Raw genomic sequence first — 113737 nt, forward strand, 5'->3', positions numbered from 1 at the left:
TCTCGCTGCCGCAGGAGCGCAGCTGGCAATGTTCCATCGGCCCGAAAACAAGTGATCACGGGGTGATTCGGTAGCTTTTTGCCGCCTCTGACTCATGGGGACTACTGCATCTGCAGTAGTCCCCATGACTGCGTCAGGCCGATTACACAGCACGAGTTGCGATGGATCCTGGTTGAAGCGTCGAACTCTCGGCGTCTCTCGTGTGCACCGAAAGGCCAGCCCTTGTCATCACTCGCCCACTGGTGCTTGCGGCGGCGCACTGTCGTCGTCACAGCCTGGATTGCCCTGCTCATCGGACTCGCTGCCGCGGTCGTGAGCGCCGGCACCGGATTCACCGACACCACCAACGTCCCCGACAGCGATTCCGCCACCGGCTACAGCCTCATCGCCCGGGCAGGCGGCCCACAGGCGGCAGCACTGAGTGCCGACAGCGGCACCATCGCATGGCAGACCACGGGCGTCTCGATCGACGACCCTTCTGTGAAACAGCAGGTGTCGACAGCCCTCGCCGACATCGCCGCCCTACCCGACGTCATAGGCGTCAGCAGCCCGTACAGCGACATGGGTGGCGAACAGGTGGATTCAACGACCAACACCGCCTTCGCCACCGTCGATTTCATCAAGGACTCGGACACGGACGCCGCCTCGGACATCGCGAAAGACCTGCAGACGTCCACCATTGACGTCCAAATGGGCGGGGACGCCTTCAGCGTGCAGCCCGGTGGCGGCTCGCACATCACCGAGGTGATCGGCATCGTCGCCGCGTTCGCCCTGCTGCTCCTGGTCTTCCGTTCGGTCTGGGCCGCGCTGTTGCCCATCCTGACCGGCATCATGGGCGTCGGAACCTCCCTGCTTGCTGTCATGCTCATCTCGCACGTACTCGACATGTCCGCCACCTCACTGACGATGGGCGCACTCATCGGGCTTGGTGTCGGAATCGACTACGCGCTCTTCATCGTTCACCGTCATCGCACAGCGCTCATGAATGGGCACTCGGTACGAGATTCGATCGCCCAAGCGGTCGGCACCTCGGGCCGGGCGGTGATCTTCGCGGGCCTGACGGTGGTGATCGCGTTGCTGGGCATGTTCGTGGTCAACCTGAGCATCCTGACCGGGATGTCCCGCGCCGCAGCTCTGACGGTGCTGTTCACTGTCGCGACCGCAATCACCCTGTTGCCGGCGCTGTTGGCGATGCTCGGTACCCGCGTGTTGTCCAAGAAGCAGCGGGCCGCCCTGGCAGCAGGCGACACCAATTCGGCCGAGTCGAAAGGGGTCGCGGCCCGATGGGCTGCGCTTGTCCAGGCGTCACCGGTCAAGTTCGCAGCTCTCGCGGCAGTACTCATCGGAGTAGTGGCGGCGCCGGTCGTCGCGTTGCAGGTCGGTACCGCCGACTCGAGCAGCGATCCGGCCGGGTCGCCGGGCAACTCCTACCACCAAATGATGGCCGAGGGTTTCGGTGACGGCTTCGACGCCCCCATCCTCCTCGTCGCACAGGCGCCCGACGACGCATCGAAGCAGGTCTTCACGGACTACACCCAGACCGTCTCCGGTCTGCCCGACGTCGCCGACGTGGTGGCCGATCAGCAGAGCGCCGGTTCGGAAATCCTGGTGGCCACCGTGACCCCTGCTTCCAGCGGCCAGCAGGAGGCGACCAACGATCTGGTTGCCGACCTACGCGCAGGAGCCCCTGAGGGGTTGAACGTCCACGTGACGGGGTCGGTGGCCTCGAACATCGACATGGCCGACGCCCTCATGAGCAAGCTGCCGTTGTACCTCGGATTGATCGCCCTGCTGGGCTTTCTGTTGCTCGCGATGGCGTTCCGCAGTGTGCTCGTTCCGTTGCTGGGTGCTGTCAGTAACCTGTTCACCATTCTCGTCGGCCTAGGAGCCATCACCGCCGTCTTCCAGTTCGGCTGGGGCTCAGAGCTTCTAGGAGTCGGCGGCGGTGCACCCATCGAGTACCTGGTACCGGTACTCATCGTCGGCGTGATGTTCGGTCTGTCGATGGACTACCAGGTCTTCCTCATCAGCCGGATGCACGAGGAATGGACCACAACCGGCGACAGCCGAGCAGCGGTACGAGTCGGCGTCGGCGAGACCGGACGGGTGATCGCGGCCGCCGCCACGATCATGCTGTGCGTGTTCGCGTCGTTCGGGTTCAGCGGTGAACGGATCGTGGCAGCAATCGGGATCGGCATGGCCATCGCGGTTGTGTTGGACGCCTTCGTCATCAGGCTCATCCTCATGCCCGCTCTGATGACCCTGATCGGATCCAAGGTCTGGTGGTTCCCGTCATGGGCCGAGCGCATCACCCCACGCGTTTCGATTGAGGGCCCCGTGGACACCGGCGCCTCCGACGACCGGTTGCTGGAGTCGGAAGTTCGCTCCTGACGATGACGGGTCGAGGTGAGTGGGAGGATCAAGACGTGAACCTCGCAACGATCGTCGACCCGTGGTCGCGAGGACCGAAATGGTTCCGGCGCACGCGCGGCATCGAGATCGCCACGGTGGTGGTGATCATCTTGGCCGCCGGGGTCGAGTCATGGCGGATCGCCTATGACCATGCTGCTCTCGGCGGCGGGTACATCGATCTGCTGATCACCCTGGCCGGCATCGCGCTGGCCTGGTATCGCCCCTGGCCCGGCATCATTCTGACGGCCTGCGGCCCATTGGTTGCCATGAGCCTGGGCTGGGATCCGCTGGTGCCGTGGACCATGGTGGTCTTCGCGACTTTCGTCTTCACACTCCGCGGGCTGCCCGGACTTCCGGTCGGGATACTCGTCGCCGCGGCGAACTTCACCGCGGTGGCCGTCTTCAACGACATCGGAGTGACCAACATCTATGCCGCCGTAGCAGCGATCTCCGCGGTGGCCGCGGCCGCGGCGGGTAGTGCCATCCGCGGGCATCGCCAGTACTGGGACGAACTGGAGAAACGGACGCAGGACGCGGTCAGCAACCGCGAACTCGAAGTCGAACATCGCGTGGCCGAGGAACGCCTGCGAATTGCACGCGACCTGCACGACGTCGTCGGTCACGAAGTCGCGGTGATCAGCATGCATCTCGGTGCTGCCGAGATCCACCTCCCTTTGGGAGCTGATGCCAGTCGCGATGACCTGGCAGCAGCGCGTGTGGGCGTTCAGTCGGTGTTACGCGAGACGCAGAGCATCCTCGCTGTGCTCCGCGTCGGCTCCGAGGACGACACCCTGTCCCCGGCCGCCGGTTACGCCGGGATCGTCGATCTGGTGGGAACGTTCCGGTCGGCCGGGCTCGTGGTCCGTGCCGACATCGCGCAGGAGCCGGCGGCGTTGTCCCCCAACGTGAGTACAGCGGCGTACCGAATCGCGCAGGAGGCGCTGACCAACGCGCAACGGCACGGGACGGGATCGGTGGACCTACGCATCGAGCTCGACAACGGCTGTGTGACGGTCGAGGTCTCCAATCCGATCGGAGGCGCAGAACCCGGGACTCGCCGAGCCGGCAGCGGGTACGGATTGGTAGGGATGCGCGAGCGGGCGGCGTCCGCCAACGGCCGGCTCACCATCGACACCATCGACGGATTATTCCGCGTCCGCGCGGTCCTCGGTCCCGATGCACCAGAGGTTTCGCGATGATTCGGGTCCTGATCGTCGACGACCAGGAGATGATCCGGGTCGGTCTGCGCACCATCATCGACGCCCATCCCGATCTGACTGTGGTCGGAGATGTCAGCGATGGTCTCCAAGCCCTACAGGCCCTCGAGACACTGGCCGCTGACGTCATCCTCATGGACATCAGGATGCCCGGTATAGATGGGGTGGAGACCACCAGACGGATCCGCGCAACGCACCGCGGCGACGATCTCCGCATCGTCGTCCTCACCACCTTCGAGCACGACGACAACGTGCTGGCGGCACTGCGGGCCGGCGCAAATGGGTTCCTGAGCAAAGGTGTCGGCCCTGGCGATCTTGCTGCCGGCATCATCGAGGTCGCGGCCGGTGGCGGCGCTCTCTCCGGGGCCGCCGCCGCAGCGCTCATCGGGCACGTCGCGGGGGACCGTGCGCTTCCCATCGATCCCGTCATGGCCGACCGCTTCACCGCGCTCACCCCGCGCGAGCGCGAGGTGGTGGCGGCCATCGCGGGCGGGCTGGACAACAAAAAGATCGCCGAGCGGATGTTCCTGTCGCCGTTCACGGTCAAGACCCATGCCAATCGGGCGATGACCAAGGTCGGAGCGCGGGACCGGGCCCAACTGGTCACGTTCGCCTATCGCGCCGGGGTCTCGCCCACTGCATGACCGGAACCGCGCGGCAGGCGCACGTTCAACAATGCCCATGCCTACCGGCTCGTGGTCACGCAGTAGTCGTCACTGACCGCTCGGGGATCGAGAGAAGTCGACTTGAACCGCGGCGTTGCTCAGCGCCGTCACGACACTGGTGCCGTACGGCCCCCTGTCGTCATACAGGGTCGCCGTGCCCACCGAGATGCCGTCGGCAGTGATGTGACTATCGGCCTCGACCCCGAGGAGCAAACCCTCCGGCAATCGGGAGATCGCCATCGTGACATCGCAGTTGATGTAGCCGATGCCCGCTGTTCCGAGGTTGGTCACCAGGCTGGCGGACTCGGCGGACTGAACGGCGTGGACGAAAGGCGAGGCCGGTTCACCTGGTACCACAGGCAAACTCGCGCCCCATGCGCGTTTCCGGTCTGCGTTCTGGTGCTCGGCGATACTTTGAGTCCACCCGGTCCGGTCCGTGTTCAGCCAGGGATGCGTTGATTCGTTGTCGGTCGGCATCCGCTCCGGAGGGTAGAAGTCCGCGGCCGGAACCCATTCGGCACCCGGCGGAGCACTCGACTTCCTCAGGTACACCACGGTGGCCCGGGCCACCGCCACATCATGCTGCGTCACCTCCACGTCAGCAAGAACGATCCGGCGACCGGCGCGCAGCTGCCGAGTTCGAAACACGGTGGGCAGGTTCTTGGCCGCCTTGTAGAGATCAATGGTGAATCTCGCCGGTACGAAGTCCGGGCCACCGAACTCGAGTTCGAGGGCGCGTGCAGCGGCGCCGCAGATGGCCGGCCCGTTCAGCGTTTCCGAGCTCCAGGCGCTCGTCGCCCACTCGGTCGGGATCAGTTCTGCGGGATCGGCGCAGGTGGTGAAGAAGCTCAGCGATTCGGTCACCGCTGAGATGGTGCCACCGAGCGCGGCCGTGACCACCACGTTCTTCATAAGTGTGGGAATCAGCACTTCTCAAAACGAGTATGGCAATATTCGTAGACGAGAATGCAATTTCCGTTTAGTGTGAGTGGGTGCCCAGCCGTCCGAAGTGGACTCATGCCGGAGGCACCAGACTTTGGAGGACAACTCATGGCGAAGGCGCTCGCGCCCGACGTTTCAACGTGGCCTGCGGAGAATGCGCAGCTCATCGGCAGCAGGTGTGATGCCTGCGGCGCCACCACGTGGCCCAAGCAGGACCGCTGCCCCCGGTGCAGTGGACCGGACATGTCCGAGCTGCTGCTGCCCCGCCGTGGAGAACTGATCGCGTTCACCACCCAGGGCTTCGTACCGAAACTTCCCTACGCGGGCGGTGAGACCGCTGCGACGTTCGAAACCTTCGGCATGGGGCTCATCCAGCTCGGGGAGGTGGTCAGGGTCGAGGCCCGGCTGACCGAGGCGGATCCGGAGAAGCTGGCCGACATCAAGGACGTCGAACTCACCTTCATCCCGTTCTACACCGATGCCGATGGCACCGAGATCATCACCTGGGCGTTCGCGCCGGTTACACAGAGCTGAACGAGGAGTTTCTCATATGAACGACGTTGCCATCATCGGTGTCGGCCTGCATCCATTCGGACGATTCGGCGCCAAGTCGGCCATCGAAATGGCCGCTGACGCAATTCAACTGGCACTGGCCGACTCCGGCGCCCAGTGGAAAGACATCCAGTTCGGTATCGGCGGTAGCTACGAGGTGGACAACACCGATGCCGTGACCCGCCTGGTCGGCCTCACCGGGATCCCGTTCACGAACGTGTTTAACGCGTGCGCGACCTCGGCCAGCGCCATCGAGCAAACCGCCGACGGGATCCGTTCGGGTAAGTACGACATCGGTATCGCGGTGGGCACCGACAAGCATCCGCGCGGAGCGTTCACCGCAGATCCCGCGATGCTCGGCCTCCCCGCCTGGTACGCCGAGAACGGTCAGTTCGTGACCACCCAGTTCTTCGGCATGAAGATCAGCCGATACATCCGCGACCACAACATCTCAGTGGAAACACTCGCGAAAGTTGCTGCGAAGAACTACCGCAACGGCGGCCTCAACGAGAAGGCCTTCCGTCGCAAGCCGATCAGCGAAGACGAGATCCTCGGCGCTCAGATGCTGAACTACCCGCTGACGCACTACATGTTCTGCGCGCCCGACGAAGGTGCGGCCGCAGTGATCATGTGTCGCGGCGACATTGCCAAGCGCTTCACTTCGAACCCGGTTTACCTGCGGTCCACCGCGATCCGCACGCGGACCTACGGTGCTTACGAGGTTCACGCCACCTGGGCCGCCATCGACGAAGACGTCTCCCCTACCGTCTATGCCTCCCGTGCCGCTTACGAGCAGGCCGGCATCGGTCCCGAGGACGTCAACGTGATGCAGCTCCAGGACACCGACGCCGGCGCCGAGGTCATCCACATGGCAGAGAACGGATTCTGTGCCGACGGTGACCAGGAGAAGCTCATTGCCGAGGGGGCGACCGAAATCGGCGGTTCGATGCCTGTCAACACCGACGGCGGTCTGATCGCCAACGGTGAGCCCATCGGTGCGTCAGGGATCCGCCAGGTCCACGAACTCGTCCTGCAGCTACGCGGGCAGGCCGGCGACCGGCAGGTCCCCGGAAAGCCCAAGGTCGGCTACGCGCAGGTGTACGGCGCGCCCGGCACTGCAGCAGCATCGATTCTCTCGCTGTAGCGAAACCCCGGCGCGTGCAGTTCACGTCGCGGTCAGCGGTGGCCCACCCTCGCCTGCTCCTCACCGGAGCAGTGCGAGGCGTGGCCACCGCTTCGTTCGTGAGTCGACCGATGCGCCCGAATCCCTTCTTGTACAGCAACTGTCCGGTCCCTCCTAGGCGCATTGGAGCCCCTCGAGATGCGAACCATTCCCGTCCACCTGGTGCAGAAGTACAAGGACGAGGGGTGGTGGACCGACGAGACGATCGGCGACCTGCTCGCGACCGGTCTGGCCGCAGCACCTGACGTAGAGTTCCGGATCCATTCCGCGGTTCGACCGTGGACAGGGACGTTCGCCGACGTCGAGCTCGTCGCCCGAAGGCTCGCGGCCGGACTCCGCGACAGAGGGGTGGAGCCGGGCGACGTCGTCGCATTCCAGTTGCCCAACTGGATGGAGGCTGCAGCCACATTCTGGGCAACCTCACTTCTCGGGGCCACGGTGGTGCCGATCGTGCACTTCTACGGTCCCAAAGAGGTCGGGTACATCCTCGGCGCGGTCACACCGAAGGTGTACATCACAGCGGAAAGCTTCGGCCGCTGGCAGTTCGACCCCGAGCTCAGTTCGCACGTCCCCATCGTCGGCGTGGTCGGACGGGACTTCGACGACCTCCTCGCCGACGAGCCGATGCCCGGAATCGTCCCCACCGACCCGTCGCTACCGGCCCTCATCGCGTTCACCTCCGGTACGACCAGCTCTCCCAAGGGCGTCATCCACAGTCACCAGTCGCTCGGCCACGAGACACGCCAGCTCGGTGCGTGGTATCCACCCGACCGCGGTCGCCAGCTCACCGCCGCACCGGTCGGTCACTTCATCGGCATGGTGAACGCCTTCCTCATCCCCGTACTCGACGGGTCACCGATCAACCTCACCGACGCCTGGGACCCCGCACAGGCGTTGTCGCTCATGCAGAGCGACGGACTGACCGTCGGCGGTGGTGCCACCTACTTCGTCATCAGTCTGCTCGACCACCCCGACTTCACCTCCGATCACCTGAAGTTCATGAAATATGCCGGACTCGGTGGGTCGTCGGTCCCAGCCGTGGTCACCACCCGCCTGGCCGAGCTCGGGATCACGGTCTTCCGCTCCTACGGCAGCACCGAACACCCCTCGATAGTGGGGTCGATGTACGACGCACCGGAAGAAAAGCGGTTGTTCACCGACGGAGTCGTGTTGTCCGGAGTGGAGATACGCCTGGCGGACGACGGCGAGATCTTCAGTCGCGGACCCGACCTCTGCTTGGGTTACACCGATGCCGAGCTCACTGCCAAACACTTCGACGACGAGGGCTGGTACCGCACAGGCGATGTCGGCGAGCTCGATGAGGACGGGTATCTCACGATCACCGACCGCAAGTCCGACATCATCATCCGCGGTGGTGAGAACATCAGCGCCCTCGAGGTCGAAGAGGTTCTCCTCGGGATGCCCGACGTAGCGGAAGCCGTTGTGGTCGCAGCCCCCGACGCACGCCTCGGCGAGCGCGCTGCCGCCGTTTTACGGCTCCTCCCCGGACGGCCGATGCCGTCGATGGAGGACCTGCGTGCCCACTTCGGCCGAGTCGGAATCGCCAAACAGAAGTGGCCTGAGGAGCTTCACCAGGTCGGCGACTTCCCGCGCACCGCAAGCGGCAAAGTCCAGAAGTTTCTCGTCCGTCGAGACATTGCGACAGCCGGAGAAAGAGAATAGTGTTCTCACTAAAGGAAAAGGAGGATCTCATGCCAGATGCATTGCCGTATCCGTTGTTCGACGCGGACAACCACCTCTACGAGACCGAGGAGGCGCTGACGAAGTTCCTTCCGGACAAGTACAAGGGCGCGATCAAGTACGTCCAGGTGGAGGGTCGTACGAAGATCGCCATCCGTAACCAGATCAGCGACTACATCCCCAACCCGACGTTCGATGTGGTCGCACGCCCGGGTGCCATGGAGGATTACTTCAAGAACGGCAACCCCGAGGGCAAGAGCAAGCGCGAGATCTTCGGCAAGCCGATCAAGTCGCCCGCCGCATTCCGCGAGCCCGGCCCCCGCCTGGAGCTGATGGATCAGCTGCAGATCGACCGGACCCTGATGTTCCCGACGCTTGCGAGCCTCATCGAGGAGCGCATGCGTGACAATCCGGAACTCATTCACGCCGTGGTCCACTCGCTCAACCAGTGGCTGTACGAGAAGTGGTCGTTCAACTACAAGGAGCGGATCTTCACCGTTCCCGTGATCAGCCTGCCCATCGTGGACAAGGCGATCGAAGAGCTCGAGTGGGTTGTCGAACGAGGCGCGAAAGCGATCCTGGTTCGGCCCGCACCGGTGCCCGGATACAAGGGCATGCGGTCGTTCGCACTCCCCGAGTTCGACCCGTTCTGGAAGCGCGTCGTCGAGCTCGATGTGCTGGTCACCCAGCACTCCTCGGACAGCGGCTACGCCCGGTACAACCAGGACTGGGAAGGCAGCGGCGACGAGATGCTCCCCTTCGTCACCAACGCGTTCCGCATGGTCAGCGAATGGCGTCCGATTCAGGACACAGTCGCCTCGTGGGTCTGCCACGGCGCGCTGTTCCGCCACCCGGACCTTCGCATCGCCGTGATCGAAAACGGAGCCAGCTGGCTGCCGCACGTGCTGCAGACCCTGAGCGACGTCTTCAAGAAGGCTCCCGAGGGCTTCGGCATGCAGGACCCTGTCGCGGCCATCAAGAAGAGCATCCACGTGAGCCCCTTCTGGGAAGAGGACTTCAGCAAGCTCACCGCCCTCATCGGCGCCGAGCGCGTGCTGTTCGGTTCGGACTACCCACATCCCGAGGGACTCGCAGAGCCGACCACCTACATCAGCCACATCCAGCACCTCCCGCTCGAAGACCAGAAGCTGGTCATGGGTGGGAACATGGCGAGGTTGCTCAAGGTATGACATGGGAGACCATCCCGCAGATGGTCCTCTCCGCAGGCGACCGCTTCGGTGATGCCGAAGCGGTCGTCGACGGTGAACTCCGGCTGTCCTTCACAGAACTCGCAGAGCGGGTTCGAAGGGCAGCCGGAGCTTTTGCATCAGCGGGTATCGACAAGGGTGATCGGGTGGCCATCTGGGCACCGAACTCCGCCGAGTGGATCATCTCGGCGTTCGGTCTGCTGACCGCCGGCGGTGTCCTCGTCCCGGTGAACACGCGTTACAAGGCAGACGAAGCGTTCGATATCGTCTCGCGCAGCGGAGCGAAAGTTTTACTGGTGCAGCAAGGTTTCCTCGGAACGCAGTACCGCGGACCCGACGGCGTCCCCGTCATCGACCTGAAGTCCAGGTTCCTCTCCAGCGGTGAATTCTTCGAGCGTGAGGTGAGTGGAAGCGACATCGCCGACATCATGTACACCTCCGGCACCACGGGCCGTCCCAAGGGCGTCATGATGAATCACGCCCAGACCCTGCGGCTGTTCTCCGAATGGTGCGACCTCGCCGACCTCCGCGAGGGTGACCGCTATCTGATCGTGAACCCCTTCTTCCACATGTTCGGTTACAAGGCCGGCATGATCGCGTCGATGATCCGCGGTGCCACCATCTACCCCGTGCCGGTCCTCGACGTCGATGAGGTTTTCGATCTCGTGGAGCGCGAGAGGATCACGATGCTTCCCGGTCCCCCGACCCTCTACCAGTCACTCCTGGCGGCCACCGACAGCGGCCGCGACCTGTCTTCCTTGCGGGCCGCTGTCACCGGCTCCGCCGACATCCCCGTCGAGCTGATCCGCCGGATCAAGAACGATCTGCCCTTCGAGACGATCATGACCGGCTACGGGCTCAGTGAGGGAGGCACTGCGACAGCTTCGCGCGCCGGAGACACCTTCGAACAGATCGCGACCACAGTCGGAACCCCCTGCGAGGGCGTTGAACTGCGAATCGCCGAGGACGGCGAAGTACTCATCCGCGGTTACAACGTGATGCAGGGCTATCTGGACGACCCGGTTGCCACAGCCGAGGCGATCGACACCGAGGGCTGGCTGCACACCGGGGACCTCGGTTCTCTCGACGACGACGGCCGGCTGAAGATCATCGGACGCAAGAAAGACATGTTCATCGTCGGAGGCTTCAACGCCTATCCTGCCGAGATCGAGGGTTTTCTGCTGGAGCATCCTGCCGTCGCACAGGCCGCCGTCATCGGCGTGCCCGACGACCGTATGGGCGAGGTCTGCAAAGCGGTCATCGTCGCGAAAGCGCCGGTATCAGAGAGTGATCTGATCGCCTGGAGCCGAGAGCGAATGGCTGGTTTCAAGGTTCCCCGGTACGTCGAGTTCCGTAGCGAACTCCCCACCAACGCGACCGGGAAAGTAGTTAAAGACCAACTCCGCTGACCGGGCCCTCCCAGACGTCGAGCGTGCCGCTACAGCCGACGACCAGACTGTTGAGGCACGGTCGGCGGCGGTAAGGGCAGGGTCGGCGACGGTCAGGGGCCTTCGAGGATGGTCACCGCGGCCACGGCCGTGGGACCACCGATGTTGTGCGCCAACCCGACCCGGGCACCATCGACCTGATTGATCGCCGTGCCGCGAAGCTGATCGAACAACTCGACGCACTGTGCCACGCCGGTGGCACCCGGAGGATGCCCCTTCGACTTCAGTCCGCCACTGGGATTGATCGGCATCGATCCGCCGACGGCCGTGTCACCGGCCTCGAGGAGCTTGTAGCCCTCGAATCGGTTCGCGAATCCCAGGTCTTCGTAGCTGATGAGTTCGACACCGGTGAAGAAGTCGTGGACCTCGGCGACATCGACGTCGGCCGGGGTCATCCCGGCCATCGTGAAGGCCTGCTTCGCAGCCCGCACAGTGGCCGGGAACGTGGTCATATCCGACTTGTGCTGATGCATGACCGAATCGAGTCCAAGCCCGACGCCGCGAACCCAGACCGGTCGATCGGTATAGCGGTCGACGACGTCCTCTGCCGCCAGGATCAGGGCTGCGGCACCGTCACTCTGCGGTGCACAGTCGTAGAGACCGAACGGCGTCACCACCGTCGGCGCCGAAAGTGCCTGCTCCATGGTGATCTCGAACCGCAGGCGCGCCTTCGGATTGTTGACACCCTGGTGGTGGTTCTTCACCGCCACCATGGCCATGTGCTCCCGAGTGGCGGGCGATTCGTGGAGATAACGGCTCACGTGCAAGGCGAATCCCGCGGGCGCCACGACACCGAGGGGGTAGTCCCACGCCATGTCTCGGGAGGTGGCCTCCCACTCCCAGAGCATGTCTTTCGAGGCCGTCTCACGAAGCTTGTCCGCGCCCATCACCAGCGCGACGTCGAAAGCGCCGGATGCGATGCCGTAGAGAGCGTTTCGCACCGCGTCGTTGCCAGTGGCGCAGGAGTTCTCGATCCGGGTCACCGGGATGTCGGGTAACCCGAGGGAATCGGCTAGGATCCCGGACGGGAATCCGTCGGTGGTGCCCATGGCACCGAACCATGCTGCTTGCAGGTCGTTCTTGTCGATTCCCTTGTCGACACTGCTTGCGGCATCGGCGTAGGCCATCGGCAGGAGATCTTTGATACCCAGCGCGAAGTGCTCGGCGAACGGCGTCATGCCCGCTCCAACCACAGCGACTTTCCTCATACCGCCACTCCTTCTGCTCCGAGAGCCGGTGCCGGCTCGATCGCGGCCTCCGGCTCGAATGCGTAGCCGTAATCGGGGACTCCCGATCTCATGGCAACTCTGCGCAACGCCAGCCGTCCGCGATCTCCGATGTCGACGGAGCCGGCATCGGCGCCGGTGACCTTGACCAGCGCGCGCACGTTCACGCCCTCGAGCTCGACGATGACCAACGTGTACGGCGTCTTCAATCCAGGAACCGGAACATGCACCGTGACAGCGGTATAGACAGTTCCAACTCGTGGCAGGGGCACCAGTTCGTACTTGGTCTGCAGAGCCCCGTCGTCCGAGACCTGATAGCGGGGTGGGAACTCGAGGATCTCGCTGCCGACATGCTTGCCGGCCTCCCATCGAACCTTTGCCTCGAACGCCCGCTCGTAGGCGGCCAACGAGATGGGGATCTCGTTGCCCGGGACGTAGACCGTCTCGGGCTTGTCGCGTGGCGCCGGCTCACGGCGGTTGATCGTCACCGATCCCGGGGCGACGGTGATACCGGAAAGGCTCGCCTGTTCCACCGCGACCAACGGACCTGTTGTCTCCGACTCCGCCATCGATGCCAGCGCGAACAGACCCGAGCTCGCGCCGATCGTCGGCAGGGCCATGGATGTGCCCTCACTGAGTTCGGCCGCCTGTTTTGCGTCGACTCCGGCCACGGCCGCAGGATGTTCGAGCCACGCAGCCGCGAGCGACGCGACCAGGCCACGATCGTGCAGCAACCGCGCGTCGCCGTAATCGTGCACTGCTCCCGTCGAATTCCGGGTACGGACCGGCAGGCTGCGGGCGACTCGCGCCGACGTACGAACGTGGAGACCACAATCCGACGTCACGGCGGCCGCGGCGCCGGCAGGCTCGAGATCGACACCGATGACCAGCGTCCGTTGCCGGGCCGAGCTGAGTGCGTCCAGCGTGGCGGGCGCGCCTCCGAGCCGTTCGGTGACCTCGAGTTCGGGATCGAGGTCCAGACCGGCCAGAAGCACTGCCGCGTTGCTGCTCTCGAGGAGCGGCAGGTCACGGGTGACGAGTACGACCGAGTCCACCGGGTTGCCCTTGGCGAGCGCAGCGCGGCCTGCCTCGACCGCCATCGTGATGGCGTCTTCGTCGTCTCCGACCACCCGATGATCAGCGCCGCCCCACGGGGGCAGGTAGGTGCCGATGGACGCGATGTATGGCATGTGGATCTCCTGCTTACGTGACCGCGCCTGCGGTCTTGAGTTCGATGATTCGGTCCCACTCCAGCCCGAGCTCGAGAAGGATCTCGTCGGTGTCGGCCGCGAACTCCGGTGCGGGACCGGTGTGGGTGGCACCAACATCGAATTGGACGGGACTGGAAACCAATTCGATCTCACCGGCCTGGACGAAGTAGTCGTTGGCCCGGACCTGGGGATCGACGGTCACCTGGAGAGAATCCTGTACCGGTGCCCACGGCCCGGCCAATGTCTGCAGCCGCGTGGTCCAGTCCTCGAGCGTGCGCTTGGCGAACGCCTCACGCAGGATCGACACGGCCTCGGCGCAGTTCGCGGTGATGTCGCTTGCTGTTGCGAATCGCGGATCGTCGATCAGATCCTCGCGCTCGATGTGTCGACACACATCCGCCCAGAACTTCGTCGGCTGCATCATGACCAGGGAGAGGTAGCGGCCGTCGGACGTGGTGTACAGACCGGTCAACGGATTCACCGGCGAGCCATGAACGCCGGGAACCGGCGCCACCATGGGCTCTTTGAGATGCGCAGACAACGCTATGCCGTGGCCCATGGCGTACAGCCCGCTGCCGAGCAGCGACACGTCGACCACCGAACTCTCGCCTGTCCGCTCTCTTTTCACCAGGGCGGCCGCGACACCGCCTGCAAGATTGGCCCCCGAGATCGTGTCACCGTACGCCGGGCCCGGCGGCGCGATCATGCCTTCGGTTCCCGGCGGGGTGACAGTCGCCGCGGTGCCCGCCCGGCACCAGAAGGCCGTCATGTCGTAACCGCCCCGGTCGGCCTCATCGCCGCGGGGCCCGAGCGCGCTGCCCCTGGCGTAGATGATCTTCGGGTTCACCGCACGGATGTCGTCGACGTCGATTCCAAACTTTTCGCGGTGCTGTGGGAGGAAGCTCGTGAGGAACACGTCGGCCCGGCGCACCAAGTCGTAGAGAAGCTCTCGCCCTTCGGGTTTGGACATGTCGAGCCCGAAACTCCGCTTGCCACGATTGGCGTGTTCGACGTTCGGGTTCGGATCGCCGACCACCTTCATCTGACCCGTCTGACGCAGTCCACGTTGCGGGTCACCGGTGACGGCGTGCTCGATCTTGATCACCTCGGCGCCCCAATCCGAGAGCACTCCGCCCGCGGACGGGACGAAACCGTACATGGCGACCTCGAGGACGCGAATCCCTTCGAGTGGCCTCACGAGGCAGCCACCACCGGTGCCGCGAAAGCCTTCTGCTCGAGGAACTCCTCGAGGCCGGACGCGCTCATCTCGCGCCCCAATCCCGACTGCTTGTAGCCGCCGAACGGCACGTCCGGGGTGAAATAGTTTCCGCCGTTGATGCTGAACGTACCGGTGCGGATACGGCGCCCGATCGCGATCGCACGATCCTCGTCGGCACTCAGGACGCCGCCGGAGAGACCGAACTGGGAGTCGTTGGCGATCCGCACCGCATCGTCGTCGCCGTCGTAAGGGATCACGGCCAGTACGGGTCCGAAAACCTCGTCTTGTGCGATCTCGCTGGACGGGTCCACATTCGCGAGCAGAGTGGGCTTGTAGAAGTAGCCCGGGCTGACGCGCTCGCCGCCGGTCACCAAGGTGGCGCCCGCCTCGACCGCGCGCTGGACCATGCCGTCGACCTTGTCTCGCTGACGCTCGCTGATCAACGGACCCATGTACATCTTCGGGTTGGTCGGATCGCCGTACGGGACGTGTTCCATCATGGCCGAGACCATCGCGACGATTTCATCGTGCTTGTCACGCGGCACCAGCAGGCGTGTGGTCAGCGCGCAGCCCTGACCCGCGTGCGAACAGATACTGAACGCCGCGAACTGCGCAGTGGTCTTGAAGTCGGCGTCGTCGAGCACCAGCAGTGCAGACTTGCCGCCGAGTTCGAGGAATACCCGCTTGAGGGTGTCCGCCGCGGCGGCCATGATCTTCTTACCCACCGGCGTGGAGCCGGTGAAGGAGACCACGTCGACATCAGGGTGCGTTGTCATCACCTCGCCGACCGCGATCTCGGTGGAAGAGAGGACGTTGACGACGCCGGCGGGGATGTCGGTGTGCTCGGCGATCAGTTCGCCCAGAGCCAGGGTCAGCAGTGGAGTATCCGGCGCACCCTTGAGGATCACCGTGCATCCGGCCGCGAGCGAGGGAGCGAGTTTCGCGAGCGCGAGTTGCGTCGGGTAGTTGTATGCGGCAATGGCCGAGACCACCCCGGCAGCTTCCTTTTCGACCCAACGCCGGTGGAGCTTGCCACTGAGTTCGACCTCGCCGAGGTCTTCGCTGAGGGGGTAGGTGCGGAGCAGGTCCGCGTAGTACTTGATGATGCCGATCGGCGCTTCGAGTTGGTTGCCGTGGGTGAGGAGGCGGGTCGCTCCCACCTCGGCCATCGTCAGTTCCCGGAGGTCCTCGAGATTGTCCAGCATCGCCTGGTGCAGCTGATCGAGGCACTTGATGCGGAATTCGACGTTCGTGGACCAGTCCGTGGTGTCGAAGGCCCGACGAGCAGCTTCGACAGCGGCCTTCGCTTCGGCGACACCCGCATCCGGCGCATGGCCGTAGACCTCACCGGTTGCCGGGTTCAGCGAGGGAAAGGTCTTGTCGAGGGAGACGAGCTCGCCGTCGATGAGCAAGCGCTTCCGGACGCCGCCGCTCGCCGGATTGACTTCTCCACTGGTCGCCAACGTTTCCTGGGCTGCCATAGCGCCTCCTCGAATCTATGAAAACTTCATTCTCAAATATGACCAACGCCACATCCGCTTTCTTCGCACTGTAGCAACAAAATCCGTGATCGCCTACCTCCAATCCCCCCGCTCAGGCGTCGGCCGCGCGAGCGGAAAGGTCCAGAACAGGCGCAGTGCACACTTGCCGACTGCTACGTTCGGAGAGTATCGTTCTCGCAAAACGAAAGGGATGTTCTTGTGATTGAGACAACAGCCATCACCCCGGCCCTGGGTGTTCAGGTCTCCGGCGTCGAGGATCTCCTCGACGATGCAGTGGCCGCACAGTGCCTGGAAGCGCTGAAATGGCGCGGTGTCCTCCTGATTCGGGGCCTGAACCTCGACGACGATCAGCAGGTGGCCTTCAGCCGCAAACTCGGTGACGTCCTGGCTCCCGGCGGCAAAGAGGTCTTCGTGGTCTCACTGGACCCGGAGAAGAACAAGTCCGCTTCTTACCTGCGCGGAACACTCTTCTGGCATATCGACGACACCACGAACGACGTGCCGGCCAAAGCGACGATGCTGACGGCCAGGCACGTGGCGATGGTGGGTGGCGGCACCGAGTTCGCCAGCACCTACGCGGCCTACGAGAACCTGCCCGAGGAGGAGAAGAAGCGCTACGAGGGTCTGCGCGTGGTCCACAGTTTCGAGGCGGCGCAGCGTCTGGTCGACCCCGAGCCCAGCGACGAGTTGGTTGCCTCGTGGCGACGGATACCCACCCACGAGACCTCCCTGGTGTGGGACCGCAAGGACGGCCGGCGTTCCCTTGCCATCGGCGCGACCGCCGACCACATCGTCGGAATGCGCCCAGAGGAAAGCCGCGAACTACTCGACGAACTCCTTGCCTGGTCCACCCAGGAGCGTTTCAGCTACACCCACGACTGGGAGGTCAACGACGTGGTCATCTGGGACAACACCGGCATGCTCCATCGCGCCCTGCCGTATGACCCGAAGTCGGAACGGACCATGCACCGCACGACGATGGCCGGAAACGAGCCGTGGGCATGAGCACCAAGACAGCAGTCGTCACCGGCGGCGGTTCGGGAATCGGCCACGCCATCGTCGAGCGTCTGGTCGCTGACGGTTTCAATGTCGCCTCGTTCGACCGGACGCCGAGCGACGAGAAGAACACGTACACCGTCGATGTCACCAGCCGTGAGCAGATCGACGCCGCGATGACAGAGGTACGGGAGACGTTCGGCCCGGTCACCGTTTTGGTCAACGCCGCGGGCGTCGACAGCTTCGGCCGCTTCGTCGATCTCGATTTCGATGAGTGGCAGAAGATCATCAACGTCAACCTCCATGGCACCTATCACTGCATCCAGGCTGCGTTGCCGGACATGCTCTCGGGCAAGTGGGGGCGGATCGTCAACATATCGTCGTCGAGCGCACATTCGGGCCAGCCGTACATGTCGGCGTACGTCTCTGCCAAGTCCGCTGTCAACGGCCTCACCAAGTCCCTGGCTCTCGAACTCGGCCCTGTGGGAATCACCGTCAACGCAGTCCCACCGGGCTTCGTCGACACCCCGTTGCTACGCAATGCCGAGGGACTCAAGCGACTCGGCGGCACCGTCGAAGAGCACGTCCTCAAGACCCCGGTGCGACGAGTCGGTCGCCCAGAGGACATCGCTGCGGCCTGTTCGTTCCTGATCTCCGAGGACGCCAGCTACATCACCGGCCAGATCCTCGGTGTCAACGGCGGCCGTAATACGTAAACGCCCACCGATGCCCGGCGTCGGTGTTTCTATTTTCGCAACCAGCTGAGAAGTATCGAAAGGTGTTCACCATGGGTCGTGTAGAGGGCAAGGTCGCGTTCATCACGGGAGCCGCGCGCGGGCAGGGCCGGAGCCATGCGCTCCGTCTCGCCGAAGAGGGCGCCGACATCATCGCCGTCGACTTCTGCACCGACTTCGAGACCATCGGGTACCCGATGTCCACGCCGGAAGATCTGGCCGAAACAGCCAAACTGGTCGAGAAGTTCGACCGTCGCGTCGTCACGGTCCAGGCCGACGTCCGGAACGCAGACCAGATGAAGGCCGCCCTGGACACCGGCCTGGCCGAGTTGGGCAAGGTCGACATCGTGGTGGCCCAGGCCGGCATCGCCGGTATGAAGGGCGAACCCCGCTGGCAGTCGTTCACCGACGTGGTGAACGTCAACCTCGTCGGTGTCATCAACGCCGTGTCGGTCGCATTGCCGCACCTGACCGAAGGCGCATCGGTCATCGCCACCGGCTCTACAGCGGCCCTGATGGACGTCAGCAAGGTCGACGTTCCCGGAAAGGATCCGGGCGGCGTCGGTTACGTGTACTCCAAGCGTGCGCTCACCGAGTACATCCACCACCTCGCGCTGCACATCGCTCCGGAAGGCATCCGGGCCAACGTGATCCATCCGACGAATTGCAATACCCCGATGTTGCAGAGCGAACCGATGTACCGGTCGTTCCGGCCCGACCTGGAGCACCCCACGCGTGCGGACGCCGAGCCCGCGTTCGGCGTTCAGCAGGCCATGAAGATCCCCTACATCGAGCCCTCCGACATCAGCAACATGGTGTTGTTCCTCGCCTCGGAGGAATCCCGGTACGTGACGGGTATGCAGATGCGTGTCGACGGCGGCGGCTATCTGAAGTGGTACGACGTCAAGTTCTGATCGCCTTGCCCCGGTTCCATCATCCAATCCCCTTCAAGATCAGGAGTACATCGTGAAAGTGCAGGTCGATCAGGATCGGTGCCAGGGGCACACGCTCTGCGCGATGATCGCGCCCGACATCTTCGAGCTCAGTGACATCGACGGCCACGCCACAGCCATCTCAGGTGACGTTCCGTCCGGCTCCGAGAAGAGCGTGCGCGAGGCCGTCGCATCGTGCCCCGAGAAGGCCATCTCCATCACCGAGTAGTTGCCCGCGCCCCGGGTGGCGACCAGTCGAACATCAAGAGAGGACAACGCTGTGAGCGTTGACGACGTCACCGAAGACGACCGAAAGAAACACCGCTTCAACTTCGAGCGCCACGCACCGCACTACCGCGATCAGTTCGAGGCGGTCACGCAGAAGATGCAGTCCGAATGCCCGATCGCGTGGAGCGACACCTATGACGGTCACTGGGTGGCAGCGGGCAACAAGGAAGTGTTCGAACTCGCCCGCTGCCCTCACGTCTCGAACGACCACGACGTGACCGGAGAAGGCACCGGCTACAAGGGAATCTCGATCCCGACAGCCAAGCGCGCCAACGGTATCCGGGGCGGCATCCTGGAGATGGACGAACCGGACCACAAGAACTACCGTGGTTTCCTGAACCCCTACTTGTCGCCGGCCGCGGTGAAGCGCTGGATACCCTTCATCGACGAGGTGGTGGGAGCCTGCCTAGACGAGAAGATCGAATCCGGTCGAATCGATTTCGTCGACGAGCTCGCCAACATCGTGCCCGCGGTACTGACATTGGGTATGCTCGGGATCCCCTTGGAGAAGTGGACGATCTACAACGAACCCGTCCACGCCGCGGTCTACACGCCCCCCGACTCCCCCGACATCGAACGCGTCGGCGAACTGCACAAGAAGATGGGGCTCGATCTCTTCACCTCCCTCATGGAGATCAGGGAAAATCCGCGCCCCGGTTTGATCAACGAGTTGCTCCAAGCCAGGATCGACGGAGAACCCCTGCCCGACATGGAGATCTTCGGCAACCTGGGTCTTCTCATCGGTGGCGGCTTCGACACCACCACTGCACTGACCGCGCACTCACTCGAGTGGCTCTCGGAGAATCCGGAGCAGCGTCAGCACCTCAGCGAGAACCGCGACGAGATGCTCGACGCGGCCACCGAGGAATTCTTGCGCTACTTCACCCCGGCACCGGGCGACGGCCGCACCATCAACGAAGACGTCGAGATGGAGGGCATCCAGTTCAGGGAGGGCGACCGACTCTGGCTGTCCTGGGCGATGGCCAACCGTGACCCGGAGGTGTTCGACGACCCCAATGAGATCGTTCTCGATCGAACCGGCAACCGCCACTACAGCTTCGGACTCGGCGTGCATCGCTGCGTCGGATCGAATGTGGCGCGGACAGTCTTCAAACGGATGCTCCTGGCCGTGCTGGACCGGATGCCGGACTACCGATGCGACCCCGAGACCACCGTCCACTACGACACCATCGGTGTCATCCAAGGCATGCGCCATCTGCCTGCGACCTTCACACCCGGACCGCGCACGCACGCCGGACTCGACGAGACCCTGGTGAAGCTGCAGAAGATGGTTGACGAGGAACGCCTCGCCGAACCGCTCGTCATCGCCAAGCGCAACGCGACCGGCAAGTAACAGAACGCTCGTCTCGACCGCCGCCGCGAAGACCGCGGCGGCGGTCGAGGCATGAACAGGAGATTTCCCGTGACCGAGAAGACGTCGCGACCTCTGCCGTTGCTCACGGGCGACAACGAGTTCTTCTGGACCTCCGGGGCAGATGGACTCCTCCGGATCCAGGAATGTCAGACCTGCGAGTCGCTGATCCATCCACCGCAACCGGTGTGCAGATATTGCCGCGGGCACGAGATGGGCAACCGCGCCGTGACCGGGTTCGCCACCCTCATCGGCTTCACCAGAAATGAACGCTTCAGCCTCCCCGGGATGCCCGCACCCTACGTGGTGGCGCAGGTCGCACTCGAAGAAGACTCGCGAATCCGATTGACCACCAACGTTGTCGAGTGCGAGTTTGCCGAACTCGAGTTGGGCATGCGCATGGAGGTGGTCTTCGAACACCAGGACGACGTCTGGTTCCCACTCTTTCGCCCGGCGCCGGATACGACCACCCAACCGGCTGCGGCGCCGTCAGACGAGATCAACCCCGACGCCTTCGCGCACCATGTGCGACCGATGGTCGGTACCGACAAGTTCGAGGACAAGGTCGCGCTCACCGGGGTCGGGATGTCCGACATCGGCAGGCGATTGATGGTGTCGCCGTTGTCGCTGACGATCGCGGCTTGCGAACGTGCGGTCGCGGACGCGGGTCTGAGCCTCGACGACATCGACGGACTGTCCAGCTACCCCGGCGCCGGCAACGTCGGGGGTTTCGGTGAAGGCGGCGTCACGGCGCTGGAGTCAGCACTCGGAATCCGCCCGACCTGGTACAACGGCGGGATCGAGACATTCGGACCCGGCGGTTCGGTGATCGCCGCAATGCTCGCGGTCGCCGGCGGACTTGCCCGCCACGTCCTGTGTTTTCGAACCCTCTGGGAATCGACACACGGCGAATTGATGAAGCAGGGCAAGATGAGTCCGCCGGGAGGCGGCGGCCGCACCACCAGTTGGATGATGCCTTTCGGTGGAGTCTCTGCCGCACACACACTCGCCCAGAACGCCCAACGACACTTCAACCGCTATGGCACCACACGCGAAACGCTCGGGTCGATTGCGTTGAACCAGCGGGCCAATGCCGCGCTCAACCCCACCGCGATCTACCGCGACCCGATGACGATGGACGACTATCTGTCCGCCCGGACCATCACGACGCCGTTCGGACTCTACGACTGCGATGTGCCCTGCGATGGTGCGGTGGCCGTGATCGTGTCGGCGAAGGACGCGGCCTTCGACCTGCCGAAACCGCCGGTACTCGTCGAAGCGGTGGGGACGCAGATCATCGAGCGCATGGAATGGGACCAGAGCACCCTCACGCATGAGCCTCAGGTCCTCGGCCAAGCTGCGCACATGTGGTCACGAACATCGTTGCGACCCAGCGATGTCGACGTTGCCGAGCTCTACGACGGATTCACCTTCAATTGCCTCTCGTGGATCGAGGCACTGGGGTTCTGCGGTATCGGAGAGGCGAAGGACTTTCTCGATGGGGGCAGGAACATCGCGCGCGATGGCGTGCTCCCGCTCAACACCCACGGCGGTCAGCTCTCCCACGGCCGCACTCATGGGATGGGGCTCCTGCATGAGGCGATCACCCAGCTACGGGGAGAGGCCGGGCCGCGGCAGGTGGCGGACGCTCGGGTGTCCGTGGTGAGCAGCGGCGGCCTGACGCCGAGCGGCGTCCTACTGTTGAGGTCGGCGTCATGACAGCCACCGAGGCGCATACGCCCACCATCCGCAAAGCTCCCGGCGTCCCGTTCGGCGGGGAGCCGGTCCGACGGGTGGTGGATGTCGACGGTATCCCGATGTCGGCTCTGCTCGCCGCGGCACCGATTCCCCGCGGTGTGATCGTGGCCCTGCATGGTGGCGCGACCAGTTCGGCCTACTTCGACTGCCCTGGGCATCCCCGGCACTCGTTGATCCGGGTCGCGTCGGCGCTCGGCTACACGATCATCGCTCTTGATCGACCGGGGTACGGGAGTTCACATCCGCATGCCGATGAGATCCGCTCCGACGACCACCGGGTCGAGCTCGCCTACGGTGCAGTCGACAAGCTGCTCGAGACGCGCTCGTCCGGCTCCGGCATGTTCCTGTTCGCGCATTCTGTGGGTAGCGAGCTGGCCGTCCGCATGGCGGCCACCGAACGCGGACATTCCCTGCTCGGTATCGAGCTGTCCGGCACGGGAACAGAGCATCATCCTGACTCCTCCAAGGCATTTCCCCCGAACGATCCCGGTGCCAGGCCCGACGGTTCCGCAGTCCGGGAGCTCCTGTGGAATCCCAGCCGGCTTTATCCGCCTGACATCCACGGCGGCCGGGACATCGCAGCTCGCGGCCCCGGCTACGAGTACGAGGTTGTTCGGGACTGGCCACTGAAGAACTTCCCGGACTTGGCCGCGCAGATCGCGGTGCCGGTGCACTTCACCGTCGGAGAGTACGAACGGGTCTGGCGCAACGACCCGGACGCGCGATTCGACCTGGGGGCGCTGTTCAGCGCGTCGCCGCGCGTTGTCGTGGAGGAGCAGTTCGACGGCGGTCACAACCTCAGCCTCGGCAACACTGCGATGGCGTACCACCTCAACGTGCTCTCCTTCATCGAGGAATGCATCGACGCGCGCAACCCCGGGGATATCCAATGACAAGCCGCTGTGAGTTGGGAGCAAGCTGATGCGAATCGGGTTCATCGGTCTCGGTAGTCAGGGCGGGCCCATGGCACGCCGGATCATCGACGCCGGGTACGAGACGACATTGTGGGCGCGCAGGCACAGTTCTCTGTTGCCCTACGTCGAGACGCCGGCAAAGGTCGTCGGCACACTCGCCGAGTTGGGTGCAGCCAGCGACCTGGTGTGCATATGTGTGGTCGACGATGCAGGTGTCCGCGAAGTGATCACCGGCGAAAACGGTGTACTGCAGGGTATGAGCGACGGTGGGGTGATTGCGATTCACAGCACCGTGCACCCGGACACCTGCCGCGATCTCTCCACCGAGGCTGCCCGACACGGGGTCTCGATCATCGATGCACCCGTCAGCGGCGGCGGCCCAGGCGCCGCCGCAGGCACTCTGCTCGTGATGGTCGGCGGGGAGACCGAGGTGGTCGAACGTTGCCGCCCCGTTTTCGACACGTATGCCGATCCCGTTGTCCACCTCGGAGGCCTCGGTTCGGGTGAGGTGGCGAAGCTACTGAACAATTTGCTGTTCACGGCCAACTTGGCCACGGCGGCAAGCACTCTCCGGCTCGGCGAGTCGCTCGGTGTCGATCCGGCCAGGCTCGGTGAGGTCATCACGCACGGGACCTCCAACAGTTTCGCGCTCGGCCGGGTGGTGTCGGCCGGTGGCACCCTCGATCGCATTGCCGCGCATGCCGGCGAATTGCTGCGTAAGGACGTCGGCCTGGTGGCCGGTCTGGCCGAGGCGGCGGGCACCGAGGCCGGCATCGTCCTCGACGCGGCTGACGCGACGCTGGCGATGATGGACCACACCCGCCCGAACTCTGTTCGCACTGCGCCGGCACAGGAGTCTTGATGCAGATCGGATTCGTCGGCACCGGCCGGATGGGGTTGCCGATGGTACGCCGGCTGATTGCCGGGGGGCATCAGGTGCGAGCGTTGACGCGTTCCGCCGAGAGCCGTGATGTGGTTGCCGCGGAGGGCGCCGAGGCCGTCGCCGACATCAGCGAGGTCGGCTTGGATTCTGATGTCGTCATCGTGTGTGTGTTCACCGACGAACAGGTACTCGAGGTCTGTCTCAAAGGCACGCTGATCGCCTCCATGCCTCCGGGGTCGGCCCTGGTCATCCATACGACCGGAAGTCCGGCCACTGCTACCGAGATCGCGCAACGCGCAAAGCCCTTCGGAGTACGGGTGGTCGACGCACCGGTCAGCGGCGGCCCGCACAACATCGCTGCCGGTGAGCTCACGATGTTCGCCGGTGGAGACCCCGAGGTGGTCGAACAGGTCCGACCCGCACTGCAATGCTACGGAGACCGCATCCTGCCAGTCGGGGCACTCGGCAACGGCCAGCGCGTCAAGCTTGTCAACAACGCCCTCTTCGCCGCCCAGATCGGCCTGCTGCGGGAGGGAGTGCGTCTCGGCGCCGAACTCGGCATCGACGAGACCACGCTGCTCGGCGCCCTGCCCTATGCCAGCTCGAACAGTCGGGTCCTGACCGGTGTCGCGGCCCGCGGATCGGTGTCAGCGTTCAGTACCGCGGTCGGAGAGTTCGTCGACAAAGACGTGGCGGTCGTGCGCAGAGTCGCAACCGAACTCGGCAGCGAGCTGGGCCTCATCGACGAGGTGATCGGCTCCCGGTTCGATTCTGCCGGAGTGTCGGCGCCGACCGCGTAGCACGCGGCAGGCGATCAGCTCAGCCACAGCTCCTCCGGTAGGGCAGAACCCACCGTGTACATTTCGACCCCACGAACGTTGTTGCCCGAGACCACTGTCGGCGCCGAACGCGTGTACCACAGGCCCGGATTCAGCTCCACAAGTCTTTGCTGCACCACTTCGTAGGCGGCAAGTCGTTCTTCGACAGTGGCAGCAGTGCGTCCGGTGTCGAGCGCAGCGTCGAGGTCTGGGTCGCTGATACCGGTGTAGTTGCCGCGCGACGTCGAGTGAAAGGTGTTCCACAGCGAAGAGTCGGGATCCTGCACTGTCGACGACAAGATCAGCATGTCGAAATCGTGGGCAGCGATACGTGGCACCGTCGCCGCGAACTCCAGGACCTCGACATTGATCTCGACGTTGTCGAATGCGCTGAGCTGAGCCTGCATCGCCTCTGCCACCGCGCGATTCTCCGGTGTTGTGTAGGCGAGGAACGTGAACGACAGTGGTGTCCCGTCGGCCGCGAGTTCGTCGAAGAGTTCCTGCGCTTGTTCGGCATTCGACGTCGGTAGCTCGATGTCCGAGTAGAACGGCGAGTCCTTCTGGAACAGAGTGGTGGGCACCTGGCCTGCACCGTTGTAGACGGCGGCATCGATGGCAGGGCGATCTACTGCGAGGGCAAGGGCTTGACGTGCGCGAGGATCATCGAAAGGCGCTCTGCGGACATTCATCCCGATGAACTGTCCACCGCCGGTGTCCAGGGTTTCGGTCTGCAGGCCGGCCGCCTCGATCTTGGCGATGCTGGCCCAACTGGCCTCGGTCGCGATGTCGGCGCCGCCGGTGGTCATCGCATTCACCCGTTGGTTGGTGTCAAGCACTGCCCGAATCGTGATCGAGTCCAGGTACGGTCTCGGCGCATCCCAGTAGTCAGGGTTCTTCTGCAGCTCGATGGTGCTCTGCCGCCGCCAACTGGACAAAGTGAACGGTCCCGCACCCACGGGTTGTTCGCTGAACGACTCGGGCCCCTTCTGCAACGCGGTAGGCGACGCGATCCAATTCAAACCGCTGGTCACCAATGACTGCGCGAAGTGGGGCACCGGCGACACCATCGTCACGTCGAGCGTGAGGGGATCGACAACCTCGGTCGCGGCGACCAACACGGCCTGCGGGAGGGAGGGCGAGGCTGTCGCAGGATCTCGCAGCCTGTCCCAATTGAACTTGACGGCCTCTGCGTCGAGGGGGGTGTTGTCAGTGAACGTCAGGCCCGGCCGCAGGGTGAGGGTGAAGGTCGAGCCACCGTCATCCGACGAGAACTCACTGGCCATCTTCGGCTCGATCTCGAATGTTTCCGGGTCGTTCACCATCAGCGTTCCGTACAGCGCATTGCCCAGCATGCCGTGCGCCATCCAGACATTGATCATCGAGGCCGGGTCCATCGATCTGGGTTCGCCGCCCTGCACCGCCCGGAGTGCGCCCCCGGATACGGGATCGCCCTCGTCAGCCGCTGAACCGTCACCGCCTCCAGGCTCGGCTCCACCGCACGCACTGACCAAAAGCAGAACCGAAAACGCGACTGCCAGAAACCGTTTGCGCCGGATCATGATGCCCTCGTATCTGTGAAGTGCGACTGGGACGTTGCTGCGAAGGGAGTACTGGAGGATGCCGCGGGAAGCCGCGGGATGCCAGAACCGTACCCCGAAACCTAAGAATGCTGTTCTGGAATGTGCGAATATTGTTACAAAGGAACTACGCAAGGCCTGCCCCGTCTCGAACTCCACGAAGGGACCTCTCATGCAGCTGATCCCCAGCTATCACGCCCAGCACACGCCGGATTCGCCGGCAATCGTCATGGGTACGAGCGGAGAAGTGGTCACCTACCGACAGCTCGATGAGCGTTCGACGCAGTTCGCACGAGCGCTGCGAGATCGCGGCCTCGTCGGCGGTGATCACATCGCGATCCTCATGGAAAACAACCGGGCGTTCCTCGAAGTCACGTGGGCGGCGCAGCGTTCGGGCCTCTACTACACGGCCATCAACCGCCACCTCGGTTCCGACGAGGTGCAATACGTACTGGACGACTGTGGCGCGGTCGCCCTGGTGGCGAGCGAGTCGGTCAGCGAGGCAGTAGGTGGCCTGGATCTGACCCGGGTACCCACCCGGATCACTGCCGCAGGCGAACTTCCGGGGTTCGAGGACTACGACGCAATACTCGCTGCAACATCGGCGGAACCGCTCGAGGACGAACGCGAGGGCCGCGAGATGCTGTATTCCTCCGGCACCACCGGACGACCCAAAGGCATCCGTAAACCACTCCCCGATACGGCTTTCGGTGATCCTTCCTCCGCGCCGGTTCAGATCGCGCAGGGAATGCTGGCACACAGCTCACAGGGAGACGTGGTGTATCTGTCCCCGGCCCCGCTGTATCACGGTTCACCACTCGTGTTCTCGATGTCGTGGCAGCGAGCAGGCGCAACCGTGGTGGTGATGGAAAGCTTCGATCCCCGGCAATGTCTCGAACTGATCGAGCGGTACCGCGTCACCGACGCCCAGTTCGTACCCACGATGTTCGTACGTATGCTTCGCCTTCCGACCCCCGAGCGCGAGCAGTTCGATCTGTCCAGTCTGCGCAGTGTCATGCATTCCGCTGCACCGTGCCCCGTTCCGGTCAAGTTTCAGATGCTCGACTGGTGGGGTCCGATCATTCACGAATACTATTCGGGAACCGAGGACGTCGGCGCGACCTCGATCACTGCACAGGAATGGCTCGCCCACCCGGGTTCGGTGGGCAGACCGCTGCAGCCCTGCCACATCGTCGGCGAGGGTGGCGAAGAACTGCCCACCGGGCAGTCGGGCGTCGTCTACTTCGAAGGTGGCAGGCCATTCGAGTACCACAACGACCCCGAGAAGACCCAGTCCGTGACCGAATCGCACGGTTGGCGCACCATCGGCGACATGGGTTACCTCGACGACGAGGGCTATCTCTACCTCACTGACCGCAAAGCCCACATGATCATCTCGGGCGGCGTCAACATCTATCCACAGGAGACGGAGAATCTCCTTGCCGGCCACCCACTCATCGCTGATGTCGCGGTGATCGGGGTACCCGACGATGAGATGGGCGAGTCAGTGAAAGCTGTTGTGCAGCTGGTCCACCCCGACTCCGACGGCACGGAGATCGAACAGGAACTCCGAGCGTTCTGTCGCGCGAAGCTGGCGTCGTTCAAGTGCCCGCGAAGCTATGACTTCGTCGACGAGCTCCCTCGCGATCCGAACGGGAAACTGTACAAACGGCGTTTGCGTGAACGGTACTGGCGCGACCACGACACCATGATCGGCTGACCTCACCGCCGGAGAGCACTGTCGGCCCGCACCTCAGCGAGAATCACACTTGCAACTTTTGGAAGTGCTATTCTCAGCTATTGGACATGCCGCGCAGTCACTCCATGCCGATCCGTGGGCCGGGCGAGACGTCAGCGCGTCAACGACTTTCACGAGGTGACGATGCGCTACATCTACCACTACCCGGAAACCAGCGGACCCGACGGCGACCTGTTTGCCGCAGGACCTCTGAAAGACGTGGCGGTCAGTGTCGAGCGCGCGGGTTTCGACGCCTTTTCGCTGAGTGAACACCCGGCCCCGGGATCCAAATGGCTTGCCACAGGTGGACATCAGACAATGGATCCCTTCGTCGCGCTGGGATTCGTGGCCGCGGCGACCGAGAGTCTCAAACTGCTGACCTACTTGGCCGTTGCACCATACCGAAACCCCCTACTCCTGGCCAAGGCCGCCTCGACGCTCGACACACTCTCCGGCGGACGCTTGATCCTGGGGCTGGGTACCGGCTACCAGAAGAGTGAATTCTTCGCCCTCGGAATCGATATCGAGGAGCGCAACGTCTTGTTCGACGAAGCCCTCGATGTCCTACCGCTGCATTGGAGTGGCGAGGCCTTCAGTTACCAGGGAAAGCACTTCAGCGCCCGGGACGTGATGGCCCGGCCGCGTCCACCACAGACTCCGATCCCGATCTGGATCGGCGGAAATTCTAAGCTCACCCGCCGACGGGTGGCGCAGCGAGCGCAGGGCTGGATGCCGATGTCCGGTGGAGCACAACTGAGTTCCACCGCTCGCACACCCGCGCTCGGATCGAGTTCAGAGTTGGGCGAGAAGATTGCAGAGCTACGACACGCTGCGACCGCGTCAGGGCGAACCGAACCGATCGACGTGCTCTACTCCTACCAGGCAGACGGTCTGTCGACTCCCGGCGCCGATGCCGACCGGCATCGCGAAGCGTTCGACCACCTCGAGAAGGCCGGCGTCACCTGGGTTGTGGTGTCCAGCGCGACCAGCGAGTACTCGGCGACGACCGATTTCGTCGAAGCTTTCGGTTCGACTTACCTGGCATGACAGAGGAATAGAGGCCGATCAGTGGGATGGTTCGAAGAACGTAGTGGACTGGACGAGGCCGTCGCGGTGATCACCGGTGGCGCAGGGGGCCTCGGCGAGGCAATCGTCTTGGACCTTGCCGCCAACGGCGTCCGGCCCGCAGTCGTCGACATCGACGCCGAGGCCGTGGAGGTCTTGCGCCAGACGCTCAGCGAACGTGGACCCGACGCGATCGTCCACCATGGCGACGCGCGGGATCCTGACGTTCTCGAAGCACTGTTCACCGCGGCCGACGAACGATGGGGACGTCTGGACATCCTCGTCAACATCGTCGGCGGCACCTTCCGGTCCGACTTCGTCGACACCACCCCCAAGGGCTGGGATGCCCTGCTACGAATCAACTTCAATCATGTTCTGCAGGCCTGCTCACTGGCAATACCGCGAATGCGAGCGGGCAACCGCGGGGGCAGCATCATCAACATCACCACCATCGAGGCCCACCGCGCGGCGCCTGGCTTCGCCGTGTACAGCGCCGCAAAAGCGGCCGTCGAGCAATTCTCCCGGACACTGGCCGTCGAGGTCGCACCCGACGGCATCCGGATCAACAACGTCGCACCAGACTTTGTGCCGACGCCCAACCTCACCAGGTTCGGGGCGGGGCAGACCCCTGCGATGGCGACACCGTCTGGTGCACGCATCGCCATCCCGATGGGTCGGGTCGGAAAGGTCTCCGATGTGTCGAACGCGGTGGTCTTCCTCGCGTCGGGACTCTCGACCTACATCACCGGCACCACCGTGCACCCGGACGGCGGGACGCTGGCATCATCGGGCTGGTTCAACTGGCCCGACCACGGGTGGGCCAACTACGCGCCCAACTCTGTGCTCACGCATCTCGATTCCCAGCAGAATGACCGCTCATCAGTACAGGCCGCCGTCAACCCTGATGAACGATGATGTCGTGTAGCTCGACGCCGAACTGGCCAGATACAGTGCGGTGGTCACGATCTCACCCGGTTCACCTGGCCTTCCCGCAGCACTTCTGAGCCCGGACCGGGCGTCGTCGCCCCACGACTTCGCGATATCGGTCAGGAACGGACCGGCCGAGATCGTGTTGACCCGCACCTTCGGCCCGTATTCACGCGCGAACACCCCAGCGAGGGCATTCAGCCCGGCCTTCGCAGCCGCGTACGGGCCGAAGAACGGTGCCGGGAAGATGGCACCCGACGACGAGATGTTGATGATCGACCCGCCCGTGCCGTCCGCCATTCGCCGACCGATCACCGAAGACAACCGAAACGGTCCTTTGAGATTTACTGCGACCACCTTGTCGAAGAGCTCTTCGCTGGTTTCTTCAGACGACGGCGCGACGGGCGACATACCCGCGTTGTTGACGAGGATGTCGACAGTGCCGAAGCGGTCGTAGGCCGCCTCCACCAAGGCGTCCACGTCGTCCCACCGGCCGACGTGGGTACTGATCGCAAGCGCCTGGCGGCCGAGCTCTTCGACCTCCCGCGCCACGGATTCGCAGGCCTCGAGCTTGCGGCTGGCAATCACCACATCAGCGCCGGCACGTGCGAAGGCCAGCACCATCTCGCGGCCCAAGCCCCGGCTTCCGCCGGTGATGAGAGCGACCTTTCCGGTCAGAGCAAAGGGATTGGCGACCGCGATCGAACTCGGAGAAGTGTTCATACGCCGAGTATAGAATGCTATTCTCGGTAATGAGATTGTTATTCTGACATGGGTTGCGAGAGCAACCGATCATTCCCCCGAGGACGAGGACTTCGACATGGACGGTTTAGCGGACAAAGTGGTTCTGATCGCCGGAGGCGCAACCGGCCTCGGCGCCGATTCCGCACAGCGGCTGGCACGCGAGGGCGCCACCGTGGTGGTCGGCGATCTTGACGGGGACGGTGCGAAGCGCACCGCCGCCGCCATCGTCGACGCCGGGGGTCGAGCGGTGGGTGCACAATTCGACATCTCGGACGACGATTCGGTCAGGGAGCTGGTCGCATTCGCCGTCGACACCTATGGCGGGATGGATGCGGTGCACGTCAATGCCGGAGACATGGGCTCGCTGCGCAAGGACACCAACGTGGTCGACATCGATCTTGCGACCTGGGACCGCACCATCGCTGTCAACCTTCGTGGACACATGCTCGTCAGCCGCCACAGCATCCCGGCGCTGCTGGCGCGCGGCGGCGGCTCGATCGTCTACACCTCGTCGATCGCCTCATTCACCGGCGAGCCCCAGCGGCCAGCTTACGCCGCCACCAAGGCCGGCATCAATGCTCTTGCCCGCCATGTGGCTTCCGGGTGGGGCAACGACGGTATCCGTGCCAATGCCATCACACCCGGGTTGATCTTGACCGATGAGATCAGGCAGGGTGCCGACCCGAAGATGTTGGACGGCATGCTCCGTAGGACCCGCAGTCCCCGCCTCGGCGAAGCCCGCGACATCTCGGGCATGGTCGCCTATCTGATGTCCGACGATGGCGCGTGGATCAACGGACAGGTCGTGAACGTCGACGGCGGCACCGTCCTGCGGTGACCTTTCCGGAGTGCCCCTTCCGGAGTGCCCCTTCCGGAGTGCCCGCAACCACCTGCGTGTCAGAGTTTGATCGTCACGCACTTCACCTGGCTGTAGTGATGTAGTGCTTCGACTCCCTTTTCGCGACCGTAGCCACTGTTCTTCCAGCCACCGAATGGCGTTTGGACCGACGCGGTGGACCAGGTGTTGACGAACACCTGGCCTACTCGCAGTCGATCACTGACGGTGAGGGCGCGAGATACATCCCGCGTCCACACGCCCGCGACGAGGCCGTAGTCCGAATCGTTCGCCAAGGAGACCGCCTCGGCATCGTCGTCGAACGGGATCACCACCACCACCGGCCCGAAGATCTCTTCGCGTGCGATGCGTGCCGCATTGTCGATGCCGGTGTAGATGGTGGGATCGATGTAGAAACCTCCGGTCTCCTCCGCCAGCTCCGACACGGTTCCACCTGCCGCAGTGTGCGCACCGTCCGCCTCGGCCACCTTGAAATACTCCTGTACCCGGCCGAATTGGTCGCGGGTGATCAGCGGCCCGATGTCCTGGCCGACCCGGACGGTGGCGGCCAGTTCGACGAGTTTGCCGACCACTTCGTCGTGGATCGAGCGATGCACGAGTAGCCGGGTGCCTGCCGAGCAGACCTGACCCGCATTGGCTGTGAAGGCCTGCACCGAGCCGGCCACCGCCGCATCGATGTCCGCGTCGGCGAAGATGATGTTCGCCGACTTGCCACCCAGTTCCAAGGTCAGCGGAATGATCCGCTCGGCTGCGATCTTGCCGATGACACGTCCTGTGGGCACCGATCCGGTGAACGCGACCTTCGCGATGTCCGGATGCTCCACGAGGGCCGCACCGGCGTCGGCACCGTTGCCGAGGACCACGTTGAAGACCCCCGGCCCAAAGCCCACTTCCGAGGCCAACTGCGCGAGTCGGATGGTGGTCGACGAGGTGTATTCGGACGGTTTCACCACCACCGTGTTCCCTGCGGCGAGCGCGGGCGCACAGGCCCTGGCCGCCTGATTGATCGGAACATTCCATGGAGTGATGACACCGACGACACCGAACGGCTCACGTCGGGTGTACACATGTTGATCCGCCGCCACATCCAGGGTGTCGCCTATCGGCATCCCGATGAGACCACCGTAGAAGTCGAAATATGTTGCCGAACCCTCGATCTCACCCAGCGCGATCGCTTCAGGTTTGCCCGTTTCGCTGATCTCGAGTCGCGCGAGGTGCTGTGCGTCCGCACGCATCGCCCGTGCGAGATCGGAGAACAGCCGAGCGCGCACCAGCCCGGGGACCTGTCGCCACGACTCTGCAGCGGTCGATGCGGCAGCAACTGCGGTGGCGACGTCGACAGCGTCGCCACCGGCGATGCGACGCACCACGTTTCCGGACGCAGGATCGGTGACGCCCAGATAATCACCTCGCGATGGCGAGGCCGAGCAACCGCCGATCCAATGATCTAGTTGTTCCATCGTTTCCGGCGCCCTTTCAGGTGCTCGGCGTGAACATCGCACGCCGCTTGTTGAGGAAGTCGTGTGGATAGCCGAGCCGCACCCGGGACGCCGTCTCCAGCCGTTCGAGGTGTGTGTGGTCCAGCGAGACCCCCAACGCACCGAGATTGTCGCGCAACTGGGCGACCGTGCGGGCACCGATCGACGGCATGAGCCCTTGGCTGCTCACCCAGGCGAGTGCCACTCGCGCCGGGGTGGTGCCCAGTTCTGCGGCGATCTCACCGACTGCTGACACCGCACGCTGGGCAGACGCGGACAACTTGCTCGGACCGCAATCCGAGTGCTTCCCGGCCAGTAGTCCACGTGCCAGCGGGCTCCATGCGCAGACCGCGATCCCGAGATCCCGGGCCATCGGGATGAGTTCGCGGTCAGGCGTTCTCGCGACCAGCGAGTATTCCACCTGCATGGCGCAGAACGAGGTCCAGCCTCGTAGCTCGGCGATGACGTCGGAGCGCGACACCACCCATGCCGGTGTATTCGTCACCCCGATCGAGAGCACCTTGCCGGCGCGCACCAGATCATCGAGCGACCGCAACGTCTCCTCGGTGGGGGTGCACTGATCCCAGGCATGGACCCACAACAGATCGATGTAGTCGGTGTCCAGCCGTCGCAGGCTCGTCTCCACACTGCGCCGCAGGCTTTTTCGGTGACTGCCGCCGGAATTGGGGTCGCCCTTCTCGGTGGGCAACGTGTACTTGGTGCTCAGTACCACGTTGTCCCTCTCCGATGCGACAAACTGGCCGACCATCTCCTCACTGACACCATTGGTGTAGACGTTCGCCGTGTCGACGAAGTTGCCGCCGGCTTCGCGATAGATCTGATAGATCTCCCGGCATGCCTCCTCCTCGGCGCCAAAACCCCAGTCGGTTCCGAACGTCATTGCGCCCAGGCAGAGTTCACTGACCCGCAGCCCGGATTTGCCGAGAATACGAATCCTCATCGCGGCACTTTCGCCGGACGGCGCTGTTTCAGGCATCGTCGTCCACCACCCAGTTGACGAAACGATGAAGCGGATACATTCCGTCATGGGGGCTGCCCATACTCCCGGTCATGGCGCTGCCCAGCCTGACCACCCGCTGCACACCCGCGGTCGCGAGGTCATCACGGATCTCCGCCTTGCGATGCGTCGGGTAGACGCCGACGGTTTGGGTGGCCACGGTCGCGAGCGACGCGGCGTCACGCATCGAGTCGACCGGGATCACGTTCACCGTCTTGTTGGTCGGATGGAAGTCGACCATCTCCGGTGACCGCACCACCAACCCGCGGCCATCGAATGCGCCCCAGACCCGATATTCGGGCTCGAGAAACCGCATACCTTCGACGGCGTCCCGAATATCTGCCGCCGGCTTGGGTCCGACCGCCGACGTGAAGTCGCGGTCGACACCCATCCGGTCCACGAGAAGGGCGCAGAACCGATCGACCTGTTCGAGATTCCCTTCGACGCAGATGTGGCGTGCCGCCAGGCATGCGTCCTGGTTGAAGATCGTGACGTCTTTCGCTGCGAGTTCGGCGACCTCGCGCAATGTCTCCTCGGACTCGAACGCTTCCCGTCCGATGACGGACATCGACACCTTCGGGTCGAACGAGATCAGCTGGAATCCGGGACCCGCATACTTTGCCGCGTTCTCGATGGCGGCACCGCCGCCCCAGGCCACGAGCTTGTCGAAGTACTGCGAACGGTAGAGGATGTTCTCGACCTTCTCGTCGCCACCCCGCCAGTACACGGCTGACATCGACTGCAGAACAGGGTGACCCGGTGCGATATCGGCCATGGTCCGCAGCACCGCCACCGTCGTGAACGGGTCGGCCGACGGCATCTTGAAGACGTTGACCGCCTTGGTGAGCGCAGCATCAGCGATCGACGTCATGGCGGCGCTCGGCGAATTGCCGGCCAGCATGTGAACGAGTCGCGGCGGGAACGCGCGAATGCGGCTGACCCGCCCATTCGGATCGGTGCGTTCGACCCAGCCGTCGAGGACATCGACGTCACCGAAGGTCTTCTCGAGGCGGTACTCCAGCGCTTTCCTTGTCAGGAACTGTCCGGGGCGCGCGAAGGTGTTCTCGATGATCCGGCGGGGCAGCGCACTCACCTGAAGAGTCATCTCGAGCGACTCCTGGAGGTACTCGTTCTTCTCCAAGGTCAGGTGGGCGGCCGTCTCGACCAGGAAGTCGATGATGTCGGAGACCGGGACATCGAAAGCCGGGCCCTGTTGGGTACGAGGAACGAACAGTTCGTTGAACTCGATCTTGGGCGTGACGAACGGGACACCGAAGTCGCGGGAGAGGTATTCGCTGTCGTCGCCCCAGATCAGTTTGCCCCGGACGAAGTGCGGTACCCGGATCTTTGTCGTGGTTGTATCTGCGATGGATTCGGTCAATGTCATGATGGGTCCTCAGTCTTCGATGAAGCCGCGGACGTAAGCGTCCATGGTGCCTGCGCAGGTGATCTTGTCGTCGTCTTTGAGGTCGGAATAGCGCGAGATCTGATCGAACACTGTTGTCCCGGGGCGGCCACAGGGGCACCCGCCGAGGTCCGCTCGGATCTTGTCTCCCGAAATCGTTCCGCCCCAACGACCGTCGACCGTTGTGTCGAAGAATCCCGCACGTCCCTCGACTTGCCCGTCCGATACCGGAGCGAGCGTTTCGCCATTCTTGTCGAGGACGAGCAGAACCACCTCTGCCGGAACGTGATAGCGCCCCGCCAGACATTTCGGCATACGTAGGTTCAGTTCTTGCATCGAGTAGTAATGCAGGAATCGGCTCGGGTCGATGTTGAGAAGGCGGTAGATCTTGGACTGGTAGTCGTCGGGCAATGACGTGCCCTTGAGCCCGCCACCGGTCGTCAGCGCATTCTCTCCGGTGAGGTCGCCGTCCTCGACACCCATCTCCCGAAGTATCTCGGTCAACCGGTAGAGATTCGGGAACTGTGAGCTGAAGAAGAAGCGTTCGGAGCGGCGCTCGCGGATCTGCTGCGCGAAATGGTGGAGCCGCTCTTCGTTCTGCTGCTGCCGGCCGGCGGCCTCGGCCTCGAACTGTGCGACCTCGTCAGGTGCCGCGGTGCCGTCGGCCATGGCACGCCGCATGGCTTGCAAACGGGACATGTAGCGGTGGTGCCCGCCCGGCGCGCTGGTCGGCGGCAATTCGATGCTGTCGGGACTCCGATAGGAGGCCGCAAGCATCTCGCGCATGGCGATGTGCGAACTGAGCGACGTCTCAGGCCCCACCGGGATGAAGTTCCACTTGTTCTCCGGCGGAAGTCCGAGTTCAGCAAGGCAATCAAGCATGTTCCGAGACGACGTGTCGCGGTCGGCCCGCGTCTTGTTCAGGAACGACCCCTTCCCGCTGGTCCCACTCGAACTCGAGACCATGTGACCAGCTGCTTCGAGCCGGTCGATCCAATCGTCGACATCTTCGACGCCGGCGACGTCCACGTCGGCAACCCGGTAAGTGGACAGCGAGTCGAGCCAACGATTCATCTGCCCCCACTTGCCCTTGGCGATGAGCGACTCGGGATAACTCTTGTACGTCGTGTGCGGGAAGAGCAATGGCACCATGTCCTCGGGGGAACGGATCTGCGTGAGGCCCTCCCCTTCGGCACGCTGTGCCAGCAAGGGCACCTGGGCGCGGCGCTCTTGGAACCGCGCATCCAGATCCTCGATGAGATCGCGCTGGTCGGTCGTCACTGACATTGGTTCCTCCACATGAGAAGTCGGTCGGGGGATCGTCGATGAAATTAACCATACCCATGGGTATAGTTTTTTGTCCAGCTCAGTGGTGGCAGACTTGGCGTCCGTGACGTCGACCAACCCGAGAATCCCCCCGGACGGCGCGGCCCGAGGACGCGGCGGACGACCGACGAAGGCGCAGGCCTCTGCGCTGGACCGAACCATCAGTGAGTGCGCTCTCGCACTGTTCCTCGAGCACGGCTACGAGGGCACGTCCATGAACGCGATCGCGGCGGCAGCGCACACCACGAAACCCTCGCTGTACGCCCGTTTCCCGACGAAGGAGGATGTCTTCCGATCAGTGATCGGATGGGCGTTGGCGCGACGCGACTGGCCGTTGCCGGAGCCACCTCCACCGGACCCTGAGAACCTGGAGGAGGCATTGCGCGCCATTGCACACGCTGCGGTCAGGCGTTCCTCGAACCCTTCTGTGATCAAGCTCGAGCAAATCGCCATCTCGCATGCGGCGCGCTATCCCGACCTCGCCCGGCGCACGTATGGAACAGGCTTCTGGCCACGAAAGCAGCTGGTGGTCGACCTGCTGGTGCGACATGCGGCCACAGGTGTGATCGTCGCGGACTCTCCCGAGACCCTTGCCGAGTTGTTCCTGGGCATGGTCGGCGCACAGTCGCGCCTCGCGTCGTTCGGCATCATTCGTGACACCGATGATCAAGAACGACTCACCGACGCCGCGGTGCAGCTCTTCCTGCGGAGCCTGCGACCTCATCCGGCGGCGTGATCATCCGTAGACAAAACGCGCTGATGTGCTCGATCTCAGCCTGATTCGGTTCCGTGCGTTGCCACAGGTAGTCGGTCAACTTTCCCAGAATGGCGTGGGCCGCGAGCGATGCGTCGAAATCCGGATCCGCACTTCCCAATTCAGCGAATGGTGCCACCAGGAGAGTCGCCATCGGGCCGGTGGCCGAGAGTGAACCACTCGCGGTGTCCTCACCGAGGCTGCCGGCATTCCAGGAGACCGCCCGGGTGGTTTCCGCAGTGTCACCGGCCGCCTGAGCCAAGACTCCCTCGACCCACCGTCTGACCTTGCCCTCCGCGGTGGACTCTTTGCTCATCTGGTGCTCGACATAGGCGCGTAGCCGCGTGGTGCCGTCTTCGATCAACGCCGCGACCAACGCGTCTTTGGACGAGAAATGGCGATAGAACGCTTCGTTGGACAATCCTGCGGCAGCCACGATGTCGGCGACCCTGGGACGGGACGTGGTACCCCGGGTCCGGATCACCTCCAGCGCGGCATCGAGTAGCCGCCGAACCTCGGTGGCGTAATTGGCCCCGCGTTTGGCGAGTGACCGTTGCGCTATCCGGCTCGCCAGATCATCGGCAGCCTCGTCCGTCTTCCGCTCGTCCACAACGAAAGGTTAATGCCCGAGCACGGCGGCGCAGACGCCGCCGTCGACAAGTAGGTCCACACCGTTGAGGAAGCTCGCTTCATCCGACAGCGCAAAGGTCGCCACGGCAGCCACCTCGTCCGCACGACCGAGGCGACCGACCGGGGTCTGCTCCACCCACGCGCCCATACGAGGGTTGCCGGCAGCCTCCTGGCGACCTTGTGGAGTATCGATGAGGCCTGGTGACACCGAACAGATTCGGCCGCCCAGTGGTCCGAGGCGGACGGCTTCGCGCTGTACGAACTGCTTGACCCCGAGTTTTGCGATGGCATACGCGGCACCGGGGTGTTCGATTCGCGGCCCGACACTCTGATGGATGCGCTCGAAAAAGTGCTCGCTCAAAGGGTCGTCGAGAACGGCTGCTGTCGCGGCATCGATCTGGACGCCACCGATCACCGGGGCCATTGACGCGAAAGCCACCCAGGCCGTGCCCCGCACCGTGAGCGGTCGCAATGCGGCGGCCAGTCGTGCGGTACCGATCAGGTCGACGGTGAAGATCTTTTTCCAGTCGGCCATCGTCGGAGAGATACCCGCGACGTGGGCCACCGCCCGTAAGGAGCCCGATTCTCCGACCCGGGTGGCCAAACGGTCGAGACCGTCCACATCGGTGATGTCGAGGACAAACGGTCGTACTTCAGCCTCGCCGCGCGCCGACAACTCCGCCGCCGCGGTGGTCGCTGTCGTCTCGTCGCGGTCGACGAGGAGCAGGGTGTCCACCATGGATGTGATCCGGCGGGCACATTCGAGGCCCATGCCACGGCCCGCGCCGGTGACGACGCCGACGGTGCTCACGACTGCGCCGCCCAACACGGTTGCATCATCGGTTCGGCCGCCCGGGTGACCAGTTCCATCCGAATACCGTTGTCACCGCGCAAAAATGCGAAGAACGGCAAGCCGCCCGCACTTCTGGTCGCCTCGACGACGTAGCCGCCGCGCACCAGTTCCGCGGTGTCTGCGCCGATGTCATCAGACCAGTAGCCGAGATGGTGGATGCCCGATCCGGCAACCGGTTCCCAGAGCGTGCCCGGGATCGCTGCGACGACTTCCAGACGGGGCACACTGACCGAGTAGGAACACCCGAACTCCAGGGTCACCTCTCCCGACGGCAGAGTCACCGCCGTCGGGCCACCGATCGCCGGTCCCCACTCGTACCCCAACAACGCCGTGAGTTGCTCGCGTGTCGCGCTCGGATCGTCCGACACGATCCCCATATGGAAGAGGTCTTCTGCTTTCACCGTGGTCCGCCACTTTCGTCTGGTCACCTTTGAGAATCGCCCTCAGACTATCCAGAACTGTATTCTTACGCAGCAGAATGCTATTCTGGGGGCAACAAGGAGGCGTTATGGCATGGGATTTCGAGACCGACCCGGAGTATCAGGCGAAACTGGACTGGGCTGATGCGTTCGTCCGAGAGGAGGTCGAGCCGCTCGACCACGCGTGGCCACACCTGCAGTTCGTCCCGCTCGACGGAGGTCGTCGCAAGGCGATCGATCCGCTCAAACAGCGAGTCCGTGAACAGGGACTGTGGGCTACACACCTCGGTCCCGATCTCGGTGGTCAGGGATACGGCCAGCTTCAGTTGGCCCTGCTCAACGAGATACTCGGGCGGTCATCCTGGGCGCCGATCGTGTTCGGCTGCCAGGCACCCGACACCGGGAATGCCGAGATCATCGCTCATTACGGCACTCCGGACCAGAAGAAGCAGTATCTCCAGCCGCTGCTCGACGGCGAGTGCTTCTCGAGTTATTCGATGACGGAACCCCAGGCCGGGGCCGACCCGACACAGTTCACGACCAGCGCCGTTCGCGACGGCGATCACTGGATCATCAACGGCTACAAATACTTCTCTTCCAACGCGAAGACCGCGTCGTTCCTGATCGTCATGGTGGTGACCAATCCCGACGTGAGCGCCTACAAGGGCATGTCGATGTTCCTGGTCCCGACGGACACCCCCGGCGTGATCATCGAACGAAACGTCGGGCTCTTCGGGGAGCCGATGGATGAGGGCACGCACGCCCTCATCCACTACGACAATGTCCGGGTGCCCGACAGCGCCCTGCTCGGTGGTGGTGAGGGCCAGGCCTTCGCGGTCGCCCAAACCCGACTCGGTGGAGGACGGATCCATCACGCCATGCGGACGATCGGCTTGGCGCAGCGGGCGATCGACATGATGTGCGAGCGCGTGCTGAGCCGCGAGACCGCGGGCAGCCGGCTGGCCGACAAACAGTTCATCCAGGGCTACATCGCCGACTCGTACGCTCAATTGACCCAGTTCCGGCTGTTCGTGCTCAATACCGCCTGGAAGATCGACAAGTACAACGACTACAAGAAGGTTCGCAAGGACATCGCCACAGCGAAGGTCATCATGCCGACCGTTCTGCACGACATCGCCTGGCGCGCAATGCAAGTACACGGCGCCCTGGGTGTCACAAACGAGATGCCGTTCCTGACGATGGTGCACGGCGCCGCCGTGATGGGGCTCGCAGACGGTCCCACCGAGGTCCACAAGGTCACCGTGGCCAAGCAGGTCTTGCGTGACCACAGAGCCACCGATGACCTGTGGCCCACCGAATGGATTCCCAGGAAAGAAGCGGCCGCAAAGGCCAAGTACGCCGAATACCTCGAACTGGAAGTTGGAAACCTGTGATCGACACCGCAAAACTCGCCGCATGGATGGACGAAGCCGACCTTCCAGGAAAGGGCGCGCCGCTCGAAGCGCGCTTTCTCTCCGGCGGAACACAGAACGAGATCTACGAGATCGTCCGTGGGGACAGCAGTTGCGTGATTCGGCTCCCACCGGCTGCGGCACCAGCAAGCCGCGACGAGGGAATCATGCGCGAATGGCGAATCATCGAGGCTCTAGACGGTACGGACGTGCCGCATACCAAGGCAATCGCCTCCTGCTCCGACACCTCGGTGCTGGGACGGTCGTTCTATCTCATGGGATTCGTCGACGGCTGGTCGCCGATGAACAACAAGCAGTGGCGCGAACCGTTCACGAGCGATCCGGAATTGCGAAAGGGGTTGGCCTATCAGCTCGCCGAAGGAATCGCGCTGCTCTCCAAAGTCGACTGGCAGGCGAAGGGTCTGCAGGATCTCGGTCGCCCGGACGGTTTCCACGAGCGTCAGGTGAGCCGGTGGACCCGATTCTTCGATCGGGTGAAGGGCCGGGAACTCGAGGGAATGGACGAGGCCACCGCATGGCTCAATGCGCACAAGCCACTCGACTTCGTCCCCGGTCTCATGCACGGCGACTATCAGTTCGCGAACGTCATGTTCAAGGACGGCGCACCGGCGCGACTCGATGCGATCGTCGACTGGGAGATGGGTACCGTCGGTGACCCGAAACTGGATCTGGCCTGGATGGTGCAGGGTTGGCCCGAGGACACGAACGCGCCGGAGGCCGCCACCTCGAGCTACGTGGACCTGCGCGGGATGCCGTCGAGAGAACAGATGATCAACCACTACTCCAAGGTCTCGGGCCGTCAGGTCGACGACCTCGACTACTATCTCGTGCTCGCCAAATGGAAGCTCGCCATCGTTCTCGAACAGGGCTTTCAACGTGCCGGTGACAATCATCAACTGCAGTCGTACGGCCCCCTCGTGCCACGATTGATGAAAGAAGCCGCCGACTTCGCAGAATCGAGTGACTACCGATCATGACCACCGGAACCGAACAACTCGAACTGGTCCAGGAACGACGAGGACCGATTCTGATCCTGCGTTTGAATCGTCCGGACGCCCGAAATGCACTGAACGGCAGCCTAATCCAAGGCATCGGAACGGCAGCACTAGACGCCGAGGCGGACCCCGAGATCCGGGCACTCGTGCTCACCGGTACCGGCGATCGCGCATTCTGCGCCGGGATGGACCTGCGTGCGTTTGCCGACGGTGGCAATTTCTACTCCGAAGGGTTCGAACGGCTCGCGGAAGGACACCTGTCCATCCCGGTCATCGGCGCGGCTAACGGCACGGCGATCGGCGGCGGCCTCGAACTGCTCCTCGGTTGCGACGTGATCGTGTCCTCGTCGCAGGCGAAGTTCGGTCTGCCTGAGGTCAAACGGGGCATGTTCCCAGGCGGCGGTGGTACGAACATCGGAACTCGCATCCCGCTGGGCATCGCCCTGGAGATGACCCTCACCGGCGACTTCATCACCGCGGAGCGGGCCTACGAGATCGGTTTGGTGAACGCCCTGGCCGCGCCGGATGCCGTCCTCGAGGCCGCGATCGGCTACGCCGAGCGGATCGCCGCAAACGCGCCGTTGAGCCTCGCCGCATGCAAGGAGCTGGTTCGACTCGCGGTGACGGACAGCGAGCGCGTTCCGGAACGTCTCGGGCAGTGGCAGAAAACCGTCTTCTCCAGCAGTGACGCAAAGGAGGGCGCCACGGCGTTCATCGAGAAGCGAAGCCCGAACTGGCAGGGGCGGTAATCTCGTCGTGCGCGCAATCGTGTGCTCGAGCTACGGTGCACCAGAGGCTCTCCGGGTGGAAGATCTACCGTCACCTCCGTTGAAGACGGGGGAGGTACGGGTTGCCGTGGTCGCAGCCGCAGCCAACTTCCCCGACGTACTGGTGATCGCAGGTGAGTACCAGATCAAGGTGCCTCCACCATTCGTACCGGGCAGTGAGTTCGCCGGCGTGATCACCGAGGTCTCACCGGAGGTGGCCGGTCGCTCGATCGGCGATCGGGTCACCGGAACCGGCCTCGTCGGAGCTTTCGCGGAGGAGATCGTGGCCCGCGCCGACAAAGTGAGTCCGATCGCGGACGGCGTCGATGAACGCGTCGCCGCCGCGTTCGGGGTGGCGTATCGCACGGCGTTCCACACGCTGCGATCCGTCGCCCGCGTCGGATCTGGCGATCGGGTGATCGTCCTCGGCGCCGGCGGTGGTGTGGGGCTGGCCGCGGTCCAACTAGGGGTCCTGCTCGGGGCCGAGGTCACCGCGGTGGCATCGTCGTCGGAAAAGCTGGCGGTCGCAGAAAGTTACGGCGCGACCCACCTCATCAATCATCGCGAGGGCGACGTGAGGACAGCACTCCGCGCAGCGGTGCCGGGCGGCGCCGATGCGGTGATCGACCCGGTCGGCGGCGCGCTCTCGGAGCCGGCCCTGCGGGCACTGGGCCGAGGCGGTCGATTCGTCACCGTCGGATACGCGTCCGGAGAAATTCCTGCCATTCCGCTGAACCTGGTTCTGGTCAAGGGCATTCACATCGTCGGTTTCCAGTTTCAAGACATCCCGGCAGATGAGTTCGCCCGCAACGAGTCCGAACTGAACGAGCTGCTCGTCAACCGCCGAGTTGTCCCGCATGTCGGAGCAACATTCGCACTGGAGGACACCGGCAAGGCCCTTCGGCTCGTCGCCGACGGGCGCGCGGTCGGCAAGGTCCTGATAGAGATCAACCGAGGAGAACTGGCATGACAACACTCGACGGCAAGGTCGCCTTCGTCGCCGGTGCAAGCCGTGGCATCGGCGCGGCGATCGCAATGGCACTCGCGGAAGCCGGAGCGGCCGTGGCCGTCGCCGCCCGAACGGAACACGAGGGCAGGGTGCCCGGGACGATCGGGGCCGTGGCCGACCGGATCGTCGAGGCCGGTGGACGTGCCGTCGCGGTCCCGTGCGATGTGACCAGCGAAGAATCTGTCGAAGCGGCTATCGCGACCACCGTGAAAGAGTTCGGCGGCATCGATGTCGTCGTGGCCAATGCCGGAGTGCTCTGGCTCGGACCGATCGACTCAACGCCCCTCAAACGGTGGCAGCTGTGCCTCGACGTGAACCTGACCGGGGTCTTTCTGGTGACGAAGGCAGCCATCCCCCACCTGCGGGCGCGCGGTGGCGGTTCGCTGATCGCGGTGACCACCACCGGCGTCGACATGATCGACCGCGGGTCGAACGCTTATTGGGTGTCGAAGGCCGCGGTCGAACGGCTCTACCTCGGTCTCGCGAGCGACCTGTCGACCGACAACATCGCTGTGAACTGCCTCAGCCCTTCAAGGGTTGTGCTCACCGAAGGCTGGGCGGCAGCCGGAGGTGGACAGCGTATCCCGCCTGAGGCGATCGAACCGCCCGAGACGATGGGTGCCGCAGCGACGCTGCTGGCACGCCAAGACGCCTCCGGCATCACCGGCACGGTCCAACGATCAGAAACCCTGGTGCCCAGGGTCTGATTCGACCCCCGCTCACCACCGTGCCGGCGCGGGTACTTCCAGGGTGAGCGGCCGCTCGTACGACAGGTCGGTGCGATCGCGGGTACCCACCTGATAGCCCTTCTTCGTGAAGAAGGGCGACTTCAGGACGCGGGCATCGCCGACGAACATGGCCTCCACGGTCGAACGTCGAAGTGCAATGCGCCACTGTTCATCTCGGCGCTCGAGACGGTCCAGGTAGCGACCGCTGATGAATTGCGCGGTGGTACCGTCCATGCCGATCAGAACGACGATGACGTAGCTCTCGGCATGGGCCGTATCGCCTTCGATGTCACACGAGTGCGTGGTGATGTTGTGGGTGTGGACCACCGATGTCGAGGCGTGGGCCGAGTTCGCCCACTCTCCGTACTCAGGACCGATATTGGTGGCGTACCCGTGTTCGTCGATCGCATCCTCGTGATACGCCGCAGTGATGAGATCGATGTCGTGCCGATCGCACCCCCTGGCATGGCGGGCCACGCAATCGAGGATGGCGACCCGATCCTTGAGGTACCGGACATCCTCGTACATGGTCTGCAACCTGGTCTCTGAATTCACTTCGCACTCCTTGCCGCGGCGCCGAAGACGTCGGCGGATCGAACCGGGAACGGCCGCAGGATGTTCGAGCGACCCATCACCACTATACAGTCGTACAGCATCTCCGGGGTGCGAAAATACTTTCAATCGACTGAGCGGGGTATTGGACATGGCACCATCGACACGGCGCGTGGGAGCGCAGACGTCGAAGACCAGGGACACGATTCTCGACTGCGTGGAGAAGCTCATGATCAGGGAGGGCTACCCCAGCGTCACCTATCGCGTGCTTGCCGCCGAGGCCGGCGTGACCCCGAGCCTGGTCCAGTACTACTTCCCCACCCTGGACGCCATCTTCGTCTCGGCGCTGCAACGACGCACCGCCGAGAACGTGCAGCGCCTGCGCGACGCACTCGCGAAACGGCCCGATGAAATCCTGCACGTGATGTGGGAGTTCAGCCTGAAGGAGGCGACCGGCGCGTTGGTGACAGAGTTCATGGCACTGGGCAATCACCGCAAGACCGTCGGGGTGGAGATCGCTCGGGTCACCGAAGAGATTCGTCAGGTGCAACTCGAGGCCCTACGTGCGCGCGAGGGTGCGTCGCAGGCGGCGGAGCAGCCCCTCACCGCGGGTGCGCTCGTCGCATTGATCTCCGGTGTCCCGAAGATGCTCAGCCTGGAGCGAGGGATCGGGATCACCACAGCGCACGACGACGTGGTGAGGGCATTCGAGACGTACATCGACTCAGTGGAACCGCGGAGAACTCGCGCACGGCGGAGCCGCAGGCCTCGCGCCGAGAACTGACCCCTCACATACGGACGCCACGACCGCCGACGATCCTCGCCGCGGACACGGCAACGACACCGGCGACGGTGATCTCGCCGACCGCACGCAACTCACCGTCCGCGCCTCGCGAGAGCCTTCCGGTGGCGAGGAAATTCCGATACAGCGGCAACGGCCGGTGATACCGCACCGACAGCTCCCCGCCTGCGGCGGCCGGCCCCTGCTCGGACAGCGCGACATTCAGCACATGGTCGAGTATCAGCGCCGAGACTCCCCCGTGCACGAGCCCCCGGGGCCCCTGATAGGTGATTCCAAGAGAACCGGACGCCCCGGCAGTCCCATCGGGCAGGCACCAGACCTCGAGCGGCGGCGCGCACGCATTCGCGCGCCCCGCGACCGGATCGACACCCACAGGACGGCGGCCGTCGTCGCTGGCGCCGAGTTCTTCGGTGATTCGGTCGAGTTCCTCGGTGATCTGGTCGAGTTCCTCGGTGATCTGGTCGAGTTCCTCGGTGATCCGGTCGAGCTCCTGCGCGATCGCAGCCAACCCCGGATCGTCGTCGGCCACCCGGAGCAGCAGATCTGTCAGCCGGCGAAGGCCATCGGCCGCCGACTCGCGGGCGAGGGCAGTCGCCACCGCCTTGGCGTCCTCATCCATCGCGGGCTACCGCCGGCCTGGCCGTGATGAACAAGCCGTCCGCGCTGACACACAACTCACCGGCGAGCCGGATCTCCGCATGAGAGTACGCCTTTCGGCCCTCCGATCCCCCGTGCCAGGACGTTACGGTCAGCTCTCGTCCGGTCGGGATCTGGCGGTGGAATCGGAGCGTGAGCTGAGCCGTCAGTCCGGGCCGACCGGGTACCCACCACCGGGCTGTACCGCACGACCCTGCCACGTGTGTCCATCTCCGCAATCCGATCGACGGCGGGTTGCGCCGTCTTCTCGAGTTCGTCTGCGAGAGAATCAATCCTGGCTGCTATTTCAGCGAGGCGAGACGGTCCGGCAGTCGTGTTCACCAGGGCCACAGCGCTACGCCGTACGGACTCGGCCGCCCTGCGTATCGCATCATCTTCACCGCCCATCACGAGCGAGGCCTGTCGTGTCCGTCCAACGCATGCCGCCTCACGTGGCGCTGGTGGCCAGTTCACGCAGAAGGGCCCTGGTACGTCCGGCGGATGCACGCGGATCGGACCCGACCGGCGTCACCGCGGCCCAGATATCTGTGGCGCCGGCGTCGAGTAGACCTTGCAGCTGGACCCGCACCGATTCCTCGTTTCCGACAATCGCGACATCTGCCGGTTCAGCCGCACCTCCGGCGCTGATGATTCTTTTGTAGTTGGGCATTCCGGAGTAGACCCCGGACGTCGCCGCGACCGCGGCACGCGCCTCGTCGACGTCATCGTGAACTGCAACCGGCAAACCGGCGACGATCCGGGGATCAGGCCGTCCGGCGGCTGCGGCGGCAGCACGGATCGCGGGCGCGATACGCGATTCGATCGCCTTCGCCGCCGCCATCCACAGCACGGTTCCGTCCGCGAATTCTCCTGCCACACGCAGCATCCGGGGGGACATCGCCGACAGCAGGACGGGTACACGATGCACCGGGGAGACCATCCGACCTGCGCTCTTGACCGTCCACTCCTGGCCTTGCACGTCTACGTCCTCACCGCGCAACAGCGCCGTGACGATCTGGATGTACTCCTCGGTGTTGCGACCGGGGCGCTCGTAGGACAGTCCGTAGACGTCTTCGATGAGGGACCCGTGAGAGGGGCCCAACCCGAGGGTGATCCCGGGGCGGCCCATGGCCTCGGCCACAGCAGCGACGCGGTTGGCCTGCAGCAGTGGATGGCACGGATAGGTCTGCAGGACAGCTGTACCGAGCTCGATGGTGGTCGTCTCGCGACCGGCTACCGCCAGCGCCGCCAAGGGGTCACCGGTGACCGAACTCGCGTACCAGAGCGAGGAGAACCCATCCGCTTCGGCGCGCTGCGCCTGCTTCACAATCTTCTCGGTGGACGAGGCCCCGCCGGTCAATCCAATTCTCATGGTGCATCCTCTTCGCCGGAGTTACCGGGTATCGCGTAAACCGTCCGCACGGATTCGGGCGGGGGTTCGGCGCGCATCGTTTCGAGCAGACGGTTCACTTCGTTGCTGTACGAGTGTATGGTTCATTTCACATGCTATACGACTGTATTGCAAGTGCCGCGCTCGTATTGCCTAAGGAGCAACGATGTTCGACGCAATCACCCCGATCACCCCGGCGATTGGAATCGAGGTCACCGGGGTCTCGGGCGAATCCCTTGCGAATCCCGATGCCGCCGCGTGGTGCCGCACCGCGCTGGACGACCACGGGGTTGTACTGTTCCGCGAATGCCACATCGGCGACGACGCACTGGTCTCCCTCAGCCGCCTGCTCGGCGAGGTGGTGATCGCCCCTGTCGGAGGCCAGCAGAGTCATCCAGAGATCTCGGCAATCAGTCTCGATCCGGCCAAAACCGTGTTGGCAGCATACAACTCGGGCACGTTCCACTGGCATATCGACGGCGCCACCGACGCCATTCCGCAAAAGGCCACCCTGCTGACCGCGCTCGAAGTGTCCACCGAGGGTGGCGACACGGAGTTCGCCAACACGTATGCCGCGTACGAAGCCCTCTCCGCCGACGAGAAGGCCGAGATCGATGGACTCCAGGTCGTGCACAGCTTCGCTACAGCGCAACGGCTCGCGAACCCGGACCCCACCGACAAGCAGATGGCCGCGTGGGCCCGCGTCCCGAGTCGCACCCATCCGCTTGTGTGGACCCGTCGCAGCGGCCGTAAATCGCTGCTCATCGGAGCCACGGCGGGCGAGGTGGTCGGGATGTCCGCATCCGAAGGGCGCGCACTTCTCGACCGTCTCCTCGAGTGGTCGACAGGGCCGCAGTTCGCCCTACGGCAGCATTGGCGCCGGGGCGACCTGGTCATCTGGGACAACACCGGCATGCTCCACAGGGCAATCCCGTACACCCCCAGCTCACCCCGTCTCATGCACCGCACCACCCTCCTTGGCGAGGAAGTCGTCGCCTGACGTCTGGCCGCGGGTGCTGCGCGTCAATGGTGCTGCAGCACCCCGCCACTGGCGATCGACAAGTCGCTCGACCGGAACCGCTCGGTGACGGTCACCGCTTCGCTTACCGTGGGAGCTGCCGCGGTGAGAGCCTGCGCTTTGAATATTCGTGCCGCATTGCTGAGCTGGTGTTCGAGCGGGGTCAGCCGGCTATCGATCGACGTCACGCCGGAACACCCCCACATCACGATGTCCGTGGTACCGCGCTCCAGGGCGCGCTCAATCCCCTCTCGTAGCCGCGGATCACTTTCGTAGAGCTCGGCGGCCACCACCACCGCATGCGGCCAAGGCGTGTGATCGCTTGACGTCAGCGCTGCCCGAAGATCCAGGGCCAGAGCCGATTCGAGGTCGAGGACCCTGGTTCCCAGTATCTCCAGTGGCCGGGGATCCGAGTCGTCGGCAACGAGCGTGGTGACCGACCATCCGGCCATCATCCGGTCGAAGAGCAGGCCTCCGGCATGCGCGATGATGGCCTTGGTCGTCGGCCCGAGAACTGCCAGCCGATATCTAAGATGGCGCGTCTGTGCACGCCGACGTTCACCATTCACACGACGAATCGCGTCACTCTGGCGTTCGGCGATTTCACTCGAATCGGGCATCGGCAGTCCAATCATCTTCTGAGGTCAAGACGGTCCACCCCGTGATCGTGTCTCCCCCTGAGGCACCATGGTTCGGCGCCTGACCGGTCAGGCGGGAACCAGGTCCGCCCGGCCCTGCGCGGCGCAGGCCAACAGCTGGCTGCTCCGGTATGTTTCGACCGGATCCACCGCGATGGGTGCCGCAGCAGCAGCCAGCGCATGGGCCTTGAACGCGCGGGCCGCGAGGCTCAACCGGTGCTGCACCGCATCGACTCGCTGATCGATGTCGGTGGGCGTGTCGCCCCACAACGTCAACTCGGTCTCCCCACGGTCGAGATTCTCCACGAACCCGTCGCGAATCCGGGTATCGCGCTCGAAGAGTTCAGCGGAGACAGCGACGGCCTGCGGGTGGATCCCGTGCCCCTGCCATTCGAGTCCGGATGCGAGATCAACCGTCTCGGCGCCGAGGATCTGCAGCGGGCGAAGGTTCGAGTAGTCCTCGAGCAGGACGACGACATCCCATCCGGCCATGACCCGGTCGAACAACAGGCCTCCCGTGTGGCGGACCGCGTCGAGCATCGATGACGCGACGATGACGAGGCGATACCTCACGAAGCCTTCGTCGGAGCGAAGTCCTTCGCCAATGAGTTGGTGTATTCCCTGAACACTTCGGTCAATGGAATCGTTCGATCGAGCAGCCATGAGGTTTCCATCCCATTCAGAAAGGCGACGATTTCGACGGCCCGTAGATCCGGGTCGAGGTCGGTTCGGTACCTGCCGTCCTGCTGGCCGCGCCGGATACCGGCCGCGACGGTGCTGACTGACGCTTGGTACCTGCTCACGATCCGTTCGTGGAGCGGTGCATCCGGTTCCAGGTTCTCGATCTGCAGGACCGCAAATGTCCCGATCAACTCAGGTGAGCGCTCGAACCGCTCGGCGACGTGCACGATTTCCTCGAGCAGGTCGCCGGATCGGTCCGAATGTTGGTCGTCATCGGCGTCACGCCGCTCGAGTACCGCATGCAGAAGCTGCGCCTTGGACTCGAAGTGGTGGAGCAGACCGGCGGAGCTGACACCGGCCTCTTTGGCGATCTGCGACAAAGCCGTGTTTCGCCATCCGTTGCTTGCGAGCAACCGCTGAGCTACGTCGAGAATCCGACGCTTACGCTCCTCGCCTTTGACGAGTAGCGCCTCATACGGCCGTTCCTGCACCCGGATCTCCTTCGATCAACCAACCAACTGAGCACATAGTAGGTTGGTTTCGAAGATGTGACAACCGTCTCTTTGAGAAACCGGCGCGTCGCCCGTCACAGGCCGAGTGACTTGGCGATGATCACCTTCATGACTTCGCTCGTACCTGCATAGATACGGGCTACACGGGCATCGGTGTACAGCCGGGCAATGGGATATTCGGCCATGTAGCCGTATCCACCGAAGAGCTGAAGGCAACGATCGACCACCCGTGCCTGCACCTCGGTGCAGAACAACTTCACCCGGGCCGCGTCCGAACCGGACAATTCGCCATCGACCAGATCCAGCACGGCCCGGTCGATCATCGTCTGCCCGGCCTCGATCTCCGCCGACATCGCGGCGAGTTCGAACTTCGTGTTCTGGAACGAGGAGACCGGTTTTCCGAAGGCCTTTCGCTCCTTCACGTACTCGATCGTGGTGGTGACCGCCGCCCGGGCCTGGGCGATGGAGCCGACCGCGACGGTCATCCGTTCCTGCGGCAGGTTGTTGCCGAGGTAGCTGAAGGCCTGACCTTCCTCGCCGAGGAGGTTCGCTTTCGGGACGCGGACGTTGTCGAACGACAACTCCACGGTGTCCTGGACCTTGCAGCCCATCTTGTCGAGCACACGACCCCGCTCGAATCCGGCCATGCCGTTCTCCACGACCAGCAGCGAGAGACCGGCCCGCCTGTTCTCGGGATCGGTCGACGTACGCGCCACGACGATCACCAAGTCGGCGAGCAGACCACCGGTGATGAAGGTTTTCGCACCGTTGAGGACGTAGTCGTCACCGGTGCGAACGGCCGTCGTCGACACGCCCGCGAGGTCGGACCCGGTACCGGGTTCGGTCATCGCGATGGCCGAGAGCAATGTGCCGTCGGCCAGACCCGGGAACCAGCGCTTGCGTTGTTCGGTATCGGCGTACTCGAGAAAGTACGGCAGGATCACGTCGAGTTGCGTGCGGACGGTGGCCAGCGTGACGAGCGCGCGGGCCGCCTCCTCCTGCAGGATCACGTTGTAGCGGTAGTCGCGAAGACCCGCGCCACCGAACTCCTCCGGAATGGCGATTCCCAGCAGACCGAGCTCCCCGAGCTGCGCGAAGATCTCGCGAGGCATCTGGCCGGCCTTCTCCCAGGCGGCGTACTCGGGAACGATCCGCTTCTCGATGAAGTCCCGTGCAAGTTTCCGGAACGCCTCATGGTCGGCGGTGAACACATCTCTACGCATGATCTCGTCTCCTCTAGTGCGATGCCAGCTCGACGAGGGTGGCGTTGGCCGTGCCGCCGCCCTCACACATGGTCTGCAGTCCGTACCGAATTCCGTTGCCCCGCATGTGGTTGATCATGCGGGTCATCAGCACAGCACCGGAGCCACCGAGTGGGTGGCCGAGCGCGATCGCGCCGCCGAGTGGGTTGAGCAGCGCGGGATCTGCCCCGGTTTCGGCGAGCCACGCCATCGGGACCGGCGCGAAAGCCTCATTCACCTCGAACACGCCGACGTCGGCCAGCGCAACGCCCGCCTTGGCAAGCACCTTGTCGGTGGCCGGGATCGGACCGGTGAGCATGAGAACCGGATCAGAACCGACCACTGCGCCGGCAACATAACGGACCAACGGAGTCAGTCCGAGCTCTGCGGCCTTTTCCGGTGTGGTGATCAGCAGTGCCGCCGCACCGTCTGAGATCTGCGAAGAATTGCCCGCGTGGATGACGCCGTTCTCGTCAAACGCCGGCTTGAGCTTCGCGAGCTTCTCCGCCGTGGTGCCGCGCCGGATCCCCTCATCGGCACTGACCACACCGTCTTCGGTTGTGACCGCGACAATCTCGGACTCGAAGGCGCCCGCATCCTGAGCCGCCGCCGCACGCCCATGCGACACCGAGGAGAACTCGTCAACGGCCGTGCGATCGAAACCCCACTTCTGGGCGATCTTCTCGGCGGAGATCCCCTGATTGAACGCAAAACCGTCGTAGCGTCCCAGCGCCCTGGGTCCGTACGGTGCACCACTGGCGCGAGCCGCGCCCAGCGGTACCCGGCTCATGACCTCGACACCACCGGCGACAACCACGTCCTGCTGACCCGACATCACCGCTTGTACGGCGAAATCGATCGCCTGCTGGCTCGATCCGCACGCTCGGTTGATGGTGACGCCCGGAATGGACTCAGGCCATCCCGCCGCCAGCACCGAGTACCGGCCGACATTGCTCGACTGATCGCCGACCTGCGACACACAGCCCCAGATGACATCATCGATGACCTCCGGGTCGATACCGGAACGCTCGGCGAGTGCGCCCAACACGTGCGCGGACAGATCAACCGGGTGCACGCCGGCCAAGCCGCCGTTACGTTTGCCCACCGGCGTACGAACGGCCTCGACGATCACTACTTCACGCATCTTTTTCTCCAGTTTCGGTCTTGTACGACTTTGGTGTGCCATTTGCGGCGGGCCTCGGCGCCGCCCATCGGCCTGCGAACGTCGGCGTCCGCTTCTCGGCGAATGCCGCATAGGCCTCCGAGGCATCGGCGGTCGCGAAGTTCACTGCCTGCGCTCGGGCTTCGCCCGCCAGCGCATCGTGCAGGGTGCTGTTCGCCCCTTCGTTCAACAGCGCTTTGGTCTGAGCGAGTGCAATCGGCGGTCCGGCCGCCAACCGCGAAGCCAGGTCAGCGACGAAGCCGTCGATCTCGGCATCGTCGACCACCCAGGTCACCAGGTTCAGCGCCCGGGCTTCCTCTGCGCCGATCGTGTCGGCCAACATCGCCAGGCGCTTGGCCTGTTGTAGTCCAACGAGTTTCGGAAGCAGCCACGAGCCGCCCAGATCGAGCGAGAGCGCGCGCTTGACGAATATCTGGGAGAACGTCGAGGCCGTGGTGGCCACGACGAAATCGCATCCGAGGGCCAGATTCCAACCGGCTCCGACCGCAACGCCTGACACCTTCGCGATGGTCGGCATCGGCATGTCGTGCAGGAGTTCGGCCACTGCGCTCAGGTTGCGCAGCTTGTAGGTCGGATGCATCGGATCCGGTGAGGCGATATCGGCTCCGGAGCAGAATGCCCCACCCGCGCCGGTCAGCACCAGGGCGTGTACGCCCTGATCACCTCCGGCCGCGATCAGGGCTTCGCGCAGCGCGATCCACAGCTCTGTGTTGATCGCGTTCTTCCGGCGCGGCCGATTGAGCGTCAGGGTTCGGACACCATCATCGTCGCTGACAAGCAACGCCGACTCATCGGCCGCGTCATCGATGTCAGCGCTCATACGCTCGGCCCACCGCCCCCTGCTCCCGCAGGGCCGCGAGTTCGTCTCGATCGACCCCGATCTCACTCAGAACAGTGTCCGTGTGCTCCCCGAGCCCCGGGACCGCTCCCATCGGGGGATCGAAGCCGGAGATGATCGGCGGCGGCAGCAGAGCCTGTATCGAGCCGCCCGGGGTCTCGATTTCGCGCCACCTGTCCCGCTCCGACAACTGTGGATGGGCGATCACCTCGCTGGGGAGGTTGTACCGTGCGTTGCCGATTCCGGCATCATCGGCGACCTTCTGGATTTCGGCGAGATCATGTTGCCCGCACCACGCACCGATGGCCTCCTCCAGCACATCCCGGTTCTGCACACGACCCGAGTTGGAGGCGAAACGCTCGTCGTCCGCGAGATCTGGGCGCTGCACGATCTCTCGTGCCAGTCGCTGCCACTCGCGATCGTTCGTGGTGCCCAGGACCACGGTCTGTCCATCAGCAGTGCGGTAGGAACCGTAGGGCGCGACCGCGGGCGAGCTCATTCCGAGCGGCTGTTGGTCGATACCCGAGTGCCGCGTGTAGTTGAGCTGATAGCCCATGACCTCGGCAGCGGTGTCGAAGAGACTCACGCTCACCGTCGGCGTCTTCTGTCCGGTTGCCGTGCGTGCGTCTCGTGAATACAGCAACGCCATGATCGACAGCGCGGCGTACAGACCGGTGGACACGTCCGCAACCGGCGGACCTGGTTTTGCGGGCTCTCCCGGGAAACCGGTGACCGCGCAGACGCCGGCCTCGGCCTGAACGAGCAGGTCATAGGCGCGTTTGTGTGACAATGGCCCACCGGTGCCGTACCCGTCGATCTCGACGGCCACCAGGTGTGGATGTCGTTGGGCGAGTTCGTCTCCCGATAGTCCCAACCGCGCGGTCGACCCAGGGGTGAGGTTGGACACCAGCGCATCGGCTTCATCGAGCAATCGATGCAGCAGGTCGATACCCGACTGCGACTTCAGGTCGAGCGTGACCGATTCCTTGCCGCGGTTCGCCCACACAAAGTGCGCGGCTTGACCTTTCACCACGTCATCGTAGTGACGGGCGAAGTCGCCCCCCTTGGGGTTCTCCACCTTGATCACACGTGCGCCGAAGTCGGCAAGCGTCCGCGTACACATCGGAGCCGAGATCGCCTGTTCCAGCGTGACCACGGTGACGCCTGCCAGCGGCGCCGCCGCGCCTCCCGCGCAATCCTGGTCGATCATCACATCACCATGCCACCATCGACAGGCAGCACCTGACCGGTGACGAACGAGGATGCATCCGAGGCGAGAAATACGAACGCACCCGCCACCTCTTCTGGTTCCGCCCACCGTCGCAACGGGATCCGATTGAGCATGGTCTCTGCGAACTTCTCGTTGGTCCGAATCGTCTTGGTCATCGGGGTCGCGGCGAGAGGCGCCAGGGCATTGACAAGGATCTGCTTGCGAGCAAGTTCCCGCGCAAGTGATTTGGTCAGTCCGATGATGCCGGCCTTCGCTGCCGAGTAGTTGACCTGGCCCAGCGTTCCGGTGATCCCGGCCGACGACGTCACATTGATGATGCGTCCTGTGCCATCGGTGGCGAAATACCGCAGGCCGGCCTGAGAACAGTTGAACGCCCCCTTGAGGTGGATGTCCAGCATGCGCTGGAACGACACCTCGGTGGTGTCCTTGAACATCGCCGGAGCGGTGACGCCCGCGTTGTTGACCAGGATGTGCAGCGAGCCGCCATTCAACGCCGCTGCGCGGGCGACCGCTTCGTCGGCGGCGTCCCTGTCGGTCACGTCGAGTTCGAAGCTGTCGGCCTTGCCACCGGACTCATTGATGCGCGCGGCAACTTTGGCTGCTGCGTCGCCGTTGACGTCGGTCACGAGGACCCCGGCACCGGCCGCCGCGTACGCCTCGGCGACTGCCGAGCCGATTCCGCCTGCGGCTCCGGTGACCAACGCCGAGCGTCCCGTCAGATCGAACAATCCCTGTCGTGCGGCCATCAGTAGCTCCTCGGCATTCCCAAAGTGTGTGATCCCAGATAGTTCAAAATCATTTCCTGACTGATCGGCGCGATACGCATCAATCGAGCTTCACGGAAGTAGCGCGCGACGTGGTACTCCTCCGAGTAGCCCATACCGCCATGAGTCTGCACAGCACGGTCGGCGGCGGCGAATCCCGCTTCGGCACACAGGTACTTGGCCGTGTTCGCCTCGCGGCCGCAAGGTTTCCCGCTGTCGTAGAGCCAGGTCGCCTTGCGCAGCACCAACTCCGCCGCATCCAGGTGGGCAAGTGCATCTGCCAAGGGAAACTGGATCCCCTGGTTCATGCCGATCGGGCGGTTGAACACGACCCGCTCGCCACCGTACTTGACCGCCTTGTCCAGGGCGACGCGTCCGATCCCGAGGGCTTCGGCCGCGATCAGCATGCGCTCGGGATTCAGTCCGTCCAAGAGGTACTTGAATCCCTGACCTTCCTCACCGACGCGATCTTCGATCGGAATCCGGAGGTCATCGATGAAGAGTTCATTGGACGTGACGGCATTGCGGCCCATCTTGGGAATCGGCCGGATCGTCACCTTGCTGCGGTCGAGATCGGTGAGGAACAGCGTCATCCCATCGGTCTTCTTCTCCACGTCCTCGTACTTCGTCGTACGAGTCAGCAGCAGGATCTTCTCCGACTCCATGGCCTTCGATATCCACACCTTGCGGCCGTTCACGACGTAGCTGTCGCCGTCTCGTCGGGCGAATGTCGTGATCCGGGAGGTGTCCAGTCCCGCACCCGGTTCGGTGACTCCGAAACACACATGCAGGTCACCGTTCACGATCCGAGGTAGCGTGCGGGCCTTGAGTTCGTCCGATCCATGCACCACCACCGGGTGCATGCCGAAGATGGACAGGTGGATCGAACTGGCTGCGTTCATCGCACCCCCCGACCGCGCCACCTCTTCCAGGAGAATGGTCGCCTCGGTGATCCCGAGGCCATGACCGCCGTACTCCTCCGGCATCGTCATCCCGAGCCAACCGCCATCGGCGATCGCTTTGTAGAATTCTTTCGGAAACTCGTGCGCGAGATCCTTTTCCATCCAATACTGGTCATCGAACCGGCTCGCCAGCTCGGCCACCGACTTGCGGATCAGTTCCTGATCCTCGGTCAATTCGAAATTCATTCCGTCGGACACTGGCCAATCCTTCTCTATCGGGTCGAAACATGTGCGGGACAAGCCGGAGCGCAGAAGACACCGGCGCCATAGAGGGATCCATTCGGAAGCCCTCTACGGCGACGCAGATCCCACAATGAACCGGGTATCAAGACCGGCGTCGCCGGTGGCTCACCGCCCGTGCGTCCATGTCAGTCCGAAGCAGGCAGCGGCTTGGCGCTCTTGATGCTCAGCGGAGTCCCGTTGATGGTGAGCTCACCGGTTCCCGGTGACGTACAGAGGAGTTCGACGGTCCCGTCGGCGTCGGTGTACCTCTTGCCGAGAAGCGTTGTCGGCGTGCCACCGTCGCCGGCGATCTTCTCCGCGGTTGCCGCCGGGATCATGGGTGCACCACCACAGGCGATCGAGACATCGTTGTCGGCGGGCACCTTGACGACCACTACTCGAGTGGCGCAGGTGGTGCTGGCCAGTTGATCACCTGGGCGTAACGGCGTGCTTGGGTTTGTCATCGTACTCATCCTTTTCTACCAGAGGAATGTGATTGGGCGACAGCCGATCACCGAGGACGCTGAGATCGAACGCCTGTCGGGCCAGCCAGAAGCGAAGGAAGTTCGTCAGCGAATATCGCAGGAACACAGCCGATCCTACGACAGCACTCGAGATTCCGATCAATGCGATGATGATGGCATCGCGCTGAACGAGTGGATTCGAGGTCCCGTGCGACATGAAGTAGGCGATGATACCCAGTACCGGACCGAGCACGAGCAGGGCGATTCCGATCCGCAACCACAGGACAGCCCTTCCTGACGCGGGATCCGGTATCTTCAGTTCGGCCAGCTCGCGAGTGAAGCGGTCGGCGCGGGATTCAGTGGTGGTCATGAGGAACTTCCTAGGTAGAGGGCTGCCAATTCGGTCTTGAACGCTTCGTCGGGTCGGCCTTGATGCTCGACCCGGCCCCGGACGAGAACTGCCGCGTGGTCGGCTATGTCGAGAACTGCGGCGGCGAACTGCTCCACGATGAGCACCGCCACACCCTGCCGGGCGATCTCGGCAACCTGCTCGTACAGCTCGCCTACGATCAGGGGTGCCAACCCCATCGACAGTTCGTCCAGCAGGAGAACCGCCGGATCGGTCGCCAATCCGCGACTGAGGGCCAGCATCTGCTGCTCGCCTCCGGACAACGTCCCCGCTGTCTGGGACGCCCGCTTGCCCAAGATCGGAAACCGCGCGAACGCGATCTCCTCGATCTCCTCACGCGAGCGACCCGTGAAGGTCATCATCAGAAGGTTTTCGCGGACAGACAGATTGGGGAACACTCCGCGTCCCTCGGGAATCAGGCAGACGCCGGATCGGGCCACGTCGCCGAGTGGCAACCCGGTGGCGTCGCGGCCGCCGAGGAACAGCTGCCCGGACTTGAGGGGGTGCACGCCCGCAGCGACCTTGAGGGTCGTCGTCTTGCCGGCGCCATTCGGCCCGAGCAGTGCCACGACCTGCCCGGCGGCGACGCTCAGGTTAATACCGTGCAGCACGGTGATCGCGTCATACGCCGCGCGTACGTCTTTCAGTTCGAGCAGAGGACTCATGCTTGCGCTCCCAAGTAGGCCGCCAGCACCTTCTGGTCGCGACGGATCACCTCGGGCGGGCCGGACGCGATGATCTTTCCGAGGTCGAGCACGAATACCTGGTCGCACACGGCCATCACCAATTCCATGTCGTGCTCGACGAGCAGGATCGCTGCGCCACGATCGGCGATGGTGCGGAGCAACGTGGCAAATCGCTCGGTTTCCTCCGGGTCCTGACCCGCCGCCGGTTCGTCGAGCAACAGCAGGCTCGGTTTCACCGCGAGCGCGCGTGCCACCTCCACCAGGCGGGCGATGCCGGTAGGCAGTTCATCCGCACTCTCCTCGGCGACCGCGGCGAGGCCGAGACGTTCGATGATCTCGTCGACCACCGTCGCGGCGTTGCGGCGGTGGGGTCCGAGTTCGGCTGCCACGAGCAGGTTGTCCCGCACACTCAGCCGCCCGAAGAGCTCGAGCCGCTGGAAGGTGCGGGCCAGACCGCGTCGCGCCCGCTTGGCCGGACCGGACCGGGTGACGTCATGGCCGTCCATCACGACCCGACCCGACACCGGCTTGCGGAGCCCCGTGACGACGTCGAACAACGTGCTCTTGCCGGCACCGTTCGGACCGATCAACCCGGTGATCTGGCCTGCCTCCGCGGACAGGGCGACGTCGTCCAGGGCGCGGTGGCCGCCGAAGCTGACGGTGACCCCACTAACCTCGAGTTGCGACGGCATGGTCCAACACCTCCTCGTCCTCGGCGCGGTAGGGACGCTTGATGCCCCACCACTCGACCGGGATATCCGAATCGAGGATTTCGTCGTCCGTGGCCGGTGGATGCGGTTCAGTCGGCGCAGTGGCCGTTGAACCCGACCGCCTGCCGGCCCGGTACGACACCAGGTACCGAACTGCCACCAGACCGACGACGATGGCACCGAAGAAGATCCAGCCGTCGATGACGTCGGTGAGGCGCAGGATCCAGAACGCCACGAACCAGGACACGAACCCGACAAGGGCAGCCCTGTCGGCGAACATCGGATCCCATTCTTTGCGCATCTGAGAGATCGCCCCGGAGCTCAGGATGCCTCCGGCGAATGCCACCCCGGCCAGGCCGGGTATCACGGCGACGAGATCGGACGACGACGGCCAGATCGCCACCACGGCGACGAACGGACCGGCGAGCGTGAACCCGGTGAAGAAGCCGGCACCCAGCGACCCGAGGCCGGCGATCACGGCGATCAGGAACAGCGGGAGTCCGGCGACGAAATTGAACTGTTCTGCGGTGACCGACTGCAACTGCATTCCGTAGAGTGCCCCACCCAGGCCGGCGATACCGGCACCGAGCGCGAAGACCGCGACCTTTGCCAACAACAGGTTGCCGCCGAGCGTCGCGTATGCCGCCTCGCTGTCCCGCTGCGCGATCAGACGACGCCCGAAACGGCTCCGCCGCAACAGCGCCACCCCAAGGGTTGCCAGTGCCAGCAGGACTGCCGAGAAGACCGTGATCTTGGCCGCGCTGTCCACATGGAAACCGAACAGATTGGGCCCCACCAACTCCACCGAACCCTGATCGAACAGCGTGATGTCGACCCCGAAGACGCTGAACGTCGGCAGGGTGAAGATCCACCGGTCCATGATCACGGCGAACGCGGCCGTTCCCAACGCCAGATAGACGCCCGACAAACGCAGCGCGGGCACTGCGATGATGGCCCCGGCGATGGCCGAGACGACCACCGCGGCGATCAGCGCCCACCACTGCCCCGACCCGCCGAAGTAGGCGCACGCGACTGCCCCGATGCCTGCCATAGTCAGCTGGCACAGGGAGATCTGACCTGCAAAACCGGCGAGCGGCACAAAGGACAGCGCGATGATGCTCATCGGGAAGATCAGCCCGTAGGTGATCAGATCGCCCTCGTCCAGCACGGTGGCCAGAACAAGTGCAAACGTGATGATCACCGCGCCGAAGAATGCCGTGCCCCGCAGGGTCGGTAGCGGCACCTTCGTCAGGCGCCTGTCCCGGCCACGCAACCGGCCGTGAGGGAAGAGCAACAACGCCACGATCAACAAGAGTGCGGGTGCTGCGATCCGAAGGCCGGGCAGATAGGCGTTCTGCGGTAGGTAGCCGGCGAGATAGCTTTCGAGACAACCCACCACGATGGCGCCGACAAAGGTCATCGGCAGACTCTTGAGACGACCGAATATCGCAGCCGCATAAGCACTGATGATCAACAGTGACAACTGCATGGCGTCGAGTGCGACAGTCGAGGCGATGAGGATGCCGCCGATGGCCGCCAGTTCGGTGCCGAGGATCCAGGCGACCCGGTTGGAGCGGACGGGATCAGCGCCGGTGAGCCCGACGAGGCCCCGATCGTCCACCGTGGCCCGCATCTCGGTGCCCGTGCGTGTCTTGAACATCAGGATCCGAAGCCCGACGGCAACCGCGATCGCCACCGCCATCGTTATCGCCTGATGCCAGGTGACCGTTGCCGAACCGATGTGGAACGCCTGCTTGTCGGCGAAGAACACCGGAATCGATCTCGCGCCGTTCGGGTCCCATATCCACCTCGCCAACGCGATGAGCGCGCTGAGCAGGGCGATGGTCATCACCAGTTTCTCGGCCTCGCCGAGTCTCTGCACCGGCCTCAGGGCCAACTCGACCAGTAATCCGAATCCCGGGGCCAGCACACCGAGGACGATCACCAGCGCGAGCCATACCGGCAGCCCCCAGTCGACGGTGAGTTGCCAGTAGGAGAACGCTGCCATCATCCCGGCTGCGCCGTGTGCGAAGTTGAACACACCGGTGGTCGTGTACGTGAGCACCAGTCCACTGCCGATCACCGCGTAGATGGCCGCGGTGGTCAGCCCGACGATGCCGAAAGTCAGGAATTGGTCCATTACTTGACGTCGCTCATGCTCTTGCCGACATCCGCCAACGTCATCGGGACGCCATATTCCTGGGTGTATTTCAGCGGCTCGATGTTGCAGCGGTAGACGCCGTCGTCCGGCTGGAAGTCAGCGGGCTCCCATCCCTTGGACGTCGCCTTCTCCGCGTTGAAGCACGGCGACGGCGGGATAGGTGCCTGCAAGTTCTGTGGTGCGGTCAATCCACCACCGGTCCAAGCTGTTTCGGATTTCGCCGCGTCGAGTACACACGTCCGTGTCAGCTCATCGCCACAGCTGGCGGCAGCTTTGGCAAACAGCAGCCATGAGGAGAACGCGCGGATTGCCGGCAATGTGATCTGCGCATCGGGTGCGTACTTCTCGAACAGCTCCACCATCTGCTTGGTCGCGGGCTCATCGCTGTTCAGCGGCGCCACGCCGCCGAGGTCGAGCACATTGTTCTGGTAGTCGGCAGAGGTGCCCGCGAGCTCGATGAACTGCTCGTTGTAAGCGTTGTTGTTGGTGTCGATCCAGTCGAGCTTGTAATCCATGCCGGTGAGTACGGCCTCGAGCTTGGCCAATTGCTTGAAGTCGCCGTTGTAGAGCAGACCCTTGACGCCCTTGCTCTTGATCGACTGGGCGTACGGCGTCCAGTCGGAGACTCCCATTGCCGGGTACAGGTCGTTGTAGACGATGGTTCCCCCGGCGGCTTCGATCGACTCGACTGCCTGCGCGCCAATAGTTTTCGTGACCGGTGAGTCACCATTGATGACTCCGACGGCCTTCGCGGACTCGGGGTAGGCCTCTTTGATCAACCAGGTGCGGAACTGGTAGTACGGGTCGTAGCCGGGGGTCTGACTCGGGGACGCACTGACCTCGAGGTCTGCGCCGACAGCAGTCAACTGGGCCACCTGCGCCGGGAAGCTCGGGAGTGCGCAGTTCAGCCGCTCTTTCACTCCGAGCCCGTCGAGCGCGCTTCCGCCCCCGACAAGTGCAAAGTCCTCCCGGCAGGCTGCGATCATCTGCTGACGGGTCTCCATCAGCTTGCTGTCGCGAGTGTTGGCAACCAGCTGGCGACCGTTGATGCCGCCGAGCTCGTTGCACCAGGACGTGAACACCTTGGCCGCGTCGACGAACTCTGAGTTCTTGGTGAACCCGACGTCCGAGAAGACTCCGACTTGGATCTCTCCGTCCGTGACGCCCTGGGTGGGAGCACCTTTCGCGTCGCCGGACTGACAGACGTCCGACAGCGTGCCGAAGTCGCTCGAGACGCTGTCCGACGACGTCGCGCCGCCTCCGCCCTCTTCCTCACTACCGCCGCCGTCGCGTCCGCCACATCCGGCCACCAACAGCACGATCGCCATCAGGGCGATGAGCATGCGATGTTTTTTCACCCGTTCCTCCTCGACTGGGTCTGTATCCGTCCGGGGCCGAGGTCCGAGATGGGGAGCAGACGTTGCCCTTGGCGCTCGATGCGCTCCAAGGGCGGGGGTTGTATGACTACAAGGAAACTAGCTTCTCAGATTTGAAGAATCAAGATTTTGTAGGATGCAGATCACACCGTACCCGAAGTGCCAACCCGGCGGTGTGTGACGAAGGAACGGCCCAGATATCGATGCCAGCAGCAGTTACCGCAGGTGGGAGATCCGTAGGTGCGGCTACGGCGACTCGTCGGCTGTCAAATGCAGCGAAACCCTCCGGGGGATCGGCCTCGGGGACCGGCCGGCTCCCCCGCAGCTCGATTTGCATCGAGGATTGACTAAACGACCGAAGCGTGGAAATCTACTGTTCATAAGTGAGAATGCAATTCTCACCCGTACGAGAGGAGGTGGTGGGTGCGCATACCCCCGCTACCCGCAGACCAGTGGGACGACACCGTGGACGCCGCCCTCAAGGGAATGCTGCCCCGGTGGCGAAGAAACCCCGAGAACGCGAGCACGGTGCTGTCCACCCTGGTGCAGCATCCAGCGCTCACGCAGGCGTACCTGAGCTTCAACGTCTACATCCTCTTCAACTCGACCCTCACGGGTCGACTCCGTGAACTGATGATTCTTCGAATCGCCACACTTGCCGACTGCGCCTACGAGGTCAGCCACCACAGGGCGCTCGGCAAAGACGCGGGGTTGACCGACGAAGAAATCGAGGCCGCAATACGCGGCGAGGGTCGCAGCGATTCCGATCGTATAGCCCTCGCTGCGGTCGACGAGTTGGAGAACAGCTCTCGGATCTCCGATGACACGTGGACGCAACTGTCCGAACATTTCGACGAAAAACAACGCATGGACCTTGTTTTCACAGCCGGGTCCTACCGCATGCTCGCAACAGCCATCAACTCATTTGACATACAGCTCGAAGACGAAAGGTAAATTGTGGCCCATTTCAAGAAACCAGATGCAGGTAGCTGGACCGAACACTGGCCGGAACTCGGTACAGCGCCGGTCGACTACTCGGACTCCACCGATCCCGAGTTCTACCAGGCAGAGATCGACGCCATCTTCAGAAAGAAGTGGGTCAACATCGGCCGCGTCGAGACGATCCCCAAGAAGGGGAACTTCTTCACCCGCGAGATCGCGGCTCTGGGAACCTCGCTGATCATCGTCCGCGACTCCAAGGGCGAGGTCCGCGCATTCCACAATGTCTGCCGCCACCGCGGTAACAAGCTGGTGTGGAACGACTACCCGAACGAAGAGACCTCGGGTACGTGCCGGCAGTTCACCTGCAAATACCACGCATGGCGCTACAGCCTCGAAGGCGATCTGACGTATGTGCAGCAGGAGGGCGAGTTCTTCGACCTCGACAAGAACCAGTACGGCCTGGTCTCGGTGCGCTGCGAGGTCTGGGAGGGCTTCATCTGGGTCAACATGGACGACAACGCCAAGCCGTTGACGGACTACCTGGGCCGGTTCGCCAAGAGCGTCGAAGGCTACCCGTTCCACGAGATGACCGAGGTCTACAGCTACAAGTCGACGATCAACAGCAACTGGAAGCTGTTCATCGACGCGTTCGCGGAGTTCTATCACGCTCCGGTGCTGCACCAGAAGCAGGCGACCAAAGAAGAGGCAGAGAAGTTGCTGCACTTCGGTTTCGAGGCCCTGCATTACGACATCGACACCCCGCACTCGATGATCTCCAGCTGGGGAGGCATGTCGCCGCCCAAGGACGAGAGCATGGTCAAGCCGATCGAGCGGAAGCTGCGCAGTGGGCTCTTCGGCCCCTGGGATCGCCCCGACATCGAAGGCCTCGACCCGCTGCCCGAGGGCATCAACCCGGCCGGCGCGAAGCCCTGGGGCGTCGACGAGTTCGAGTTCTTCCCGAACATGTCGCTGCTGTTCTGGGCGCCCGGCTGGTACCTCACGTACCACTACTGGCCCACCGCGGTGAACCAGCACGTCTTCGAAGCCCGGCTGTACTTCGTACCCGCGAAGACCTGCCGCGAGCGCCTGGCCCAGGAGCTCGCAGCAGTGACCTTCAAGGAGTACGCATTCCAGGACGCCAACACCCTGGAGGCGACGCAGACGATGCTCGCCACCAAGACTGTCAGCGATTTCCCCCTCTGTGATCAGGAAATCCTCCTCCGCCACCTCCACAAAGTGGTCAAAGACGAAGTTAGGGAGCACAAAAATGCCGCAGTTACCAGCTGATTTCGCCGAGCTCGAGAAGTTCTCGGACTGGATCTTGGCCACCGAGGAGGAGCGTTACGCAAAGCGCCTCGAAACGAGCATGGACGACATGCAGGTGTTCTACGACGCCGGCATGGAGCACATGGACGCCGTGCTCGACCACCTCGACAAGTTCGACCTCTACGATCTGCCGGATCCGGAACGGGCACTGATGTACCTGATGCAGTCGGTCGTCATGGTGTCGTTCCCGATCGAGGTCTGGAAGCAACCCCGCGTGCTCGACAGCGGTGCTGCCTGGGTCGAGACCGTGCATCAGCCGGCCTTCTGACATGCAGACACTCGTAGCGGCGGGATTGCTCGACATCGACTCCGGCGAAATCGTCCGGCCCGGGATCATCCGGGTCGACGGTGAGCGAATAGTCGGTGTGGGCGGTTCTCCAGAAGGCGAGGTCATCGACCTCGGTGACCTCATCCTCGTCCCCGGATTCATGGACATGGAGGTCAATCTGCTCATGGGCGGACGCGGCGAAAAGCCGGTCGCGTCAATGGTTCAGGATGATCCGCCGATACGAATGTTGCGTGCGGTGGGCAATGCCCGCCGCACGCTGCGGGCCGGTTTCACCACCGTCCGCAACCTCGGTTTGTTCGTCAAGACCGGCGGCTATCTTCTCGATGTGGCACTTGGCAAGGCGATCGACGCCGGTTGGGTCGATGGCCCCCGGGTGGTCCCTGCCGGTCACGCCATCACCCCGACCGGTGGACACCTCGACCCCACGATGTTCGCGGCTTTCATGCCCGGCGTCCTTGATCTGACCATCGAAGAGGGCATCGCCAACGGTGTGGCGGAAGTTCAGAAAGCCGTTCGGTACCAGATCAAACACGGCGCCCAGTTGATCAAGGTGTGCGTCTCTGGCGGCGTCATGTCCCATACGGGAACAGCAGGTGCGCAACACTATTCGTTCGACGAGCTGGTCGCGATCGTCGACGAGGCCCATCGGCGTGGGCTGCGTGTTGCCTCGCACACCCATGGTGCCGAGGCCGTCAAGCAGGCCGTCAAGGCTGGCATCGACTGTATCGAGCACGGCTTCCTCGTCGATGACGAGGCGATTCAGATGATGGTCGACAACGACACCTTCCTGGTGCCGACAACCCGATTGATCGACGGCATGGACATCTCTCACGCTCCTGACGAGCTGAAGGAGAAGGCTGCCGAGATGTTCCCGAAGGCTCGTATTGCGGTGAAGAAGTGCTACGACGCGGGCGTGAAGATTGCCGTCGGAACCGACGCACCCGCGATTCCGCACGGTAAGAACGCGGACGAACTGGTTGCTCTGGTCGATCGTGGCCTGCCACCGCTGGCAGTCCTGCGCGCGGCCACCACCGTTGCCGCCGACCTGATCAACGTCACCGATCGCGGACGACTCGTCGAGGGACTGCTCGCCGACATAGTCGGTGTGCCAGGAGATCCCCTGGAAGACATCACCGTCACGCAGGATGTCCGGTTCGTCATGAAAGGCGGAAAGGTCTATGTCAACAAATGACGATCTGCTGGAACTCCAGCAACTGCTTGCCCGCTATGCGGTGAACATGACCAAGAACGACGTCGCCGGGGTTGTCGCGGTCTTCACCCCTGAGGGCACCTACAGTGCCTTCGGCGATGCGTTCACGCTCGATCAGTTCCCGGAACTCGTCGCGGCGGCGCCCAAGGGCCTGTTCATGACCGGGTTGCCGGTGATCGACCTGGATGGCGACACCGCGACCGGAACACAGCCGCTGTGTTTCATCCACGACGCCACCCACGACATGCGTATCGGCTACTACAGCGACACCTACGCCCGGACCGCTTCCGGATGGCGTATCCAGACCCGCAAGATGACGTTCATCCGCCGCAGCGGTGAGCACGATTCGGGTATCCCGCACGCGTTCGAACCGTCAGGGGCATGAACAGCGCCGACATGAACAGCGCGCAGTTTCGCTCAGCTGTTCGTGAGTGGCTCGACGCCAACGATCTGACTGCTGGACCCGACCATTCGCTGGACGGTCAAGTCGCACAGCTGAATCGTGTGCGCCGGGCGCTGTTCGATGCCGGTTGGATGCGGTACGGATGGCCCACCGAGGTCGGCGGTCTCGGCGGGCCGGCGGAACTGCGCGCAGTCCTCGGCGAGGAGGTCGCGATCCGCGATCTCGCAGAGCCAGGCCTGTATTCGATGATCGAAGTCCTGGTTCCGACGATGATGTCCTACGCGACACCGGAACTCGCTGCTGAGATGGTGCCGCTGATGCTGAGCGGCGCCGAGCAGTGGTGCCAGGGATTCTCTGAACCCGGTTCGGGCAGCGACCTTGCGTCACTGACGACCAAAGCCGTGCAACAGGGCGATGACTGGGTGGTCTCGGGCCAGAAGGTGTGGACCAGTCTGGCCCAGTACGCCTCGCGTTGCGTCCTGTTGACCAGAACGGGACCGGGTCACAAGGGGATCACCGCGTTCTTCGTGGACATGGACACCCCCGGAATCACCGTGCGGCCCCTGCGCACGATGCACGGGGTCGACGAGTTCGCCGAAGTCTATTTCGACAACGTGGTCGTCCCCGCAAACCGAATGCTCGGGAAGCCCGGCGACGGCTGGGGAGTCGCGATGGATCTCCTCCCCCATGAACGTTCGACGTGCTTCTGGCACCGGATCGCCTACCTGTTCACTCGTCTGGACCGCTTACTCGTCCAATCCGCACCCACGACAACGGTCGCGGACGATGCAGAACTCGGCGCCGCGTATCTGGCGCTGCACACGATTCGCTGCCGCTCGAGGATGACGCAGCAGCGGTTGGCCGACGGCGCCCAGTTGGGGCCCGAGACGTCGGTGGACAAGGTGCTGCTGGCGACGGCGGAACAGCAACTGTTCAACACCGCGCGAGACCTTCTGCCGGGAGCAATCGAGCTCGCAGAGTCGGAATGGCGAACCGAATATCTCTATTCGCGCGCCGCCACCATCTACGGCGGCACCGCGGAGATCCAGCGCAACATCATCGCGCGACGGCTACTCGACCTCGGGAAGGAGTGAGGCATGGACGACGACGAATTGTTATTGCTCACCGAAACCTTCCGTAGGACCATGGCCGGCGCATCAGGGCCCGCGCTCGATGCCGCACTTGTCGAACTCGGCTGGACCGAGATGCTCGGCGAGATCCCGGAGTTCGCGGTTCCGATGGCGTTTCGATTGCTCGGCGAGACCGGTGCACATGCGTCGTTGATCAACGACCTGATCGGCGAGGACGTACCGCTGCCCTTCGCCGGCGGTTCCTGGGTGCTCTGGCATCGAAACCACAGTGCGGCGACGTCCGTCCTCGATCCCGAATTGCCACTCGAAGTCGTGGAATCGGGCGGCGCGACAGCGCTCTCCCCTGCCGCTCTCGCCGCCTGTCGTCGAGCCATCGGTTGGTGGTTGGTCGGTACAAGCCGGACAATGTTGTCGCTGGCGCGCGAACACGCACTGAGCCGTACCCAGTTCGGAAAGCCCGTCGCAGGCTTCCAGTCGATCCGCCACAAGCTCGCGGAGACGTTCGTGGCGATCGAGGGCGCCGAGGCGACTCTGCAGGCGGCCACCGGCGCAGCTGGATCATCCAGCGACGATGGATTGAGCTCCCTGCTCGCCAAAGCCGCTGCCGGACAGGCCGCCCTCACCGCAAGCAAGCACTGCCAGCAGATCCTGGGTGGGATCGGATTCACCGAAGAGCACGACTTGCAACGCCACATCAAGAGGGCCCATGTCCTCGATGGTCTGTTCGGTAGCACCCGTGAACTGACCCGCGAAGCCGGTGCGATCATCCGTGCCCAGGGGTCAGCTCCCCGGCTCGTCGATCTCTAGGGACAGGTTCGCAGCACCAGGTGGATCTGATGGGTCGGGCGGATCCGGTAGGCCCGGTGGCCCGGCGCTGAGTTATCGTTTCCGTTGCAGGAGTGAGGCTTTGCGGCGTTCGAGCATCGCGTGGCGGGACTCGATCAAGGCCTCGTCCGGATGATGGGCAATATTGACCCTCGGGTGTGCGGTCCGGGTCCAATAGTCGTTGAACTATAGGTTCACTGGTCGGCCCACCGGCCAAGATCTCCATTTTCGACAACACTGAGCCGCGCAGCAGTGATCGCGGCATCGGAGTGCACCACGCAAGCATAGGCTTCGTGGTGCACTCCGGCCGTCTCATTGTGAGAGCGGATCCGCGTCCGGCCGCGACTCATCCGGCAATGGTTCGCCTGGAGGATCTGGGCTTTGGCCGCTCAGTTCTCTGGTGCGTTGCTCGAGTTGGGCTTTCCGGCGTGCGAGCATGGCCTGCCGGGCCTCGATCAAGGCCTCGTCCGGGTGATGGGCACGGTTGACCCGAGGTTGTCGGTCCGGGTCCAGGAACGCCGGTGGTATCCACGCACAGCGGCCGGCGTCGGGGCCTTCGGTGATCATGACCGTCTGCCACTGATGCTCCCCCGGCCCCACCAGCTTGTGATGCTGCGGGCACGCCGGAGCCAGATGCGAAATATCCGTCAGCCCACCGAGCATCCACTCCGTGGTGTGGTGAGCTTCGGCCCACATCGCCGGGTCCGTACATCCACCGAACGAACAACCGCGGTGTGCGGCGAACATCGCGATGCGTTGCGCTTCGCTGGCCAACCGTTTCGCGCGGCCCAGGTACAACACTTCGTTGCTGTGGTTGGCGAACACCGCCAACGCCTTATCGCTACGCGCAGCCAGCTTGATGGCATCGCTGATCGGCAACACCGTCCCGGTCGCGGTATAGACCAGATCGTGGCCGTACGGACGCGACGACCCACCAGCCAACGTCGGCAACCAATCCCGATCCTCCCAATGCGTCTGCGGATCCGCACGCTCAGGCTCAGGCCTCGGCTCGGGCTGCGGCTCTGACTCGGGCTGCGACTCTGGCTCTGGCTCGGGTTTTGGCTCGGGGCGGGAGTCTGCTTCCTGCTTGCGCAGAGCCTCATCGAGTTGGTCTTTGGTCATGCTGATGATCAACTGCACCGGCAACCCACGATGAGTCTTACCCAACTGCCCCGACTCAAGCAGATACATGAGCATTGCTTTGAGGGCGTCATGATTGCGTTGGGACTGAGTACGGTTGTCGTTGTCGGCCGCTGCCTGCAGGACCGCAGGATCGAGCGCTGGATCATCAGCGGCACCGGACGGGGACAGCTCGTCGTCGGAGTTGTTCATCCCCTGTGCCGCCCACACCCCCAGCATCACTTTCATCAGTGCCGTGGTCGTCGGATCCAGATGGCCCGCCACCTTCGCCATCATGTCCACCGCTTGATCGCCCACGCTGACACCGCGCTTCTTCGCCCGATCGACATCATCAGCGAGCCTGCCGTCGGGATCCAAGTAGTCGACGATCCGCTCGCCGATCGTCTCGACCGCAGCAGGGTTGTACTTGCGGCACAGATCAGCCAACGCCACCTCAGTATTCGCCCGCTGCTCCGGGTCGATCTTGTGCGGAATCTTCCCCATCACCTTCACCACCGCACCGACATGATCGAGATCGATCACACCTTGAGCCAGTAACGCAGCGGTCTCCGGGAACCGAGGCCCGATCACCTCACCACTCGGAGTCACCGACGGCGTCAATGCATCCATCGCCTCTACCCGCGCCTTCGCAGCACCCGGACGCAACCGCGCCACCGACGTCAACACCGCCGCAGGCGAGGAACATCCCACCTTCGAATATGCCCGCCGCACAGCAACTTCCCGCAACACCGGCAATCCCGCCGCCGACAACCGCCGCGACGCGACCTCAAGACGTTCCACCACACGCACACACTCCACGTCAGACAGAGCAGTCAGATCCAACGTCGACAGACGTGCGATCGCAGCATCCAGCTCCGACACCGCACCAACAACCGGCGAATCAACAACAACACCCTCCGACACAAAGACCCCCTCCCCAGGGAACCGAGAACCACACGCAGACAATAACAACCAAAAAAATGATTCGCCGTCAGAAGAGTTTCTCTACGCCTGACTATACCCCAAAAAATGCGATTGTGTCGAATGTTTGTTCGAGTTCGAGTGGATCGCCGGACAGACGTCAGGGCCGACACTCCCAAAAGGAAGCGCCGGCCCTGATCGTGCGTCTTGGACTAGTGGATCAGCATCCCGGAACTGCAGCGCCGGAGCCCTGGACAGCGAGGATGGTGCAGAAGGTCACACCGGCGACGACCCAGGTGCCGTCGACGAGCACGGCTTCGCCACTCTGGTCGGGCAGGCCGGGGCTGTCGCCGACGTTGAGATCCCAAGTGACAAGAGCTTTGTCGGGACTTTCGAGGGTGACCTCTTTGACTGTCGCAGACGTGCCGGCCGCCTGGGGATTCGCAGTCATGCCCTGCAACACCGGTCCGAATACCGCAGAGTTCTCGACGTACTTGGATCGTTCTTCGATGGGCGCCTTGCCGTCGAAGAACGTCTCGTATGCGGTGGTGACCGCTTCCGTGACCGCTGGGTCGGCGGCGGCCGCGGTGCTGGAAGCCATAGCCGATGACGTCGCAGCGGCGGTCGACGACGACGAACTGTCGCTGCTGTCATCACTACAACCGGCAACAAGGCCGACCAGCACGGCTGCGCATGCGCCCGCCGTCAGAGCCCTACGGACAATTTGATTACGCATGACGTGAGTCCTTTCTCGTGGACAGAAGATCCGACCACTCGTGTCAAAGCTGCATCGCCCGTCGACATCGGGACCGCGGCGATCGAGACTGGTAATTGCATTCTCAAAAGGATCGTACGACACTCTCGCAAGAGCGATACGCGAATGGGGAAATGCACTGACCAGCATTTTCGAGCCGATCCCGAGCATCGGACAGCGATCTGCCCCGGCTACTCGATCTTCGACTTCATCTCGTCGAATCGGGCGAGTACCGGGTAGCCACTGACGCTCAGTGCGTTGCCGTGCCCGGTCTGGTGAATGTCGAAGACCGATTGGATCGCGGCATAGAAACCTTGGACGTCGAGAGTCTGGTTGACTGCCCGCTTGGCTTGACGGAGACCAAAGGGCGGCATACCCGCGATGTGAGTGGCCAGTTTCGTCACCTCTGTATCCAGCTGATCTCGCGGCACCACGCTGTTCACCATGCCCACCTGCTCGGCCTCGCCGGCGGTCACCGGACGACCGGTGAAGAGGATCTCCTTGGCCTTACGTGGGCCCAGTTCCCAGGTGTGCCCGTGGTATTCGACTCCTCCGATCCCCATCAACACCACCGGGTCGGAGAACAGCGCATCATCTGCGGCGACGATCAGATCGCACGGCCAGCACAGCAGCAGGCCACCAGAGATGCAGCGTCCCTGCACTGCAGCGATCGACGGCTTGGGTACATTCCGCCAGCGCAGCGAGTACTCCAGGTACCGACGACTTTCCACCTCGTAGAGCATTTCCAGGGTGATCTTGTCGGGAACCGGACCAGTTCCCCTGATGTCATGCCCGGCCGAGAAATGCTTGCCCTCGGCGCGCAGGACGATCACGACGACCTCGGGATCGGCCGCCGCCTTCATCCAGGCCTCGTCGAGTTCGTCTAGCAGCGAATGGTTTTGGGCGTTGGCGGCTTCCGGACGATTCAACGTGATGGTCGCGATCTTGTCCGCGACCTCATACAGGACGTTCATCGTCCGCCTCAGCTTCTCGGTAGGCCGAGCACGCGTTCGGCGATGATGTTGCGCTGCACCTCGGACGTCCCGCCGGCGATGGTCCCGGCGAAACTGCGCGCGTAGCGCTCGAACCAACTGGTGCTGAAGTGGTCGTTGTCGAGCGGCAATGCGGGAGCAGTCTGAGCGGGATGACCGAGACCGCCGGCGCCGGCTGTGTCGAGGGCGGCCTCGGTGGCGGTCTGCACCGCTTCGGAACCGAGCACCTTGAGCACGGACAACGCCGCGACGTCGTCCTTGCCTTCCGCCGCCCGTGCCAGAGCGGAAGACCCCATCAGATTGAGAGCCTTGGCATCCATCAACATGGTCGCGTACCGATCGCGGTCCAAGGGACCCGTGGGGTGGAAATCGGCGATCAGATCCTGCAGCCGGTCGGCAAAGCCGAGCCACAACAGGTTTCGCTCGTGACCGAGCGATCCCGAAGCGACACCCCAGCCGCCGTTGAGCGGGCCGACCAGGTTGGCGGCCGGCACTCGCACGTCGTCGAAGAAAACCTCGTTGAAGTCGAGATCGTCCTTGCCGCAGATGGATCCGAAAGGACGGCGCGTGACACCCGGCAGATCGGTCGGGATCAGCAGCACGCTGATGCCCCTGTGCTTGGGTACATCCGGGTCAGTCCGGACAAAGGTCAGGAGTACATCTGCATCATGCGCGCCGGAAGTCCAGATCTTCTGACCGTTGACAACGAAGTCGTCGCCTTCGCGTACCGCGCGCGTCCGGAGGGAGGCGAGGTCCGAGCCCGCCCCGGGCTCACTCATACCCAGCGACGCGGTGATCTCACCGCGCAGTATCTTGGCGGCCCACTCCTGCTTCTGTTCATCGGTGCCGAACGACAAGATCGACGCAGCGATGATGCCGAGGCCCTGCGGGTTGAAGCTGTGGTAGATCCGGCGGCGCGACAGCTCACGCAGGTGCACGTACTGCTCCAGAATCGACGCATTGCGGCCGCCGAACTCAGGAGGATTGCCCGGCAGCAACCAGCCGTGGTCGAACTGAACACGCTGCCACCGGCGCGCCCACTCGGGCATGTCCGAACTCGACCGGGCACGTTCGACCGTCTCGGCTTCCGGCGGTACATGCTCGTCGAGGAATGCGGCAAATTCCGCGCGGAACGCCTCGAGTTCGGGATCAAATGTCAACTGCATGTCGCTCCTCGAAGATCTTGGCCCGATGTTCTGCGGCACCACCGAGTAGTAATTCACCTGCTTTGGCACGCTTGAGTGCGAACTGCAGGTCGTTTTCCCACGTGAAGCCCATAGCTCCGAACAACTGCAGCCCGTGCCGGAACACCAGCGACTGACATTCCCCGGCAGAGGCTTTCGCCATCGATGCCGCAACGACGCAGTGCTCGTCATCTCCGGCCGCAATGGTCAGAGCCGCGTAGTAGGCAAGCGCTCGTGCCCGCTCGATGGCGACATGCATGTCGGCGGCCTTGTGCTTGACGGCCTGGAACGACCCGATGGCGGCGCCGAACTGCTGTCGGTTCTTGACGTGGTCGAGAACCATGTCGAGGGTCCGCTGACACGCACCGATCATCGTCAGCGCGAGACCGGTCAGTGCGACCGGCAAGGCCAGCGCGGGATCGACGTCGACCCGGTTCTCACGCGTGACACGAACCCCGGAAAGTGAGACCTCGGCGACGTGCAGCAATGGGTCGAAAACCGGGGTTCGCGTGGTCATGACGTCTGCTCCGCGAACGATGAACGTCCCGGCTGCTGTCACCACCGCGATCCGGTCGGCGCGGTCACCGTCGAGTATGTGCGAGGCGGTGCCCTGAAGAATCCAGCCGTCGTTGTCCGGCCGGGCACTGATCCCCGAGTAGACCGCGGCGCCGGCGGCGCCGTCGAGCGCGTATCCGGGCGCCAGTGGCGCGAACTGCGTCATCGTCGCCAGGTAAGGAGTGGGGTCGGTGCCGCGTCCGAGTTCCTCGAGAACTATGCCCAACTCGACCATGTCGGCGCGGTCGGTGAACTCTGTCCAACCCTGTTTGTTGTACAGCTTCCACAGAGCATCGGGGTCGACACCGCCGTCCACGACCGCCCGTGCGAATGCGGGTGAACATTCCTTTGCGACCACATCGCGGACCGTGTCGCGCCACAGGCGCTGGTCCGAGTCGAACTCCATCAGCATGACAAGTTGGCTCCTTCCACCGCGTGCGGACGCGGTACAGCGAGAATAGCATTCTCCTCTTCAGCGAGTCCGAGTCTCAATTTCTGTACCGAACAGTGGAACGTACCGACTTTTCAGTGCCTTGGTCCGGTAGAGTGCCAGCCATGTTCTTTACACTTGGTCGCGTTCACGCGTCCGAAAGCGCCGCGGGGCCGATCACATCGTGACCAGTCCCAGCGAAGAGCCGGCCTGGAAGCAACGCGCGGTCGAGCGGTCGATAAAGACGGCGAAGGTCCGCGCCGAGCAACGGGTTCAGAAGTTCCTCGACGCCGCACAAGCGATCATCACCGAGAAGGGCACCACAGAGTTCACGGTGCAAGAGGTGGTTGATCGGTCGCGTCAGTCGTTACGCAGCTTCTATCTGCAGTTCGACGGAAAGCACGAACTTCTGCTCGCGCTGTTCGAGGACGCACTCGGCCGGTCGGCCGATCAGATCCGCGCCGCAGCGGCCGGGCAGAGCGACCCCGTCGACCGCCTGGAGGTGGCCGTCCAACTGCTCTTCGAGCTGTGCCGACCTGATCCCGATGCCAAAAGGCCCCTGTTCAACGACTTCGCGCCGCAACTCCTCCTCACCCACCCCGCTGAGGTGAAGATCGCACACGCTCCACTGCTCGCCCTGTTCACCGAGCTCATGGAGCTTGCTGCCGAGGCCGGAGAACTCCGAGCCGACGCCCACCCGAAGAGGACCGCGTCGATGATCATGCAGACAGTGATGTTCATCGCACAGTCCAGCGGCGGAGCTTCGGACGCCACCGTGCAACCGATCAGTTCGGAGGAAGTCTGGCGCTTCTGCGTTGAGGGTTTTGCCGTTCGCAAGTAGAAGAACCGTGTTCTCAATGTGAAGAATCGTGCTTACATACATGTATGGCCGATTTATGGAGCAACCTTCTCGACTGCCTCGAATTGAGTCCGTCCGGCGACCTCGGAACGGGCGAGAGCACCACTGCCGGCTTCGAGGGCCGCAATCTCGATCTCGAATACCACCGTCTCTTCGGCGGACAACTGCTTGCACAGTTCGTCGAGGCCGCCAGGTCGGTGTGCCCCGACAAATCCGTGAAGTCGATGCACTCCGTCTTCAGCAAGGAGGGCAGGGCCGACGGCCCCGTTCACTACGAGGTCGCGCGGCAGCACGAGGGCCGCTCTTTCGCGAGTCTCCTGATCACCGCCCGTCAGCCGCATGGCGTCATCGCCTCGGCTGCCGTCTCGATGCACGTCCCCGAAGGCGGCCCGGAGCTGCAGGACATCGCCGGCCCCGGTGAACTCCTAACGGAAGCCGACCGGACTGACTTCAGCCTCATCCCCTGGGAGATCCGTACAACCGGCGACCTCAACAGCACTGCGGCGTCACCGCCTCAATTCGAGTTCTGGATGCGTACGCCGCAGGTCGACGCAGAGCTGGCCCCGGCGCTGACCGCCTACGCCACAGACCTCAACGTCATCGGGACCGCCCTGCTGCCGCTCGAGGGATACAGCCAGACGGGCAACGGCACCGCGTTCAATTCTGCGGTGACCACCCACACGGTTTGGTACCACCAACCTTTCCGCACGGACGACTGGCTTCTCGTCCGCCAACACAGCCCACTGCTGACCGGCAGTCGCTCCTTCGGACGCGGCGACGTCCTCACCGAGGACAACCGGCTCGTGGCGTCTTTCGCCCAAGAAGCACTGGTGCGCATCCGACCCTGACCCGCACTGGTCACAGAAGTACTGTCCGGCAACTGATTCGAGGTACCCATGACTTCCACCACAGATGCTTCTCCGAGCATTGCGGCCATCAACACCCGCCCCTACCGCGTAGTGCAGTGGGCGACGGGAAACATCGGCACCAAGTCGCTTCGCGGCGTGATCGAGCACCCTGCACTCACTTTGTCCGGGGTGTACGTGCACAGCCCCGAGAAGGCGGGCGTCGACGCGGGCGATCTCTGCGGGGCCGGCACGTCCGGAGTGGTCGCCACCAACAGTCTCGACGAGATCGTCGCCCTCGCCCCGGACTGCGTCCTCTACATGGCCGCCAAGCTGGACCCTGACGAGGTGTGTCGCCTTCTCGCTGCCGGGATCAACGTGGTGACCACCCGCGGAGAGTTCCACCATCCGGCCGGCATGGCCCCCGAGCTGCGAGCCGCAGTCGAAGACGCCTGCCATCGCGGGAACACCTCGATCCACAGCACCGGCAGCAGTCCCGGTTTCATCACCGAGGCGATCCCACTGGTGTTGACATCGATCCAGCGCCGATTGGATCACATAACGATCGACGAATACGCCGACCTGTCCAGTCGTGACTCACCGGAACTGTTGTTCGACATCATGGGCTTCGGGCAGGCGCCCGGGGAGTTCAGCGAAGAACGCCTCAGTCACGCGCGCAACAGTTTCGGCCCTTCGCTGCGCCTGGTCGCTGATGGGATCGGACTCCCCCTTGATTCCATCGAAGCCGCAGGCGAGATCGGTCTCGCGAGGGCTGACACCGAGATCGCTGCGGGCGTGGTGAAGGCCGGAACCGTGGCTGCCCAACGCATCAGCGCCATCGGGATGCGAAACGGTGAGGCACTGATGCGCTTTCGGGCCACCTGGTACTGCACCGATGACTTCGATCAGGATTGGGAGCTGTTGTCCACCGGTTGGCGGGTCACCGTCGAGGGTGATGCACCGCTCGAGGTCGACATCAAGTTCCCGATCAAGCTGGAGGACATGGCGGCCACGACACCGGGCTATACCGCCAATCGGGCGGTCAACGCCGTACCTTTCGTATGCGCGGCGAGCCCCGGTATCCGTACGGCGACCGACCTCCCCCAGATCATCGCCGCCTTCGGCTAGGCCGGATTCTTCTCCAGCTCGGACACGAGATTGCGCCGAAGGAGTTTGCCTGTTTCGGTTCGTGGGAGATCGCTGTGGAAGACCACGGCGTCTGGCGTCTTCGATGATCGAAGTCGATCTCGGACGTACTGCTTGATCTCGTCGACGTCGCCGCTTCCCACCACAACGGCGACGATTCGCTGACCCCATTCCGGGTCCGGCACACCGATGACGGCGGCCTCGCTGATGGTCGGGTGGGCGTGGAGGACGTCCTCGATCTCGGCGGGTGCGATGTTCTCCCCGCCGCGAATGATGGTGTCGTCGGACCGGCCCTCGATGTACAGGAATCCCGCTGCATCGAGGCGCCCCAGGTCACGCGTGGCAAACCAACCGTCGGCATCGAGCACACTACGTCCGCCGTACTCTCCCGAGATCTGCTCGCCGCGCACGAATACCAGTCCGGTCTCGCCGTCAGGAGTGGCGACGCCCTCCTCATCGCGAATCAGGATCTCGATCCCGGGCAACGGCCGCCCGACTGAACCCAGGCGGTCACGCACGGTCGGATCGTCTGACGCGATCGCCTCCCGGTGATCCTCGGGTCCCAGCACCGCGATCGACGAGGCGGTTTCGGTCAACCCGTAGGCATTGACGAAGTTGGTGTCCGGGAACAGCTGCAGGGCTCGCTCGATCACCGGACGCGGGGTGCGAGCACCACCGTAGGCAAGGCTCTTGACGAAAGGCTGACCAACGTCGGCATCAGTGGTCGCCTCGACGATCCGGGCCAGCATGGTGGGCACGACCATTGCATGGGTGACCTTCTCCCGACGTACCGTCTCGATCCACTGCCGCGGTTCGAAGGCGTCGAGATAGACCACCCGACGACCGCTGTACAGGTTCGACAGAAGGTTCGTCAGGCCGGCGATGTGGTACGGCGGAACCGCCACCACGGTCGCGTCTTCCGCTGCTGCAGAGGAGAACTCAATTGTGTTGAGTACGTAGGCGAGCAGATGACGATGCCGCAGGATTGCCGCCTTGGGCGCGGCCGTCGTGCCACTGGTGTAGATGATCACCGCGACGGCATCGCCGTCGTAGTGCGCCGCCGGCCGGTCCGCATCCTCCATCGGATCCTTGCCGGCGAGCGAATCCAGCCACGGACCCACAGGTTCCTGGCCGAGCACTCGCGCGCCCGGATGGCGCTCCCGCAGCGCTGCCAGCTGCGATTCGCCGAGGCGATAGTTGAGTGGGACGAACGGAACACCGGCCATCGCAGCACCGAACAGTGCCACCGGGTACGCCAGATCGTTCACGCCTGTGTAGAGAACCGCGGGGTATCCGTCGAAGTCGGTCGCCGCGCGGCGGGCGAGGTCGAGAACTTCGGCAGCGCTGCGTGAGCGCCCACCGGCTGTCACGACGGCCCGATCGTCGGCCGACGCTGCCATTTCCAAGATCATCGTGATATTCATGAGAACATGATTCTCTCAGATTGAGATCATCAATTGCAAGAAGGGAAATGGCATGGAGATCAAAGGCAATTCCGTCATCGTCGTCGGAGGCACAGGCGGCCTCGGCGAGGCAACAGTCCGCCGACTGCACGCAGCCGGGGCCAAAATCGTCGTGGCCGACGTCGCCGACGACAAGGGCAAGGCCCTCCAGGACGAACTCGGCATCAGTTACGTCCATACCGACGCCAGCGATGAGGATTCGGTCAATGCGGCCATTGCCGAGGCCGAATCCCTCGGTCCGTTCCGAGCCAGCATCGACTGCCACGGCGGTCCCGCAGGCGGCGGGCGCCTCGTCGGCAAAGACGGCAGCCCGATGGCGCTGGACGCGTTCACCAAGACCATCACCTCCTACCTCACCTGGACCTTCAACGTCACCCGCCTCGCCGCTGCAGCCCTCGCCCGCCAGGAACCCCTCGAGGAGAACACCCGGGGCGTCATCATCAACACCGCCTCGATCGCCGCATACGAAGGTCAGATCGGCCAACTCCCCTACGCAGCAGCCAAAGGCGGCGTTGTCGGCATGAATCTCGTCGCCGCTCGCGACCTCTCGCCCCTGGGCATCCGCGTCATGGCCATCGCACCGGGCACCATCAACACCCCCGCGTACGGCAAGGCAGCCGAGCAGCTCGAAGCCTACTGGGGCCCACAGGTCCCCCACCCGAAACGGATGGGCAACTCCACCGAATACGCCTCACTCGTCGCCGCCATCATCGAGAACGACTACCTCAACGGCGAGGTCATCCGCCTCGACGGCGCCCTCCGGTTCCCTCCGAAGTAGTAACGGGCCCGCGCGATCGGCAACAACGGAGGCGGGCCTGCTCATCGCCACAACACCACGTCGCCCGGTATCGGATCACCATCCGACATCGGGCGATGTGCTGTCGGCGAGAACGGAACAGCCGGACTTGAAGAATCACATTTCGGTTTGACAGCAACCTGGTTCGCTGCTTGTATCTTCTGAAGCAGTGATTCACGCCACAGTGTGGTGTCACGAGTTGATCAAGTCACCCTCCCGAGGAGAGCGAAATGTCGCCCGCACCAAGTGCCAAGGTGTCCGTCCCCAGCGCGGTCGAACGCCATTCCTTCCTGTTGCTGACCACAGCTGCCATCGTCGGCGTCGCACCGCTGATGATCTCGGTACCGATGGCCCAGCCCGACCGGGCCCGTATCTGACTTCAGATCGCCGATGGAACGTCGGCGGGAACCCAACTCGGTTCCCGCTTCTCCATGAAGGCGCGCATACCCTCCCGCAGTTCCTGCGAGGTGGCGAGTGAGCCGAACATCGTCTGGGTGTCGATCAATCCATAGCGTTCGTTGAGCATCCGCTTCACATGAGCACGCGCCTGCGGAGCGGTTCGCAGTACCTCGCGCGCCGCGGTCAGCGCCGCACCTCGCAGATCATCGTGGGGCGACACGCGGGTGATCACCCCGAGCCGCAACGCCTCGGCCGCGTCGAACCGACGAGCGGACAACATCAGATCTCGGGCAACCGCGACCCCCACGTGTGCCGGCAGCATGGCTGCATAGAAAGCGTCAGGAATTCCCCGCAACAATTCGGGAACCCGAAAGACCGCACGGTCGCTGGCAATCGCGATGTCAGACATCATCGCCACCAACAGACCTCCGCCCTGGCAGATTCCATTGACAGCCGAGATGACCGGCGCCCTACTGTCTCGTATCGCCAGGAACGGCAGGACGTCATTTCCCAGCCCTTCCGGGAGGTTGTCACCCGGTTCAGCCCGCCCGCCGAGGTCGCCGCCGGGAGCGAATACATCGCCTGTTCCCGTGATGATGAGGGCGGCGAGGTCAGGATCCGTATTGACGAGCTGGACAGCTCTTTTCAAGCCGAAGTACATGGCAGGTGTGAACGCGTTCCGCGCCGCCGGCCGATCAATCGTGCACCATCCGATCGACCCGTCGCGCTCGAATCGCAAACCGCCCGCACCCAAATCGTCGGTCATTCGCTGGCCCATCTGTTGGTGGATGCCCACAGCGGGCCCCTGCGGCGGAGCTGACTTACCGATGTGCTCGCCGCAAGGACCCGCCTGGGTGGTCGTCAGTTCTTTTTCGCGGTGAGTTTTGCGATGTTCCGCTGGAAGTCGTCGGTGGTGAACGACTGGTGCTCGGCGCTCATCGCGAAGTCGAGGGTGGCCAGCACGGCGCGCTCGAGATGCAGATTCAGCAGCCGCTTGGTGGCCTCGACGGCCTGCTGCGGCTGCTCCGAAATGCGCTTGGCACAGGCCATTGCCTCCGACAGGGGATCTGCGGCAACGTGATTGGCAAGGCCGATCTCACAGGCCCTCTCAGCCGAGATTCGCGCACCGGTCAGTGCGTATTCCTTGGCGAGCAGAAGGCTCGTGTGCAGCGGCCAGGTCACCGGGCCCCCGTCGGCCGCGACCAAACCCACTTGCACATGAGGATCGGCGAGGTACGCGTTCTCGGCGATGTAGACCATGTCGCTCAGCGACACCAGGCTGCAACCCAGACCCACGGCCGGTCCGTTGACCGCTGTCACCACCGGGACCCGGCATCGAGCCATCCCCAGCACGATCTCGCGGCCATGCGCGATGGTCTTGGCACGCAGCTCCTCGTCTTTGGCCAACTCCGCGAGGTACGTGAAATCTCCGCCCGCGGAGAATGCCTTACCCGCCCCGGTCAGTACAGCTGCCCGGGCGCCGCGATCCTCGCTCAGTTGCGGCCACAGTCGGGCCAGACCGGTGTGCAGTCCGTCGTTGACGGCATTGAGCGCATCCGGCCGATTCAGCGTGATGATGCGCAGCGAGCCGTCAGCCTGGACATCGATCTCGTCAGGCATGTCGTACATGGTCAAACTCCCAATCCTAGAATTCGTGAAGCGATGATGTTCTTCTGAATCTGCGACGTGCCACCCATGACACTCTGGGCGCGGCTGTAGAGATAGGCGCTGAGCAGTTCTGGATCCTTCGTCCCGACCACATCCAGCGCCGCATGACCGACAGCCTGCTCCACCCAGGTCATCAAGAGCTTGTCCAGTGAACCGTCCGAGGTGTGCTGCACGCCGTCGAGCTGCTCGGACAACCTGCGTCGCACATGCAACCGCAACATCTCCGTTTCGACTGCCGCCCAGGCAAGATCAGCGGACGGCTTGCCCTCGGACTTCGCAGCGATCTGGTTGACGAGTTTGCTGTAGCGAGCGGCGAAACCGAGAGTGGACGGTTCTCGTTCGTGCCCGACCACGGTCATGGCCAGCTTCCAACCTTCGCCCGGCGCCCCAACCATGTTGGCGGCAGGGACCCGCGCACCGTCGAACAGCACCTGCCCGAACTCGGTGGTGACGCCGCTGATCATCTTCAGCGGGCGTTGTTCGATTCCCGCCTGCTTCATGGGGACGATGAAGCCCGATATGCCCTTGTGCCGAGCCACTTCTTTGTCGGTCCGGGCCAGCAGCAGACACCAATCCGCATTGTCGGAGTAACTTGTCCAGACCTTGTGGCCGTGCAGAACATAGTCGTCCCCGTCGCGGGTGGCCGTTGTGGTCAGCGAGGCAAGATCAGACCCGGCGCCGGGCTCGGAGAAGCCCTGACACCACCGCTCGGTACCGTTGATCATGCCCGGCACGAACCGCTTTCGGATCTCGTCGCTGCCGTGGTGGCCAAGACCGACAACCAGGTAACCCAGGCTCGGCCGCGGCGGGAACGCCGCACGAGCCAGTTCCTCGTCGAGTATCACATCGTAGACCGGCGCAAGGCCCTGGCCGCCATACTCTTTCGGCCAACTCAGGCCAAAGAAGCCGGCCTCGTACAGGGCGCGGTGCCATTCACCCATGCGGGTGAAGTACTCGTCTCCGGAGGTCGCAAACGTACCTTTTCGCTCTTCGAGCCAGGCACGCATCCGGTCACGGAACGCGGCCTCGTCGGGTGTATCACGGTAGTCCAATGTGGATCTCCTCCAGGCTGACTGGGAACAGTTCGGTGGATGTCAGCGACCGTCGCAGGTACACGTGCACCAGGCATTCCCAGGTGTTTCCGATACCGCCGTGTACCTGTATCGCCGTCTCGCACACCGTTCTGGCGGTGCGAGCGCAGTAGAGCTTCGCGATCGTGGCAGCCTTGATCGCCTCTTCAGGCTCTAGCTCATCGACGGCCCAGGCCGCGTGGCGCAGGACGCTGATCGAACCCTCGATCAGCGCCAGCCCCTCGGCCAGCAGATGAGCGACCGCCTGATACGAGCCGATCGTGTTCCCGTATTGCTCACGGATCTTGGCGTACTCGACCGCCGTGGCGTGCGCGCCCCGGGATGCGCCGACGAGTTCGGCGCAGGTGGTCACCAGCGACAGTGCGTGATGGCGCTGGGTCTGCTCTTCCGTGAGCTCCCCGAGCGACTTCGCCGCACCCGCAACAGGTGCACTGCGCCTCGTCAGGTCGACGCCCTCGACAGCGAGGCCGAGATCAACTGCGTTCACGTCGTTGCCGTCGAGCACCACTCCACGATCGAACCCGCGGGCATCGAAGGCCGCGCCATCGACGACCATTGCGTACCTGTGCGGACCTTCGGCGACATGTCGCAACGCGTCGTCCGCGAGCACCGGTCCCACGAATGGGACGTCCACCAAACCGCGAGCGAACTCCTCGACGACAATGGCGACCTCGACGGCCGATGCTCCGTCGGACCGGAGGTCTCTCCAGCCTGTGCTGTCGACCACCTTCTCCAGTCGGACGATGCGGGTCTCGTCGTCGAGTTCGGAGACCGAGGATGGTCCCAGATCGTCGGCGAGTTTGGACGCGGCATCTCGCAATTGCCGCTGTTCACTGGTCAGACGTACGTCCATAGCGCTCCTTCAGCACTCGGCGCAGCACCTTGCCGGATGGCAGGCGCGGAATTTCGGTTACGAACACGATTTCTGCCGGCCGCTTGTAGGACGCGAGTCGTTCGCCGACCCGGTCCATGAGCTCGGTCGCCTCGACCGTCCCTGCGACCGCGACGGCCGCCACAATCGCTTCGCCGGTCACGGCGTCGGGCACACCGAACACGGCGCAATCAACGACCGCCGGGTGGCCGTGCAATACAGCCTCGATCTCGGCCGGGGCGCACTGAAAGCCCTTGACTTTGATCATTTCCTTGTATCGATCGGTGAGCTTCACCCAGCCATCCGCATCGATCGCACCGACGTCGCCGGTGCGATACCAGTTGTCACTGAACGCTTCGGCCCTCGCCTCGTTCGGCAGGTAGCCGGCCATCAACGACGGCGATCGGGCCTGGATCTCACCGGTTTCCCCGGTTTCGAGCTGTCTGCCGGACTCGAGATCGACCACTCGCAGCCGCACCCCGGGCACCGCACGCCCGACGCTGTCGAGACGCGCGCCACCGTCGATGGGGTTACAGGTGATCACCGGCAGTTCGCTGGCACCGTACGCGGGAACCCACGGGACGCCGGTTCTCCTCGTGATCGTCTCGGCGACGCTCGGGGTGACCGGCGTAGCACCCCACATCATGTACCGCAGAGACGACAGATCGTACGACTCCAGATGCGGGTGATCCGCGATCGCCAGCGCGATCGGCGCGACCACCATCTCGATGGTGATCCGATCGGATTCGATGTGCCGCAACATCGAGTCCAGGTCGAACCGGCGATGCAAACGAACCTGGGCTCCCACCTCGAATGCCGTCATGAGGTTGAGCAAGCCGAGGATGTGTGATGGCGGGGTGACTATCTGTGTCCGATCATCGGCGGTCAGTCCGAGGGCGCCTCGCCAGTGTCGTACCGCGGCACCGAAAGACGCGTGGGTGTGGCGCACGGCTTTGGGCATCCCGGTCGTTCCGGAGCTGAAGACCAGCACCGCGTCGGCATTCGGATTGGGTTCTTCCGGCTCGCCATCGGCGACGTACGTATCGTCGGTCTCGATCGGTTCGTCCAGATCGATCATCGGCATGAGGCCGGCCAGCAGAGCACTGTCGCCCACCGCGTGGGACACGCTGGTGACCTCGACCGCGTGCTCGATCTCGCCACGCTTGTACGCCGGACTGAGCAGTACCACCGTGGCGCCGAGCCGCCAGATGGCCCGCACGGCCACGGCGAACTCGGGCCGGTTCGACGACATGAGGGCGACCCGGGCACCGGTGGAGACCCCGCGATCGCTCAACCTCGCAGCCAGACCGGCCGTCAGGCGATCGAGCTGCCGGAGTGTGAACTCCTGCTGCTCGAACACCAGGGCAGTGGGCCCGTCCATGTGGTCATCCTCACCGGGCGCGTGATGTCGGCGCCCGCGGCAAAAGCGTCATCGATCTGATACTGAGAAGATCCTAGCTCATCTAGAAGAATGTTATTCTCATCTAGTAGAATACGAGTACCACAGACCGCAGGGTCGGCGAACCAAGAAGGAGGTGGCTCATGGCGAGGCCCCCGTTGTTCCAGCGCGCGACCGTGACGAGGATCGTCAAGGAGACCGCTGACGCCCGAACATACGTGCTCGCCCCAGAGGAAGGTTCCTTCTCCTATCGGGCCGGCCAGTTCTGCACATTCAAGGTGAATGTCGACGGGCAAGAACTGTTCCGTTCCTACTCGATGTCGAGTTCACCCGATACCGACACCGAACTCATGACCACGGTCAAACGCGTTCCCGGCGGCAAGGTGTCGAACTGGATGCACGACAACATCAGCGAAGGCGACACAGTCGAGCTGACGCGACCCGCCGGCCTGTTCTGCCTGAACGAGACGACGGTGCCACTACTCGGCTTCAGCGGCGGCAGCGGTATCACCCCGATCCTCTCTCTGGCCAAGAGCGCGCTCGCGACCACCGATCGTCGAGTACGTCTACTGTGCGCCGATCGCGATCGCGCGTCGGCGATATTCGACACCGCCCTCGATGAGCTCGTCGCCCAGTACCCCGGCCGGCTGTCGGTGACACACAGCTACGACGTCGAAGACGGGTACCTCGATGCCGCCAAGGTGCTGGCGTTCATAGGCGACGACGCCGAAGGCGATCACTACCTCTGCGGCCCCGAACCCTTCATGGCCATCGTCGAAGAGGCCCTGCCAGGACCCGGCCGAGTCTTCGCCGAGAAGTTCGGTGCCGCCGCGCAATCCATCCCCGGTGCCGAGGATCAGCCTTCGCCCGATTCCATCACACCCGCCACCGGCGCGACAGGCGCCGCCGAGTTGGGGACGGTCAAGATCCAGCTCGGACGCAAGAAGGTGGAGATCGCCCGCAAGGAGGGCGAGACGATCCTCGACAGCGCTCGCCGGGCCGGGCTGTCACCCCCCTTCTCGTGCGAGTCCGGCAACTGCGCAACCTGCATCGCCGAAGTACTCGAGGGAAGCGCGACGATGCGTGCCAACAACGCGCTCGACGACGACGAGATCGCCGACGGCATGGTCCTCACGTGCCAGGCCGTACCCGATACCCCGTCCATCAAGGTGCAATATGACTAGGAACTGATCGCACCCAGGCATGGCAGCACGATCCGCCGCCGCCAAACCCCAAACATGTTGCCATTGAACGCTCTTCGATGACACTCTTCGATGACCAGATGTCGAGGTTCGATTCGGCATCTGGATAATTCACCGAATCATGCTGTCGCATACAGTTGTTCACTCCTGCTCGTCGTCATATTTGTGGTGACGGCGAGTAAACATATTCGGCGAATCGCGTACATCGCGATGCCACGAGAATGCACATCGATATGATTCCCGAGACCGGAACGCGATTCCAATTATCTCGTAACATATTGCGCTACTGTAGATTTCGAGACCAAAGGGAGCGGTCACTCGCTCACAAACCAAGCGCGGCAGACGGCCTCCGCATCATAGGGCGTCGGATGTGAACACATTAATGTCGCTCAGGTCTTGCCTTTGATGTCCGTTACTCCATACAGTGGTGTCACAGCCGCTTGTCAATGCGGCGTTACTCACAACCGTTAGATGAAGCGGCACACGCCACAACCGTCGTGGAGCACAGCCCCCTCCACGCGTGTAGACGATCCTCGTAGCCGATGCGAGGCGTCGAAGTTCTCAGCCCCATCGTGCAGGACGAAAGTTGACTATCAATGCTTCTCACAGTTGCGACGCGTCTAGGACGCAGCATCGCCGTGGTCTTGTTGGTGACCATCGCGGTGGTGGCTCTGCTGAGCCTCGCTCCGGGGTCTGCGTCCGAGGTGATTCTCGGGGAGAACGCCACCCCCGAGGCAGTGGCCGAAATGGACGCGCAGCTCGGACTCGACCAGTCCATCTGGATGCAGTACTTCGACTGGCTCAAGAACGCCGTACAGGGTGATCTCGGTTCCTCACCGCTCACCAATCAATCGGTGACCGACGCAATCATGGAGCGCCTCCCGGTCACCTTGGAACTCGCTGCACTCGGCTTGCTCATCGCGCTTGCCGTCGCAGTCCTGATGGGCGTCATCTCAGCATCTCGACCCGGCTCCATGCTCGACCGCGGCACCAATGCGCTGTCGGCAGTGTTCCTCTCGGTCCCCGCCTTCATCGCCGGCCCGATCCTCATCTACTTCTTCGCCATCCAGCTCCAGATCTTCCCTGTCATCGGATGGTCGGACATCAGTGAGGGACTCGGCCCCAATCTGCAGAGTGCCTTCCTACCGGCGATCGCGATTGCCCTCACCGAAATCGCCTCGTTCCACCGCCTGCTCCGCACCGACCTGATCTCGACCCTCGGCGAGGACTACATCGCAGCGGCCCGCGCGAAGGGCATGTCGGGCACATACGTCATGTTCCGGCACGCATTCCGCCCGTCGTCCTTCTCACTGATCACCCTGGCCGGTATGAACCTCGGACGGCTCATCGGCGGAACCGTGATCGTCGAGACCCTGTTCGGGCTACCCGGCCTGGGACAGCTCATCGCCTCCTCGATCACCAACCGAGACCTGATCATGGTCCAGGGAATCGTGGTCTTCATCGCCGTCGTCTACGTCGGTATCAACACCATCGTCGATCTCAGTTACGGCCTCATCGATCCTCGCGTCAGAAAGGTGGCGGCAACAGCATGACCGACATCCTCGCCAAGAAGCCGGCCGATCCATCCGACAGCGAAGAGCTGGCCGCTCCCGCACTCGTGGTCCCGGTGGTACGCCAACGGCGATCCATCCTCGTGATCCTGTCCATCGGCTGGCTCGCCGCCCTCATCCTCGCCGCCTGCTTCGCGAACCTGCTACCGATCGCCCCGTACGAGACGCCGGTGGGTGCACCTCGCCTCGGCCCTTCGTTCGGTTCGCTCGACCTGCTGCTGGGCACAGACACTTTCGGCCGTTCCGAACTCTCCCGGATCATCTACGGGGCCCGGGTCTCACTTGTCGTCGGAACCCTCGCCGGTCTGTTCGGCTTCATCATCGGCTCGCTGATCGGTCTGATCGGCGGCTACTTCGGGCGTCATCTGGACAATGGCATCTCACTGCTCGCCGATGCGATGCTGGCCTTTCCGCCCTTGATCCTGCTGCTCGCGCTGGCATCGATACTCGAACCGAGCGCTAAGACGATCTTGCTGGGACTCACCCTCGTCGTCATCCCGGCTTTCATCCGATTGTCCCGGGCCAACGCGATGGCTTGGTCGTCACGCGAGTTCGTCCGGGCCGCCAGGAACATGGGTGCAGGACACTCCCGAATCTTGTTCAAGGAGATTCTGCCCAACGTGATCGCACCGCTGGCGGCGTACCTGCCGATCGTGATGGCCGCGCTGATCGTCGCCGAGGGTTCGCTGAGCTTCCTCGGGCTCGGCATCCCGCCGCCCACCCCGAGCTGGGGAGGGATGATCAGCGAAGGCAAAGACGCCCTCTCGACGTCGCCACATCTGGTCTTCGTTCCCGCCCTGGCCATCTTCTTCACCGTCTTCGCCCTCAATCAACTCGGCGATCACCTGCGCACCAAGTTCGACAAAACCCTTCAGCGCTGAAAGTCCCACGCACCAAGCGATCCACCCGAGCTTCACCGAGGCTCATTTTCGAGAGGTCAACATGTTCCGCCCCAGACGAATAACGCACTATCTCGCCGTGATCTTCTCCGCCGCCCTGCTCGTCTTCCTCACCGCATGCGGTGGCGGCGGCAACAGCACCGGAACATCGGCGGAGGACGAGGGCGAACCGGTTCCAGGTGGCACCCTGCGGGTCATCCAGACCGGAGAACCGCGATCACTCGACCCGGCAGCGCTCTCCAACACCTGGGCGCATCAGCCTGTTGTCGGCAACGGCCTGTACGGCACGCTGATGATCAACAACATCGAGAACTTCACCATCGAGTACAAGATGGCGACAGACTTCTCCACCACCGACAACGGGCAGACCTTCAACCTTGCCCTGCGGCCTGATCTGAAGTTCACCGACGGCACTCCGCTCGATGCGGCTGCAGTCAAGTTCAACTGGGACCGGCTCAAGGACCCCTCGCTCGGTTCGACGTCGATCCGCCAGGCCATCCAGGTCGCGAACACCGAGGTGGTCGACCCGACCAACCTGAAAGTGACCCTGGCCGCGCCGAATCCGCATTTCGCCGAGTCGCTCGTCGCGGGCGCACTCAACTGGATCGCATCCCCCGCCGCTCTGCAGAAGGGCCGCGAGTCGTTCGACCAGAATCCCGTCGGCGCAGGCCCGTTCAAACTGACCAATTGGACCCGCCAGGCTTCGATCGACATGGAGAAGAACCCCGCATACTACGACGCACCGAAGCCGTACCTCGACAAGATCACCGTCGTGACCGTCGCGGACAGCAACACCCGCGCGAGCACCATGACCACCGGCGCAGCTGATCTGAGCTCGGAGACCAACCAGGCCAGCATCAACAAGGCGCAGGCGGCGGGCCTCAAGACCGAGGTTGTTCCGACCGGCGGCGGGCAGTACATGGGCATGAACGAACGCCGTGCGCCCTTCAACGACCAGCGAGCACGCAAGGCGGTCGCCCTGGCCACCGATGTCGCCGGGCTGAACACCATCGTCTACAACGGCGAAGGAACCGTCCCGGAGACCCTTTTCGACGAGCAGTCACCGTTCTTCACCGATGTCGCACTCCAGCAGTCGAACAAGGACGAAGCGCAACAGCTCTTCAACGAGCTCGCTGCTGAAGGAAAGCCGGTGTCCTTCACGTTCCTGTCGTACCCGACCACCGAGAGCCGTACCCTCGCAGAGGGATTGCAGACACAGCTCAGTGGCTACGACAACGTCGAGGTCAAGATCGAGGTCGTCGACTTCGGTGCCGCAACTGCCCGTGCGGGAGCACGAGACTTCGACATGATCATCTCGTCGGCCGTGATCCAGGACCCGGATTTCCCGCTGTGGACCGCCTTCCACTCCAAGTCGCCCGGAAACTTCGTCGGAACAAATGATCCTGAACTCGACGCAGCCCTTGATGCCGGACGTATCGAGCAGGATGTCCAGGCACGTAAGGACTCGTACAACACCGTCCAGGAACGCATCGCCGAGATCGTCCCGGGCGTCTGGTACTCCCGAGCCATTCCGTCGGTGGTGTACGCCAAGAACGTGAGTGGTGTCGATCTCTACACCCTCGGGTCACCGTTGCCCGAGAACATCTGGATGAACTGACCGACAGCCAAAGAAAGGGCCGGATCGCCATGAACGTTGAGCCACTGCTCGAAGTGCAGAATCTACGTGCATACATCGGCACCGCACGCGGCACAGTTCGCGCCGTGGACGACGTCTCACTGACCCTCGACAAAGGGCAGGCACTCGGGATCGTCGGTGAGTCCGGCTCAGGCAAGTCGGTGATGGCACGAGCCATCATGGGCCTGATGCCACCCCGCTCGGCACGATCGGGCGTGGTGACATTCGGCGGCCGGGATCTACTGGCGCTGAGCAAGAAAGACAAACTCGAGATCTGGGGAAACCAGATCGCGATGGTGTTCCAGGATCCGGGCCGTTCGCTCAACCCCGTTGTCCGCGTCGAGCGTCAGCTCACCGAGGGCATGCGGCGCCACCTCGGGGTGGGTCGCTCCGAAGCCCATGATCGGGCACTTCGCCTCCTGCAGGAGGTCGGGGTGCCCGATCCGGAGCGGCGTTTGCGGAACTATCCGCACGAAATGTCCGGCGGCATGCGCCAGCGCGTGATGATCGCCATCTCACTGGCCTGCGAGCCGGAGTTGCTCATCGCGGATGAACCGACCACCGCGCTCGACGTGACGATCCAGCGGCAAATCCTCGATCTCCTACGCAAGGTCCAGCGCGAGCGCGACATGGCCATGATGTTGATCAGCCATGACCTCGCGGTCGTGGCCGGGAGAACCGATCGGGTGTCGGTGATGTACTCCGGTCGACTCGCCGAGGTCGGTTCGACCCGTGAGGTCTTCGATGAACCGCGGCATCGCTACACGCACGCGCTACTGGGCGCCACGCCCACCATCGATCACGCGCGACACGCACCTCTGCGGGTCATCTCGGGGTCACTGCCCGACCCCACCTCACCTCCGACCGGCTGCAGGTTCGCGCCGCGTTGCACTCATGCCCAGGACGACTGTCTGACGCCGGGGCCCGAGTTGGCGTCAGTAGGCACCGACCACAGCGTCGCCTGCCTGCACCCGGTCACCCCCACGCCCATCAAGACCTTGACCCTCTCCGGAAGGTAACACCATGGCCGGCAGCGGAAGCGCCCATCTTCGCGGCGACGAGGCACTCCTGAGTGTGCAGGACCTCGTCGTCGAATACCCGACCCGCGCGGGCACTGTGCAGGCGGTCTCTCGCATCAGTTTCGACGTCATGCCCGGTGAAACACTGGGCATTGTCGGCGAATCCGGGTGCGGGAAATCGACGACCGGACGCGCCATCCTTCGTCTCGATCGGGTGACCGCCGGTCACATCAGATTCGGCGACGATTGGATCGACAAGGTCGACGAGAAGCGCATGCGCAAGCTGCGTCGCGACATGCAGATGATCTTCCAAGATCCCGTCAGCTCTCTCAACCCACGGCGTGCGGTCAAGGAGATCGTCGTCGAGGGCATGGCGGTGGCCGGTTCACCGAAGGCAGAACGAGTCACCAAGTCTGCTGAGGTTCTCGACTCGGTGGGTCTGCCCCCTGACCGGTACTCGGATGTACTACCCCGTGCCCTGTCCGGCGGTCAGGCCCAGCGTGTGGCAATCGCCCGCGCACTAGCACTCAATCCCCGTCTCCTGATCTGCGACGAGCCGGTGTCGGCCCTCGACGTCTCCGTTCAGGCTCAGATACTGAACCTGATCGAAGACCTCAAGAAGGAGTTCGACCTCACCGTCGTCTTCATAGCCCACGACCTGGGCGTGGTGCGCACCGTGAGCGACAACGTCATGGTCATGTACCTCGGCAAGGTGTGCGAGTTCGGTGACTCCGTGGAGATCTACGACAATCCAGCCCACCCCTACACCCGGGCACTGCTCGACTCGGTCCCTCTGACCGATCCGGAGAAAGGCTTCGCCGGCCCCGCGCTGGAGGGCGATGTACCGTCGCCGTTGTCGCCGCCCACCGGTTGCCGGTTCCGCACCCGATGCCCGAAAGCGCAAGAGCGTTGCGCTGCAGAGGAACCTGAGATGCACGAGGTCAAGCCCGGACAGTTCGTGGCCTGCCACTTCCCGCTGGAGGTCGTACCAAAAGTCGCGCCGGTCCTGGCCAAGCAACTCTGACATCCACGGACCAGACGACATCAGGGGCCGGTGAGCAAACATGCTCACCGGCCCCTGATGCATTGGCTGCCAAAAGCTCACGAGCCCCGGTCAGCGAGTGCGCGCCGACCGGGACTTTCGCGTCAGGTCACATCGAACAGCACCGGAATCGCCGTGGCGCCACGCTCATACATTCCGACGAATGCGGGTTGTTCCGCGGTCTCGTCGAGTCGCAGGTTCGGCAACCGGTCCAACAATGCGTTCAGTCCAACGGTCATCTCGGCACGCGCGACATGCATACCCAGGCACATGTGCGCTCCCTGGCCGAATGCCAGAGTGGGCCGCTTCTTTCGGTGGATGTCGAAGACATCCGGATCGTCCCAGCGCTCCGGGTCGCGATTGGCAGCACCGACGCACAGATGGATCACCGCACCTTTCGGGATGTCCTTACCGAAGAACTCGATGTCTTCGGTCACGAACCGCGAGAACATCGGGTCCGTCGGCGTCCAGCGCAGGGTCTCTTCGATGGCAGCTTTCACCAGTGTTCGGTCTTCGCGCACCGCGCCCAGAACGTCGGGACGCTGTAGGAGCGCGGTGATCGTCATACCCATCTGCTTCCATGTCGTCCCCGAACCTGCCGACAACAAGAGCAAGGAGAACGAGTAGATCTCGTTGTCCGAGAGCCGCTGGGTCACGCCGTTCTCATCGGTCAACTCCGCCTGCACCAGCACGCTGATCAAGTCGTCTTGCGGCTCGCTGCGCCGCGCCGCGACGATCGGCACCAAGATCTCGATGACACGCGCCTGGTCGGTGTTGAGGCAGGCCCTGATCTCGAGCGCCTGCTCGACGGGCACGCCGAAGCTACCGGTGATCGTCAATACCGGTATGGCGGCGCAGAAATCGACGTTGAGTTCGGCGTGACCATCGGCGGAGAACGCCTCGATAAGCTCGTGTACGCACTCCTCGATCCAATTACGGATCCACCACTTGGCGTTGTTCGGCAGAAATGACGGCTGCACGAGACCGCGGTAGCGGTGGTGTTGCTCGCCCCCCATCGTCAGCATGCTGTTGTTGTGCCCGTACGACCCGGAGACCGGATCCACCGGCTCGGACGAGGAAGCGAACATCTCCGGGTTCCGGAAGGCCTCGAAGCAGGCCTCGTAGCTGAAGGCGGAGTAGTGCGGACGATCCGGAAACGGCAGGCCCTGGAAGTACAGGTTCTCGCTGTGCCCGGTGAGTTCGTGAACCGTTCCCTCGTGCACCGGCCCGGTGGTCCGTAGCTCATGCCAGATCGGATACGGGTCGGCGGCGTAGAGCCCTCCGGTCAGGGCGTTGTACGAGCTCCTGAGGTCGAACAGCTCTCGCAGGCGGGCGCGGTCAGGCGTCGTTGTGGTCATCGGGTAATCACTCTTTCGTGATGGAGGGGGCCGTGAGAGGGTGCATTCTTCTCAGTGGGGCGTCGCGTACAGATCGGCACTCAGGGCATCGTGATCGGCGGCGGCAGACCCCAGACGATGCAGGAGAATCTCGATCAGGCGCGGGTCGACGTGCGCGGTGATACCCCAGAGATAGAAGCCCCTCACGATGCCGCGGCTCAGTGAACGCCAGGCGAGATCTCGCGACGGCGGCCGGACGCCATTGGCGTCGAGGCAGTCGAGATAGTGGTCGAGCAGATCGCGCTCACTGCTTCTACGATCGGCAACGGTGAGCGCCGTCGCGATGTGCGTCCCGACGTCGACGTACCACATGCCGCGCTGAACGAGTTGCCAGTCAACCAGACTGGGATGTCCCTGCGGGTCCAGGAAGAGGTTCCCCACATGGGCGTCGCCATGGATCACGCACCAGTCAGAGGTCGCGTGCTCGGCAGTCAAGGTCGCGGCCAGACGTACGTACGCCTGCACCAGTCCCGGCGCATCGCGCACCTCGGTGGGGATCCGGAGCCCATTGGGCCCGCTGAAGTTGGCCTCGACCCGCTCGGTGATCGCTTCGACCCCCCACGCGCGCAACGCACCATCCAGGCGGGGCTCGAGCCAGTGCGCCTCCGCCCAGCGCGGGCTACCCCACGTGGATGCATGCAGGCGCGCGAACTCACCGAGGCTCTGGGCGACCTGCTCTGGTGTGAACGCGCTGGCCGCATCCAGGAATTCGCCGCCGTCAGCAACAACGTCCTCGGTGATGACCACTCCGTGTCGGGCGGTGGTGTCGTAGTCCGCGTACACACTTCGCAGCGTCTTGGCGCCGCTCTCGGGAGCAAGGTCCCGATAGAAGTACGCCTCACGCTCGCCGACGTGGCGGGCCTCTCGACCCCTGTCGCTGAAATAGCCTTTGACGCACAGCGCCTTCGACAATCCGTCAGGTACTCCGCCCGCGCATTCGATCGTGAAACGGACGTTCGTCGACACACGTTCCACTACCGGCCCCGGAACAACCCGGGTCACCTCGATCCCGGGAAATCGAGGCTGCAGCGCCGCGGTGAGCCATTGCGGCGACAGCGCCTCGTCGAGCGTGTCCGGCACCATCACGCTCATGCCGCTCCCACCCGCCGGCGCGATCGGGTCGAGTCAGGACGAACATACTTCTCGTTTGATGTAGAACATAGTTTCCGCATACACGAGAATGTAATACTGATTGCGAGAGAATGTAACCCTTTGACGGACAACGTCCGATCGAATCGCGTTGAGTGGTGGCAGCCCGCGACGCGTCAGCGATCGACGTAGAAGTCGTAGTCGAGTGGTTCGACGCCGCCGTAGGCCGACAGATCAGACACGCCATGTCCGGTGAGCACGTCGGCATCGATCAGACATTCACCGGTTTCGGCAGCACTGCGAGCCAACACCAGTGCGGCGGCATCGGCCATCACCTCGGGCTCCCGGGCGTGCGAGGCCGCTTCGGGATCCACCTGCAGGTTCTTGACGGCAGCAGTTGCGATCGTGGTCTCGGGCCACAGGCAGTTGACGGCGATACCCTGCGCTGCGAACTCACTGGCGAACCCGAGGGCGAGCACGGTCATCCCGTACTTCGAGAGTGTGTACGCGGGAAACTTCCCGAGCCAGTGCGGTGACATGTTCAGCGGTGGCGAAATCGAGAGAATATGCGCATTCGGCGATTTCACCAGATGAGGCAGCGCGGCCTGGGTCAGCGCGAACATGCCCCGGACATTGACGCCCTGCATGAGGTCATACCGTTTCAGCGGCAGGTCGGCCGTCCCGGCCTCGTTGATGACGCTGGCGTTGTGGACAACGATGTCGATACCGCCGAATGTCGATACCGCGGTGTCCACAGCACGCTGGACATCGTCGACATTCCGGACGTCGCCGACCACTCCGACCGCTTTGCCGCCGCTCTCCTGGATCTCGTCTACTGCGGTGTGGATCGTTCCGGGGAGTTTCGGATGCGGCGTATCGGTCTTGGCCAGCAGCACGATGTTGGCGCCGCGCTCGGCAAGAGCGATCGAGATGGCCAATCCGATTCCGCGACTTCCGCCGGACATCAACACAGTTCGGTTCGCGAAAGCGTCCGCGGACAAGGATTCCAGTGAGTTCTTCGCCATGGCGAAAGCCTAGCAGAATCTTATTCTCTCAACAGAGAGCCGTACTCTCGCACCGTTCCGACAGATCCCGCGCTGAGTACGTCGCGCAGCCGCAGCAACTCCGAGCAACTCGGTGACGTCAGCGGGAACAGTACGACACCGTCGGCGATGTGAAGAGCGTGGATGTCTGCGATGAGTCCGAGAAGGCCATCCACGGTTCCAACGTAGTGAGCCCCCTGACGCCGCGGGATCGCCGACTCCGAGAGGCTCCGCCGCGCAGCCGCGCCGCAAGAGCTGACGACTACGTCCAGATCGAGCAGCAGTGGCCCCAAAGCCGCCGAGCGGCCGTCCCGCAGGCGGGCCGATCGCACCTGCGCATCTCCGAGATCCACTGCCTGGATTCGACTTTCGGCTGCAGGTAGCTGCGCGTCCGCCTCGCCGACCAACCAGGTGTACGACGATGGAGGCCCGAGACCGGACGGGTCCGGCCGGTGAGCGAGGCACACCAGCGGACCAATCCGATCGAGAAGTCTCATGGCAACTACTCGGCCGGAACCTGGGCGAGTACTGCCTCCGCGAGCTTCACATGCGCTGCGTCGACGAGTTGACCGTCGACACTGGTGGCACCGAGACCACGCGACTCGGCGTCACGATAGGCCTCGATGTTGCGCCGGGCGCGGGTGATCTCCTCCTCGGTCGGCGAGTAGACCCGGTTGGCGATGTCGATCTGTGCCGGATGGATGGCCCACTTGCCGTTGAACCCCAAAGCGGCTGCGTTACCGGCGTCTTCGGCGTAACCCTCGGTATCCTTGAAATCCGGATAAGGGGCATCGATGGCGAGGATTCCGGCGATGCGGGCGGCGGTGAGGACCTGCATCCGCGCGTAGTGCCAAAAATCGCCGGGATAGCCGCCACGGGGTTTGAAGTTGGTGTCCACTCGTGCACGCTGCGACACCGACAGATCACCGGCCCCGAAGATCAGCGCATCGAGCCGCGGGCTGGCCGTTGCGATCTCCTCGGCATGGGCGACACCGGCAACATCCTCGATCAGCACTTCGAGGCGAATCTGTTTGGTCAGACCGAGATTCGTCTCGAGCTGGGTCAGCAACACATCGACCCACCACACATCGCGCCCGGAGGTCACCTTGGGCACGATGATCGTGTCGAGATTCTCGCGAGCACCGGTGACGATCTCGATGATGTCGCCGTGAGCCCACTTGGTCCCGATGTCGTTGACGCGTACGGCCCGGGCGGTCGAGCCCCAGTCGTAGTCGTTCAGGGCGTGCACGGCTTTTCCGCGGGCCTCTTCCCGGAATGCGGGTGCCACAGCATCTTCCAGGTCGAGGAACACCAGGTCGGCATTCGAGGCAGCGGCCTTCGCGAACATACGGTCGTTGGTTGCCGGCGTTGCCAGCTCAGATCGTCGAAGGAGGGGGCGGGTGGAGTTCATGGTCCTCAGATGACCTTTCGGGTGCGGAGGTCGCCGATGTGCGAGTCGTCGAGACCAAGGACCTCGGCGAGCACTTCGTTGGTGTGTTGACCGAGCTTGGGTCCGAGTGTGTCGACGATGCCGGCGCTACCGGAGAATCGCGGAACCGGCGCCTGTACCAGCATGCTCTCGAGTTCGTCGTCGTCGATACGGACGAACACCTGACGGGCCTGCATCTGGTCGTCGTCGATGAGGTCGGAGATGTCGTACACCGGTGCCGCGGCGATCTCCTGTTCCTCGAAGACGCGCATGGCCTCCTCCAGCGTCTGCTGCAGAATCCATTCCGCCACCACCGCGTCGACTTCCTCGGCGCGCCCCAGCCGACGCTGCGGATCAGAGAAATCGGGATGCTCGGCAAGATCGTCACGACCGATGGCGCGGAAGACCCGGAGCGCGATGGTGGGCGCACTGCCCGACATCGCGAGCCACTTGTCGTCCTTGGTCCGGTAGGTGTTCCGTGGCGCGGAGATGTTCCAGCGGTTACCCGCGCGATGCGGGACCTTCCCCGTCTGGTCGTAGGTCAGCAGAGATTGCTCCAGCAAACGCGCCAGCGGGTCAACGAGGTTGATGTCGATGAGTTGGCCGTCACTGCCGTGGACATCGCGGTGATAGAGCGCCATCATGATCGCGTACGCCGCGTTGAGCGACGCCACTCCATCGGCGAGCATGAACGCGGGCAGCGTCGGCGGTCCGTCGGCTTCGCCCGTGGTGTGGGCGAATCCGCTCATCGCCTCGCCGAGGGTGCCGAAGCCGGGCCGCGAGGACTTGGGGCCACTCAGACCGAATCCGGTGACGTGGAGCATGACCAGCTTCGGATTCTCGGCAGAGAGGGCCGCATAATCCAATCCCCACTTGGTGAGGGTGTGCGGCCGTGTATTGGCGATGACGACGTCGCACTTGGCCGCCAACTCACGAACGAGCGACTGTCCCTCTTCCTTTCGGAGGTCGATCGTGACGGAACGCTTGTTGCGTCCGACGCTCTTCCACATCAGACCGACGCCGTCCTTTTGAACGCCCCAGCCTCGGATGGCGTCCCCACCTTGGGGCTGTTCGACCTTGATCACATCGGCACCGAACTCCCCCAGGTAGGTCGCCGCCAGTGGCGCAGCCGCCAGTGAAGCCATGTCGAGCACCCTGATACCGGCCAGCATCTCACTTCTGGGGCCCGGTGCAGCAGTGGGTCGAACGTCAGACACGCGCGCTCTCCTGGTCGGTTGCGAAGGAGTTCGCCGGTTGTTCGAGGCCGAGGTTCTCGCGCAGGGTGGGTCCGGCGTATTCGGTCCGGGTCAGACCCCGCTGCTGCAGCTCGGGTACGACCATGCGCACGAAGTCCTCGAATGCACCCGGGAAATGCGTTGCCGCGATCACGAATCCGTCGCAGGAGCGAGCTTGGAACCAGTCATCCATCTGGTCAGCGATCTGCGCGGCCGTACCGACGAACCGCGGGCCCTGCAGCAGGGTCGCGCGATGGTTGGCGAGTACCCGCAGTGTGAGCTCGACGTCGGCGCCGACGTGCTTCTTGACGCCCTGCACCAGACCGCGAATGCCCGAGATCGAGTTGATCAGCTCGTCGGTCACCACATCGTCCAACGAATAACCTGCGAAGTCGAAGTTGGTGACCTCCGACAGCAGGGTCAGCGACGCCATCGGATGTACCAGTTCGTTGAGGAAGATCGCTTCCTTGCTCCGTGCGATCTCCTCGGTTTCGCCGACGATCACGTACACCATCGGCAGGAGCCGAACCTTGTCCGCGTCGCGGCCGATCTCGGTGGCCAGAGCCTTCTGCTGGGTGTACTGGTCGGTGGCAACGGCCTGACTCGGCGCGCCGGTGAAGATGAGGTCGGCCCATTTCGCTGCGAACTCACGGCCACGGCCAGAGCTGCCTGCCTGGATGATGACCGGGCGCCCCTGCGGGGTTCGGGGAACCGTCAACGGGCCACGCACGCTGAAGAACTCGCCCTTGTGGTTGATCTCGTGGACCTTCTCGGGATCGGCGAAGTGCCCGCTCTCCTGGTCACCGACGATGGCGTCCTCTTCCCACGAATCCCACAGACGGCTGACCACGTCGATGAACTCCTCGGCGCGGTCGTAGCGACGGTCGTGCTCGGTGTGGCTGTCCACGCTGAAGTTGCGGGCCTCGGCATCGTTCACCGAGGTGACGACATTCCACGCCGCCCGGCCACCGCTGAGGTGGTCGAGTGTGGCGAAGGTCCGAGCGACGTGGAACGGCTCGTAGTAGGTGGTCGAGTACGTCGCGCCGAGACCGAGGTTCTCCGTGGCGGCCGCGGCAGCGCCCAGGATGGCGGTCAGATCGAGCTTGATCGGCCGGGCACCGTAGCGAACGGCGTCGTCGGCCGAGTCGCCGTAGATCGACGGCATCGCGAGCCGGTCGTCGAAGAACATCAGATCGAATCGTCCTTCTTCCAGGACCCGGGCGATGCGCTGGTAGTACTTCAGGTCGAGGTAGTCCCGAGCCGAGTTCTTGTACCTCCACGAGCCGGCATACACCGAGACGTTCGACGCCTGCATGAATGCCACCAGGGTCATCTGGTCAGTTCTACGAGTCGTCATGTGGTTCATCCTCACCTCAGCGCCTCGTTTGCGAGGCGCACTGAAATATCAATGGTTTATTGATATATTGAACTTAGAAGGATCCGCCGTCAAGCGGTGCAACGATTCGCCCCGCATCCGGTCGCATTCGAACGGACGAGTTACCCGACCCGAGCCCGGGGTCCATATCCTGGCCACAGGGCAGCGGCGGCGCGAACGGCCGGAACCCCTGCGCGGGCGAACCAGACGTCACGTGCGCGAGACGTAGAAGAGGATGTGTACGGTGAGCGACAGCGATCACGGCCCCTGGGTCGTCGGTGAGGTCAGAGAAGGTGGCGCGGGTCGGCGAACCGAGCGCGAACGCGTCGGGAACGTACTTCGCGACCGAATTCTCTCGGGCCTGCTCACGGCCGGTGATCGAATTGATCTCGACTCGTACGCAACGGAATTCGGTACGAGCCGGACGCCCGTCCGCGAGGCCTGCCTCACCTTGGCACAAGAGGGACTCGTCAAGGTCGCCCAGCGCAGCGGGGTCACCGTCATCGGGGTCTCGGCAGAGACGACGATGGAGAACTTCACCATCATGGCCGCCTTGTCGGGCGTGGCAGCGCAGTGGGCGGCCGAGAAGATCGGCCCCCGAGACCTTCTCCGCATCCGGGAACTCAACCGCGAAATTCACGTCGCAGTCCAGACCGGAGACGATATAGCCACCTTGAACTGGCTCTTTCACCGCGAGATCAACAAGGCCTGCGGATCGCCCCGGCTGCAGGCGATGCTCGGGGATGCAGGCCGGATGATCCCGCGGCGTTTCTTCGAACTGTTCCCGGAGCATGTGCCGTGTTCGCTGGACGACCACGACGCCTTGGTCACCGCCCTGGCCAACCGAGACGGCGCCGCGGCTCGGCGAGTCAGCGAAGATCACTTCCGCGGGCCCGCCGAGCTTCTCAGCGCCCACATTCTCCGGCAGGGTCCCACCGGCTCGCGCTGAAATCCGACACGGTCGCCGGCGCACAGCGCAATCACTCCACGCGCGAACCCTCACCGAGCGCATGCCACGTCCGGTCGTGGTAAACCAATGGAGCACTTGAGCATTCATCTGCCACATCCTTGATCTCTAGTGCTTCGACCGCGATGACCGTCGAACTTCCCGCGTCCATCTGAGAGACCACCTTGCCGCGGATCCACGTACGCGCCGCCGGGAAATGGGGCTCCCCGGTGGGCAGCCTCGACCAGATGGAACTGTCGGCAAAGCGGTCGATGCCGCTGGTGGCACCCAACTTGGCTATCTGCAGTTCATCGACGCTGAGCAGGTGGACCACCACTGTCTCGGCGGCGCGGATGGTCGCCGTACTCGAGGATTGGTGCGACACCGAGAACATCAGCAGCGGCGGGTCGACACTCACCGACGACACCGAGGTCGCCGTCAGGGCGACGGGCCCCGCGCCGGCGTCGGCGGTGATCACCGAGACGCCGCCGGGGTGCCCACGGAAAGCGGCCTTGAACAGATCTGCGGATGCCATATGCATATATTAGTCCACAACTGATATATCAAACAAGGTCTGTGGTCGGTCTTACTCGGAATCGGGCGCGACCCATCGATCCTGTCGGTTCATACCCGCCGCACGACCCTTCGCCGAGATCACCAGAGCCATCTTGCGAGACGCCTCATCGATCATCTCGTCGCCCAGCATCGCCGCACCGCGCGCTCCGCCCGTTTCGGATGTACACCACGCATACGCGTCGAGAATGTTCTCCGCGTGGTCGAAGTCGTTCTGGCGAGGACTGAATATCTCGTTGAGGTCGTCGATCTGGGTCGGATGAAGAGCCCATTTGCCGTCGAATCCGAGAGCCGCAGCCCGACCCGCAACACGCTTGAAGCCGTCGAGATCCTTGATCGCGAGGTACGGGCCGTCGACGGCCTGCAAATCGTGCGCGCGCGCCGCCATGAGAATGCTCATCAGGATGTGGTGATAGGCGTCGCCGACGTCATAGCCGGGCGGTTGCTCGCCCACCACAAGCGATTTCATCTGTATCGACGCCATGAAGTCGGCCGGCCCGAAGATCAAGGTCTCGACGCGGGGGCTTGCGCCTGCGATCGCATCGAGGGCCAAGAGCCCCTTCGCGTTTTCGATCTGGATCTCGAACCCGATCCGGCCGACCTCGAGTCCTTCTGCCTTCTCGATCTGGGTGACGAGTAGGTCGAGCGCTTGAACCTGCGCCGCGTCTTGAGTTTTCGGGAGCATGAGGCAGTCGAGGTTCGCACCGGCGCCACCGACGACGTCGACGACATCCCGATATGTCCACTCGGTGGTCCAGTCATTGATCCGGACCGTGCGTACCCGGTCCCCGAATCCGCCTTCGTTGAGCGACTTCACGATGTTCTCGCGGCCGGCCGGTTTCGCGGCAGGGGCGCAGGCGTCCTCGAGATCGAGGAACAGCGCATCGGACTTCAGCGCCCGCGCTTTGTCGATCATCTTCAGACTCGAGCCGGGCACCGCCAGGGTCGAGCGGCGGGGACGAGGAGAACTCTTGGTCACCGGGTTTCTCCCGATTCGTCCTCCGGGGTACCCAGGATCTCTGCCCCGGGGGTGGCGGGAGCCAACACATCTTCATCGGGTGAGCCCGAACCGTCGGTTGCGGCCGGGCCATCCGGCGATCCCAGGTTCTCCGCGCCCGGCGTCGCCGGCGCAAGCACACCATCGGCAGCCTCGGTCGACTCGGGTTGGCGCTGTTCTTCGTTGGATGACCGCTGTTGTTCGTTGGATGACATCCTCAGCCTCTCTTGACGCTCGATTACTTTGGCCACACCTGCCGGCGAGGCGTGGTCCGTGATCTCTTACCGCGTTCTCAAGGAATCGATATTCTCCAAAATGAGAGCGATACTCTCCTATCGTAGCCCGAACCCTCCGGTTTCAACAGGCGGTGCAGGCACGCAGGGGCAGAACGGCCCCGAGCCCCGGGCAACCGATGACTTTTGTCATGGACCTTCAGTGCAACAGCCAGGCGTTATCGATGATTGCGCGCACTACTGCCGGCGGCTGGACTCGACCAGGGTTGTTGCCATGACCACAACACAGAACGACTCACCACTGAGCAATCTCATGTCGGACGCAATGCGCTTCGGTCCGGCCCCGACCCGGGGCCGCGAAGTCGCCGTCATCTTGAGCACCTTCGTCCTGGTCGCCATCATCGTGGCCATATTCGCGCCGCCGGTCGTCTTCGTGGCGATCGCCATCGCAGCGACTGTCGTGAACTTCGCGATCCGCTGGGCCATCGGCAGCCGGAAGTGGGGTTCGCGATGAGCAACGCCATCACCGCCCGCGGTCTCCGCCGGGTCTACGGCCACGGCGACACCGCATTCGAAGCGGTCAGGGGAATCGACCTCGATGTCGCGGAGGGTGAGGTGTTCGCCCTCCTCGGTACCAACGGCGCAGGCAAGACCTCCACGTTCGACCTTCTCGAAGGTCTCGAGGCACCCACCGACGGCGATGTGGAGGTATTCGGTCTGGACCCGCGCAAGGACCGCAAGCTGGTTCGGCCACAGGTCGGCATCATGTTGCAGTCCGGCGGCCTGCCCGCCGAGCTGACCATCGCCGAAACCCTGGAGATGTGGCGCGGCACCTGTAGCAATCCCACGACCGCCGACGCAGTGCTGGCGCAGGTCGATCTGACCGATCGCGCACACGTTCGGGTCGGGTCGCTGTCGGGCGGGGAGAAGCGCCGAGTGGATCTGGCCTGCGCCCTGCTCGGTCAACCGCGACTGTTGTTCCTCGACGAACCGACCACCGGACTCGACCCCGAGAGTCGCCGCGCCACCTGGCATCTGCTCGCCGGCCTCAAGGCCGCCGGGGTGACCATGGTCCTGACCACGCACTACCTCGACGAGGCCGAGACCCTCGCCGACACCATCGCGATCATGCACAAGGGGCAGATCGCGCGCCGCGGATCGCTGCGCGAGATCGTCGACCAGCATCCGGCGCGCATCGTGTTCGATCACCCCGGATTGCCCCTGCCACCGCTGCACGGCGCACAGATCGATGCACAGTCGCGGGTGACCATCTACACCCATGATCTGCAGATGCACCTGTCCGAAGTGCTGGCCTGGGCCGGCGGGCACGGCCTGCACCTGCGCGGGCTCGAAGCCCGCGCAGCCTCACTCGAATCGGTGTTCCTCGACATCGCCGACGACCCCGCCGACGCATCGGCGCCCTCCACCGACATGATCGGAGCATCACGATGACCACCATGAGCCCACCCGCCACCGCCGGAGTCGGCTTCGGCCGACGTCCACTCGCCGCCCTGTCCAAGGCCGAGTACCGACAGTTCCGCCGGAACAAGACCCTCGTCATCATGGGAACGGTGTTTCCCGTCGCGTTGCCGTTGGTGTCGTTCTTTCTGGCACGCAACGACTCGGGGTCCACCGCCGAGGTCGCGACCACCGGACTCGAGATGTTCGCGCTGATGGCGTTCCTCTTCGTGCAGTACTATTCGGTGCTGTCGCTGATCACCACGCGCCGCGGCGAAGGCGTGCTCAAGCGACTGCGCACCGGCGAGGCCTCCGACTGGCAGATCCAGGCCGCGCCCGCAGTACCGAGCGCGCTGCTCACCGTCGTCGGCGGTGTCATCGTCGCCGGGGTGATCTACGGCGCGGGCGCGCCCGCCCCCGTGAACGCCGTGGCACTCGTGATCGGCCTGGTCGCCGGCATCATCGTGTTCTCTCTGCTGGGTCTGGCAACAAGCGCCGTCACCAAGAACGCAGAGGCCGCACAGATCACGTCGATGCCGGTCATGATCCTCGCGTTCGTCGGTCTGACATCGATCCGCGACATCCTGCCCGAGCGGATGGCAGCAGCCGCCGACTGGACCCCGTTCGCAGCACTGTCGGACCTCATCTCCCTCGGTGCCTCGGGCAAGCTCGCCACCGCGGAAGACTCGATCGCCGCGACGGACTTCGCGGGTACCTTCACCGAGATGGGCCAACCGCTTGCGACACTGGGTCTATGGACCGTGCTGGCGCTCGCCCTGATCGCGACAAGCTTCCGGTGGGACGACCGCAGGTGAACAAGGTGATCGCGGTGTCCTCCTGGTGGCATGGGCTGACCGGGCCGGAGAAGTTCCGGCTCTACACCCAACTCACGCTCCAGGGGGCCATTGCCGCGGTCGCTGTCATCGCCGCAGTCACCGCGGTCTCCACCCCCTGGGCGGCGGTCACGATTGCCGTGTCAGGCATCGCGGCCGTCATGGCCATCCAGGCTCAACACGATCTGGCCACCTGGTCCCCCAGAGCTTTTCAGCGCTGGATGTTTCCGGTCGCCACTGGGGTGCTGATCGTCTCGTGGACGCTCTGCGCGATCGTCGCGAACAGAATCCCAACCGAGACCGATGTCGATGCGGCGCGAGCCACAGGCACGTATGCGGCCCTGCTGGCGTCCCTGTCTGTGGTGTCCTTCACCCGGCGAAAGTGGTGGATTTTAATTGTCATCAGCATCGCCACCGGGCTTGTCTTCGGATCGACGCCGGCGTCCGGGCTGCAACTGACGGCGGTCATCTTCTTCGTCGGCGGCTTCATGGTCATCACCACGCTGGCAACGCTGTGGGGATTGCGAATCGTCGATGAACTCGAACGCACCAGGACCGTCGAGGCAAGGCTGCGGGTCGCCGAAGAGCGACTGCGTTTCTCCCGCGACCTCCACGATGTCGTGGGAAGGAGCTTCTCGGCGATCGCGGTGAAGAGCGAGCTCGCGGCGACGCTGGTCCGAGCCTCTGCAGCCGACCGCGCAGCGACCGAGATGGACGAGGTCAAGGCGCTCGCCGTCGAATCGATGGACCAGATGCGCGAACTCGTCCGGGGGTACCGCGGCATCGACCTCGAGGGCGAGGTGGCCGGTGCCCGCTCCCTGCTGAAGGCCGCAGGTTGCGACCTCGCGGTCGAGGGCGACGCGTCGAAGGTACCCGGGCCCTTCCACGAGGTCGCCGCGTGGGCGGTCCGGGAAGGCACCACCAATATCGTCAAGCACTCAGCCGCGACCGCTGCGACTCTCACCCTCGGCAGCGGTGGAATGTCGTTGCGCAACAACGGCGCCCCGGACGCATCGTTGGCGACCGATGAGCGTTCGGGGCTCAAAGGACTCGCCGAGCGACTCTCCGCGGCCGGCGCCCGCCTCGACACCGCTGTCACCGGCGACGGTTTCATACTCGAAATACTATGGGAGAACCATGATTCCAGTCCTACTGGCCGATGACGAAACCCTCATCCGCACAGCCATGGCCGCGCTCCTCGACCTCGAAGACGATCTGGAGGTCGCAGGCCACGTCGACTCCGGCGAAGATCTTCTCACCGCGTGGCGCGCCCGGATCGCGGGCGACGATGCCGTGGCGGTCGCCGTCATCGACCTGCAGATGCCCGGTCTCGACGGCATCGACACCGCCATCGAGATACTGTCTCTCACCCCTGGTGCCGGGATTCTGATCGTCACCAGCCACGGCCGCCCTGGATATCTCAAGCGAGCACTGACGGCGGGGGTACGAGGATTTCTTCCGAAGACGGCGTCGGCGGCGACTCTGGCCGAGGTGATCCGCACCGTCCACAGCGGTGGTCGCCACGTCGACCCACAACTGGCCGCCGAGGCCATCAGTGCGGGCGACACCATACTCACCGCGCGAGAGGCCGACGTCCTGGAGTTCGCCATCGACGGCGCCTCCGTGGACGAGATCGCCACCCGCGCACACCTGTCCCCCGGAACCGCTCGCAATTACCTGTCGTCGGCGATGGCGAAACTCGGCGCGTCCAACCGGTACGAGGCCGCCCTCAAGGCACGTAAGCACGGCTGGATCTGAGGCGGGACCGAGCGAGCTCAGGACTCGCCGTCGTCGAGCACTCCCACCGAGACACCGTAGGGCAGGAATCGGACGCGGCGGCGCACGTCGACGTTGTCCTTGTGTGCCCGCAGGGCGTCGAGTTCGGATGAGAAGACCTGGTCGATGCGTGCCGTCCCGTCGTCGTCGACGGTGTAGATGGCCCACACGCCGTCGCCGGTCTCGCCCGTCGTCTCACGCGTGGGCGCCGGCTGCTTGGTCTGCTGTGCCGCGCTTCGGAACATCGTCTCGCTGAACATCGCTGCCAGCGGGTTGCTGTTTGCCCCCGATTGGCCCATTCCCTTGGCGACCTGGCCGAGCATGTCGCGGAAGCCTTCGCTGGCCTCGCGGGCGATACGGTCGAGATCGTCGGGGTCGAATCCGAACGGTCCGTTGTTGCTCATGGGTGTCTCCTGTCGATGCTGTCGCCTTCCAGTGTGCACCTCTCGGCCAAGTGGCCGCCGGATCGAGCGCACCGATTACCCTTCCTCGCGGCGTGCGCGGGCTATCGTGAGCACCAACACGCCGATGATCGGTCGATCAGTTCATTCGAGAGCCACTTACCGGAAAGCCGGTGCACGTGCGAAATCCCGAGGGCGATCCCGCGCAGGTGTCCCAGGAAGCCCTGGTCGAACGCGTGCTGCGGTCAACGGCATCGGTGCAGGCGGTGCGTCCGCTGTATCAACCCATCGTCGATCTGCGGACCGGGTCGATCGTCGGAGCCGAGGCGCTGGCCCGCTGGCCGCACGCGCCGGGGGTGGACCCATCCCTCGTCATCGAACGGTCCCGGGCGCTCGGCCGCGTGTCCGAGGTGGACCGGGCCTGCCGGAACGCTGCACTCGACACCGTCACCGGCCTGGGCTACCTCGACGACGGGATGACGATCTTCGTCAACGTCGAACCCGACGCACTCATCGAGCGGCCACCGGAATCGGGGAACATCTTCGACACCTCGACCAAAGGTCTCCGGGTGGTGCTGGAGTTGACCGAGCGGGCTCTTCTCGGCGATCCGGCACAGTTGCTGAACGTTGTCGCCGACGCCCGCCGGCGGGGGCTGGGTATCGCACTCGACGACGTCGGACGCAACGCCGATTCACTGACGCTGTTGTCATTGATCGCACCGGACGTGGTGAAACTCGACGGGGCGCTCATCGCCGGTCCCCCCGGCCACGAGCAACTGCACATCATCATGGCCGTGTCCGCCTACGCCGAAGCCACCGGCGCGGTGATCCTTGCCGAGGGCATCGAGACCGAAGCCCACCGGCAGCGTGCCGTCGACATCGGTGCGACCCTCGGGCAGGGATGGCTTCTTGGCAAGCCCGCCGATCTGCCGCCGACGCGGTGGCCACCGGTACCTGCGCCGCGCAGGGTGCATCTCACCGACAAGCCACTGCACATCCCTTCGAAGCCATCCGAGATGCTCGACGCCGATCCACCCCGCACCGCGACCCGCGCCGTCCTGGTTCGCTACTCGCGCTACTTCGAGGACCAGGCACTGGCCTCCGGTGAGCCGTTGACCATTCTCGCCAATTTTCAGCGAGCAGAGCATTTTTCCGCTGCCGACGCGCAGCGATACGGTGAGCTGGCCGCCTCGAACTCACTGGTCGCCGTGGTCGCCGTCGACATGCCGACCGAACCCGCACCCGCCGTCCGGGGCACAGCGATCCCCGGCGATCATCCGCTCGCCCGCGAATGGACGGTGATCGTCTTGGGCAGACACTTCTTCGCGGCATTGATCGCGTCCGATCCGGGACCCGCGGACAAGCCGGACCGCAAGTTCACGTATGCGATCACCCACGATCGCCTGACGGTGGTCGCGGCAGCCCGGGCGTTGTTGCAGCATCTGGGCTGAGCGTTGTGGCTTCAGTCCTCGATCAGCAACGCCGCAACGGGGCAACTGTCGACGGCAAGTCGTACCGCGTTCACCTCTGATTCAGGCGGGTTCTGGGCCAGCACCGACACCTCACCGTCGTCGTCGACCTGGAACACCTCGGGTGCGATCGATTCGCAGATCCCGTGTCCCTCACAGACGTCCCGATCGGCGATCGCCCTCATCGGTTTGTCCTCACTGCGCCGGCCGGTCCGTGGTCCGCCGGCGCAGGGTGATCGGAAGACCGTCTGCGGGCGTCGGCCCGGTGCCCCAGACGAGCGGCATCTCATAGTCGTCGGGAACGCTCCATTCGAAGCGCTGGAGAAGCTGATGCATGGTCGCTTTCACCGTCATGCCACCGAAGTACAGGCCGATGCATTTGTGCGCGCCTCCGCCGAACGGCGCCCATGCGAACCGATGAGACTTGTCCTCCGCCCGCTCCGGCGTGAAACGCTCGGGATCGAACACATCCGGGTCATGCCAGAAGTCGGCAATCCTCATGGTGGCGTAGGGGTTGATCGAGACCAGGGTTCCTTCAGGGACGAAGTGACCCATCACATCGGTGTCTTTCACCGTCTTCCGGAACAGCATGCCGACCGGGGCGTTCATCCGCAGGGCTTCCTTGAATGCCAGGTCGAGACTCGGTAGCGAGTCGAGGTCGCCGTACTCGAGGGTCGGCTTGCCCAGGGCCAACGACTCGGCCCGGAGCCTGTCCTGCCACTGCGGATTCAGTCCGAGGTAGTAGGTGAGCATCGACACCGCGAGCGTGCTCGTATCGTGTGCGGCCATCATCGCGAAGATCATGTGGTTGACGATGTCCTCGTCCGAGAACGTATGTCCCTCATCGCTTTCGCTGTGGCACAGCACGCTGAAGAGATCGTCGCCGTCCCCGGCGCGGCGCGCGGGCAGCTCAGCGCGGAAATACTCCTGCAGAACCCGTCGCCCTTTCAGCCCCTTCGACCACGTGCCACCGGGCATATTGGCTCGGACGATTGCCTGTCCACCTTTGACTGCGTCCTCGAATGCGTGTTCCAGCTTGGACCCCTCGGGGCCCAGTTGTGCGCCGACGAACACCTCCGTCGCGATCGCGAGCAACATCTCCTTGCTGCGGGTGTAGACGGGGAAGCCGGCTTCCGGCTCCCAGGAATCCATGGTCTTGACGATCCGTGACGTCATCATGTCGAGATAGGCGACGAGCCGCGGCCTGGTGAAGGCCTGCTGCAGGATCCGGCGGTGATGCAGGTGCTCGTCGAAGTCCATCAGCATCACTCCGCGACGGAAGAACGGTCCGATCATCGGCTCCCAGCCCTCTTCACTCGAGAAGGCCTTGTCACGGTTGGACCAGACCTGCTGGAGGGCTTCGGGACCGACGAGGTTCACGATCTTCATCCCGAGGACCCCCGACCAGGACACCGGGCCGAACTCTGCGTATCGGTCCCTCGCGACCCGGAGGGGGTCCGCGATACCCGCGAGGGTGTGTCCGATGCCCGGGGCACCGAAGTCACCCATCACCGGCTTGAGATCGGAACCGGCCGGTGGTTGCGCCAGCGCGTGTGGCGAACTCGGATACTTCTCCACGACTGCTGCGGCTGCTGCCTGCAACTTCATCTTCGTTTCCGTCTGCACTGCGTGACCATCCCCATCGTTCCGGGCCGACCAATCGAGCGGCCAATCAGGACTCTACCCACAATGGAACAAACTCCGCATTTCATTCCAATTCCCGAGTCTACCTGTAAAGTGAATCCGATATCAGCTTTTTGGCCGGACCGCGGCCGAAACGCCAAACCACGGGAGAGCTTCGATGAAGAGACTTGTTTTCGAGACCGAGCACGAACAGCTCCGCTCCACGGCGCGAGACTTCATCGAACGTGAGATCAAGCCCTACGCCGAGGCCTGGGAACGTGACGGACAGGTCGATCGCGAGGTGTACAAGAAGGGCGGCGATGTCGGGCTCATCGGCTTCAACATCCCGGAGGAATACGGCGGCGGAGGAGTCGACGATTTCCGTTTCAACGCGGTCATCGTCGAAGAACTGACCAAGTTCGGTTCCGCCTCACCGTCTTTCAGTCTCCAAAACGACATCGTGGCCCCGTACCTCGTGTCGCTGGGCACCGAGGAGCAGAAGCAGCGGTGGCTCCCGGGGTTCGCCTCCGGGGACATCATCGGCGCGATCGCGATGAGCGAACCCGGCGCGGGCAGTGATCTGTCGGGCATCAAGACGTCGGCCAAGCGCGATGGCGACGACTGGGTGCTGAACGGATCCAAGACCTTCATCTCCGCCGGCATCAACTCCGACCTCGTCATCGTGGTCTGCCGCACCGACCCCGACCCGGCCGCCAAACACAAGGCGTTCTCGTTGCTGGTCGTCGAACGTGACATGCCCGGCTTCGAACGCGGCCGCAAACTCGACAAGATGGGACAAAAGGCCCAGGACACCGCCGAGTTGCACTTCACCGACGTCCGCGTCCCTGCAGCAAATCTCCTGGGTACCGAGAACCGTGGCTTCTACCATCTGATGCAGAACTTGCCGTCCGAGCGCCTGTCGATCGCCATCGGCGCCATCGCCGGGGCCCGCGCCATCTACCAGGAAACTCTACAGTACGCAAAGGACCGCCAGGCATTCGGTCAGCCCATCGGCTCGTTCCAGGCCAACCGGTTCACCATCGCCGAGATGTCCACCGAACTCGACATAGCCGAGCAGTTCGTCGACAGGTGCCTGGCAGGAGTGGTCGCCGGTGAGCTGACCGCAGTCGATGCGGCCAAAGCCAAGTGGTGGTGCACCGAACTGGGCAAGAAAGTCATCGACAACTGCTTGCAGCTGCACGGCGGGTACGGCTACATGAACGAATACGCGGTGGCCAAAGCCTATGTGGACGTGCGGATCCAGACCATCTTCGGAGGCACCACCGAGATCATGAAGGACCTCATCGGGCGGGACCTCGGCTTCTGACGTGCGATAGCATTCGACGTTCCGCCAGACACCTGCATAGACTAACGTCTACTTTGTGAAGTTCTACATCAGCACGGCGTTTCTGCCCACCGCGGAGATCATCGAGATCGCACGAGCGGCAGACGAACTCGGGTATCACGGGCCGGGGATACCCGATCATGTCGTCGATTTCGAGGAGATGTCGACGCCCTACCCGTACACCAGCGACGGCAACCGCCGTTGGGACCGGTTCACGGATTGGCCCGATCCGTGGGTTCTGATCGGCAGCCTCGCCCAGTGCACCAGCCGGCTGAGATTCGTGAACACGGTGTACGTTGCCGCACTGCGCGATCCGTTCACCGCGGCCAAGGCCATCGGAACGGCGTCGGTACTCAGCGGTGGTCGAGTGGAACTCGGCCTCGGGGTGGGCTGGAGCAGAGATGAGTTCGAGCTGATGGGCGCGCAGTTCGAGGGGCGCGGTCGGCGGACCGACGAGATCGTCGAACTGATGAAGTCGCTGTGGACCCCCGGATGGACCGAGTTCGACGGCGACAGCTACACCGTGCCCCGCGTCGAGATGTCCCCCACTCCGCCACGGATCCCGATCCTGATCGGCGGGCTCTCCGAACGCGCTCTGCGTCGAGCCGCCCACCATGATGGCTGGATCGGCGACCTGATGACCACGGATGAGGCAATCACGACCACCACCCGCCTTCGCGATCTGCGTGAAGAATGCGGACGGACCGGCACAGACTTCTCCATCGTTGCGCCCCTCACCGATGCTTTCACCGCCGACCACTACCGACATGCCGAAGACGCCGGAGTCACCCACATCCTGACGATGCCCTGGCTCCTCTATAGCGGGGGCGATGTCTCCACGGAACAAAAGATCCTCGACCTCAAGCGATTTCGCGACGAGGTGCTCGTCCAGTGGCCCCGATGAGCTAGAACGGCGGTGGCGGACCGTCGAGATCGGTTGACGACTCAGTAGGAGGTGGCGCCTGCGGAGGCGTTTCGAGGAGTCGGCGGTTGCGGTTCCGTTCTGCTCGGCGGCGGGCATACTTCTCCGCCAGTCGGGTTCGGCGGCGCGATGGCATGTCAGGTGGCGCTCCGCGTGGAGGTCCAGGTTCGCGCCAGGTCATGTCCAGCAACGCAGGAAAGAGGTCTTCTCCAGACCACGCCGGTCCGCGGAATGGAACTCCTTCGGGACTGATGAAAACGATGCGGG

General features: G+C 63.9%; 114 protein-coding genes (2 of these 114 only partly in view). 57 read left to right on the forward strand and 57 right to left on the reverse strand.

Features of this window, described 5'->3' with window-relative positions; all coding sequences use genetic code 11:
- The 4 genes from DFR67_RS14340 to DFR67_RS14355 all read left to right on the forward strand — a co-directional run.
- Positions 1-55, forward strand: partial view of a DoxX family protein gene (locus tag DFR67_RS14340; RefSeq protein WP_110470191.1) — the final stretch only. It extends 461 nt beyond the left edge of the window; the window shows 55 of its 516 coding nt (coding positions 462-516); its start codon lies off the left edge, out of view; its stop codon occupies positions 53-55.
- A 167-nt stretch (positions 56-222) separates the two neighbouring features.
- Positions 223-2391, forward strand: a complete 2169-nt coding sequence (locus DFR67_RS14345) for an MMPL family transporter (protein ID WP_110470192.1) — start codon at positions 223-225, stop codon at positions 2389-2391.
- Positions 2392-2426: 35 nt separating this feature from the next.
- Entirely contained in the window at positions 2427-3611 is a 1185-nt protein-coding gene (locus DFR67_RS14350; protein ID WP_211325057.1) for a sensor histidine kinase, read from the forward strand.
- The gene (locus tag DFR67_RS14355; RefSeq protein WP_110470194.1) at positions 3608-4273 is read left to right on the forward strand and encodes a response regulator transcription factor; all 666 of its coding nucleotides are present in this window, start codon (positions 3608-3610) and stop codon (positions 4271-4273) included. The genes DFR67_RS14350 and DFR67_RS14355 overlap by 4 nt, the downstream gene beginning before the upstream one ends.
- Positions 4274-4342: 69 nt before the next feature.
- Here DFR67_RS14355 and DFR67_RS14360 read toward each other — a convergent pair whose 3' ends face one another.
- Positions 4343-5224: an acyl-CoA thioesterase domain-containing protein gene (locus DFR67_RS14360; protein WP_245937951.1), complete on the reverse strand. Its 882-nt coding sequence runs from the start codon at positions 5222-5224 to the stop codon at positions 4343-4345.
- A 120-nt stretch (positions 5225-5344) separates the two neighbouring features.
- Here DFR67_RS14360 and DFR67_RS14365 point away from each other — a divergent pair, with 120 nt between their 5' ends.
- The 5 genes from DFR67_RS14365 (at position 5345) to DFR67_RS14385 (ending at position 11289) form a co-directional block, all read left to right on the forward strand.
- Positions 5345-5770: a Zn-ribbon domain-containing OB-fold protein gene (locus tag DFR67_RS14365; RefSeq protein ID WP_110470195.1), complete on the forward strand. Its 426-nt coding sequence runs from the start codon at positions 5345-5347 to the stop codon at positions 5768-5770.
- A gap of 16 nt (positions 5771-5786) precedes the next feature.
- Positions 5787-6932 carry a thiolase family protein gene (locus DFR67_RS14370; RefSeq protein ID WP_110470196.1) on the forward strand — a complete coding sequence of 382 codons (1146 nt, stop codon included), beginning with the start codon at positions 5787-5789 and terminating at the stop codon, positions 6930-6932.
- Between the two features lie 177 nt (positions 6933-7109).
- Positions 7110-8654 carry an AMP-binding protein gene (locus DFR67_RS14375; protein WP_110470197.1) on the forward strand — a complete coding sequence of 515 codons (1545 nt, stop codon included), beginning with the start codon at positions 7110-7112 and terminating at the stop codon, positions 8652-8654.
- Positions 8654-9862, forward strand: coding sequence for an amidohydrolase family protein (locus DFR67_RS14380; RefSeq protein WP_374693937.1), 1209 nt, complete (start codon positions 8654-8656; stop codon positions 9860-9862). The genes DFR67_RS14375 and DFR67_RS14380 overlap by 1 nt, the downstream gene beginning before the upstream one ends.
- A complete protein-coding gene (locus tag DFR67_RS14385) occupies positions 9859-11289 on the forward strand; it encodes a FadD3 family acyl-CoA ligase (RefSeq protein ID WP_110470198.1) in 1431 nt (476 codons plus the stop codon). The genes DFR67_RS14380 and DFR67_RS14385 overlap by 4 nt, the downstream gene beginning before the upstream one ends.
- Before the next feature lie 92 nt (positions 11290-11381).
- On the opposite strand, the gene DFR67_RS14390 is transcribed toward DFR67_RS14385, so the two are convergent.
- The 4 genes from DFR67_RS14390 to DFR67_RS14405 are packed head-to-tail and all read right to left on the reverse strand — an operon-like array spanning position 11382 to position 16465.
- Positions 11382-12536, reverse strand: a complete 1155-nt coding sequence (locus tag DFR67_RS14390; RefSeq protein ID WP_110470199.1) for a thiolase C-terminal domain-containing protein — start codon at positions 12534-12536, stop codon at positions 11382-11384.
- A complete protein-coding gene (locus DFR67_RS14395) occupies positions 12533-13744 on the reverse strand; it encodes an OB-fold domain-containing protein (protein WP_110470200.1) in 1212 nt (403 codons plus the stop codon). Before DFR67_RS14395 ends, DFR67_RS14390 begins: the two co-directional genes overlap by 4 nt.
- Positions 13745-13757: 13 nt before the next feature.
- A complete protein-coding gene (locus DFR67_RS14400) occupies positions 13758-14963 on the reverse strand; it encodes a CaiB/BaiF CoA transferase family protein (RefSeq protein WP_110470201.1) in 1206 nt (401 codons plus the stop codon).
- The gene (locus tag DFR67_RS14405) at positions 14960-16465 is read right to left on the reverse strand and encodes an aldehyde dehydrogenase family protein (RefSeq protein ID WP_110470202.1); all 1506 of its coding nucleotides are present in this window, start codon (positions 16463-16465) and stop codon (positions 14960-14962) included. Before DFR67_RS14405 ends, DFR67_RS14400 begins: the two co-directional genes overlap by 4 nt.
- A gap of 219 nt (positions 16466-16684) precedes the next feature.
- Here DFR67_RS14405 and DFR67_RS14410 point away from each other — a divergent pair, with 219 nt between their 5' ends.
- From DFR67_RS14410 to DFR67_RS14450, 9 genes are all read left to right on the forward strand, one after another.
- Positions 16685-17491, forward strand: coding sequence for a TauD/TfdA dioxygenase family protein (locus tag DFR67_RS14410; RefSeq protein ID WP_110470203.1), 807 nt, complete (start codon positions 16685-16687; stop codon positions 17489-17491).
- Positions 17488-18198, forward strand: coding sequence for an SDR family NAD(P)-dependent oxidoreductase (locus DFR67_RS14415; RefSeq protein WP_110470399.1), 711 nt, complete (start codon positions 17488-17490; stop codon positions 18196-18198). The genes DFR67_RS14410 and DFR67_RS14415 overlap by 4 nt, the downstream gene beginning before the upstream one ends.
- Before the next feature lie 71 nt (positions 18199-18269).
- The gene (locus DFR67_RS14420; protein ID WP_110470400.1) at positions 18270-19130 is read left to right on the forward strand and encodes a mycofactocin-coupled SDR family oxidoreductase; all 861 of its coding nucleotides are present in this window, start codon (positions 18270-18272) and stop codon (positions 19128-19130) included.
- A gap of 52 nt (positions 19131-19182) precedes the next feature.
- Positions 19183-19377, forward strand: a complete 195-nt coding sequence (locus tag DFR67_RS14425; protein WP_110470204.1) for a ferredoxin — start codon at positions 19183-19185, stop codon at positions 19375-19377.
- Between the two features lie 51 nt (positions 19378-19428).
- A complete protein-coding gene (locus DFR67_RS14430) occupies positions 19429-20790 on the forward strand; it encodes a cytochrome P450 (RefSeq protein ID WP_110470205.1) in 1362 nt (453 codons plus the stop codon).
- A 69-nt stretch (positions 20791-20859) separates the two neighbouring features.
- Entirely contained in the window at positions 20860-22527 is a 1668-nt protein-coding gene (locus tag DFR67_RS14435) for a thiolase C-terminal domain-containing protein (RefSeq protein ID WP_245937952.1), read from the forward strand.
- Positions 22524-23459, forward strand: a complete 936-nt coding sequence (locus DFR67_RS14440; protein ID WP_110470207.1) for an alpha/beta hydrolase — start codon at positions 22524-22526, stop codon at positions 23457-23459. Before DFR67_RS14435 ends, DFR67_RS14440 begins: the two co-directional genes overlap by 4 nt.
- A gap of 28 nt (positions 23460-23487) precedes the next feature.
- Positions 23488-24342: an NAD(P)-dependent oxidoreductase gene (locus tag DFR67_RS14445; protein WP_110470208.1), complete on the forward strand. Its 855-nt coding sequence runs from the start codon at positions 23488-23490 to the stop codon at positions 24340-24342.
- Entirely contained in the window at positions 24342-25163 is an 822-nt protein-coding gene (locus DFR67_RS14450) for an NAD(P)-dependent oxidoreductase (RefSeq protein WP_110470209.1), read from the forward strand. The genes DFR67_RS14445 and DFR67_RS14450 overlap by 1 nt, the downstream gene beginning before the upstream one ends.
- Positions 25164-25177: 14 nt before the next feature.
- On the opposite strand, the gene DFR67_RS14455 is transcribed toward DFR67_RS14450, so the two are convergent.
- A complete protein-coding gene (locus DFR67_RS14455; RefSeq protein WP_110470210.1) occupies positions 25178-26740 on the reverse strand; it encodes an ABC transporter substrate-binding protein in 1563 nt (520 codons plus the stop codon).
- Between the two features lie 190 nt (positions 26741-26930).
- On the opposite strand from DFR67_RS14455, the gene DFR67_RS14460 reads away from it, so the two are divergent.
- The 3 genes from DFR67_RS14460 (at position 26931) to DFR67_RS14470 (ending at position 30476) form a co-directional block, all read left to right on the forward strand.
- The gene (locus tag DFR67_RS14460) at positions 26931-28478 is read left to right on the forward strand and encodes an acyl-CoA synthetase (protein WP_110470211.1); all 1548 of its coding nucleotides are present in this window, start codon (positions 26931-26933) and stop codon (positions 28476-28478) included.
- Between the two features lie 162 nt (positions 28479-28640).
- Entirely contained in the window at positions 28641-29543 is a 903-nt protein-coding gene (locus DFR67_RS14465) for an LLM class F420-dependent oxidoreductase (protein ID WP_110470401.1), read from the forward strand.
- Positions 29544-29564: 21 nt separating this feature from the next.
- On the forward strand, positions 29565-30476 hold the full coding sequence (locus DFR67_RS14470) for an SDR family NAD(P)-dependent oxidoreductase (protein WP_110470212.1): 912 nt from the start codon (positions 29565-29567) through the stop codon (positions 30474-30476).
- Here the strand turns inward: DFR67_RS14470 and DFR67_RS14475 are convergent.
- On the reverse strand, positions 30441-31211 hold the full coding sequence (locus DFR67_RS14475) for an SDR family NAD(P)-dependent oxidoreductase (RefSeq protein ID WP_110470213.1): 771 nt from the start codon (positions 31209-31211) through the stop codon (positions 30441-30443). The two genes, DFR67_RS14470 and DFR67_RS14475, sit on opposite strands and share 36 nt — an antisense overlap.
- Before the next feature lie 97 nt (positions 31212-31308).
- Here DFR67_RS14475 and DFR67_RS14480 point away from each other — a divergent pair, with 97 nt between their 5' ends.
- On the forward strand, positions 31309-32070 hold the full coding sequence (locus DFR67_RS14480; RefSeq protein WP_110470214.1) for an SDR family NAD(P)-dependent oxidoreductase: 762 nt from the start codon (positions 31309-31311) through the stop codon (positions 32068-32070).
- A 59-nt stretch (positions 32071-32129) separates the two neighbouring features.
- On the opposite strand, the gene DFR67_RS14485 is transcribed toward DFR67_RS14480, so the two are convergent.
- The 4 genes from DFR67_RS14485 to DFR67_RS14500 are packed head-to-tail and all read right to left on the reverse strand — an operon-like array spanning position 32130 to position 37276.
- Positions 32130-33548 (reverse strand): aldehyde dehydrogenase family protein, encoded by a 1419-nt coding sequence (locus tag DFR67_RS14485; RefSeq protein WP_110470215.1) that lies wholly within the window; start codon positions 33546-33548, stop codon positions 32130-32132.
- Positions 33549-33564: 16 nt separating this feature from the next.
- The gene (locus DFR67_RS14490; RefSeq protein ID WP_245937953.1) at positions 33565-34563 is read right to left on the reverse strand and encodes an aldo/keto reductase; all 999 of its coding nucleotides are present in this window, start codon (positions 34561-34563) and stop codon (positions 33565-33567) included.
- A complete protein-coding gene (locus DFR67_RS14495; RefSeq protein WP_110470216.1) occupies positions 34556-35971 on the reverse strand; it encodes an acyl-CoA reductase in 1416 nt (471 codons plus the stop codon). Before DFR67_RS14495 ends, DFR67_RS14490 begins: the two co-directional genes overlap by 8 nt.
- A 9-nt stretch (positions 35972-35980) precedes the next feature.
- Complete coding sequence (locus DFR67_RS14500; protein ID WP_110470217.1) at positions 35981-37276, reverse strand: hypothetical protein; 1296 nt, start codon at positions 37274-37276, stop codon at positions 35981-35983.
- Between the two features lie 103 nt (positions 37277-37379).
- Here DFR67_RS14500 and DFR67_RS14505 point away from each other — a divergent pair, with 103 nt between their 5' ends.
- Positions 37380-38051: a TetR/AcrR family transcriptional regulator gene (locus DFR67_RS14505; protein ID WP_245937954.1), complete on the forward strand. Its 672-nt coding sequence runs from the start codon at positions 37380-37382 to the stop codon at positions 38049-38051.
- Here the strand turns inward: DFR67_RS14505 and DFR67_RS14510 are convergent.
- From DFR67_RS14510 to DFR67_RS14520, 3 genes are read right to left on the reverse strand one after another with little or no spacing between them, the layout of a single operon-like run.
- On the reverse strand, positions 37993-38679 hold the full coding sequence (locus DFR67_RS14510; protein WP_110470218.1) for a TetR/AcrR family transcriptional regulator: 687 nt from the start codon (positions 38677-38679) through the stop codon (positions 37993-37995). The two genes, DFR67_RS14505 and DFR67_RS14510, sit on opposite strands and share 59 nt — an antisense overlap.
- A 9-nt stretch (positions 38680-38688) precedes the next feature.
- Positions 38689-39528: an SDR family oxidoreductase gene (locus DFR67_RS14515; protein WP_245937955.1), complete on the reverse strand. Its 840-nt coding sequence runs from the start codon at positions 39526-39528 to the stop codon at positions 38689-38691.
- Positions 39507-39980 (reverse strand): VOC family protein, encoded by a 474-nt coding sequence (locus DFR67_RS14520; RefSeq protein ID WP_245937956.1) that lies wholly within the window; start codon positions 39978-39980, stop codon positions 39507-39509. Before DFR67_RS14520 ends, DFR67_RS14515 begins: the two co-directional genes overlap by 22 nt.
- Before the next feature lie 80 nt (positions 39981-40060).
- Between DFR67_RS14520 and DFR67_RS14525 the strand changes: the two genes are divergently transcribed.
- Genes DFR67_RS14525 through DFR67_RS14545 form a run of 5 tightly spaced genes read left to right on the forward strand, consistent with a single transcriptional unit; the run spans position 40061 to position 44882 of the window.
- Complete coding sequence (locus DFR67_RS14525; RefSeq protein WP_110470220.1) at positions 40061-41365, forward strand: acyl-CoA dehydrogenase family protein; 1305 nt, start codon at positions 40061-40063, stop codon at positions 41363-41365.
- Entirely contained in the window at positions 41362-42381 is a 1020-nt protein-coding gene (locus DFR67_RS14530; protein ID WP_245937957.1) for a phosphotransferase family protein, read from the forward strand. Before DFR67_RS14525 ends, DFR67_RS14530 begins: the two co-directional genes overlap by 4 nt.
- Positions 42378-43148: an enoyl-CoA hydratase-related protein gene (locus DFR67_RS14535; protein ID WP_110470222.1), complete on the forward strand. Its 771-nt coding sequence runs from the start codon at positions 42378-42380 to the stop codon at positions 43146-43148. Before DFR67_RS14530 ends, DFR67_RS14535 begins: the two co-directional genes overlap by 4 nt.
- A gap of 7 nt (positions 43149-43155) precedes the next feature.
- Positions 43156-44136 (forward strand): NADPH:quinone oxidoreductase family protein, encoded by a 981-nt coding sequence (locus DFR67_RS14540; RefSeq protein ID WP_110470223.1) that lies wholly within the window; start codon positions 43156-43158, stop codon positions 44134-44136.
- Positions 44133-44882, forward strand: coding sequence for an SDR family NAD(P)-dependent oxidoreductase (locus tag DFR67_RS14545; protein WP_110470224.1), 750 nt, complete (start codon positions 44133-44135; stop codon positions 44880-44882). The genes DFR67_RS14540 and DFR67_RS14545 overlap by 4 nt, the downstream gene beginning before the upstream one ends.
- 12 nt (positions 44883-44894) lie before the next feature.
- On the opposite strand, the gene DFR67_RS14550 is transcribed toward DFR67_RS14545, so the two are convergent.
- Entirely contained in the window at positions 44895-45431 is a 537-nt protein-coding gene (locus DFR67_RS14550) for a nuclear transport factor 2 family protein (RefSeq protein WP_110470405.1), read from the reverse strand.
- Positions 45432-45606: 175 nt separating this feature from the next.
- Here DFR67_RS14550 and DFR67_RS14555 point away from each other — a divergent pair, with 175 nt between their 5' ends.
- Positions 45607-46239: a TetR/AcrR family transcriptional regulator gene (locus DFR67_RS14555; RefSeq protein WP_110470225.1), complete on the forward strand. Its 633-nt coding sequence runs from the start codon at positions 45607-45609 to the stop codon at positions 46237-46239.
- 4 nt (positions 46240-46243) lie between these two features.
- Here the strand turns inward: DFR67_RS14555 and DFR67_RS14560 are convergent, their stop codons facing one another.
- Positions 46244-46876 (reverse strand): hotdog domain-containing protein, encoded by a 633-nt coding sequence (locus tag DFR67_RS14560; protein WP_110470226.1) that lies wholly within the window; start codon positions 46874-46876, stop codon positions 46244-46246.
- Between the two features lie 465 nt (positions 46877-47341).
- On the reverse strand, positions 47342-48265 hold the full coding sequence (locus DFR67_RS14565) for a TIGR03564 family F420-dependent LLM class oxidoreductase (protein ID WP_110470227.1): 924 nt from the start codon (positions 48263-48265) through the stop codon (positions 47342-47344).
- Between the two features lie 184 nt (positions 48266-48449).
- Here DFR67_RS14565 and DFR67_RS14570 point away from each other — a divergent pair, with 184 nt between their 5' ends.
- Positions 48450-49283 (forward strand): TauD/TfdA dioxygenase family protein, encoded by an 834-nt coding sequence (locus DFR67_RS14570; RefSeq protein WP_110470228.1) that lies wholly within the window; start codon positions 48450-48452, stop codon positions 49281-49283.
- A gap of 23 nt (positions 49284-49306) precedes the next feature.
- On the opposite strand, the gene DFR67_RS14575 is transcribed toward DFR67_RS14570, so the two are convergent.
- From DFR67_RS14575 to DFR67_RS14645, 15 genes are all read right to left on the reverse strand, one after another.
- On the reverse strand, positions 49307-49921 hold the full coding sequence (locus DFR67_RS14575; protein ID WP_245937958.1) for a hypothetical protein: 615 nt from the start codon (positions 49919-49921) through the stop codon (positions 49307-49309).
- An 87-nt stretch (positions 49922-50008) separates the two neighbouring features.
- Positions 50009-50512, reverse strand: a complete 504-nt coding sequence (locus DFR67_RS14580) for a hypothetical protein (protein ID WP_110470229.1) — start codon at positions 50510-50512, stop codon at positions 50009-50011.
- Positions 50509-51111 carry a TetR/AcrR family transcriptional regulator gene (locus DFR67_RS14585; RefSeq protein WP_110470230.1) on the reverse strand — a complete coding sequence of 201 codons (603 nt, stop codon included), beginning with the start codon at positions 51109-51111 and terminating at the stop codon, positions 50509-50511. Before DFR67_RS14585 ends, DFR67_RS14580 begins: the two co-directional genes overlap by 4 nt.
- Positions 51112-51206: 95 nt before the next feature.
- Complete coding sequence (locus DFR67_RS14590) at positions 51207-52355, reverse strand: acyl-CoA dehydrogenase family protein (RefSeq protein ID WP_110470231.1); 1149 nt, start codon at positions 52353-52355, stop codon at positions 51207-51209.
- 13 nt (positions 52356-52368) lie between these two features.
- Positions 52369-53517, reverse strand: a complete 1149-nt coding sequence (locus DFR67_RS14595; protein WP_110470232.1) for a thiolase family protein — start codon at positions 53515-53517, stop codon at positions 52369-52371.
- Positions 53510-54376 (reverse strand): enoyl-CoA hydratase/isomerase family protein, encoded by an 867-nt coding sequence (locus DFR67_RS14600; protein WP_110470233.1) that lies wholly within the window; start codon positions 54374-54376, stop codon positions 53510-53512. Before DFR67_RS14600 ends, DFR67_RS14595 begins: the two co-directional genes overlap by 8 nt.
- On the reverse strand, positions 54366-55604 hold the full coding sequence (locus DFR67_RS14605) for a CaiB/BaiF CoA transferase family protein (protein WP_110470234.1): 1239 nt from the start codon (positions 55602-55604) through the stop codon (positions 54366-54368). The genes DFR67_RS14600 and DFR67_RS14605 overlap by 11 nt, the downstream gene beginning before the upstream one ends.
- Positions 55604-56371 (reverse strand): SDR family NAD(P)-dependent oxidoreductase, encoded by a 768-nt coding sequence (locus tag DFR67_RS14610; protein ID WP_110470235.1) that lies wholly within the window; start codon positions 56369-56371, stop codon positions 55604-55606. The genes DFR67_RS14605 and DFR67_RS14610 overlap by 1 nt, the downstream gene beginning before the upstream one ends.
- Positions 56371-57537 carry an acyl-CoA dehydrogenase family protein gene (locus DFR67_RS14615; RefSeq protein WP_110470236.1) on the reverse strand — a complete coding sequence of 389 codons (1167 nt, stop codon included), beginning with the start codon at positions 57535-57537 and terminating at the stop codon, positions 56371-56373. The genes DFR67_RS14610 and DFR67_RS14615 overlap by 1 nt, the downstream gene beginning before the upstream one ends.
- A 182-nt stretch (positions 57538-57719) precedes the next feature.
- Complete coding sequence (locus tag DFR67_RS14620; protein ID WP_110470237.1) at positions 57720-58037, reverse strand: hypothetical protein; 318 nt, start codon at positions 58035-58037, stop codon at positions 57720-57722.
- Positions 58003-58407, reverse strand: a complete 405-nt coding sequence (locus DFR67_RS14625; RefSeq protein ID WP_110470238.1) for a hypothetical protein — start codon at positions 58405-58407, stop codon at positions 58003-58005. The genes DFR67_RS14620 and DFR67_RS14625 overlap by 35 nt, the downstream gene beginning before the upstream one ends.
- A complete protein-coding gene (locus tag DFR67_RS14630) occupies positions 58404-59111 on the reverse strand; it encodes an ABC transporter ATP-binding protein (protein WP_110470239.1) in 708 nt (235 codons plus the stop codon). The genes DFR67_RS14625 and DFR67_RS14630 overlap by 4 nt, the downstream gene beginning before the upstream one ends.
- Positions 59108-59824, reverse strand: coding sequence for an ABC transporter ATP-binding protein (locus tag DFR67_RS14635; protein WP_110470240.1), 717 nt, complete (start codon positions 59822-59824; stop codon positions 59108-59110). Before DFR67_RS14635 ends, DFR67_RS14630 begins: the two co-directional genes overlap by 4 nt.
- Complete coding sequence (locus DFR67_RS14640; RefSeq protein WP_110470241.1) at positions 59802-61982, reverse strand: branched-chain amino acid ABC transporter permease; 2181 nt, start codon at positions 61980-61982, stop codon at positions 59802-59804. The genes DFR67_RS14635 and DFR67_RS14640 overlap by 23 nt, the downstream gene beginning before the upstream one ends.
- Positions 61982-63346 (reverse strand): ABC transporter substrate-binding protein, encoded by a 1365-nt coding sequence (locus DFR67_RS14645; protein WP_110470242.1) that lies wholly within the window; start codon positions 63344-63346, stop codon positions 61982-61984. The genes DFR67_RS14640 and DFR67_RS14645 overlap by 1 nt, the downstream gene beginning before the upstream one ends.
- Positions 63347-63802: 456 nt before the next feature.
- On the opposite strand from DFR67_RS14645, the gene DFR67_RS14650 reads away from it, so the two are divergent.
- Genes DFR67_RS14650 through DFR67_RS14680 form a run of 7 tightly spaced genes read left to right on the forward strand, consistent with a single transcriptional unit; the run spans position 63803 to position 69447 of the window.
- Positions 63803-64333: a carboxymuconolactone decarboxylase family protein gene (locus DFR67_RS14650; RefSeq protein ID WP_110470243.1), complete on the forward strand. Its 531-nt coding sequence runs from the start codon at positions 63803-63805 to the stop codon at positions 64331-64333.
- A 3-nt stretch (positions 64334-64336) separates the two neighbouring features.
- Positions 64337-65608, forward strand: coding sequence for an aromatic ring-hydroxylating oxygenase subunit alpha (locus tag DFR67_RS14655; RefSeq protein WP_110470244.1), 1272 nt, complete (start codon positions 64337-64339; stop codon positions 65606-65608).
- Positions 65589-65915, forward strand: coding sequence for a hypothetical protein (locus DFR67_RS14660; RefSeq protein ID WP_110470245.1), 327 nt, complete (start codon positions 65589-65591; stop codon positions 65913-65915). The genes DFR67_RS14655 and DFR67_RS14660 overlap by 20 nt, the downstream gene beginning before the upstream one ends.
- A 1-nt stretch (position 65916) precedes the next feature.
- Positions 65917-67128: a metal-dependent hydrolase family protein gene (locus DFR67_RS14665; protein WP_110470246.1), complete on the forward strand. Its 1212-nt coding sequence runs from the start codon at positions 65917-65919 to the stop codon at positions 67126-67128.
- Positions 67115-67531: a nuclear transport factor 2 family protein gene (locus DFR67_RS14670; protein ID WP_110470247.1), complete on the forward strand. Its 417-nt coding sequence runs from the start codon at positions 67115-67117 to the stop codon at positions 67529-67531. Before DFR67_RS14665 ends, DFR67_RS14670 begins: the two co-directional genes overlap by 14 nt.
- Before the next feature lie 11 nt (positions 67532-67542).
- Positions 67543-68643 carry an acyl-CoA dehydrogenase family protein gene (locus tag DFR67_RS14675; protein ID WP_110470407.1) on the forward strand — a complete coding sequence of 367 codons (1101 nt, stop codon included), beginning with the start codon at positions 67543-67545 and terminating at the stop codon, positions 68641-68643.
- Positions 68644-68646: 3 nt separating this feature from the next.
- Positions 68647-69447, forward strand: coding sequence for an acyl-CoA dehydrogenase family protein (locus tag DFR67_RS14680; protein ID WP_110470248.1), 801 nt, complete (start codon positions 68647-68649; stop codon positions 69445-69447).
- Positions 69448-69777: 330 nt separating this feature from the next.
- Here DFR67_RS14680 and DFR67_RS14685 read toward each other — a convergent pair whose 3' ends face one another.
- The 5 genes from DFR67_RS14685 to DFR67_RS14705 form a co-directional block, all read right to left on the reverse strand.
- Complete coding sequence (locus DFR67_RS14685) at positions 69778-71508, reverse strand: HNH endonuclease signature motif containing protein (RefSeq protein WP_158539965.1); 1731 nt, start codon at positions 71506-71508, stop codon at positions 69778-69780.
- Between the two features lie 217 nt (positions 71509-71725).
- The gene (locus DFR67_RS14690; protein WP_245937959.1) at positions 71726-72241 is read right to left on the reverse strand and encodes an MTB12 C-terminal domain-containing protein; all 516 of its coding nucleotides are present in this window, start codon (positions 72239-72241) and stop codon (positions 71726-71728) included.
- A 209-nt stretch (positions 72242-72450) separates the two neighbouring features.
- Positions 72451-73233 (reverse strand): enoyl-CoA hydratase, encoded by a 783-nt coding sequence (locus DFR67_RS14695; RefSeq protein WP_110470250.1) that lies wholly within the window; start codon positions 73231-73233, stop codon positions 72451-72453.
- An 8-nt stretch (positions 73234-73241) separates the two neighbouring features.
- The gene (locus DFR67_RS14700) at positions 73242-74417 is read right to left on the reverse strand and encodes an acyl-CoA dehydrogenase family protein (RefSeq protein WP_110470251.1); all 1176 of its coding nucleotides are present in this window, start codon (positions 74415-74417) and stop codon (positions 73242-73244) included.
- Positions 74401-75402, reverse strand: coding sequence for an acyl-CoA dehydrogenase family protein (locus DFR67_RS14705; protein WP_110470252.1), 1002 nt, complete (start codon positions 75400-75402; stop codon positions 74401-74403). The genes DFR67_RS14700 and DFR67_RS14705 overlap by 17 nt, the downstream gene beginning before the upstream one ends.
- A gap of 202 nt (positions 75403-75604) precedes the next feature.
- Between DFR67_RS14705 and DFR67_RS14710 the strand changes: the two genes are divergently transcribed.
- Genes DFR67_RS14710 through DFR67_RS14720 form a run of 3 tightly spaced genes read left to right on the forward strand, consistent with a single transcriptional unit; the run spans position 75605 to position 78252 of the window.
- A complete protein-coding gene (locus tag DFR67_RS14710) occupies positions 75605-76261 on the forward strand; it encodes a TetR/AcrR family transcriptional regulator (protein ID WP_110470253.1) in 657 nt (218 codons plus the stop codon).
- A gap of 44 nt (positions 76262-76305) precedes the next feature.
- Entirely contained in the window at positions 76306-77127 is an 822-nt protein-coding gene (locus DFR67_RS14715) for an acyl-CoA thioesterase (protein WP_110470254.1), read from the forward strand.
- 48 nt (positions 77128-77175) lie between these two features.
- Positions 77176-78252 (forward strand): NAD(P)H-dependent amine dehydrogenase family protein, encoded by a 1077-nt coding sequence (locus DFR67_RS14720; RefSeq protein WP_110470255.1) that lies wholly within the window; start codon positions 77176-77178, stop codon positions 78250-78252.
- Here the strand turns inward: DFR67_RS14720 and DFR67_RS14725 are convergent.
- The gene (locus tag DFR67_RS14725; RefSeq protein WP_110470256.1) at positions 78249-79694 is read right to left on the reverse strand and encodes a class I adenylate-forming enzyme family protein; all 1446 of its coding nucleotides are present in this window, start codon (positions 79692-79694) and stop codon (positions 78249-78251) included. The two genes, DFR67_RS14720 and DFR67_RS14725, sit on opposite strands and share 4 nt — an antisense overlap.
- A 52-nt stretch (positions 79695-79746) precedes the next feature.
- Between DFR67_RS14725 and DFR67_RS14730 the strand changes: the two genes are divergently transcribed.
- Positions 79747-80511 carry an SDR family NAD(P)-dependent oxidoreductase gene (locus DFR67_RS14730; protein ID WP_110470257.1) on the forward strand — a complete coding sequence of 255 codons (765 nt, stop codon included), beginning with the start codon at positions 79747-79749 and terminating at the stop codon, positions 80509-80511.
- A gap of 248 nt (positions 80512-80759) precedes the next feature.
- Positions 80760-80906, forward strand: a complete 147-nt coding sequence (locus DFR67_RS30525; protein ID WP_158539966.1) for a hypothetical protein — start codon at positions 80760-80762, stop codon at positions 80904-80906.
- A 2-nt stretch (positions 80907-80908) separates the two neighbouring features.
- Here DFR67_RS30525 and DFR67_RS14735 read toward each other — a convergent pair whose 3' ends face one another.
- The 5 genes from DFR67_RS14735 to DFR67_RS14755 all read right to left on the reverse strand — a co-directional run bounded on the left by DFR67_RS14735 (position 80909) and on the right by DFR67_RS14755 (position 85939).
- Entirely contained in the window at positions 80909-81694 is a 786-nt protein-coding gene (locus tag DFR67_RS14735) for an enoyl-CoA hydratase/isomerase family protein (RefSeq protein ID WP_110470409.1), read from the reverse strand.
- A 95-nt stretch (positions 81695-81789) separates the two neighbouring features.
- Positions 81790-82557: an enoyl-CoA hydratase/isomerase family protein gene (locus DFR67_RS14740; RefSeq protein WP_110470258.1), complete on the reverse strand. Its 768-nt coding sequence runs from the start codon at positions 82555-82557 to the stop codon at positions 81790-81792.
- A 2-nt stretch (positions 82558-82559) separates the two neighbouring features.
- Positions 82560-83648, reverse strand: coding sequence for an acyl-CoA dehydrogenase family protein (locus DFR67_RS14745; protein ID WP_110470259.1), 1089 nt, complete (start codon positions 83646-83648; stop codon positions 82560-82562).
- Positions 83635-84540 (reverse strand): acyl-CoA dehydrogenase family protein, encoded by a 906-nt coding sequence (locus DFR67_RS14750; RefSeq protein WP_110470260.1) that lies wholly within the window; start codon positions 84538-84540, stop codon positions 83635-83637. The genes DFR67_RS14745 and DFR67_RS14750 overlap by 14 nt, the downstream gene beginning before the upstream one ends.
- A complete protein-coding gene (locus DFR67_RS14755; protein ID WP_110470261.1) occupies positions 84518-85939 on the reverse strand; it encodes a class I adenylate-forming enzyme family protein in 1422 nt (473 codons plus the stop codon). The genes DFR67_RS14750 and DFR67_RS14755 overlap by 23 nt, the downstream gene beginning before the upstream one ends.
- A gap of 161 nt (positions 85940-86100) precedes the next feature.
- On the opposite strand from DFR67_RS14755, the gene DFR67_RS14760 reads away from it, so the two are divergent.
- From DFR67_RS14760 to DFR67_RS14785, 6 genes are all read left to right on the forward strand, one after another.
- On the forward strand, positions 86101-87141 hold the full coding sequence (locus DFR67_RS14760; protein WP_110470262.1) for a ferredoxin--NADP reductase: 1041 nt from the start codon (positions 86101-86103) through the stop codon (positions 87139-87141).
- Between the two features lie 614 nt (positions 87142-87755).
- Positions 87756-88712, forward strand: coding sequence for an ABC transporter permease (locus DFR67_RS14765; RefSeq protein WP_110470263.1), 957 nt, complete (start codon positions 87756-87758; stop codon positions 88710-88712).
- Complete coding sequence (locus tag DFR67_RS14770) at positions 88709-89611, forward strand: ABC transporter permease (protein ID WP_110470264.1); 903 nt, start codon at positions 88709-88711, stop codon at positions 89609-89611. Before DFR67_RS14765 ends, DFR67_RS14770 begins: the two co-directional genes overlap by 4 nt.
- A gap of 97 nt (positions 89612-89708) precedes the next feature.
- Positions 89709-91247, forward strand: a complete 1539-nt coding sequence (locus DFR67_RS14775; protein ID WP_342766734.1) for an ABC transporter substrate-binding protein — start codon at positions 89709-89711, stop codon at positions 91245-91247.
- A gap of 29 nt (positions 91248-91276) precedes the next feature.
- The gene (locus DFR67_RS14780; protein WP_110470266.1) at positions 91277-92284 is read left to right on the forward strand and encodes an ABC transporter ATP-binding protein; all 1008 of its coding nucleotides are present in this window, start codon (positions 91277-91279) and stop codon (positions 92282-92284) included.
- A 4-nt stretch (positions 92285-92288) separates the two neighbouring features.
- Positions 92289-93308: an ABC transporter ATP-binding protein gene (locus DFR67_RS14785; protein ID WP_110470267.1), complete on the forward strand. Its 1020-nt coding sequence runs from the start codon at positions 92289-92291 to the stop codon at positions 93306-93308.
- 122 nt (positions 93309-93430) lie between these two features.
- On the opposite strand, the gene DFR67_RS14790 is transcribed toward DFR67_RS14785, so the two are convergent.
- The 7 genes from DFR67_RS14790 to DFR67_RS14820 form a co-directional block, all read right to left on the reverse strand.
- A complete protein-coding gene (locus DFR67_RS14790; protein WP_110470268.1) occupies positions 93431-94684 on the reverse strand; it encodes a cytochrome P450 in 1254 nt (417 codons plus the stop codon).
- Between the two features lie 51 nt (positions 94685-94735).
- Positions 94736-95815 (reverse strand): phosphotransferase family protein, encoded by a 1080-nt coding sequence (locus DFR67_RS14795; protein ID WP_110470269.1) that lies wholly within the window; start codon positions 95813-95815, stop codon positions 94736-94738.
- 173 nt (positions 95816-95988) lie between these two features.
- Positions 95989-96813 carry an SDR family oxidoreductase gene (locus tag DFR67_RS14800; RefSeq protein ID WP_425451287.1) on the reverse strand — a complete coding sequence of 275 codons (825 nt, stop codon included), beginning with the start codon at positions 96811-96813 and terminating at the stop codon, positions 95989-95991.
- A gap of 44 nt (positions 96814-96857) precedes the next feature.
- On the reverse strand, positions 96858-97352 hold the full coding sequence (locus DFR67_RS14805; RefSeq protein ID WP_110470271.1) for a hypothetical protein: 495 nt from the start codon (positions 97350-97352) through the stop codon (positions 96858-96860).
- 5 nt (positions 97353-97357) lie between these two features.
- Positions 97358-98266, reverse strand: a complete 909-nt coding sequence (locus DFR67_RS14810) for an HpcH/HpaI aldolase/citrate lyase family protein (protein WP_110470272.1) — start codon at positions 98264-98266, stop codon at positions 97358-97360.
- 5 nt (positions 98267-98271) lie between these two features.
- Positions 98272-99456, reverse strand: a complete 1185-nt coding sequence (locus DFR67_RS14815) for a CaiB/BaiF CoA transferase family protein (RefSeq protein WP_110470273.1) — start codon at positions 99454-99456, stop codon at positions 98272-98274.
- 37 nt (positions 99457-99493) lie between these two features.
- Positions 99494-100876 carry an LLM class flavin-dependent oxidoreductase gene (locus tag DFR67_RS14820; RefSeq protein WP_211325059.1) on the reverse strand — a complete coding sequence of 461 codons (1383 nt, stop codon included), beginning with the start codon at positions 100874-100876 and terminating at the stop codon, positions 99494-99496.
- Between the two features lie 262 nt (positions 100877-101138).
- Here DFR67_RS14820 and DFR67_RS14825 point away from each other — a divergent pair, with 262 nt between their 5' ends.
- Positions 101139-101843: a GntR family transcriptional regulator gene (locus DFR67_RS14825; protein WP_245937960.1), complete on the forward strand. Its 705-nt coding sequence runs from the start codon at positions 101139-101141 to the stop codon at positions 101841-101843.
- A gap of 31 nt (positions 101844-101874) precedes the next feature.
- Here the strand turns inward: DFR67_RS14825 and DFR67_RS14830 are convergent, their stop codons facing one another.
- The 3 genes from DFR67_RS14830 to DFR67_RS14840 are packed head-to-tail and all read right to left on the reverse strand — an operon-like array spanning position 101875 to position 103625.
- Positions 101875-102375: a flavin reductase family protein gene (locus tag DFR67_RS14830; RefSeq protein ID WP_245937961.1), complete on the reverse strand. Its 501-nt coding sequence runs from the start codon at positions 102373-102375 to the stop codon at positions 101875-101877.
- 51 nt (positions 102376-102426) lie between these two features.
- Positions 102427-103392, reverse strand: a complete 966-nt coding sequence (locus DFR67_RS14835; protein WP_281268340.1) for an HpcH/HpaI aldolase/citrate lyase family protein — start codon at positions 103390-103392, stop codon at positions 102427-102429.
- A complete protein-coding gene (locus DFR67_RS14840) occupies positions 103389-103625 on the reverse strand; it encodes a hypothetical protein (protein ID WP_110470276.1) in 237 nt (78 codons plus the stop codon). The genes DFR67_RS14835 and DFR67_RS14840 overlap by 4 nt, the downstream gene beginning before the upstream one ends.
- Before the next feature lie 292 nt (positions 103626-103917).
- On the opposite strand from DFR67_RS14840, the gene DFR67_RS14845 reads away from it, so the two are divergent.
- The 5 genes from DFR67_RS14845 to DFR67_RS14865 are packed head-to-tail and all read left to right on the forward strand — an operon-like array spanning position 103918 to position 107692.
- Positions 103918-104157, forward strand: a complete 240-nt coding sequence (locus DFR67_RS14845; RefSeq protein WP_110470277.1) for a hypothetical protein — start codon at positions 103918-103920, stop codon at positions 104155-104157.
- The gene (locus tag DFR67_RS14850; RefSeq protein ID WP_110470412.1) at positions 104154-105095 is read left to right on the forward strand and encodes an ABC transporter ATP-binding protein; all 942 of its coding nucleotides are present in this window, start codon (positions 104154-104156) and stop codon (positions 105093-105095) included. Before DFR67_RS14845 ends, DFR67_RS14850 begins: the two co-directional genes overlap by 4 nt.
- 5 nt (positions 105096-105100) lie before the next feature.
- Positions 105101-105916: an ABC transporter permease gene (locus tag DFR67_RS14855; RefSeq protein WP_342766735.1), complete on the forward strand. Its 816-nt coding sequence runs from the start codon at positions 105101-105103 to the stop codon at positions 105914-105916.
- Positions 105856-107097 carry a sensor histidine kinase gene (locus DFR67_RS14860; protein WP_110470413.1) on the forward strand — a complete coding sequence of 414 codons (1242 nt, stop codon included), beginning with the start codon at positions 105856-105858 and terminating at the stop codon, positions 107095-107097. The genes DFR67_RS14855 and DFR67_RS14860 overlap by 61 nt, the downstream gene beginning before the upstream one ends.
- Entirely contained in the window at positions 107072-107692 is a 621-nt protein-coding gene (locus DFR67_RS14865) for a response regulator transcription factor (RefSeq protein ID WP_110470279.1), read from the forward strand. Before DFR67_RS14860 ends, DFR67_RS14865 begins: the two co-directional genes overlap by 26 nt.
- A gap of 17 nt (positions 107693-107709) precedes the next feature.
- Here the strand turns inward: DFR67_RS14865 and DFR67_RS14870 are convergent, their stop codons facing one another.
- Positions 107710-108114 carry a hypothetical protein gene (locus DFR67_RS14870; protein WP_110470280.1) on the reverse strand — a complete coding sequence of 135 codons (405 nt, stop codon included), beginning with the start codon at positions 108112-108114 and terminating at the stop codon, positions 107710-107712.
- Positions 108115-108290: 176 nt separating this feature from the next.
- Here DFR67_RS14870 and DFR67_RS14875 point away from each other — a divergent pair, with 176 nt between their 5' ends.
- Positions 108291-109562 carry a sensor domain-containing phosphodiesterase gene (locus tag DFR67_RS14875; protein ID WP_146240445.1) on the forward strand — a complete coding sequence of 424 codons (1272 nt, stop codon included), beginning with the start codon at positions 108291-108293 and terminating at the stop codon, positions 109560-109562.
- An 11-nt stretch (positions 109563-109573) separates the two neighbouring features.
- On the opposite strand, the gene DFR67_RS14880 is transcribed toward DFR67_RS14875, so the two are convergent.
- Together DFR67_RS14880 and DFR67_RS14885 are read right to left on the reverse strand one after the other, a co-directional pair.
- A complete protein-coding gene (locus DFR67_RS14880) occupies positions 109574-109765 on the reverse strand; it encodes a ferredoxin (protein ID WP_110470282.1) in 192 nt (63 codons plus the stop codon).
- 10 nt (positions 109766-109775) lie between these two features.
- A complete protein-coding gene (locus DFR67_RS14885; RefSeq protein WP_110470414.1) occupies positions 109776-111188 on the reverse strand; it encodes a cytochrome P450 in 1413 nt (470 codons plus the stop codon).
- 193 nt (positions 111189-111381) lie between these two features.
- Here DFR67_RS14885 and DFR67_RS14890 point away from each other — a divergent pair, with 193 nt between their 5' ends.
- Together DFR67_RS14890 and DFR67_RS14895 are read left to right on the forward strand one after the other, a co-directional pair.
- Complete coding sequence (locus DFR67_RS14890) at positions 111382-112530, forward strand: acyl-CoA dehydrogenase family protein (protein ID WP_110470283.1); 1149 nt, start codon at positions 111382-111384, stop codon at positions 112528-112530.
- 55 nt (positions 112531-112585) lie between these two features.
- Positions 112586-113452, forward strand: coding sequence for a TIGR03619 family F420-dependent LLM class oxidoreductase (locus DFR67_RS14895; RefSeq protein WP_110470284.1), 867 nt, complete (start codon positions 112586-112588; stop codon positions 113450-113452).
- 1 nt (position 113453) lies between these two features.
- Here DFR67_RS14895 and DFR67_RS14900 read toward each other — a convergent pair whose 3' ends face one another.
- Positions 113454-113737, reverse strand: the 3' end of a protein-coding gene (locus DFR67_RS14900; RefSeq protein ID WP_110470285.1) for an HNH endonuclease signature motif containing protein. It continues 1879 nt past the right edge of the window; the window shows 284 of its 2163 coding nt (coding positions 1880-2163); its start codon lies off the right edge, out of view — the gene reads right to left on this strand; the stop codon is at positions 113454-113456.

Origin of the sequence: Williamsia limnetica, from assembly GCF_003217475.1 — a bacterium.
GTDB lineage: Bacteria > Actinomycetota > Actinomycetes > Mycobacteriales > Mycobacteriaceae > Williamsia > Williamsia limnetica.

Coding starts and splice junctions, on each gene's coding strand:
- DFR67_RS14355 (WP_110470194.1), top strand. CDS start 3,608: ATGATTCGGGTCCTGATCGTCGACGACCAGGAGATGATCCGGGTCGGT.
- DFR67_RS14365 (WP_110470195.1), top strand. CDS start 5,345: ATGGCGAAGGCGCTCGCGCCCGACGTTTCAACGTGGCCTGCGGAGAAT.
- DFR67_RS14370 (WP_110470196.1), top strand. CDS start 5,787: ATGAACGACGTTGCCATCATCGGTGTCGGCCTGCATCCATTCGGACGA.
- DFR67_RS14375 (WP_110470197.1), top strand. CDS start 7,110: ATGCGAACCATTCCCGTCCACCTGGTGCAGAAGTACAAGGACGAGGGG.
- DFR67_RS14385 (WP_110470198.1), top strand. CDS start 9,859: ATGACATGGGAGACCATCCCGCAGATGGTCCTCTCCGCAGGCGACCGC.
- DFR67_RS14390 (WP_110470199.1), bottom strand. CDS start 12,536: ATGAGGAAAGTCGCTGTGGTTGGAGCGGGCATGACGCCGTTCGCCGAG.
- DFR67_RS14395 (WP_110470200.1), bottom strand. CDS start 13,744: ATGCCATACATCGCGTCCATCGGCACCTACCTGCCCCCGTGGGGCGGC.
- DFR67_RS14405 (WP_110470202.1), bottom strand. CDS start 16,465: ATGGCAGCCCAGGAAACGTTGGCGACCAGTGGAGAAGTCAATCCGGCG.
- DFR67_RS14415 (WP_110470399.1), top strand. CDS start 17,488: ATGAGCACCAAGACAGCAGTCGTCACCGGCGGCGGTTCGGGAATCGGC.
- DFR67_RS14420 (WP_110470400.1), top strand. CDS start 18,270: ATGGGTCGTGTAGAGGGCAAGGTCGCGTTCATCACGGGAGCCGCGCGC.
- DFR67_RS14440 (WP_110470207.1), top strand. CDS start 22,524: ATGACAGCCACCGAGGCGCATACGCCCACCATCCGCAAAGCTCCCGGC.
- DFR67_RS14445 (WP_110470208.1), top strand. CDS start 23,488: ATGCGAATCGGGTTCATCGGTCTCGGTAGTCAGGGCGGGCCCATGGCA.
- DFR67_RS14450 (WP_110470209.1), top strand. CDS start 24,342: ATGCAGATCGGATTCGTCGGCACCGGCCGGATGGGGTTGCCGATGGTA.
- DFR67_RS14455 (WP_110470210.1), bottom strand. CDS start 26,740: ATGATCCGGCGCAAACGGTTTCTGGCAGTCGCGTTTTCGGTTCTGCTT.
- DFR67_RS14460 (WP_110470211.1), top strand. CDS start 26,931: ATGCAGCTGATCCCCAGCTATCACGCCCAGCACACGCCGGATTCGCCG.
- DFR67_RS14465 (WP_110470401.1), top strand. CDS start 28,641: ATGCGCTACATCTACCACTACCCGGAAACCAGCGGACCCGACGGCGAC.
- DFR67_RS14475 (WP_110470213.1), bottom strand. CDS start 31,211: ATGAACACTTCTCCGAGTTCGATCGCGGTCGCCAATCCCTTTGCTCTG.
- DFR67_RS14480 (WP_110470214.1), top strand. CDS start 31,309: ATGGACGGTTTAGCGGACAAAGTGGTTCTGATCGCCGGAGGCGCAACC.
- DFR67_RS14485 (WP_110470215.1), bottom strand. CDS start 33,548: ATGGAACAACTAGATCATTGGATCGGCGGTTGCTCGGCCTCGCCATCG.
- DFR67_RS14490 (WP_245937953.1), bottom strand. CDS start 34,563: ATGCCTGAAACAGCGCCGTCCGGCGAAAGTGCCGCGATGAGGATTCGT.
- DFR67_RS14495 (WP_110470216.1), bottom strand. CDS start 35,971: ATGACATTGACCGAATCCATCGCAGATACAACCACGACAAAGATCCGG.
- DFR67_RS14500 (WP_110470217.1), bottom strand. CDS start 37,276: ATGTCAGTGACGACCGACCAGCGCGATCTCATCGAGGATCTGGATGCG.
- DFR67_RS14525 (WP_110470220.1), top strand. CDS start 40,061: ATGGCATGGGATTTCGAGACCGACCCGGAGTATCAGGCGAAACTGGAC.
- DFR67_RS14535 (WP_110470222.1), top strand. CDS start 42,378: ATGACCACCGGAACCGAACAACTCGAACTGGTCCAGGAACGACGAGGA.
- DFR67_RS14545 (WP_110470224.1), top strand. CDS start 44,133: ATGACAACACTCGACGGCAAGGTCGCCTTCGTCGCCGGTGCAAGCCGT.
- DFR67_RS14550 (WP_110470405.1), bottom strand. CDS start 45,431: ATGTACGAGGATGTCCGGTACCTCAAGGATCGGGTCGCCATCCTCGAT.
- DFR67_RS14555 (WP_110470225.1), top strand. CDS start 45,607: ATGGCACCATCGACACGGCGCGTGGGAGCGCAGACGTCGAAGACCAGG.
- DFR67_RS14560 (WP_110470226.1), bottom strand. CDS start 46,876: ATGGATGAGGACGCCAAGGCGGTGGCGACTGCCCTCGCCCGCGAGTCG.
- DFR67_RS14565 (WP_110470227.1), bottom strand. CDS start 48,265: ATGAGAATTGGATTGACCGGCGGGGCCTCGTCCACCGAGAAGATTGTG.
- DFR67_RS14570 (WP_110470228.1), top strand. CDS start 48,450: ATGTTCGACGCAATCACCCCGATCACCCCGGCGATTGGAATCGAGGTC.
- DFR67_RS14575 (WP_245937958.1), bottom strand. CDS start 49,921: ATGCCCGATTCGAGTGAAATCGCCGAACGCCAGAGTGACGCGATTCGT.
- DFR67_RS14590 (WP_110470231.1), bottom strand. CDS start 52,355: ATGCGTAGAGATGTGTTCACCGCCGACCATGAGGCGTTCCGGAAACTT.
- DFR67_RS14595 (WP_110470232.1), bottom strand. CDS start 53,517: ATGCGTGAAGTAGTGATCGTCGAGGCCGTTCGTACGCCGGTGGGCAAA.
- DFR67_RS14600 (WP_110470233.1), bottom strand. CDS start 54,376: ATGAGCGCTGACATCGATGACGCGGCCGATGAGTCGGCGTTGCTTGTC.
- DFR67_RS14605 (WP_110470234.1), bottom strand. CDS start 55,604: ATGATCGACCAGGATTGCGCGGGAGGCGCGGCGGCGCCGCTGGCAGGC.
- DFR67_RS14610 (WP_110470235.1), bottom strand. CDS start 56,371: ATGGCCGCACGACAGGGATTGTTCGATCTGACGGGACGCTCGGCGTTG.
- DFR67_RS14615 (WP_110470236.1), bottom strand. CDS start 57,537: ATGAATTTCGAATTGACCGAGGATCAGGAACTGATCCGCAAGTCGGTG.
- DFR67_RS14620 (WP_110470237.1), bottom strand. CDS start 58,037: ATGACAAACCCAAGCACGCCGTTACGCCCAGGTGATCAACTGGCCAGC.
- DFR67_RS14625 (WP_110470238.1), bottom strand. CDS start 58,407: ATGACCACCACTGAATCCCGCGCCGACCGCTTCACTCGCGAGCTGGCC.
- DFR67_RS14630 (WP_110470239.1), bottom strand. CDS start 59,111: ATGAGTCCTCTGCTCGAACTGAAAGACGTACGCGCGGCGTATGACGCG.
- DFR67_RS14635 (WP_110470240.1), bottom strand. CDS start 59,824: ATGCCGTCGCAACTCGAGGTTAGTGGGGTCACCGTCAGCTTCGGCGGC.
- DFR67_RS14640 (WP_110470241.1), bottom strand. CDS start 61,982: ATGGACCAATTCCTGACTTTCGGCATCGTCGGGCTGACCACCGCGGCC.
- DFR67_RS14645 (WP_110470242.1), bottom strand. CDS start 63,346: ATGCTCATCGCCCTGATGGCGATCGTGCTGTTGGTGGCCGGATGTGGC.
- DFR67_RS14660 (WP_110470245.1), top strand. CDS start 65,589: ATGCCGCAGTTACCAGCTGATTTCGCCGAGCTCGAGAAGTTCTCGGAC.
- DFR67_RS14665 (WP_110470246.1), top strand. CDS start 65,917: ATGCAGACACTCGTAGCGGCGGGATTGCTCGACATCGACTCCGGCGAA.
- DFR67_RS14670 (WP_110470247.1), top strand. CDS start 67,115: ATGTCAACAAATGACGATCTGCTGGAACTCCAGCAACTGCTTGCCCGC.
- DFR67_RS14675 (WP_110470407.1), top strand. CDS start 67,543: ATGAACAGCGCGCAGTTTCGCTCAGCTGTTCGTGAGTGGCTCGACGCC.
- DFR67_RS14680 (WP_110470248.1), top strand. CDS start 68,647: ATGGACGACGACGAATTGTTATTGCTCACCGAAACCTTCCGTAGGACC.
- DFR67_RS14690 (WP_245937959.1), bottom strand. CDS start 72,241: ATGCGTAATCAAATTGTCCGTAGGGCTCTGACGGCGGGCGCATGCGCA.
- DFR67_RS14695 (WP_110470250.1), bottom strand. CDS start 73,233: ATGAACGTCCTGTATGAGGTCGCGGACAAGATCGCGACCATCACGTTG.
- DFR67_RS14700 (WP_110470251.1), bottom strand. CDS start 74,417: ATGCAGTTGACATTTGATCCCGAACTCGAGGCGTTCCGCGCGGAATTT.
- DFR67_RS14705 (WP_110470252.1), bottom strand. CDS start 75,402: ATGCTGATGGAGTTCGACTCGGACCAGCGCCTGTGGCGCGACACGGTC.
- DFR67_RS14715 (WP_110470254.1), top strand. CDS start 76,306: ATGGCCGATTTATGGAGCAACCTTCTCGACTGCCTCGAATTGAGTCCG.
- DFR67_RS14720 (WP_110470255.1), top strand. CDS start 77,176: ATGACTTCCACCACAGATGCTTCTCCGAGCATTGCGGCCATCAACACC.
- DFR67_RS14725 (WP_110470256.1), bottom strand. CDS start 79,694: ATGAATATCACGATGATCTTGGAAATGGCAGCGTCGGCCGACGATCGG.
- DFR67_RS14730 (WP_110470257.1), top strand. CDS start 79,747: ATGGAGATCAAAGGCAATTCCGTCATCGTCGTCGGAGGCACAGGCGGC.
- DFR67_RS30525 (WP_158539966.1), top strand. CDS start 80,760: ATGTCGCCCGCACCAAGTGCCAAGGTGTCCGTCCCCAGCGCGGTCGAA.
- DFR67_RS14735 (WP_110470409.1), bottom strand. CDS start 81,694: ATGACCGACGATTTGGGTGCGGGCGGTTTGCGATTCGAGCGCGACGGG.
- DFR67_RS14740 (WP_110470258.1), bottom strand. CDS start 82,557: ATGTACGACATGCCTGACGAGATCGATGTCCAGGCTGACGGCTCGCTG.
- DFR67_RS14750 (WP_110470260.1), bottom strand. CDS start 84,540: ATGGACGTACGTCTGACCAGTGAACAGCGGCAATTGCGAGATGCCGCG.
- DFR67_RS14755 (WP_110470261.1), bottom strand. CDS start 85,939: ATGGACGGGCCCACTGCCCTGGTGTTCGAGCAGCAGGAGTTCACACTC.
- DFR67_RS14760 (WP_110470262.1), top strand. CDS start 86,101: ATGGCGAGGCCCCCGTTGTTCCAGCGCGCGACCGTGACGAGGATCGTC.
- DFR67_RS14765 (WP_110470263.1), top strand. CDS start 87,756: ATGCTTCTCACAGTTGCGACGCGTCTAGGACGCAGCATCGCCGTGGTC.
- DFR67_RS14770 (WP_110470264.1), top strand. CDS start 88,709: ATGACCGACATCCTCGCCAAGAAGCCGGCCGATCCATCCGACAGCGAA.
- DFR67_RS14780 (WP_110470266.1), top strand. CDS start 91,277: ATGAACGTTGAGCCACTGCTCGAAGTGCAGAATCTACGTGCATACATC.
- DFR67_RS14785 (WP_110470267.1), top strand. CDS start 92,289: ATGGCCGGCAGCGGAAGCGCCCATCTTCGCGGCGACGAGGCACTCCTG.
- DFR67_RS14790 (WP_110470268.1), bottom strand. CDS start 94,684: ATGACCACAACGACGCCTGACCGCGCCCGCCTGCGAGAGCTGTTCGAC.
- DFR67_RS14795 (WP_110470269.1), bottom strand. CDS start 95,815: ATGAGCGTGATGGTGCCGGACACGCTCGACGAGGCGCTGTCGCCGCAA.
- DFR67_RS14805 (WP_110470271.1), bottom strand. CDS start 97,352: ATGAGACTTCTCGATCGGATTGGTCCGCTGGTGTGCCTCGCTCACCGG.
- DFR67_RS14810 (WP_110470272.1), bottom strand. CDS start 98,266: ATGAACTCCACCCGCCCCCTCCTTCGACGATCTGAGCTGGCAACGCCG.
- DFR67_RS14815 (WP_110470273.1), bottom strand. CDS start 99,456: ATGCTGGCCGGTATCAGGGTGCTCGACATGGCTTCACTGGCGGCTGCG.
- DFR67_RS14820 (WP_211325059.1), bottom strand. CDS start 100,876: ATGACGACTCGTAGAACTGACCAGATGACCCTGGTGGCATTCATGCAG.
- DFR67_RS14830 (WP_245937961.1), bottom strand. CDS start 102,375: ATGGCATCCGCAGATCTGTTCAAGGCCGCTTTCCGTGGGCACCCCGGC.
- DFR67_RS14840 (WP_110470276.1), bottom strand. CDS start 103,625: ATGTCATCCAACGAACAACAGCGGTCATCCAACGAAGAACAGCGCCAA.
- DFR67_RS14845 (WP_110470277.1), top strand. CDS start 103,918: ATGACCACAACACAGAACGACTCACCACTGAGCAATCTCATGTCGGAC.
- DFR67_RS14850 (WP_110470412.1), top strand. CDS start 104,154: ATGAGCAACGCCATCACCGCCCGCGGTCTCCGCCGGGTCTACGGCCAC.
- DFR67_RS14855 (WP_342766735.1), top strand. CDS start 105,101: ATGAGCCCACCCGCCACCGCCGGAGTCGGCTTCGGCCGACGTCCACTC.
- DFR67_RS14860 (WP_110470413.1), top strand. CDS start 105,856: ATGGACCGTGCTGGCGCTCGCCCTGATCGCGACAAGCTTCCGGTGGGA.
- DFR67_RS14865 (WP_110470279.1), top strand. CDS start 107,072: ATGATTCCAGTCCTACTGGCCGATGACGAAACCCTCATCCGCACAGCC.
- DFR67_RS14870 (WP_110470280.1), bottom strand. CDS start 108,114: ATGAGCAACAACGGACCGTTCGGATTCGACCCCGACGATCTCGACCGT.
- DFR67_RS14880 (WP_110470282.1), bottom strand. CDS start 109,765: ATGAGGGCGATCGCCGATCGGGACGTCTGTGAGGGACACGGGATCTGC.
- DFR67_RS14885 (WP_110470414.1), bottom strand. CDS start 111,188: ATGAAGTTGCAGGCAGCAGCCGCAGCAGTCGTGGAGAAGTATCCGAGT.
- DFR67_RS14890 (WP_110470283.1), top strand. CDS start 111,382: ATGAAGAGACTTGTTTTCGAGACCGAGCACGAACAGCTCCGCTCCACG.